This window comes from Streptomyces sp. NPDC044044, from assembly GCF_056434405.1.
In genome coordinates this window covers 55,409-167,863 of record NZ_JBWKFG010000012.1, presented here as the reverse complement: position 1 = coordinate 167,863, position 112,455 = coordinate 55,409, and the positions used below count along the sequence as shown (strand labels likewise).

At 72.4% G+C, this 112,455-nt stretch carries 105 protein-coding genes and 1 pseudogene (2 of these 106 only partly in view); 59 read left to right on the top strand and 47 right to left on the bottom strand.

All coding sequences use genetic code 11. The annotated features are described in order from the left end of the window. The 5 genes from AC07AG_RS38150 to AC07AG_RS38130 all read left to right on the top strand — a co-directional run. Positions 1-148, top strand: the 3' end of a protein-coding gene (locus AC07AG_RS38150; protein WP_478761269.1) for a MalY/PatB family protein. The gene continues 1,052 nt to the left of window position 1, outside the view; only the last 148 of its 1,200 coding nucleotides appear in the window; its start codon lies beyond the left edge, outside the window; its stop codon occupies positions 146-148. A 404-nt stretch (positions 149-552) separates the two neighbouring features. Further along, entirely contained in the window at positions 553-783 is a 231-nt protein-coding gene (locus AC07AG_RS38145; protein ID WP_478761267.1) for a hypothetical protein, read from the top strand. Between the two features lie 72 nt (positions 784-855). Then, positions 856-1,338 (top strand): Lrp/AsnC family transcriptional regulator, encoded by a 483-nt coding sequence (locus AC07AG_RS38140; protein ID WP_468861070.1) that lies wholly within the window; start codon positions 856-858, stop codon positions 1,336-1,338. A gap of 49 nt (positions 1,339-1,387) precedes the next feature. Then, positions 1,388-2,089: an HAD family hydrolase gene (locus AC07AG_RS38135; protein ID WP_478761265.1), complete on the top strand. Its 702-nt coding sequence runs from the start codon at positions 1,388-1,390 to the stop codon at positions 2,087-2,089. A gap of 183 nt (positions 2,090-2,272) precedes the next feature. Further along, entirely contained in the window at positions 2,273-2,494 is a 222-nt protein-coding gene (locus AC07AG_RS38130; RefSeq protein ID WP_478761264.1) for a hypothetical protein, read from the top strand. A 160-nt stretch (positions 2,495-2,654) separates the two neighbouring features. On the opposite strand, the gene AC07AG_RS38125 is transcribed toward AC07AG_RS38130, so the two are convergent. Next, positions 2,655-3,260, bottom strand: a complete 606-nt coding sequence (locus AC07AG_RS38125; RefSeq protein ID WP_478761262.1) for a hypothetical protein — start codon at positions 3,258-3,260, stop codon at positions 2,655-2,657. Positions 3,261-3,337: 77 nt separating this feature from the next. Further along, positions 3,338-3,415, bottom strand: a complete 78-nt coding sequence (locus tag AC07AG_RS38120) for a 50S ribosomal protein bL37 (protein WP_466231358.1) — start codon at positions 3,413-3,415, stop codon at positions 3,338-3,340. 191 nt (positions 3,416-3,606) lie between these two features. Here AC07AG_RS38120 and AC07AG_RS38115 point away from each other — a divergent pair, with 191 nt between their 5' ends. Continuing rightward, positions 3,607-4,074, top strand: a complete 468-nt coding sequence (locus AC07AG_RS38115; RefSeq protein ID WP_478761260.1) for a DNA-binding protein — start codon at positions 3,607-3,609, stop codon at positions 4,072-4,074. Here the strand turns inward: AC07AG_RS38115 and AC07AG_RS38110 are convergent. Next, positions 4,055-4,537 (bottom strand): MarR family winged helix-turn-helix transcriptional regulator, encoded by a 483-nt coding sequence (locus AC07AG_RS38110; protein WP_478761259.1) that lies wholly within the window; start codon positions 4,535-4,537, stop codon positions 4,055-4,057. The two genes, AC07AG_RS38115 and AC07AG_RS38110, sit on opposite strands and share 20 nt — an antisense overlap. A gap of 154 nt (positions 4,538-4,691) precedes the next feature. Between AC07AG_RS38110 and yczE the strand changes: the two genes are divergently transcribed. Both yczE and AC07AG_RS38100 read left to right on the top strand, forming a co-directional pair. Next, on the top strand, positions 4,692-5,315 hold the full coding sequence (yczE, locus tag AC07AG_RS38105; RefSeq protein ID WP_478761474.1) for a membrane protein YczE: 624 nt from the start codon (positions 4,692-4,694) through the stop codon (positions 5,313-5,315). A gap of 21 nt (positions 5,316-5,336) precedes the next feature. Then, positions 5,337-5,921 (top strand): NADPH-dependent FMN reductase, encoded by a 585-nt coding sequence (locus tag AC07AG_RS38100; RefSeq protein WP_478761258.1) that lies wholly within the window; start codon positions 5,337-5,339, stop codon positions 5,919-5,921. Here the strand turns inward: AC07AG_RS38100 and AC07AG_RS38095 are convergent. Beyond that, positions 5,881-6,363, bottom strand: a complete 483-nt coding sequence (locus AC07AG_RS38095; RefSeq protein ID WP_478761256.1) for a GNAT family N-acetyltransferase — start codon at positions 6,361-6,363, stop codon at positions 5,881-5,883. The two genes, AC07AG_RS38100 and AC07AG_RS38095, sit on opposite strands and share 41 nt — an antisense overlap. A gap of 17 nt (positions 6,364-6,380) precedes the next feature. Between AC07AG_RS38095 and AC07AG_RS38090 the strand changes: the two genes are divergently transcribed. Further along, positions 6,381-7,160 carry an SGNH/GDSL hydrolase family protein gene (locus tag AC07AG_RS38090; protein WP_478761255.1) on the top strand — a complete coding sequence of 260 codons (780 nt, stop codon included), beginning with the start codon at positions 6,381-6,383 and terminating at the stop codon, positions 7,158-7,160. A 46-nt stretch (positions 7,161-7,206) separates the two neighbouring features. On the opposite strand, the gene AC07AG_RS38085 is transcribed toward AC07AG_RS38090, so the two are convergent. Further along, positions 7,207-7,557 carry a hypothetical protein gene (locus AC07AG_RS38085; RefSeq protein ID WP_351172320.1) on the bottom strand — a complete coding sequence of 117 codons (351 nt, stop codon included), beginning with the start codon at positions 7,555-7,557 and terminating at the stop codon, positions 7,207-7,209. 199 nt (positions 7,558-7,756) lie between these two features. Between AC07AG_RS38085 and AC07AG_RS38080 the strand changes: the two genes are divergently transcribed. Together AC07AG_RS38080 and purB are read left to right on the top strand one after the other, a co-directional pair. Further along, positions 7,757-8,164 (top strand): DUF4259 domain-containing protein, encoded by a 408-nt coding sequence (locus AC07AG_RS38080; protein WP_478761254.1) that lies wholly within the window; start codon positions 7,757-7,759, stop codon positions 8,162-8,164. A 111-nt stretch (positions 8,165-8,275) separates the two neighbouring features. Next, on the top strand, positions 8,276-9,718 hold the full coding sequence (purB, locus tag AC07AG_RS38075) for an adenylosuccinate lyase (protein ID WP_478761252.1): 1,443 nt from the start codon (positions 8,276-8,278) through the stop codon (positions 9,716-9,718). A gap of 104 nt (positions 9,719-9,822) precedes the next feature. Here purB and lysA read toward each other — a convergent pair whose 3' ends face one another. Together lysA and AC07AG_RS38065 are read right to left on the bottom strand one after the other, a co-directional pair. Continuing rightward, positions 9,823-11,163 carry a diaminopimelate decarboxylase gene (lysA, locus tag AC07AG_RS38070; RefSeq protein ID WP_478761250.1) on the bottom strand — a complete coding sequence of 447 codons (1,341 nt, stop codon included), beginning with the start codon at positions 11,161-11,163 and terminating at the stop codon, positions 9,823-9,825. 82 nt (positions 11,164-11,245) lie between these two features. Then, entirely contained in the window at positions 11,246-11,653 is a 408-nt protein-coding gene (locus tag AC07AG_RS38065) for an SAV_915 family protein (RefSeq protein WP_478761248.1), read from the bottom strand. 421 nt (positions 11,654-12,074) lie between these two features. Between AC07AG_RS38065 and kdpB the strand changes: the two genes are divergently transcribed. The 9 genes from kdpB (at position 12,075) to AC07AG_RS38020 (ending at position 24,371) form a co-directional block, all read left to right on the top strand. Further along, on the top strand, positions 12,075-14,246 hold the full coding sequence (gene kdpB, locus AC07AG_RS38060) for a potassium-transporting ATPase subunit KdpB (protein ID WP_478761247.1): 2,172 nt from the start codon (positions 12,075-12,077) through the stop codon (positions 14,244-14,246). 134 nt (positions 14,247-14,380) lie between these two features. Then, on the top strand, positions 14,381-15,292 hold the full coding sequence (locus AC07AG_RS38055) for a GNAT family N-acetyltransferase (RefSeq protein ID WP_478761245.1): 912 nt from the start codon (positions 14,381-14,383) through the stop codon (positions 15,290-15,292). A gap of 100 nt (positions 15,293-15,392) precedes the next feature. Next, positions 15,393-15,950 carry a hypothetical protein gene (locus AC07AG_RS38050; protein WP_478761243.1) on the top strand — a complete coding sequence of 186 codons (558 nt, stop codon included), beginning with the start codon at positions 15,393-15,395 and terminating at the stop codon, positions 15,948-15,950. 141 nt (positions 15,951-16,091) lie between these two features. Next, positions 16,092-17,942, top strand: a complete 1,851-nt coding sequence (mutA, locus tag AC07AG_RS38045) for a methylmalonyl-CoA mutase small subunit (RefSeq protein WP_478761242.1) — start codon at positions 16,092-16,094, stop codon at positions 17,940-17,942. Beyond that, a complete protein-coding gene (gene scpA, locus AC07AG_RS38040) occupies positions 17,942-20,158 on the top strand; it encodes a methylmalonyl-CoA mutase (protein WP_478761241.1) in 2,217 nt (738 codons plus the stop codon). Before mutA ends, scpA begins: the two co-directional genes overlap by 1 nt. Positions 20,159-20,160: 2 nt before the next feature. Continuing rightward, entirely contained in the window at positions 20,161-21,186 is a 1,026-nt protein-coding gene (meaB, locus tag AC07AG_RS38035) for a methylmalonyl Co-A mutase-associated GTPase MeaB (RefSeq protein ID WP_478761239.1), read from the top strand. Between the two features lie 150 nt (positions 21,187-21,336). Further along, entirely contained in the window at positions 21,337-22,638 is a 1,302-nt protein-coding gene (locus AC07AG_RS38030) for an alpha/beta hydrolase family protein (protein WP_478761238.1), read from the top strand. A gap of 120 nt (positions 22,639-22,758) precedes the next feature. Continuing rightward, a complete protein-coding gene (locus AC07AG_RS38025) occupies positions 22,759-23,838 on the top strand; it encodes an enoyl-CoA hydratase/isomerase family protein (protein WP_478761237.1) in 1,080 nt (359 codons plus the stop codon). Further along, positions 23,829-24,371 carry a GNAT family N-acetyltransferase gene (locus tag AC07AG_RS38020; protein WP_478761235.1) on the top strand — a complete coding sequence of 181 codons (543 nt, stop codon included), beginning with the start codon at positions 23,829-23,831 and terminating at the stop codon, positions 24,369-24,371. The genes AC07AG_RS38025 and AC07AG_RS38020 overlap by 10 nt, the downstream gene beginning before the upstream one ends. Here the strand turns inward: AC07AG_RS38020 and AC07AG_RS38015 are convergent. From AC07AG_RS38015 to AC07AG_RS38005, 3 genes are all read right to left on the bottom strand, one after another. Further along, on the bottom strand, positions 24,349-24,819 hold the full coding sequence (locus tag AC07AG_RS38015) for a hypothetical protein (protein WP_478761234.1): 471 nt from the start codon (positions 24,817-24,819) through the stop codon (positions 24,349-24,351). The genes AC07AG_RS38020 and AC07AG_RS38015 overlap by 23 nt on opposite strands. 86 nt (positions 24,820-24,905) lie before the next feature. Beyond that, complete coding sequence (locus tag AC07AG_RS38010; protein ID WP_478761233.1) at positions 24,906-25,643, bottom strand: ABC transporter permease; 738 nt, start codon at positions 25,641-25,643, stop codon at positions 24,906-24,908. Between the two features lie 2 nt (positions 25,644-25,645). Further along, the gene (locus AC07AG_RS38005) at positions 25,646-26,578 is read right to left on the bottom strand and encodes an ATP-binding cassette domain-containing protein (protein WP_478761232.1); all 933 of its coding nucleotides are present in this window, start codon (positions 26,576-26,578) and stop codon (positions 25,646-25,648) included. Positions 26,579-26,686: 108 nt separating this feature from the next. Between AC07AG_RS38005 and AC07AG_RS38000 the strand changes: the two genes are divergently transcribed. From AC07AG_RS38000 to AC07AG_RS37990, 3 genes are all read left to right on the top strand, one after another. Next, positions 26,687-27,904 carry a sensor histidine kinase gene (locus AC07AG_RS38000; protein WP_478761231.1) on the top strand — a complete coding sequence of 406 codons (1,218 nt, stop codon included), beginning with the start codon at positions 26,687-26,689 and terminating at the stop codon, positions 27,902-27,904. A 14-nt stretch (positions 27,905-27,918) separates the two neighbouring features. Further along, positions 27,919-28,581: a response regulator transcription factor gene (locus tag AC07AG_RS37995; RefSeq protein ID WP_478761229.1), complete on the top strand. Its 663-nt coding sequence runs from the start codon at positions 27,919-27,921 to the stop codon at positions 28,579-28,581. Between the two features lie 106 nt (positions 28,582-28,687). Then, on the top strand, positions 28,688-29,845 hold the full coding sequence (locus tag AC07AG_RS37990) for an ROK family transcriptional regulator (protein ID WP_478761227.1): 1,158 nt from the start codon (positions 28,688-28,690) through the stop codon (positions 29,843-29,845). Between the two features lie 21 nt (positions 29,846-29,866). On the opposite strand, the gene AC07AG_RS37985 is transcribed toward AC07AG_RS37990, so the two are convergent. Further along, positions 29,867-30,628: a GntR family transcriptional regulator gene (locus AC07AG_RS37985; RefSeq protein WP_478761225.1), complete on the bottom strand. Its 762-nt coding sequence runs from the start codon at positions 30,626-30,628 to the stop codon at positions 29,867-29,869. Between the two features lie 267 nt (positions 30,629-30,895). Beyond that, positions 30,896-31,789, bottom strand: a complete 894-nt coding sequence (gene sigJ / locus AC07AG_RS37980; protein ID WP_478761223.1) for an RNA polymerase sigma factor SigJ — start codon at positions 31,787-31,789, stop codon at positions 30,896-30,898. A gap of 182 nt (positions 31,790-31,971) precedes the next feature. On the opposite strand from sigJ, the gene AC07AG_RS37975 reads away from it, so the two are divergent. After that, on the top strand, positions 31,972-32,817 hold the full coding sequence (locus AC07AG_RS37975; RefSeq protein WP_478761473.1) for an alpha/beta fold hydrolase: 846 nt from the start codon (positions 31,972-31,974) through the stop codon (positions 32,815-32,817). Between the two features lie 456 nt (positions 32,818-33,273). Here the strand turns inward: AC07AG_RS37975 and AC07AG_RS37970 are convergent. Next, positions 33,274-33,678: pseudogene (locus tag AC07AG_RS37970) on the bottom strand (EamA family transporter); the annotation flags it as partial. A gap of 153 nt (positions 33,679-33,831) precedes the next feature. On the opposite strand from AC07AG_RS37970, the gene pdxR reads away from it, so the two are divergent. Then, positions 33,832-35,259 (top strand): MocR-like pyridoxine biosynthesis transcription factor PdxR, encoded by a 1,428-nt coding sequence (pdxR, locus tag AC07AG_RS37965; RefSeq protein ID WP_478761222.1) that lies wholly within the window; start codon positions 33,832-33,834, stop codon positions 35,257-35,259. 60 nt (positions 35,260-35,319) lie between these two features. On the opposite strand, the gene AC07AG_RS37960 is transcribed toward pdxR, so the two are convergent. Further along, complete coding sequence (locus AC07AG_RS37960; RefSeq protein WP_478761220.1) at positions 35,320-35,730, bottom strand: VOC family protein; 411 nt, start codon at positions 35,728-35,730, stop codon at positions 35,320-35,322. Between the two features lie 336 nt (positions 35,731-36,066). Here AC07AG_RS37960 and AC07AG_RS37955 point away from each other — a divergent pair, with 336 nt between their 5' ends. After that, positions 36,067-37,650, top strand: coding sequence for an alkaline phosphatase D family protein (locus tag AC07AG_RS37955; RefSeq protein WP_478761218.1), 1,584 nt, complete (start codon positions 36,067-36,069; stop codon positions 37,648-37,650). 153 nt (positions 37,651-37,803) lie between these two features. Further along, complete coding sequence (locus AC07AG_RS37950; RefSeq protein WP_478761217.1) at positions 37,804-39,267, top strand: N-acetyltransferase family protein; 1,464 nt, start codon at positions 37,804-37,806, stop codon at positions 39,265-39,267. Here AC07AG_RS37950 and AC07AG_RS37945 read toward each other — a convergent pair. Beyond that, entirely contained in the window at positions 39,215-40,507 is a 1,293-nt protein-coding gene (locus AC07AG_RS37945; RefSeq protein WP_478761215.1) for a trans-sulfuration enzyme family protein, read from the bottom strand. The genes AC07AG_RS37950 and AC07AG_RS37945 overlap by 53 nt on opposite strands. A 60-nt stretch (positions 40,508-40,567) precedes the next feature. Here AC07AG_RS37945 and AC07AG_RS37940 point away from each other — a divergent pair, with 60 nt between their 5' ends. Then, positions 40,568-41,080, top strand: a complete 513-nt coding sequence (locus AC07AG_RS37940; protein ID WP_478761213.1) for an Lrp/AsnC family transcriptional regulator — start codon at positions 40,568-40,570, stop codon at positions 41,078-41,080. 35 nt (positions 41,081-41,115) lie between these two features. After that, positions 41,116-42,834, top strand: coding sequence for a DUF885 domain-containing protein (locus AC07AG_RS37935; protein WP_478761212.1), 1,719 nt, complete (start codon positions 41,116-41,118; stop codon positions 42,832-42,834). 129 nt (positions 42,835-42,963) lie between these two features. Here AC07AG_RS37935 and AC07AG_RS37930 read toward each other — a convergent pair whose 3' ends face one another. Next, the gene (locus AC07AG_RS37930; protein WP_478761211.1) at positions 42,964-43,479 is read right to left on the bottom strand and encodes a rhodanese-like domain-containing protein; all 516 of its coding nucleotides are present in this window, start codon (positions 43,477-43,479) and stop codon (positions 42,964-42,966) included. 94 nt (positions 43,480-43,573) lie between these two features. On the opposite strand from AC07AG_RS37930, the gene AC07AG_RS37925 reads away from it, so the two are divergent. After that, the gene (locus tag AC07AG_RS37925; protein WP_361047827.1) at positions 43,574-44,020 is read left to right on the top strand and encodes an Lrp/AsnC family transcriptional regulator; all 447 of its coding nucleotides are present in this window, start codon (positions 43,574-43,576) and stop codon (positions 44,018-44,020) included. A gap of 33 nt (positions 44,021-44,053) precedes the next feature. Here the strand turns inward: AC07AG_RS37925 and AC07AG_RS37920 are convergent, their stop codons facing one another. From AC07AG_RS37920 to AC07AG_RS37910, 3 genes are all read right to left on the bottom strand, one after another. Further along, positions 44,054-47,173: an AAA family ATPase gene (locus tag AC07AG_RS37920; protein WP_478761210.1), complete on the bottom strand. Its 3,120-nt coding sequence runs from the start codon at positions 47,171-47,173 to the stop codon at positions 44,054-44,056. Further along, the gene (locus AC07AG_RS37915; RefSeq protein ID WP_478761208.1) at positions 47,170-48,333 is read right to left on the bottom strand and encodes an exonuclease SbcCD subunit D; all 1,164 of its coding nucleotides are present in this window, start codon (positions 48,331-48,333) and stop codon (positions 47,170-47,172) included. The genes AC07AG_RS37920 and AC07AG_RS37915 overlap by 4 nt, the downstream gene beginning before the upstream one ends. Before the next feature lie 127 nt (positions 48,334-48,460). Next, on the bottom strand, positions 48,461-49,660 hold the full coding sequence (locus AC07AG_RS37910) for a DUF6777 domain-containing protein (RefSeq protein ID WP_478761206.1): 1,200 nt from the start codon (positions 49,658-49,660) through the stop codon (positions 48,461-48,463). 195 nt (positions 49,661-49,855) lie between these two features. Here AC07AG_RS37910 and AC07AG_RS37905 point away from each other — a divergent pair, with 195 nt between their 5' ends. Beyond that, complete coding sequence (locus tag AC07AG_RS37905) at positions 49,856-51,169, top strand: streptophobe family protein (protein ID WP_478761204.1); 1,314 nt, start codon at positions 49,856-49,858, stop codon at positions 51,167-51,169. Here the strand turns inward: AC07AG_RS37905 and AC07AG_RS37900 are convergent. The 4 genes from AC07AG_RS37900 to AC07AG_RS37885 form a co-directional block, all read right to left on the bottom strand. Further along, entirely contained in the window at positions 51,166-52,188 is a 1,023-nt protein-coding gene (locus AC07AG_RS37900) for a serine/threonine-protein kinase (RefSeq protein WP_478761203.1), read from the bottom strand. The genes AC07AG_RS37905 and AC07AG_RS37900 overlap by 4 nt on opposite strands. After that, a complete protein-coding gene (locus AC07AG_RS37895; RefSeq protein ID WP_478761201.1) occupies positions 52,188-53,519 on the bottom strand; it encodes a hypothetical protein in 1,332 nt (443 codons plus the stop codon). The genes AC07AG_RS37900 and AC07AG_RS37895 overlap by 1 nt, the downstream gene beginning before the upstream one ends. A gap of 11 nt (positions 53,520-53,530) precedes the next feature. Continuing rightward, positions 53,531-55,888 (bottom strand): FHA domain-containing protein, encoded by a 2,358-nt coding sequence (locus AC07AG_RS37890; protein WP_478761200.1) that lies wholly within the window; start codon positions 55,886-55,888, stop codon positions 53,531-53,533. 100 nt (positions 55,889-55,988) lie between these two features. Next, positions 55,989-56,615, bottom strand: a complete 627-nt coding sequence (locus tag AC07AG_RS37885; protein ID WP_478761198.1) for a YigZ family protein — start codon at positions 56,613-56,615, stop codon at positions 55,989-55,991. A gap of 100 nt (positions 56,616-56,715) precedes the next feature. Here AC07AG_RS37885 and AC07AG_RS37880 point away from each other — a divergent pair, with 100 nt between their 5' ends. Continuing rightward, entirely contained in the window at positions 56,716-57,396 is a 681-nt protein-coding gene (locus tag AC07AG_RS37880; protein ID WP_478761471.1) for a 4'-phosphopantetheinyl transferase family protein, read from the top strand. Here the strand turns inward: AC07AG_RS37880 and AC07AG_RS37875 are convergent. Together AC07AG_RS37875 and AC07AG_RS37870 are read right to left on the bottom strand one after the other, a co-directional pair. Continuing rightward, a complete protein-coding gene (locus AC07AG_RS37875) occupies positions 57,371-58,999 on the bottom strand; it encodes an amidohydrolase (RefSeq protein WP_478761196.1) in 1,629 nt (542 codons plus the stop codon). The two genes, AC07AG_RS37880 and AC07AG_RS37875, sit on opposite strands and share 26 nt — an antisense overlap. A gap of 17 nt (positions 59,000-59,016) precedes the next feature. Next, positions 59,017-60,465, bottom strand: coding sequence for an APC family permease (locus AC07AG_RS37870; RefSeq protein WP_478761194.1), 1,449 nt, complete (start codon positions 60,463-60,465; stop codon positions 59,017-59,019). Positions 60,466-60,591: 126 nt separating this feature from the next. Here AC07AG_RS37870 and AC07AG_RS37865 point away from each other — a divergent pair, with 126 nt between their 5' ends. Then, the gene (locus AC07AG_RS37865; RefSeq protein ID WP_478761192.1) at positions 60,592-61,236 is read left to right on the top strand and encodes a TetR/AcrR family transcriptional regulator; all 645 of its coding nucleotides are present in this window, start codon (positions 60,592-60,594) and stop codon (positions 61,234-61,236) included. Positions 61,237-61,288: 52 nt separating this feature from the next. On the opposite strand, the gene AC07AG_RS37860 is transcribed toward AC07AG_RS37865, so the two are convergent. Beyond that, positions 61,289-61,966 carry a transcriptional regulator gene (locus AC07AG_RS37860; RefSeq protein WP_478761190.1) on the bottom strand — a complete coding sequence of 226 codons (678 nt, stop codon included), beginning with the start codon at positions 61,964-61,966 and terminating at the stop codon, positions 61,289-61,291. Between the two features lie 92 nt (positions 61,967-62,058). Between AC07AG_RS37860 and AC07AG_RS37855 the strand changes: the two genes are divergently transcribed. From AC07AG_RS37855 to AC07AG_RS37845, 3 genes are all read left to right on the top strand, one after another. After that, positions 62,059-62,514 carry a tellurite resistance TerB family protein gene (locus AC07AG_RS37855; protein WP_478761189.1) on the top strand — a complete coding sequence of 152 codons (456 nt, stop codon included), beginning with the start codon at positions 62,059-62,061 and terminating at the stop codon, positions 62,512-62,514. Positions 62,515-62,701: 187 nt separating this feature from the next. Next, positions 62,702-63,277 (top strand): TerD family protein, encoded by a 576-nt coding sequence (locus AC07AG_RS37850; protein ID WP_478761188.1) that lies wholly within the window; start codon positions 62,702-62,704, stop codon positions 63,275-63,277. A gap of 99 nt (positions 63,278-63,376) precedes the next feature. Then, positions 63,377-63,784: a CoA-binding protein gene (locus AC07AG_RS37845; protein WP_478761186.1), complete on the top strand. Its 408-nt coding sequence runs from the start codon at positions 63,377-63,379 to the stop codon at positions 63,782-63,784. A 118-nt stretch (positions 63,785-63,902) separates the two neighbouring features. On the opposite strand, the gene AC07AG_RS37840 is transcribed toward AC07AG_RS37845, so the two are convergent. Together AC07AG_RS37840 and AC07AG_RS37835 are read right to left on the bottom strand one after the other, a co-directional pair. Then, a complete protein-coding gene (locus AC07AG_RS37840; RefSeq protein WP_478761185.1) occupies positions 63,903-64,760 on the bottom strand; it encodes an ABC transporter permease in 858 nt (285 codons plus the stop codon). Beyond that, the gene (locus tag AC07AG_RS37835) at positions 64,757-65,689 is read right to left on the bottom strand and encodes an ABC transporter ATP-binding protein (RefSeq protein WP_478761470.1); all 933 of its coding nucleotides are present in this window, start codon (positions 65,687-65,689) and stop codon (positions 64,757-64,759) included. The genes AC07AG_RS37840 and AC07AG_RS37835 overlap by 4 nt, the downstream gene beginning before the upstream one ends. Before the next feature lie 202 nt (positions 65,690-65,891). Here AC07AG_RS37835 and AC07AG_RS37830 point away from each other — a divergent pair, with 202 nt between their 5' ends. Beyond that, entirely contained in the window at positions 65,892-66,755 is an 864-nt protein-coding gene (locus AC07AG_RS37830; RefSeq protein WP_478761183.1) for a GbsR/MarR family transcriptional regulator, read from the top strand. Positions 66,756-66,830: 75 nt separating this feature from the next. Here the strand turns inward: AC07AG_RS37830 and AC07AG_RS37825 are convergent, their stop codons facing one another. Further along, positions 66,831-67,418, bottom strand: coding sequence for a hypothetical protein (locus AC07AG_RS37825; protein WP_478761181.1), 588 nt, complete (start codon positions 67,416-67,418; stop codon positions 66,831-66,833). A 215-nt stretch (positions 67,419-67,633) separates the two neighbouring features. Between AC07AG_RS37825 and AC07AG_RS37820 the strand changes: the two genes are divergently transcribed. Then, a complete protein-coding gene (locus AC07AG_RS37820) occupies positions 67,634-69,352 on the top strand; it encodes an AfsR/SARP family transcriptional regulator (RefSeq protein ID WP_478761179.1) in 1,719 nt (572 codons plus the stop codon). 42 nt (positions 69,353-69,394) lie between these two features. Here AC07AG_RS37820 and AC07AG_RS37815 read toward each other — a convergent pair whose 3' ends face one another. The 5 genes from AC07AG_RS37815 to AC07AG_RS37795 all read right to left on the bottom strand — a co-directional run bounded on the left by AC07AG_RS37815 (position 69,395) and on the right by AC07AG_RS37795 (position 74,058). Beyond that, entirely contained in the window at positions 69,395-69,988 is a 594-nt protein-coding gene (locus AC07AG_RS37815; protein ID WP_478761178.1) for a sigma-70 family RNA polymerase sigma factor, read from the bottom strand. A gap of 163 nt (positions 69,989-70,151) precedes the next feature. After that, the gene (locus AC07AG_RS37810) at positions 70,152-70,886 is read right to left on the bottom strand and encodes a hypothetical protein (RefSeq protein ID WP_478761176.1); all 735 of its coding nucleotides are present in this window, start codon (positions 70,884-70,886) and stop codon (positions 70,152-70,154) included. A gap of 150 nt (positions 70,887-71,036) precedes the next feature. Next, complete coding sequence (locus AC07AG_RS37805; protein ID WP_478761174.1) at positions 71,037-71,543, bottom strand: copper chaperone PCu(A)C; 507 nt, start codon at positions 71,541-71,543, stop codon at positions 71,037-71,039. Beyond that, a complete protein-coding gene (locus tag AC07AG_RS37800; RefSeq protein ID WP_478761172.1) occupies positions 71,540-73,843 on the bottom strand; it encodes a heavy metal translocating P-type ATPase in 2,304 nt (767 codons plus the stop codon). Before AC07AG_RS37800 ends, AC07AG_RS37805 begins: the two co-directional genes overlap by 4 nt. Further along, positions 73,840-74,058, bottom strand: a complete 219-nt coding sequence (locus tag AC07AG_RS37795; protein ID WP_478761171.1) for a hypothetical protein — start codon at positions 74,056-74,058, stop codon at positions 73,840-73,842. Before AC07AG_RS37795 ends, AC07AG_RS37800 begins: the two co-directional genes overlap by 4 nt. A 144-nt stretch (positions 74,059-74,202) precedes the next feature. Between AC07AG_RS37795 and AC07AG_RS37790 the strand changes: the two genes are divergently transcribed. Next, the gene (locus AC07AG_RS37790) at positions 74,203-75,150 is read left to right on the top strand and encodes an erythromycin esterase family protein (RefSeq protein WP_478761170.1); all 948 of its coding nucleotides are present in this window, start codon (positions 74,203-74,205) and stop codon (positions 75,148-75,150) included. A 42-nt stretch (positions 75,151-75,192) separates the two neighbouring features. Here the strand turns inward: AC07AG_RS37790 and AC07AG_RS37785 are convergent, their stop codons facing one another. From AC07AG_RS37785 to AC07AG_RS37770, 4 genes are read right to left on the bottom strand one after another with little or no spacing between them, the layout of a single operon-like run. Beyond that, positions 75,193-76,029, bottom strand: a complete 837-nt coding sequence (locus AC07AG_RS37785) for a lysophospholipid acyltransferase family protein (RefSeq protein WP_478761169.1) — start codon at positions 76,027-76,029, stop codon at positions 75,193-75,195. Then, the gene (locus tag AC07AG_RS37780) at positions 76,026-76,829 is read right to left on the bottom strand and encodes a GNAT family N-acetyltransferase (RefSeq protein ID WP_478761167.1); all 804 of its coding nucleotides are present in this window, start codon (positions 76,827-76,829) and stop codon (positions 76,026-76,028) included. Before AC07AG_RS37780 ends, AC07AG_RS37785 begins: the two co-directional genes overlap by 4 nt. A gap of 30 nt (positions 76,830-76,859) precedes the next feature. Then, on the bottom strand, positions 76,860-77,645 hold the full coding sequence (locus AC07AG_RS37775; RefSeq protein WP_478761166.1) for an ABC transporter permease: 786 nt from the start codon (positions 77,643-77,645) through the stop codon (positions 76,860-76,862). After that, the gene (locus AC07AG_RS37770) at positions 77,642-78,559 is read right to left on the bottom strand and encodes an ABC transporter ATP-binding protein (RefSeq protein WP_478761165.1); all 918 of its coding nucleotides are present in this window, start codon (positions 78,557-78,559) and stop codon (positions 77,642-77,644) included. Before AC07AG_RS37770 ends, AC07AG_RS37775 begins: the two co-directional genes overlap by 4 nt. 216 nt (positions 78,560-78,775) lie before the next feature. Here AC07AG_RS37770 and AC07AG_RS37765 point away from each other — a divergent pair, with 216 nt between their 5' ends. The 3 genes from AC07AG_RS37765 (at position 78,776) to AC07AG_RS37755 (ending at position 82,322) form a co-directional block, all read left to right on the top strand. Then, a complete protein-coding gene (locus tag AC07AG_RS37765) occupies positions 78,776-79,432 on the top strand; it encodes a response regulator (RefSeq protein ID WP_478761164.1) in 657 nt (218 codons plus the stop codon). A 72-nt stretch (positions 79,433-79,504) separates the two neighbouring features. Then, positions 79,505-81,043, top strand: a complete 1,539-nt coding sequence (locus AC07AG_RS37760) for a sensor histidine kinase (protein WP_478761162.1) — start codon at positions 79,505-79,507, stop codon at positions 81,041-81,043. 61 nt (positions 81,044-81,104) lie between these two features. Beyond that, the gene (locus AC07AG_RS37755) at positions 81,105-82,322 is read left to right on the top strand and encodes a CaiB/BaiF CoA transferase family protein (protein WP_478761161.1); all 1,218 of its coding nucleotides are present in this window, start codon (positions 81,105-81,107) and stop codon (positions 82,320-82,322) included. 21 nt (positions 82,323-82,343) lie between these two features. On the opposite strand, the gene AC07AG_RS37750 is transcribed toward AC07AG_RS37755, so the two are convergent. Both AC07AG_RS37750 and AC07AG_RS37745 read right to left on the bottom strand, forming a co-directional pair. Then, on the bottom strand, positions 82,344-82,901 hold the full coding sequence (locus AC07AG_RS37750) for a YbaK/EbsC family protein (protein ID WP_478761159.1): 558 nt from the start codon (positions 82,899-82,901) through the stop codon (positions 82,344-82,346). A gap of 101 nt (positions 82,902-83,002) precedes the next feature. Beyond that, positions 83,003-83,587 carry a helix-turn-helix domain-containing protein gene (locus AC07AG_RS37745; protein WP_478761158.1) on the bottom strand — a complete coding sequence of 195 codons (585 nt, stop codon included), beginning with the start codon at positions 83,585-83,587 and terminating at the stop codon, positions 83,003-83,005. 94 nt (positions 83,588-83,681) lie between these two features. Here AC07AG_RS37745 and AC07AG_RS37740 point away from each other — a divergent pair, with 94 nt between their 5' ends. Next, positions 83,682-84,545, top strand: coding sequence for an EamA family transporter (locus AC07AG_RS37740; RefSeq protein ID WP_478761156.1), 864 nt, complete (start codon positions 83,682-83,684; stop codon positions 84,543-84,545). 9 nt (positions 84,546-84,554) lie between these two features. On the opposite strand, the gene AC07AG_RS37735 is transcribed toward AC07AG_RS37740, so the two are convergent. Beyond that, complete coding sequence (locus tag AC07AG_RS37735; RefSeq protein WP_478761154.1) at positions 84,555-85,292, bottom strand: acyltransferase; 738 nt, start codon at positions 85,290-85,292, stop codon at positions 84,555-84,557. A gap of 133 nt (positions 85,293-85,425) precedes the next feature. Here AC07AG_RS37735 and AC07AG_RS37730 point away from each other — a divergent pair, with 133 nt between their 5' ends. Further along, positions 85,426-85,956, top strand: coding sequence for a gamma carbonic anhydrase family protein (locus tag AC07AG_RS37730; RefSeq protein ID WP_478761152.1), 531 nt, complete (start codon positions 85,426-85,428; stop codon positions 85,954-85,956). Between the two features lie 3 nt (positions 85,957-85,959). On the opposite strand, the gene AC07AG_RS37725 is transcribed toward AC07AG_RS37730, so the two are convergent. The 3 genes from AC07AG_RS37725 to AC07AG_RS37715 all read right to left on the bottom strand — a co-directional run bounded on the left by AC07AG_RS37725 (position 85,960) and on the right by AC07AG_RS37715 (position 89,086). Then, positions 85,960-86,640: a DedA family protein gene (locus AC07AG_RS37725; protein ID WP_478761151.1), complete on the bottom strand. Its 681-nt coding sequence runs from the start codon at positions 86,638-86,640 to the stop codon at positions 85,960-85,962. An 82-nt stretch (positions 86,641-86,722) separates the two neighbouring features. Continuing rightward, complete coding sequence (locus tag AC07AG_RS37720) at positions 86,723-88,420, bottom strand: carboxylesterase/lipase family protein (protein ID WP_478761149.1); 1,698 nt, start codon at positions 88,418-88,420, stop codon at positions 86,723-86,725. 213 nt (positions 88,421-88,633) lie between these two features. After that, entirely contained in the window at positions 88,634-89,086 is a 453-nt protein-coding gene (locus AC07AG_RS37715; RefSeq protein WP_478761147.1) for a DUF4442 domain-containing protein, read from the bottom strand. 80 nt (positions 89,087-89,166) lie between these two features. On the opposite strand from AC07AG_RS37715, the gene AC07AG_RS37710 reads away from it, so the two are divergent. The 4 genes from AC07AG_RS37710 to AC07AG_RS37695 all read left to right on the top strand — a co-directional run bounded on the left by AC07AG_RS37710 (position 89,167) and on the right by AC07AG_RS37695 (position 93,873). Further along, the gene (locus AC07AG_RS37710) at positions 89,167-90,135 is read left to right on the top strand and encodes a DUF8017 domain-containing protein (RefSeq protein WP_478761145.1); all 969 of its coding nucleotides are present in this window, start codon (positions 89,167-89,169) and stop codon (positions 90,133-90,135) included. Between the two features lie 78 nt (positions 90,136-90,213). After that, entirely contained in the window at positions 90,214-91,257 is a 1,044-nt protein-coding gene (locus AC07AG_RS37705; protein WP_478761143.1) for a DUF8017 domain-containing protein, read from the top strand. A gap of 99 nt (positions 91,258-91,356) precedes the next feature. Beyond that, positions 91,357-92,397 carry a DUF8017 domain-containing protein gene (locus tag AC07AG_RS37700; RefSeq protein WP_478761142.1) on the top strand — a complete coding sequence of 347 codons (1,041 nt, stop codon included), beginning with the start codon at positions 91,357-91,359 and terminating at the stop codon, positions 92,395-92,397. A 111-nt stretch (positions 92,398-92,508) separates the two neighbouring features. Further along, complete coding sequence (locus tag AC07AG_RS37695) at positions 92,509-93,873, top strand: MFS transporter (protein WP_478761140.1); 1,365 nt, start codon at positions 92,509-92,511, stop codon at positions 93,871-93,873. Between the two features lie 290 nt (positions 93,874-94,163). On the opposite strand, the gene AC07AG_RS37690 is transcribed toward AC07AG_RS37695, so the two are convergent. The 3 genes from AC07AG_RS37690 to AC07AG_RS37680 form a co-directional block, all read right to left on the bottom strand. After that, positions 94,164-94,955, bottom strand: coding sequence for a spermidine synthase (locus AC07AG_RS37690; protein WP_478761468.1), 792 nt, complete (start codon positions 94,953-94,955; stop codon positions 94,164-94,166). A 134-nt stretch (positions 94,956-95,089) separates the two neighbouring features. Further along, positions 95,090-96,259 (bottom strand): elongation factor Tu, encoded by a 1,170-nt coding sequence (gene tuf / locus AC07AG_RS37685; protein ID WP_478761138.1) that lies wholly within the window; start codon positions 96,257-96,259, stop codon positions 95,090-95,092. Positions 96,260-96,582: 323 nt separating this feature from the next. Continuing rightward, positions 96,583-97,281: a DNA alkylation repair protein gene (locus AC07AG_RS37680; protein WP_478761136.1), complete on the bottom strand. Its 699-nt coding sequence runs from the start codon at positions 97,279-97,281 to the stop codon at positions 96,583-96,585. 49 nt (positions 97,282-97,330) lie between these two features. On the opposite strand from AC07AG_RS37680, the gene AC07AG_RS37675 reads away from it, so the two are divergent. From AC07AG_RS37675 to AC07AG_RS37625, 11 genes are all read left to right on the top strand, one after another. Further along, positions 97,331-98,035 carry a TVP38/TMEM64 family protein gene (locus tag AC07AG_RS37675; protein WP_478761134.1) on the top strand — a complete coding sequence of 235 codons (705 nt, stop codon included), beginning with the start codon at positions 97,331-97,333 and terminating at the stop codon, positions 98,033-98,035. 173 nt (positions 98,036-98,208) lie between these two features. Continuing rightward, positions 98,209-99,210, top strand: coding sequence for an ABC transporter permease (locus AC07AG_RS37670; RefSeq protein ID WP_478761132.1), 1,002 nt, complete (start codon positions 98,209-98,211; stop codon positions 99,208-99,210). Between the two features lie 3 nt (positions 99,211-99,213). After that, positions 99,214-101,298, top strand: coding sequence for a dipeptide/oligopeptide/nickel ABC transporter permease/ATP-binding protein (locus AC07AG_RS37665; RefSeq protein WP_478761131.1), 2,085 nt, complete (start codon positions 99,214-99,216; stop codon positions 101,296-101,298). Beyond that, complete coding sequence (locus tag AC07AG_RS37660) at positions 101,295-102,269, top strand: ABC transporter ATP-binding protein (protein ID WP_478761129.1); 975 nt, start codon at positions 101,295-101,297, stop codon at positions 102,267-102,269. The genes AC07AG_RS37665 and AC07AG_RS37660 overlap by 4 nt, the downstream gene beginning before the upstream one ends. Beyond that, entirely contained in the window at positions 102,266-103,318 is a 1,053-nt protein-coding gene (locus AC07AG_RS37655) for a dipeptidase (RefSeq protein ID WP_478761128.1), read from the top strand. The genes AC07AG_RS37660 and AC07AG_RS37655 overlap by 4 nt, the downstream gene beginning before the upstream one ends. A gap of 55 nt (positions 103,319-103,373) precedes the next feature. Further along, entirely contained in the window at positions 103,374-106,805 is a 3,432-nt protein-coding gene (locus AC07AG_RS37650) for a serine hydrolase (protein WP_478761126.1), read from the top strand. A 1-nt stretch (position 106,806) separates the two neighbouring features. Next, positions 106,807-108,000 carry a M20 family metallopeptidase gene (locus AC07AG_RS37645; protein ID WP_478761125.1) on the top strand — a complete coding sequence of 398 codons (1,194 nt, stop codon included), beginning with the start codon at positions 106,807-106,809 and terminating at the stop codon, positions 107,998-108,000. Further along, positions 107,984-108,895: a GNAT family N-acetyltransferase gene (locus AC07AG_RS37640; RefSeq protein WP_478761123.1), complete on the top strand. Its 912-nt coding sequence runs from the start codon at positions 107,984-107,986 to the stop codon at positions 108,893-108,895. Before AC07AG_RS37645 ends, AC07AG_RS37640 begins: the two co-directional genes overlap by 17 nt. Then, complete coding sequence (gene menC, locus AC07AG_RS37635) at positions 108,892-110,001, top strand: o-succinylbenzoate synthase (RefSeq protein WP_478761122.1); 1,110 nt, start codon at positions 108,892-108,894, stop codon at positions 109,999-110,001. The genes AC07AG_RS37640 and menC overlap by 4 nt, the downstream gene beginning before the upstream one ends. 186 nt (positions 110,002-110,187) lie before the next feature. Then, complete coding sequence (locus tag AC07AG_RS37630; protein WP_478761120.1) at positions 110,188-111,840, top strand: PucR family transcriptional regulator; 1,653 nt, start codon at positions 110,188-110,190, stop codon at positions 111,838-111,840. A gap of 173 nt (positions 111,841-112,013) precedes the next feature. After that, positions 112,014-112,455, top strand: partial view of a serine hydrolase domain-containing protein gene (locus AC07AG_RS37625; protein WP_478761118.1) — the 5' end (the start) only. It continues 968 nt past the right edge of the window; the window shows 442 of its 1,410 coding nt (coding positions 1-442); its start codon is at positions 112,014-112,016; its stop codon lies off the right edge, out of view.

Below are 112,455 nucleotides of genomic sequence, written 5' to 3'. Positions count from 1 at the left end.
GGTGGCCATCATGCCGGGCACGCCCTACGGCTCCCCCGGCCACCTGCGCCTGAACGTGGGCTGTCCACGGGCAAAGGTACAGCGGGGGGTTGATGCGCTGGTCGAGGCGGTGCGGGCGGTCCGGCGGGCAACTGGTGTCGGCCTGTGAGCGATCGAACCGGCCCGGGGCATGCGACCGCCTGAAGCGTGGACGTCCGTCCTGCGCATGCAAGCGCGGAACATTCGCGTGATCCTGGAGTAGGAGGCGCGTCGATTCGCGCACGGCCCTCAAGACGGGGTGTGTGCAGGTCCGACCACCCCCGCGACACCGGCGCCAGGCAGCACCGGAACAGACAACTGAAAAAGGGCAGCATCACCATGAACCACCAAGAAGAACCCCACGCATCGTGGAAGACCCCCCAGTGGAACTCTTCCACCCCTCCCCCGCAGAATCCGCAGGTGATTCACCCGGCGCAGGCCCAGGCGGTCCCCCAAGCACAACCCCCACAACCCTCACCATTCCCCCAGGCTCCCCAGGCCCCCGCTCCCACGCCAAAGCGCTCACGATGGTTCATGTGGGCGTTCCTCGCAGTGCAGGTGATCTTCCTCCTCTGGGTGATCCTCGGCGCCAGCAGCAGCGCGGGCGCCCCAGGTGACTGCGGCACCCTCGACGCGCAGACCTGCAACGACGCCGAAAGTGCCGGAACGGCGATCGGCGTGGGACTCGTCATCTTCCTGTGGGCCCTCGTCGACGTCATCCTCGGCATCACGTACGCCGTCATCCGAATCGCTCGGCGCCCGTGACCCCCTGCCTCGGCTGACCTGCGTTGGTACAGTCACCAGGCTCATCACCTTGCACCTGGGAGACCCCGCACCATGGCCGTCGACGAACTCGACACCCGCATCCTGCGTCTCCTCCTGGAGCAGCCCCGCACCAGCGTCCGTGAGTACGCGCGTGTGCTCGGTGTGGCCCGTGGCACCCTGCAGGCCCGGCTCGACCGGCTCGAGCGGGATGGGGTGATCACCGGGACCGGGCCGTCCCTCTCGGCTGCCGCGCTCGGGCATCCTGTGCTCGCCTTCGTGCACATCGAGGTCACTCAGGGGCATCTGGACGAGGTGGGCGACGCGCTCGCCGCCGTGCCGGAGATCATCGAGGCCTTCTCGATCACCGGTGGCGGCGATCTCCTGACCCGCGTGGTCGCTCGGGACAACGGCCACCTGGAGGACGTCGTCCAGCAGCTGATCCAGATGCCGGGCGTGGTCCGTACCCGTACGGAGATGGCCCTGCGCGAGCGTGTCCCGCACCGGCTGCTGCCGCTCGTCGAGTCGATCGGGCGGGCCTCCGCCGCGCAGAGGTGATCCTGGTGCCCGTGCGGCGGTGATCTGCGGCTTTGGCATGCTGGAGGGCATGAGCAACCTCGGCACCATCTCGGTCATCTTCGATCTCGACGGCACCCTCGTGGACAGCGAGCCGAACTACTACGAGGCTTCGCGCGAGCTGCTCGCCGAGCACGGCGTCGAGTACACCTGGGCCGACAACGAGCAGTACGTGGGCATCGGCACCCAGGAGACCCTCGCCACTTGGAAGGACCGGTACGACATCGGCGTACCGGTGGCCGAACTGCTCACCGAGCTCGACCGTCGCTACCTCGCGCTCGCCCGCGCCGACACGCACGTCTTCCCGGAGATGCGGAAGCTCGTGGAGCAGTTGCACGGAGCAGGGGTGCCGATGGCCGTGGCCTCCGGGTCTTCGCGCGCGGCCATCGACGCGATCCTCTCGGGCACCGGCCTGGACTCGCTCCTGACCACCGTCATCTCCGCCGACGAGGTCGCGCACGGCAAGCCCGCGCCCGACGTCTTCCTGGCCGCCGCCGCGCTCCTCGGCGCCGAACCGGCCGACTGCGTGGTCCTGGAGGATGCCGCCCCGGGCGCGACGGCGGCGCACGCGGCGGGCATGCGCTGCATCGCGATCCCGTACGTCACCGCCCACGCGGACGCACCCGCGTTCGCCGCGGCGGACCTTCTGCTGCGGGGCGGACAGGCCGAGTTCACCGCGCGGGCGGCTTGGGACTACCTGGCGTCGGTGTCGGCGCCGGTGTCGCGACCGTAGTCGTCACCGGGTGCGCAGGCGTAGCCGGTGACGCGTCCTCGACGGTCACGACTGCCGGTGGGGCTGCTCGCCAACAACCCGGCACCTGGGCCGGGCGATCGACCGCGACGCGGCGGACAAGGCGGAACGCTTCCTGCGGCTGTGCGACGCGTTCGGGCTTCCCGGGCGTACGGTCTCGGTGCGATGGCCATGACGGGCGGCTCCACCCGCGCGCCCGTGTCCACGGCGGCGTGGCCCAGCGATGCCCATGTCGCGGAGTTGTACGAGCACGGCGAGGCGGTGAACGCCGCGGCGGCGCTGAAGATCGACGCGGTCATCGACCCGGCGGAGTCGAGGAGCTGGATTCTTGCGGCGCTGGAGGGTGCGGGCGGGTCTCGGGTGTCGTCAGGAGAGCCGCGGCTGTGATCAGGCTGACCGAGGGGGTCATGGGCGGCCGGGCCCGACGCGGAAGAGCGTCCGCAGTAAGCCCGTCGAGGGGCGGCCGGATTCGCAACCCCCGGCGAGCCGATTTTGCAGCCCCTGGCCAGCCGAATTCGCAGCCCCCGGCCAAGAGCGCTGCCGTCAGTCAGTACATGATCCCCACGAGGCCGTCCCCCTGCTCGGCGCAGACGAGTCCGCCCGCGCAGCAGGCGCCCCAACTCCCGGATCCAGGCCCGACCAGGGTCACCCGCTCCCAGTGCTCCGCCGTCGGCGTGGCCCGTGAGAGGCGCAGGCCCAGCTCGTCCACCGCCATCTCGGCCGGCGGCGGGCCGCCGGGCGAGGGGATCCCGGGCAGCACGGCCACGATCTCCGCGGCGGGATAGCCGAACAGGTCGATGTCCTCCCAGGCCACCGGAGTCGGCTCCGGGCCGTCCGCCTGGGCCCGCGCCTGGATCTCCACGCGGGCCAGCCGGTCCGTGGCCCCGGGCCCGCCACCGCCGAACCCCAGGACGACGCCGTCGAGCTCGGCGTCGAAGCTCCAGTCCGGTTCGAAGAGGAGGCCGCCGAGCCAGGCGTCGTGCGCGTGCCGGAGCTCCGCGTACTGGTCCAGGGTCAGCCCCATGCACTGCCGGTGGTGCGTGACCCTGTCGGGCGGCAGCAGTTCAAGGACCTCGCCGGGTGTCATCCCGAACTTCAACAGTCCAGCGCCGCCCGGCAGTTCCACGCCGACTTCTCGCAACAACTCCAACATTGCACCATTGTTCACCCGTTGACCCAGGTGGCAAGGGTGTTCACGGGATCACACAGAAACCGGTGCGCGGTCGGCGATCAGGACTGGGGACGGCTGCCGTGGTTGGCCGCGTGCTTGCGGCGTGCCTTCTTCTTGCGGCGTCGCTTCGATGACATGCGATTCCCCTCTCACAAGGTTCGCCAGTATTGGCCTTTAGGGCATTTTCCACCGTTTCATACGACACCACGACCAGCGACTGGACCGGGCGAGGGCTGGGTCAGCCCCGGCCCGACCCAGCCCGGCCATGCAAACAGATTGTTCACAACGAAGCATTGACAGTGCGGCGTGTGCCGCCGACGCTGATCCCATGTCCTCGACTCCGGAGCAGCAGCACGCCGAGACCGACCCCTTCAGCCCCACCCACCCGGACCAGGTGCGCGCGGGCCGCGCCCACACCTCCCTGTTCCGCATCGCGGAGCGGCACGCCGCCACCGACGAACAGCGGCGCCGACAGGTCCACGCCACGATGATCGGCCCGTACGAGGCGGCGCGGCTCGTGACGTTCCTGCTGAGCGGGATCGCACAGCCCGCGGATGGCGAGCCGGAGGTGGACCACGCGGACATCACCGCGGCGCTGACGCTCATGCCGACGGCGCGCGGCGAGATGGACGAAGTGGAGGCCGGGCTCCTGCAGATGGCGCGCGGTCGCGGCATGACCTGGCCGGAGATCGCCTTCGGTCTGGGCCTCGGCACTCCGCAGGCGGCGCGGCAACGCTACGAACGGCTGGTCGGCCGCACGTCGATCGACCCGGAAGCTACTCCCCAGGGCCGGTAAGGCGCTCCACGACGGTCTCCCCGATCCCGGCGAACGCCTCGATCTGCTCCGGGGTCAGGAGATCCACGAAGTGCCTGCGCACGGACTCGACGTGCGGCACGGCCGCGGCCTCGATGGTGCGCACTCCCTTGTCCGTGAGCACGACGAGAGCACCCCGTCCATCGGTCTCGCACTCCTCGCGCACGACGAGGCCGCGCTGCTGCATGCGGGCCAGGTGGTGGGACATGCGGCTTCTGGACCAGAGCATCCGGTCCGCGAGTTCGGTGATCCGACGACGATGACCTGGGCTCGAACCCAGGTTGGAAAGCACGTCGTAGTCGGGCTCGGAGAGGCCGCTGTCCTTGGCGAGGTCGCGCGCCAGCCGGGCGTTGAGCAACAGCGTCATCCGCCGGTACGCCTGCCAGGCGCGCTGCTCGCGATCCGTCAGCCACCGTGGGTCCGGGTTCACGCGGTCCTGATTCACGGGCCCACCCTACTCACCAACGGTTGACACGTCACCTACATCGCCTAGAGTCATAGGTGACACGTCAACTAGGTAGCCGTGACCAGGTACCTGACCAGGTAGAGGTGGAGGGTGGTGCTTCGCCGTGACCGCTGCCCCAGCGCCGACGTCCGCCATGACGCGCCGCCTTTCGCGGCTGTTCGTGGGCCTCGTCCTGTTCGGCGTCAGCGTCGCCCTGATGATCGACGCGGGCCTGGGCGTCCCGTCGTGGGACGTACTCCACCAAGGCGTGTCGCGTAGCTCAGGGCTGCCCTTCGGCTGGGTGGTGATCGGCGTCGGCGCCCTGGTCCTGCTCGCCTGGATACCGCTGCGCGTGCGTCCGGGCATCGGGACGATCAGCAACGTCCTCGTCGTCGGCCTGGTCGCCGACGCGGCACTGGCCGCGCTGCCCTCGCCCGGTGACATCGCGGTGCGCGTGCCGCTGCTCCTCGCGGGCATCGCGCTCAACGCGGTGGCGACGGGCCTGTACGTGGGAGCCGGGCTCGGCCCCGGCCCCCGTGACGGACTGATGACCGGCCTCGCGCGGCGCGGCATCTCGATCCGGACCGCGCGTACGGCGATCGAGGTCCTCGTGCTCGCGACCGGGTGGCTGCTCGGCGGCACGGTCGGCGTGGGAACGGTCCTGTTCGCCGTGGCCATCGGCCCGCTGACCCAGCTCTCGTTGCGCCGTTTCGGCCTGACCCCACCCGACGACCTCACCCGACGACCCGGCCGTTTCCGCCTGACCTCACTCTCCTGACGACCCAAGGGACCCGCCACCATGGCCACGCACCGCCTGCACATCGTCTCCGCAAGCACCCGTCCGACGTCGGCGGGACGCCCCCTGGCCCACTGGCTGACCGAACGCGCCCGCGCACACGGGGAGTTCGAGCCCACCCTGATCGATCTCGGCGAGGTCGCGCTGCCCTTCCTCGACGAACCCGAGCACCCCTCCGAAGGCCGTTACCTCCACCAGCACACGAAGAACTGGAGCGCGAGGGTCAGTGCGGCCGACTCCTTCGTCTTCGTCATGCCGATGTACAACGGCGGCTTCAGCGCGCCGCTCAAGAACGCCATCGACTTCCTCCACCAGGAGTGGCAGGGCAAGCCGGTGGGCCTGATCAGCTACAGCGCGGGTACGTCCGGCGGCGCTCCCGCCGTCGAGATGCTCCGCCCCGTGCTCGACCGGGTGGGCCTGCGCCCCGCGCCGAGGTCCCTGTCGATCCCCGGCATCGAGGGCCACCTCACGTCCGACCACCGGTTCCGCGCGACCCCTGCCCTCGCCGGGGACGCCGACGCCGTGCTCGACGCGGTGGCGACGCTGCTCACGCCGACGCGCCCGCGTGCCGGAGCCACACGTAGCTGACGGGCTGCGGGGCGTTCCACTCCGCCGCCAGAGCGGAGGCGACCGGCCGGAACCCGGCCGCGCGATAGCAGCGCAGGGCCGCGGCGTTCCCCGGATGGACGCGCATGAAGATCTCCGCGTACCCGGCCCGCAGGGCGAGCCCGGCCAGCTCCCGCACCATCACGCGCCCGACTCCCTCACCACGGGCGCCGGGCGCCACGATGATCCGGGCAAGCTCCGCCTCGCCCTCCCCGGCATCGCACCAGACCTCCCCGTAGCCGAGGAGCTCCTCCCCGTCGGCCAGCACCCACCCCCGCACATCCCCGTCCAGCTGCCACCCGGCGATCACCCGCGCGGCCACGGGAAAGTCCGGCAGCCCGCACCACAGGGCCACCTCACCGGCAGAGGTCGGCCAGCGCGCCACGGTGGCCGCATCCGCCACGGCGAAGGCTCGGAGCTCCATGTACGATCGCTCCCGCCATGCAGATGAATGACAACTACACCAGTCTCGTCGCGGTCGGCGACTCCTTCACCGAGGGCATGTCGGACCGGCTGCCCGACGGCAGCTACCGCGGCTGGGCGGATCTGCTCGCCGCCCGGATGGCTGCCGCCTCCCCCGGTTTCCGGTACGCGAACCTCGCGGTGCGCGGGAAACTCATCGGGCAGATCGTGGCCGAGCAGGTGGACGTCGCCGCCGCGATGCAGCCCGACGTGATCACCCTGGTGGGCGGCCTCAACGACACGCTGCGCCCCAAGTGCGACATGGTCCGCGTACGCGACCTCCTGGAGGAGGCGGTCGAACGCCTCGCCCCGTCGTGCAAGAAGCTCGTCCTGATGCGCAGCCCCGGCCGGAACGGCCCCGTCCTGGCACGTTTCCGCCCGCGCATGGAAGAGCTCTTCGCGCACATCGACGAGCTGGCGGTGCGGCACGGCGCCACGGTCGTGGACCTGTACGGATCGGCCGCGCTCGGCGACCAGCGCCTCTGGGACGTGGACCGGCTGCATCTGACGGCCGAGGGGCACCGCCGGGTCGCGGAAGCGGTGTGGCAGGCGCTCGGCTACGCCCCCGAGGACGACTGGAACTCCCCGCTCGCGGCCACCGCCCCGCCCAACTGGACGGCACGCCGCATCGCGGACGCCCGCTTCGCCAGGCAGCACCTGGCCCCGTGGATCGTCCGCCGCCTCACGGGCCGCTCCTCCGGCGACGGCCTCCCGGCCAAGCGGCCGGATCTGCTGCCTTACGAGGATCCGTTCGCGTAGGACTCCGGGACGCGGCTTCCTCCTGCCCTACTCCTGCTCCTGCCCCCTACTCCTCCACCTCGTCCTCGAAGTGCAACGCGATGGACTGCAGCACGTCCGCCGACGTCACATCGGTGCGGCCCTCGTCGTGCGCCTCCGCGAGCTGCGCGAAGGAGAAGGCGAAGGCCGATGTGATCTGCTCGATGACGGGGCTCAGTTCGCGGCCCACCACCTCGGCGACCTCGATGGGGGTCGCGTCGGCGGGGATTTCGATGCGCGGCAGCATCTCCTCCAGCATCGTGCCGACCGCGCCGCTGGGTTCGACCTCGCCGTCCGGGTTCTCCCGTACTTGTCGGCGCATCTCGATCGCCTCGGTCAGGATGCCGACGACTCTTTGGATGATCTCGCGCTGCTCCATACGTCGAAGCCTAGACGTACGTGGATCACCAGGAGCCGGAGCGCGCCCGGGTGGCCCGCCCGCCATCGGTGGGCCCGGAGGGCGAGTTGGGTGGTGTCGTGGTCCATGTGCCTCGGTCCGCTGGGCGGCTTGGGGCCACCGGCCGTTGTCAGTGCCGGCTGACACGATTCCCCGGACCTCAACACATTCGGGAGCGCGCATGGGTACCTGGGACGTCGGACCGTTCGACAACGACACCGCGGCTGATTTCTGCGGGGATCTCGACGACGCCCTCGACGGTGACCGGCTCCGCCTTGTCCGCGCCGCTCTGAGCGACGCCGCCGGCGCCGACGGGGATCTGGACGCCGACATCGCGCAGACGGCCGTGGCCGCCGCCGCCCTGGTTGCCGCGCAGTGTCCCGGCGGGGAGCCCGCCGACCCCGTCTACGGGCCGGAGCAGCCGCTTCCCGGCCTCCTGTCGCTGCGCCGGCCGGCGCGCCAGGCTCTGGACCGCGTGCTGTCCGACGACTCGGAGCTCCTCGAACTGTGGGCGGAGTCCGACGGGGAGCCATGGCGAAGGAGCGTCGAGGCATTGCGGCGGGTCCTGTCGGCGCCCGGCGACCAGTAGTCGTGACGGGGCACCTCGCGCCGCCCCCTGGATGATGCTCCAATGACCTGCGCTTTCCGGACTGTACGGACGGTCAAAGAGCAGGTCGGACGGCAGGTAAACTCCGTACACGTGACTGCCGCGCCTGCAAAGCCCCGTATCCCGAACGTCCTCGCCGGGCGTTATGCCTCCGCCGAGCTCGCCACCCTCTGGTCGCCCGAGCAGAAGGTCAAGCTGGAGCGCCAGCTCTGGCTCGCCGTTCTGCGGGCCCAGAAGGATCTGGGCATCGAGGTGCCGGACGCCGCCCTCGCCGACTACGAGCGCGTCATCGACGACGTCGACCTCGCCTCGATCGCCGAGCGCGAGAAGGTCACGCGCCACGACGTGAAGGCCCGCATCGAGGAGTTCAACGCACTCGCCGGGCACGAGCAGGTCCACAAGGGCATGACCTCCCGTGACCTGACCGAGAACGTGGAGCAGCTGCAGGTCCGGCTCTCCCTGGAGCTGGTGCGCGACCGCACCGTCGCGGTGCTCGCGCGGCTCGGGAAGCTCTCGGGCGAGTACGCCGAGCTCGTCATGGCAGGCCGCTCGCACAACGTCGCCGCGCAGGCGACGACGCTCGGCAAGCGTTTCGCGACGACCGCCGACGAGCTGCTCGTGGCGTACCGCCGCGTCGACGACCTGCTGCGCCGCTATCCCCTGCGCGGCATCAAGGGCCCCGTCGGCACCGCCCAGGACATGCTCGACCTCCTTGGCGGCGACGCCGAGAAGCTGACCGACCTGGAGCAGCGGATCGCCGGGCACCTCGGCTTCGACCGCGCCTTCACCTCGGTCGGCCAGGTCTACCCCCGCTCGCTCGACTACGAGGTCGTCACCGCCCTGGTGCAGCTCGCCTCCGGGCCCTCCTCGCTGGCCAAGACGATCCGGCTCATGGCCGGGCACGAGCTCGTGACCGAAGGCTTCAAGCCGGGCCAGGTCGGCTCGTCCGCGATGCCGCACAAGATGAACACCCGCTCCTGCGAGCGCGTGAACGGCCTCACCGTCATCCTGCGCGGCTACGCGTCGATGACCGGCGAGCTCGCGGGCGACCAGTGGAACGAGGGCGACGTCTCCTGCTCGGTCGTGCGCCGTGTCGCCCTGCCGGACGCGTTCTTCGCGCTCGACGGGCTCCTGGAGACCTTCCTGACCGTGCTCGACGAGTTCGGCGCCTTCCCTGCCGTCGTCGCGCGCGAGCTGGACCGCTACCTCCCCTTCCTCGCCACGACCAAGGTCCTGATGGCCTCGGTGCGGGCGGGCGTCGGCCGCGAGGAGGCCCACGAGGCCATCAAGGAGAACGCCGTCGCCTCCGCGCTCGCCATGCGCGAGCAGGGCGCCGAGCGCAACGAACTCCTCGACAAGCTCGCCGCCGACTCCCGGATCCCGTTGGACCGCGCCGAGCTCGACGAGCTGATGGCCGACAAGCTGTCGTTCACGGGCGCGGCCGGTGACCAGGTCGCCGTCGTCGTCGCACAGATCGAGGCGCTGCTCAAGGAGCACCCGGAGGCCGCTGCCTACACCCCGGGCGCGATTCTCTAGCCGCTTCTCCGGGGCGCCGATCGTCCGCTGCCACAGCAGGAGCCGAGGCCTGATGGCCTCGGCTCCTGCTGTGCTGTTCGGGGTGCCCCCCCTACAGCCCCCCCCTACAGACCCACGTCCCTGCTGCGGAAGTCCTCCAGCGACTCGCGCCGCACCAGGAGCCGCGCGCGCCCGTCCACCGCGGCCACCACGGGCGGGCGCCCGACGAGGTTGTAGCCGGACGCCATGGAGAGGTGGTAGGCACCCGCCACCGGCACACCCAGGATGTCTCCCGGCCTTACGTCGCCCGGCAGTTCGACGTCGGAGGCCAGTACGTCGCCCGCCTCGCAGTGCCGCCCGACGACGGTCACCGGCGCGGACGGCACCAGGGAGCGCCGGCCGATCAGGCGCGGCGCGTACCGCACGCCGTACAGCGCGGGCCGCGGGTTGTCGCTCATCCCGCCGTCCACGGCCACGAAGGTGCGCCCGCCGGTGCGCTTGACGGCGAGCACACGGTAGAGGGCCACCCCTGCGGGGCCGGCGATGGCACGCCCCGGTTCGATGAGCAGCCTGGGCACGGTGAGCCCGGCCGCCGCGCAGCTCTCGATCAGCTCGCCGCGCACCTTGCGGGCGAGCGTGGTGATGTCGAGGGCCGCCTCGCCGGGGCGGTAGGCGATGCCGTGGCCGCCACCCAGGTCCAGCTCGGGGAGGGTGACGCCGTGCTGTTCCTTGATGCGGGCCATCAGGCCGACCAGTCGGCGTACGGCGGCGATGAACGGCTTGTCGGTGGTGATCTGCGAGCCCAAGTGACAGTGCAGGCCGGTCAGTTCGAGGCCGGGCTGGCCGATGATGCGGGCGATGGCGTGCTGCGCCGAGCCGTCGGTGATCGACAGGCCGAACTTCTGGTCGTCGGTGCCGGTGCGGATCTTGGCGTGGCCGCCCGCGGCGATCCCCGGCACCACCCGGACCATCACCTTCTGGCGGCTGCCCGGCGGCACGGCCGCGGCGAGCCGGGCGATCTCGGAGGCGCTGTCGATGACGATGCGCCCGACGCCGAGCCGCAGCGCGGCCTCCAGGTCGTGCGGGCTCTTGGCGTTGCCGTGCAGCAGGATGCGCTCGGCGGGGAAGCCCGTGGTGACGGCCAGCTCCAGCTCCCCGGCGGAGCAGACGTCGAGCCCGAGCCCTTCCTCCGCCACCCAGTGGACCATCGCGCGGCACAGGAACGCCTTGGCGGCGTAGTGCACTTCGGCGTCGGGGAAGGCGTGCAGGTAGGTGCGGCAGCGTGTGCGTACGTCGCCTTCGTCGATGAGGTAGGCCGGTGTGCCGAACCGTTCGGCGATCTCGGTGAGCGGTACGCCGCCGACGGCGAGGTCGCCGTGGGCCAGACGCGCGGTGGACGCGGGCCAGACGGACAGGTCGTCGTCGGCGGTGGCGTCCGGGGTCACGGGTTCGTGCAGGGTGGTCATGGGCAGGTTCTCTCTTCGCCTCGTCCTGTGGCTGCTGCTGTGGTGGCTGTCGCTGTCGCTGTTCCGCTCCTGCTCCGCGTCCTCAGCCGATCCAGGTGGTCAGGGCGCCGACCAGCGCCGCGGCCCCGGTGACGCGCAGCGCGCCGACCGCCTGCGGGTCCCACTCGCGCCAGGCGGGGGTGCGCCGCCTGGGTGCTTCGACGGGGTGTGCGGTTTCGAGCCGCGGGTCGACGGTGACTTCCTGGACCCCGAGCGGCTCGGTGAGCGCCCGCAGCGCGGGCTCGGAGAGCCTGATCCAGGCCTGGCGGTCACCGAGGGCCGCGCTCAGGCGCTGAGGGGTCGTGAAGGCGACGGCGGTACGGCCGCCGACGGGCGTGCGGAACAGGCGGGCGACGCAGCCCGCGGGTCCCGGCCGGACGGGGACGAAGAGCGGTCCGGCCGGGCCGGGTTCGGAGGGCTCGGGGTCCTCGCCGCACTGGAGCTCTGCCATGGGTTCCTCCTTGCGGATCCTGTTGTTCCGTGAGGGGCCCGCTGCAGGGGCCCGTTGTTCCGTGAACTGTTCCGTGAACGGTGGCCCCCGGGGGCCGGGCAGGAACCCGGGGGCATGTGGTGACGCTATGCCCGCCGCAGGGTGCCTCTTGCCCCTCCATGACGCGACATTGACGGTCGTGCGACCCGCGTTGACGAGGGCTTGACGTGCACCCCGTACGCACCGTCAGAGGCCCGTAAATACCCAGGTGCACCAGCCGTTCGGGGGCATCGCCGAAGCTACGTTTCCTGTTCGCACCCGGCCGCGCATGCCGTCCCGTCGACGCGTGGCCGCGTTCGCGATCAGCCGGTCCTGCGCAGGGGCCCTGCGCAGGACCGGCCCCATGACACCGCACGGTCCCTCACCAGAAGGTCACGCCCCGATGCTTCCCGCCGCCCCGCAGCAGGCTCCGACCCCGCCCACGAAGCCTCCGTCCAGAGGAAGTTCAGCGGTACGGCCCGGTCGCATCGACGGCGGGCGCGTCCGCTCCGGGGTCCTCCTCGATCCCGTACAGGTGATGAAGTCGTTCCCCGATGCGCTGCACAAGCTGCGTCCCGGGGCACTCGTCAAGAAGCCGGTGCTCGCCGTCGTCGCCTGCGGTTCGGTCCTCACCACGCTGTCCGCGCTGCTCGATCCGTCCGTGTTCGCCTGGGTGATCAGTGCCTGGCTCTGGCTGACCGTGATCTTCGCGAATCTCGCGGAGGCCGTGGCGGAGGGCCGCGGCAAGGCGCAGGCACGCGCCTTGCGGAGCGCGCGCACGGACGCGGTGACCGTCCGGCTGCGTGACAACTGGCGCGTGGGGGTCGACCTCGGACACGCGCAGACCGAGGCGGTGGCCGCCACCGACCTCAAGCCCTTCGACTTCGTGCTCGTCGAGGCCGGTGAGCTGATCCCGGCCGACGGCGATGTCGTCGACGGCGTCGCGGCGGTCGACGAGTCCGCCGTCACCGGCGAGTCGGCGCCGGTCATCCGCGAGTCGGGCGGCGACCGCAGCGGCGTGACGGGCGGCACGGTGGTCCTGTCCGACCGCATCGTCGTCCGCGTGACCTCGCGTGCCGGGGACTCCTTCCTGGACCGGATGATCGCGCTCGTCGAGGGAGCGTCCCGGCAGAAGACGCCGAACGAGATAGCGCTGAACATCCTCCTGTCCGCCCTCACCATCGTCTTCGTCCTGGTCGTCGTCGCGCTCCAGCCGATGGCCTCGTACGCGGACGCGGCACAGTCCACGACCGTGCTCGTCGCCCTCCTGGTCACGCTCATCCCCACGACGATCGGAGCACTGCTCTCGGCGATCGGCATCGCGGGCATGGACCGGCTCGTGCAGCGCAACGTACTCGCCATGTCGGGGCGCGCGGTCGAGGCGGCCGGGGACGTCAACACCCTGCTGCTCGACAAGACCGGCACGATCACCCTCGGCAACCGCGAGGCGACGGCCTTCGTACCGCTGCCCGGCCTCGACGAGCTGCAGCTCGCGGATGCGGCGCAGCTCTCCTCCCTCGCCGATGTGACGCCGGAGGGCCGCTCGGTCGTCGTACTGGCCAAGAACAAGTACGGCCTGCGCGAGCCGGCACGTGGCGAGCTGGCCAACGCCACGTTCGTCGAGTTCAGCGCGCAGACCCGGATGAGCGGTGTCGATCTGCGCTGGGACAACGGCGCGGCCTGCGTCATCCGCAAGGGCGCCGCCGCCCAGGTGATCACCTGGGTGGAACTGAGAGGTGGTCAGGTGCCTGCCGAGGCACGTCTGTTCACTGATTCCATCGCGGCGTCCGGCGGCACTCCGCTGCTCGTCGCCGTGCACGACTGGGACGGTCCGCGCGTCCTTGGCGTGATCCACCTCAAGGACGTCGTCAAGGACGGGATCCGTGAGCGGTTCGCCGAGCTGCGCCGCATGGGCATCCGTACGGTCATGATCACGGGCGACAATCCGCTGACGGCACGCGCGATCGCATCGGAGGCGGGCGTGGACGACTTCCTCGCCGAGGCCACGCCCGAGGACAAGCTGGAGCTGATCAGACGCGAGCAGGCCGGCGGCAAGCTCGTCGCGATGACCGGGGACGGCACCAATGACGCCCCGGCCCTCGCGCAGGCGGACGTGGGCGTGGCCATGAACACCGGGACCTCGGCCGCCAAGGAGGCCGGGAACATGGTGGACCTGGACTCCAACCCCACCAAGCTCATCGAGATCGTCGAGATCGGCAAGCAACTCCTCATCACCCGGGGCGCGTTGACGACCTTCTCGATCACCAACGACGTCGCGAAGTACTTCGCGATCATCCCCGCCATGTTCACGGGCGCGTATCCCGGCCTGGAGGCCCTGAACGTCATGGGCCTGCACAGTCCGACCTCCGCGATCACCTCGGCGATCATCTTCAACGCGCTGATCATCGTGGCGCTGATCCCGCTCGCGCTGCGGGGCGTGCGCTACACGCCCGCGTCCGCGCACGACCTGCTGCGCCGCAACCTCGCGCTGTACGGCGTCGGGGGCCTCGTCCTGCCCTTCGTCGGCATCAAGCTGATCGATCTGGTGATCTCGACGGTTCCGGGGATCGGCTGACCAACTTCACCCAAATGCCCCAAAACTTACTGCACTTACCTGGACGTGCCGGGGATGCGGCACACTCCGCATGACTGTGCCGCAAAGGGCCGCTCCGGGCGCCCGCGCCGCAACACACTCTGGAGGACCGTCCCGTGATCCAGCTTCCGCCCCACAAGCTGCCCGCGCTCGCTCGCTGGTTTCCCGCCGGGTCACCCGGTGTGGCCTCCTTGCCCGAGCACGCGTTCACCACCGGTGTGGGTACGTGGTGGGCTGACCGGGTACTGAATCCGCGGGTCGTGGCCGTCAGTTGTGCGGGGCACGTCCTGCTGAGCGGCGCCCCGGAGGCCGTCGACCCCGTGGGCCTGGCTCCCTTCGCCGGCAGCCATGTCGGGGCCCTGGCCCGCTTCCTTCCCGTGCTCGGCGCCGCGTTCGACCGCATCGTGCCCGCCGAGCGCATGCTCTACGTGCACCGCGAACCGATGTCCGCGCCCCCGGCGCCGCGGGGGTTCACCGTGCGCCGCCTGGCCGGCGCCGACGCCCCCGCGCTCGCCGCGCTCACCGACCAGGTTCCTGACACCTCCTGGATCCACGACAGCTGGGGCGGTCCCGAGGGGCTCGCCGCCTCCGGCCACGCCTGGGCCGCCTTCGACCGGGACGGCCGGATCGCCACCGTCGCCTGCGGCTACTTCGCCGGAGGCACGTACGAAGACGTCGCCGTCGTCACCGCGCCCGAGCACCGCCGCGAGCGCCTCGCCCTGGCCTGCGTCACCGCCCTGTGCGGGGACATCGCCGCCCGCGGCCACACCGCGAGCTGGTCCTGCGCACGCGACAACCGGCCGAGCCGCCTCCTCGCCTGGACCGCGGGATTCCGGCTCCATCGCGAGTACGTCCACTACGTCACCGGCAGACCGGCGGCGCGCCCCGCGCCCAAGCCGGGCCCGAGCCTGAAGGCGACCCCGAAGCCGAGCCAGGATGGCGGCACGAAGCCCTTCCGCGAGCCCGCCGGCGGCCTTACCGCCCTTGCCGTGCCCGGCAGCCGCGGCACCCCGGAGGGCGTCGCCTGACGTCAGGCGGTCGTCAACGCGGCCGGGCGCGGCGTCAGTGGTGCGTCAAGGGTCGCGCGCGGCGGGGCGGCTCCCGGCGGGACGCCCCTAGCGTCGCCTCATGGCCCGACGTACGACGCGCCCCGCACGGCGCACCCCCGGCGCTCCCCCGGAGCGTGTCCCCTGGTCGCACGACAGCACCTGGGCCGGTGACGCCCGCTCGGCAGCCGCCTGTTCCCTCCTGCTCCTCGGGCTGCTGCTCGCGCTCGACGCGGCGGTCGGCAGGCTCACCGTCTGGCGTGCGCTGCTCTGGCTGGGTCTTGGCGTGCTCCTGTTCGCCGTCCTGACGCCGCCGCGCGTGGCGGCGCGGGACAGGATCCTGTTCTCGCGCGGCCCGTTCCGTGTCCGGTCGGTGCGCCTTGATCATCTCGTCGCGGTGCGCCGGTCCGACGGCATCTCACCCCGGCTGACGCTGCGGGACGAGGCCGGTGGCGAGGTCGTGCTCGACCCCGAGGTGCTCGTCGTCAATCCAGGGCTCTGGGAGGCCGTGTCCAGGGGTGCTCGAACATCGGCCGAAGGAGGCTCGCTCCTGTGCGGGGCGACCGCGCTGCGCCGGCTCTCGGAACGTATCGACCGCGATACGGCCGAGGGGGTCTTCAGGGCCTCTGGCCTGGAGTGACTCCGGAGCGGACACGGAAGGGCCCGGACCCCGCCCCGCCGTAGCCGCCCGCTCGTTCGAGATCAAGAGCGTCCGGAAGAGGCCAAGGTCACAGCCCTACACGGCACCGGGTGCCAGGGGTTCCGCCCTAGCATCATGCCCATGACGGTCCTGCCTGACGACGGGCTTTCCCTGGCCGCCGAGTTCCCTGATGCGACCCATGAGCAGTGGCAGCGCCTGGTGGAAGGCGTGCTGCGCAAATCGGGTAAGGACGTATCGGGGTCGGCCGCCGAGGAAGCGCTGTCCACCGCACTCGAGGACGGGCTCAGCACCCGCCCCCTGTACACCGCCCGCGAAGCCGCGCCCGACGCCGGCTACCCGGGCTTCGCCCCCTTTGTCAGGGGCGGCACCGCCGCAGGCAGTGCCGCGGCCGGCTGGGACGTACGGCAGCGGCATACGACCGCGGATCCCGCGGGGACGAACGAGACCGTGCTCGCGGACCTGGAGAACGGTGTCACCTCGTTGTGGCTCGGCGTCGGCCCCGGCGCGCTCCCGGTGTCCGGCATCGAGCGCGCCCTTGACGGCGTCTTCCTCGACCTGGCGCCGGTCGCCCTGGACGCGGGCAGCGAAGTCCGGCCCGCGGCACGCGAGTTGTTCCGTCTCTACGAAGAGCGGGGCATCCCGAAGGACACCGCGCGCGGCACCCTCGGCGCGGACCCCCTCGGCCACGAGGCACGCACCGGCGAGCGGCTCGACCCGGCCGACGCCATCGAACTGGCCCGGCAGTGCGGGCAGGAGTACCCCAACCTCCGCGCGCTGACCGTCGACGCCCTGCCGTACCACGAGGCCGGCGGCTCGGCCGGGCAGGAGCTCGGCGCCTCGCTCGCCACGGCGGTCGCCTATCTGCGCGAGCTGACCGGGGCCGGGCTCACGGTCGAAGCGGCCTGCGCCCAGCTGGAGTTCCGGTACGCGGCCACCGCCGATCAGTTCCTGACCATCGCCAAGCTGCGGGCGGCGCGGCGGCTGTGGGCCCGCGTGGCCGAGGTCTGCGGCGCTCCGGACGCGGGTGCGCAGTACCAGCACGCCGTGACCTCGCCCGTGATGATGTCGCGCCGCGACCCGTGGGTGAACATGCTGCGGACGACGGTGGCCTGCCTCGGCGCGGGCGTCGGCGGCGCCGACTCCGTGACCGTCCTGCCCTTCGACCACTCGCTGGGCCTGCCGGACGCATTCGCGCGCCGCATCGCCCGCAACACCTCGACGATCCTGCTCGAGGAGTCGCACCTCGCCCGCGTCATCGACCCGGCGGGCGGCTCCTGGTACGTGGAGCGTCTCACCGACGAACTCGCCCACGCGGGCTGGGAGTTCTTCCAGGAGATCGAGCGCGCGGGCGGCCAGGCCGCGGCCCTGCGCTCCGGCCTGATCGGTGAGCGCACCGCCGCCACCTGGGCCAAGCGCAGCGAGAAGCTGGCCAAGCGGCGTGAACCGATCACCGGCGTCAGCGAGTTCCCGAATCTGACGGAGCGTACGGTCGAGCGCGAGGCCCCGCCGGCCGAGGCGTCGGGCGGCCTGCCGCGCGTCCGCCGCGACGAGGCGTACGAGATCCTGCGCTCCCGCTCGGACGCCCACCTCGCATCGGCGGGGGCCCGCCCCCGGGTGTTCCTCGCCGCGATCGGACCCGCCGCGGCGCACACCGCGCGGGCCTCCTTCGCCGCGAACCTCTTCCAGGCGGGCGGCATCGAAGCCGTCCACGACCCGGTGTCGGTGGACGCGACGACGGCAGCCGATGCGTTCAAGGCGAGCGGTGCCACGGTGGCGTGCCTCTGCTCCAGCGACGCGCTCTACGAGGAGCAGGCCGAAGCGGTCGCCGAAGCGCTCAAGTCGGCAGGCGCGCAGCGGGTGTTCCTCGCCGGACGGCCCGCCGATGTCGCCGCCGTCGACGCGTACGTCTTCGCCGGCTGCGACGCCGTGTCCGTGCTCTCCTCCACCCTCGACCACATGGGAGTGGCGTAATGGCGATCCCCGACTTCTCCGGCGTCGGCCTGACGCCGGACGCCTCCCCCGAGGTCTCCCAGGAGCAGGTCTCCAAGGACCAGTGGCGCAGCGCCGTCAAGGAGTCCACCGGCAAGGCGGACGACGACCTCCTGTGGGAGACCCCGGAGGGCATCGCGGTCAAGCCGCTGTACACCGGCGCCGACCTGGAGGGCCTCGACTTCCTGGAGACGTATCCGGGCGTGGCGCCGTACCTGCGCGGCCCCTACCCCACGATGTACGTCAACCAGCCCTGGACGATCAGGCAGTACGCGGGCTTCTCCACCGCCGAGGAGTCCAACGCCTTCTACCGCCGCAACCTCGCGGCAGGCCAGAAGGGCCTCTCGGTCGCCTTCGACCTGCCGACCCACCGCGGCTACGACAGCGACCACCCGCGCGTGACGGGTGACGTCGGCATGGCGGGCGTCGCGATCGACTCGATCTACGACATGCGCCAGCTCTTCGACGGCATCCCGCTGGACAAGATGACGGTGTCGATGACGATGAACGGCGCGGTGCTCCCCGTGCTCGCCCTCTACATCGTGGCCGCCGAGGAACAGGGCGTGGCTCCCGAGAAGCTGGCCGGGACCATCCAGAACGACATCCTCAAAGAGTTCATGGTCCGCAACACCTACATCTATCCGCCCAAGCCCTCGATGCGGATCATCTCCGACATCTTCGCGTACACCTCGCAGAAGATGCCGCGCTACAACTCCATCTCGATCTCCGGCTACCACATCCAAGAGGCGGGCGCGACGGCCGACTTGGAGCTGGCGTACACCCTCGCCGACGGCGTGGAGTATCTGCGGGCCGGTCAGGAAGCGGGCCTGGACGTCGACGCGTTCGCGCCGCGGCTCTCCTTCTTCTGGGCCATCGGCATGAACTTCTTCATGGAGGTCGCCAAGCTCCGCGCGGCGCGCCTGCTGTGGGCGAAGCTGGTCAAGCAGTTCGACCCGAAGAACGCCAAGTCGCTCTCGCTGCGCACCCATTCGCAGACCTCGGGCTGGTCGCTCACCGCGCAGGACGTGTTCAACAACGTCACGCGTACGTGCGTCGAGGCGATGGCGGCGACGCAGGGTCACACCCAGTCGCTGCACACGAACGCCCTCGACGAGGCGCTGGCCCTGCCGACCGACTTCTCCGCGCGCATCGCCCGCAACACCCAGCTGCTCATCCAGCAGGAGTCGGGCACGACGCGCACGATCGACCCGTGGGGCGGCAGCGCGTACGTCGAGAAGCTGACGCACGACCTGGCGCGCCGCGCCTGGCAGCACATCGAGGAGGTCGAGGCGGCGGGCGGCATGGCGCAGGCCATCGACGCGGGCATCCCGAAGCTGCGCGTCGAGGAAGCGGCGGCCCGTACGCAGGCGCGGATCGACTCCGGGCGCCAGCCCGTCATCGGCGTCAACAAGTACCGCGTGGAGACCGACGAGCAGATCGACGTCCGTGCGGTCGACAACTCCTCCGTCCGCAACCAGCAGATCGCCAAGCTGAAGCGCCTGCGCGAGGAGCGCGACGAGGCGGCCTGCCAGGACGCGCTGCGGGCCCTGACGGCGGCGGCCGAGCGGGACCCCGGTCCCGGCCTGGAGGGCAACCTCCTCGCGCTCGCGGTCGACGCGGCGCGCGCGAAGGCGACCGTGGGCGAGATCTCCGACGCACTGGAGGCCTCGTACGGGCGGCACGCGGGGCAGATCCGTACGATCTCCGGTGTGTACCGCACCGAAGCAGGATCGTCCCCGTCCGTGGAACGCACCCGCACGCTCGTCGGGACCTTCGAGGAGTCCGAGGGGCGCCGTCCGCGCATCCTGGTCGCCAAGATGGGCCAGGACGGCCACGACCGCGGCCAGAAGGTCATCGCCACCGCCTTCGCCGACCTCGGCTTCGACGTGGACGTCGGCCCGCTCTTCCAGACGCCCGCGGAGGTCGCGCGCCAGGCGGTCGAGGCGGACGTGCACATCGTCGGCGTCTCGTCGCTCGCGGCCGGGCACCTCACGCTCGTACCGGCGCTGCGTGCGGAGCTCGCCGCGGAGGGCCGCGAGGACATCATGATCGTGGTGGGCGGCGTGATCCCGCCGCAGGACGTGCCGACGCTCCTCGAGATGGGCGCCGCGGCCGTCTTCCCGCCCGGAACGGTGATCCCGGACGCCGCGTACGACCTGGTGAAGCGGCTGGCGGCCGACCTCGGCCACGAGCTGTGAGCATGGCGGCGCCACGGATCGACATCGACGCGTACGTCAAGGGCGTGCTCGACGGGAAGCGGGCGCAGATCGCGCGCGCGATCACGCTCGTCGAGTCGACCCGGCCCCAACACCGGGCCCTGGCGCAGGAGTTGCTGACCCAGCTGCTTCCGCACAGCGGGCGCGCGCGGCGGATCGGGATCAGCGGGGTGCCCGGCGTGGGCAAGTCGACGTTCATCGACGCGCTCGGCACGATGCTGACGGGGCTCGGGCACCGGGTCGCGGTTCTCGCCGTCGACCCGTCGTCGACCCGCACGGGCGGCTCGATCCTCGGCGACAAGACGAGGATGGAACGCCTCGCGGTGGACCCGTCCGCGTTCGTGCGCCCCTCCCCGACCGCCGGGACGCTCGGCGGTGTCGCGAAGGCGACGCGCGAGTCGATCGTGGTGATGGAGGCGGCGGGCTACGACGTGGTGCTCGTGGAGACGGTGGGCGTGGGCCAGTCGGAGACGGCGGTCGCGAACATGGTCGACTCGTTCCTGCTGCTGAGTCTGGCCCGCACCGGCGACCAGCTGCAGGGCATCAAGAAGGGCGTACTCGAACTGGCGGACGTCCTCGCCATCAACAAGGCGGACGGCCCGCACGAACGCGACGCGCGCTCGGCGGCACGTGAACTCGCGGGCGCCCTGCGCCTGATGCACCCGGCGGACGCCGCGTGGACCCCGCCGGTGCTCAGCTGCAGCGCACGGGAGTCCAGCGGCCTCGACGAGGTCTGGGACCGCCTGGAGCAGCACCGCACGCTCCTGGACTCCACGGGCCGCCTGGCCGCCAAGCGACGCGATCAGCAGGTCGACTGGACGTGGACGATGGTGCGGGACGAGCTGCTGGACCGGCTGCGGGGGAACGGGGCCGTGCGGGAGCTGGCCCCCGACCTTGAACAGCGGGTGCGGGAGGGCACGTTGACGGCCACGTTGGCGGCCGAGCGGATTCTGGAGGCCTTTCAGGGTCACGGTCAGGGTCAGGGGAACGGGAGTTCCGGGGGCGGCTAGACCGGTGGGCGGCCGGTGCGCCGAAGGCGGATCCGCCGGGCAGGGGTGGCGGTGCGCCGGGTCGGCGCTCGAAACCCCTTACGAAAGTAGCGGGTTGCCGCACACCTTCGTCGGTGCCGGACGTCTTCCGCGGTTCATACGCTCCAGTACATGAACCGAATCCGCACACGGCGCAGCGCCGTCACCGCCCTGCTTGCCATCTCCCTCCTCACCCCGACCGCCGCGGCCTGCGCCGATGCCGACGGCTCGTCGCCGGCGGGGCAACCCGCCCCGTCGGCGCCTCCGGAGGCCGCGCTCTCCCTTCCACGTCTTTCCGGTTCCTACGCGATCGGACGGGACACCCTCCACCTCGTGGACGAGAAGCGCAGAGACCCGTGGGTGCCCTCGGCGGGGCCCCGAGAGCTGATGGTCTCCGTCTTCTACCCGGCGCGGCCCGGCGACGGCGACGCCGACCGAGACGGTGGCCGTGCTCCGTACCTGGCGGCCGGTGAGGCAAAACTGCTCCTGAAGGGGCTGAAGCTGGACAAGAGGATCGACGCCGATCAGCTGACCTCCGTCCGCACGAACGCCCGCTCCGCCGCCCGCCCCGCCCGGGGCAAGCACCCTCTCGTCGTCCTGTCCCCGGGGTTCACCCTGCACCGCGCCACCCTCAGCACCCTCGCGGAGAAGCTGGCCTCCCACGGCTACGTCGTCGCCGTCGTCGACCACGCATACGAGTCCTACGGAACGGAGTTCCCGGACGCGAAGGACTCCCCGGACTCCCCGGACTCCCCGGACTCCTCGGACTCCCCGGACTCCTCGCGGATGCGCACCTGCATCGCGTGCGAGAAGGTCGAGCAGGCGCCGGGCGGAGACGCCGGGGAGAAGAAGATGCTGGCCAAGGCCGCACGGACCCGGGCAGCTGACATCTCGTACGTCGTCGACGCGTTGACCGGCCGGTCCCGCCCCGACGGCGGGCGACACCCCGACTACGCGGCGCTCGTCGACACCCGGCGGATCGGGGCCGCCGGACACTCGCTCGGCGGAAACGCGGCGGCCGTGGCCACCGGGACGGACCGCCGGATCCGTGCCGCCGCCAACCTGGACGGCTCGTTCTTCGCTCCTGTCCCGGACGCGGGCACCAGCCGTCCCGTCCTCATGCTCGGCACCCGCAAGGATCACAACCCCCTTGCCGAGGACGCCACCTGGCCACGCCAGTGGCACGCCCTGCACGGCTGGAAGCGCTGGCTCACCGTCGCGGACTCCGGGCACCTCACCTTCACCGACATGCCCGTCCTGGGCGCCCAGCTCGACATGACCGACCCGTCGGCGCCCCTCTCCGGCGAGCGCTCGGGGCAGATCACCACCGCCTACGTCACGGCCTTCTTCGACAAGCACCTCGACAAGCGGCACCGCCCCTTGCTGAACGGCCCCTCACCGGCCAACCCGGAGGTCACCTTCCACTCGCCCTGACGAGACCGGACGGCCCCCGCCGCCGCTCGCCGGGCCCACGACGTAGATTCGATCTGTGCGGGCACGTCCCTCGCGTGCCCGCCGAGCGAATCATCCGCCGTCGAAGGAGCCACTCGCCCCATGCCCACCGCTGACTCCGACGAAGCTCCCGTTCTCCTGCGTGTCCAAGGCCGCGCGGGGCACATCACGCTCAATCGCCCCCGTGCCATCAACGCGCTCAATCACGAGATGGTCCGCCTGATGGACGGCGCCCTCACCGGCTGGGAGCAGGACGACGCCGTCGCCACCGTGGTCCTCACCGGCGCCGGAGCCCGCGGGCTCTGTGCCGGGGGTGACATCCGCTCCATCCACGACGACATCCGGGCGGGCGGCGGCGCCGCGTCCGTGGCCTTCTGGCGTGACGAGTACCGGCTCAACGCCCGCATCGCCCGCTTCCCGAAGCCGTACGTCGCCGTCATGGACGGCATCGTGATGGGCGGTGGTGTCGGCGTCTCGGCGCACGGCAGCGTCCGGATCGTCACCGAGCGCTCCCGGATCGCCATGCCGGAGACCGGGATCGGCTTCGTGCCGGACGTCGGCGGTACGTACCTCCTGACGCGGACGCCCGGCGAGCTGGGCACTCACCTCGCGCTGACCGGCTCGGCGGTGGGCGCGGGCGACGCGCTGCTGTGCGGCCTCGCCGACCACTACGTGCCCTCGGAGCGGCTGGCGGAGTTCACCGCGGCGCTGGCCGACACCGAGGTGGGCGACGCGGTCACGCGGTATGCCGTCGCCCCGCCCGAGGGTGAACTCGCCGCCCACCGCGAGTGGATCGACGCCTGCTACGCGGCCGACTCCGTGGAGGAGATCGTCGACCGCCTTTACAACTCCGGTGACCAGGCCGCGAAGGAGACGGCCGAGACCATCCTCGGCAAGTCGCCGACCTCCCTGAAGGTCACCCTCGCCGCCCTGCGCCGGGCCCGCGCCCTCGCCTCCCTTGAGCAGGTGCTCGACCAGGAGTACCGCGTATCGGCCACCGCTGTCACCGCGCCGGACATGGTGGAGGGCATCCGCGCCCAGGTCGTCGACAAGGACCGCACCCCGCGCTGGTCCCCCGCCGGGCTCACGGAGGTGACCGACGCGGAGGTGGCCCGTCACTTCGCGCGGCGCGACGGCGACGAGCTCGGCCTCGCCCCCGGGGCGGCCCCGCCATGCCCCTGATCCTGACGCCCCGGCTCGTCCTGCGGCGCTGGCGCGAGTCGGACATCGCCCCCATGACGACCATCAACGCGGATCCCGATGTGATGCGGTGGATCGGCGACGGCTCCGTCCACGACGAGGAGCAGACGCGGTCCACCATGGCGAGGTGGGAGCACGAGTGGGAGACCGAGGGCTTCGGGCTCTTCGCGGTGGAGGTGCGCGCCACCGGTGAACTCGCCGGGTTCACCGGTCTGTCCGTGCCGCACTATCTTCCCGAGGTGCTGCCCGCGGTGGAGATCGGCTGGCGGCTCGGGCGCTCCTTCTGGGGGCAGGGCCTGGCCACCGAGGCGGCGCGGGCCGCTCTCGACTTCGGCTTCGCCGACCGCGGTCTGGAGCGGGTCGTCAGCATCGCCCAGGTGGGCAACGACGCATCGGAGCGGATCATGAACAAGCTCGGCATGCGCGTGGAGCGAGCCACCCTCGACCCCTACTGCGGCCGTGCCATCCGCGTCCACGCCCTGAACGCGCCCGCTACGGCGGATCGATCTCCGTGACGACGGCGAGCAGTTGGAACGGCAGCTCCTTGTCCCACTGGGAGACGCCGAGTGCGATCCACCGCCCCTCGACCCGCCACAGGTGGAGGTCCGGGACCGAGGAGCTCAGCGAGCCCCACGGCTCCGGTATGTCCTCGCTCTCACGGCTTTCGCCCTCTTCGTCCCAGCCCTCGCCCTGCGCCCGCTCGAAGAGGCTCGCCAGGCTGAACATCTGGGGCGCTCCCCAGCGCTCGGCCAGCAGGACCGTCAGGCCGTCGCGCTCGGCCTCGTACTGATCGGCGGTCGCCTCCCACAGCGTGCCGTCGTCCTCCCAGAAGTCGCCACTCGTCAGTAACTCGGCGATGTGATACCCCGGACCGCCGGTGCCGCTCGGCGACCTGCCGTGCTCGGCGGGGAACTCCCGTGAGCGCAGCAGGTCGATCGCGGCGAGATGCTGTGCGGTACTCATGGCACCCAGTAAAGCGGCCGCCACTGACAACTGGCCCGCCGTCAGGCCGCCGACGTCACCATCCGGACACGTGCCCCGCGCGCGCCTCAGGCGTCGCGCCTGCGCACCGCCCACCAGCCCGCGAGCAGTGCGGCGGCCGCCCACGCCGCCGAGACGGCAAGTCCCGCCCAGGGGCCGAGGGTTCCCGTCGGGTTCTCGTGGAGCACCTGCTGTCCCGCCTGGTCCGGCAGGAAGTCCGCGACGCCGCTCGCGACGTCCCCGACCACGAAGGACACGATGAGCGTGAACGGGATGAGGATGCTCAGGACGGCGACACCGCTGCGCAGCAGCGTGGTCAGCCCCGCGGCGAGCAGCGCCATGAGCGCGAGGTAGATGCCACCGCCGACGCAGGCCCGCAGGGCGCCGTCATGGCCGAGGCCGATGGCGTACTCCCCCATGAAGGCCTGACCGGACAGGAAGCCCACGAAGCTGGTGAGGAGCCCCACGCCGAGGGCCAGGGCGCCCACCACGGCGACCTTGGCCCCGTAGAAGAGCCCTCTGCGCGGCACCGCGGAGAGCGAGACCCGCAGGGCGCCGTTCAAGTACTCGGACGACATCGCCGTCGTACCGAAGGCGATGGCGGCGATCTGGCCGAAGTTGAGTGCGTAGAAGGCGCCGAAGAGGGGCTCGAAGTCGGCGTTGTCCGCCTCCGCCGTGCCGACCGCGGCGAACGCGAGCACGGTGATGGCGACGGTGGCCACGAAGACGGCGATCAGCGAACCGAGGCTGGCGCGCACCGACTTGATCTTGATCCACTCCGAACGGAGCACAGCGGTCGTCGACATGGTCAGGCCTCCTGGCGGGACGTCGGGGTGGCGGCGGCGAACTCGGTGTCGTCGGCCGTGAGGGCGAGGTAGGCCTGCTCCAGGGAGGCCTGCTCGTCGGAGAGTTCGAGGAGAGGGATGCCGTGACCGGCCGCGATGGACCCGATCTCCTCCGCCTTCGCGCCGTCCACGGTCCAGCGGCCGGCGTCCCCCGCGGTCATCGCGTACCCCTTGTCCGTCAGGAGGCCCCGCAGCCGCTCGCCCTCCGGGGTGCGCAGCCTCACCCGCGGGCTGCTGTGCGCCGCGATGAAGTCCGGCATCGAGGTGTCCGCGAGGAGCTTGCCCCGGCCGAGGACCACGAGGTGGTCGGCGAACGTGGCCGTCTCGTTCATGAGGTGGCTGGACACGAGGACCGTCCGGCCCTCACGGGCGAGGCGCCGCATCAGTTCGCGGATCCAGATGATGCCTTCGGGGTCGAGGCCGTTGGACGGCTCGTCCAGCATGACGATGCGCGGGTCGCCGAGCAGCGCCGCGGCGATGCCCAGGCGCTGGCGCATGCCGAGGGAGAACGTCTTGATCCGGCGCCCCGCCACGCTGGCGAGTCCGGCCTCTTCGAGGACCTCGTCCACGCGCCGCGCGGGAATGCGGTTGCTGACGGCGAGGGCGAGGAGGTGGTGGCGGGCGGTACGCGATCCGTGCGCGGCCTGGGCGTCGAGCAGGGCTCCCACGTGGCGCAGGGGTTCGTCGATGGCCGCGTAGGAGCGGCCGCCCACCATCGCGGTGCCCGAGGTGGGCCGGTCGAGGCCGAGCACGAGGCGCATGGTGGTGGACTTGCCGGCGCCGTTGGGGCCGAGGAACCCGGTGACCTTCCCCGGGCGGACGGTGAAGGTCAGTCCGTCCACCGCGCGGGTGGTGCGGTACTCCTTGGTGAGGTCTTGGACGTCGATGCTGGTCATGGGCCAAGCCTCGCGGCCCCGGGCGGGACGGGTCTTCCCCCGCCCGGGGAGTGCGTCTCCCCCTCACGGGGGAGCCGTGCGGCGCGGCCGGGCTGGCACGATGACGTGATGCCCCGCTTCCTCAGCCCGCTCACGCAGGCGGTCACCTACACGCGCTGGCTGCACCTGCTCATCGGCTCGGCCATCGCTTTCATGGGCGCGTTCGTCACGCCGGGGCTCAGCAGTCCCTCGGTCGGCGAATGGGTGCAGATCGCGCTCCAGCCGATCCCCCTGGTGGTGTCGGCCTCTCTGCTGCTGGCGTCCCTGCGCGGTGCGGAGGGCCTCCAGGCCCGGCTGATGCTGTTCCCGGGGCAGCACGCGCGCGTGCCGGGAGGTGACGAGGATCCCGGCATCTCCGTCGCGCCCTCCGCGTCGTGGCGCGACCGGGGCAGGACCGCGCTGTGGGCCGTGCTGCGCCTGGAGGCCGGCTGCGCGGCGGTCTTCGTCACCGTGCAGCTCCTCGGGTCCGCGCTGGCCCTGATCGGCACGACGTCCGAGCCCGGCGACGCGTCCGGTCTGCTGATTCCGCTGCCGGGCCAGAGCCCGCTGAACGCGCTGCTCGTGCCGGTCCCGGTCGCGGTGCTCCTGGCGGTGATGGTGGTCTCGGGCCGGCTGATGACGGGGGCCGCCCGGCAGCTGCTCGGCCCCTCACCCAAGGAGCGCCTCGCCGCCCTGGAGGAGCGCACCGAGCAGCTCCTCGAACGCAACCGCATCGCGCGGGAGCTGCACGACTCCATCGGGCACGCACTGACCGTCGCGGTCGTCCAGGCGGGCGCCGCGCGGGCCGCCGCGGACCCGGAGTTCACCGACCGCGCGCTGGACGCCATCGAGGAGACGGGCAGGGCCGCCCTCGAAGACCTGGAGCGTGTCCTGCGGGTGCTCCGCGAGGACGAGCGGCCCGCGAGCCGGCGGCCCACGCTCGCCGACGCGGACCGTCTCCTGGAGTCCGCGCGCGCGTCGGGGGCGGAGGTCGACACCGAGGTGACGGGCCCCCTGGAGAGCGTCCCTGGACCGGTGTCCCGCGAGGGCTACCGCATGCTCCAGGAGTCGCTCACCAATGTGCTGCGCCACTCCGGTCCGGTCCCGGTGCGGGTGCGGATCGCCGTCGGCGACGGCGTGCTCGGCATGGAGGTACTCAACACGCTGCCGCAGGGGCGACCGCCGACCGGCCGGGGCGGCAGCGGCCTGCGCGGCATCCGCGAACGGGCCACGCTCCTGGGCGGCCGGGCCACCACGGGCCCCCGCGAGGGCGAATGGCAGGTGCACGTCGAGCTGCCCCTGAGGTGATCTAGGCTGACCGGATGCCGGTCACTGTCCTGCTCGTCGACGACGAACCCCTCGTACGCGCCGGTCTGCGCGCCGTCCTGGAGGCGCAGCCCGACATCGAGGTGGTCGGCGAGGCGGCCGACGGCGCCGCGGTGATTCCGCTCGTGCGCCAACTGCGGCCGGACGTGGTCGCCATGGACGTGCGGATGCCGCTCCTCGACGGCATCGAGGCCACGCGCGCGGTCCTGCGCACGGTGCAGGACCCGCCGAAGATCCTCGTGGTGACGACCTTCGAGAACGACGAGTACGTGTACGAGGCGCTGCGCGCGGGTGCCGACGGTTTCCTGCTCAAGCGCGCCCGTCCCGCGGAGATCGTGAACGCCGTCCGTCTGGTCGCCGAGGGCGAGTCGCTGCTGTTCCCCGCCGCCGTGCGGCAGCTGGCGGGCGAGTACGGGCAGCGCACCGGAAACGCGCAGGCCAGGGCCGCCTTGGAGCGGGCGGCGCTCACCGAGCGCGAGGCGGACGTACTGCGTCTGATGACGCGCGGCCTGTCGAACGCGGAGATCGCCGCGGAGCTGATCGTCGGCGCCGAGACCGTCAAGTCCCATGTGAGTTCCGTGCTCGCGAAGCTGGGTGCCCGCGACCGGACGCAGGCGGTCATCGCCGCGTACGAATCCGGTTTCGTCGCGCCCGGGTGAGCACTCCTGATCGGCACTCTGCGTCACAGGTGGGCCCGGCACTCGCAGCGCTCGGCCCCGGCGAGTACGATCCGCCCATCATGCGCACGAGCTGGGAGGACGGACGTTGGGGCGGCTGACCGGCGGGGATCCCTCTCTGCTGCGGCGGATCAACTCCGCGGTGGTGCTGCACGCGCTGCGTGGGGCGGACTTCGCGACACTCACCGAGGTCACCCGGGTGACCGGACTCTCCCGACCCACGGTCGAAGGCGTGGTCGAGGGGCTCATCGATGCCGGGCTCGTGGTGGAGACCGCCGCCGAGGAAGGCGCGGCCAGACGCCAGGGACGGCCCGCCCGGAGGTTCCGCTTCCGGGCCGAGGCGGGGCATCTGCTCGGCCTGGAGATCGGCCCGCACCGGGTGGCCGCGGTCCTCTCGGACCTGGACGGCCGGGTGCTCGGCACGGCGGCCAAGGACGTGGACGAGACGGCCCCGGCGGACGAGCGCATCGAGCGCCTGCGCACCGTGGTGGCCGATCTGCTGCGCCGTGGCGGGATCGCCCGCAGCTCGCTGCGCGCGGTGGGCGTCGGCAGCCCCGGCATCGTGGAGGCGGACGGCACGGTCCGGCTCGGCACGGCGCTGCCCGAGTGGACGGGACTCCCGCTGGGCGAGCGGCTTCGCCGCTCCTTCAAGTGCCCGGTCCTGGTGGAGAACGACGCGAACACGGCGGCCGTGGCAGAGCACTGGAAGGGCGCCGCGACCGAGGTGGACGACATGGTGTTCGTCCTCGCGGGCCTCAGCCCGGGGGCCGGGGCACTGATCGGCGGGCGACTGCACCGCGGGTACGGCGGCGCCGCCGGCGAGATCGGCGCCCTGCATCTGCTGGGCCGTGACGTGACCCCGGAGACGCTCCTGTCGACCACGGACGAGCCCCTGCACCCGCTCGACGAGCAGGCGGTGGCGGAGGTGTTCGCCCACGCGCGCGAGGGCGACGAGCGGGCGCGGCAGGCCGTCGAGCGGTTCATCCGGCGCCTGGTGCACGACGTGGCTGCGCTGGTGCTCGCCCTGGACCCCGAACTGGTCGTCGTGGGCGGCTGGGCGGCCGGTCTGGACGGCGTACTGGAGCCGCTGCGCCGGGAGTTGGCCCGCTACTGCCTGCGGCCGCCCCGGGTGGCCCTTTCGGTGCTCGGCGAGGCGGCTGTGGCTACGGGCGCGCTGCGTCTTGCCCTCGACCATGTCGAGGAGCAGCTGTTCGCGGTCGAGGGGACGGTCACGGCGCGGCGCTGAGGCGCCGCGCCGACCGGCGCGTCAGGAAGCCCGGCGCTCCGGGCCGTGGTGGATCTCGACGCCGCCCGCGTCACCGAACGTGAGGCGGCAGGTGTCCGCGCGGTACGTCGCCACGGATACCGCGGCGGTGCGTCCCTCGGCGAAGAAGCGGGTCGTCACGACGAGGACCGGGGCCCCGGGAAGCCGGTCGAGCGCCTTGGCGTCGTCCGCGCGGGCGGAGCCGAGCTCGACGGCGCGGTCCTGTCCTTCGAGGCCGAGCCGGTGCAGTTCGCGCAGCACGCCACGCGCGCGTGACGGTCCGGTCGGGGCGTCTATGGCGGAGAGCTCCGGGACGGACGACGTCGACACGTACAGCAGCTCGGCGGCCACGGGCTGGCCGTGCGAGACGCGCGTGCGACGCACCACGTGCACCTGCTCGTCGGGCTCGGTCTCCAGCATGCGGGCCACCTCGGCGGGCGGGACCGCCGGTGCGCAGTCAGCAGGCTGCCAGGCGTCGCCGACCTCGCCCGGCCACGTGCCCTGTGCGGATCCGACGGCCACACCCATCCGCGGCGGGGCGACGGTCGTGCCGACCCCGCGGCGGCGCTGCAGCCTGCCTTCCAGCTCCAGCTGCTCCAGTGCCTGGCGGAGCGTGGCGCGGGCCACGCCGAACCGGGCCGCGAGATCACGCTCGTTGGGCAGGATCTCGCCGACGGCGAACTCTGAGTCGAGTGCCTCGCTGAGCACGGTCTTGAGGTGCCAGTACTTCGGCTCCGGTGCCGTTTCCAGCTGCGTGGTCCCCACCCTGTCCTCCGCAATCGCCGTGTGCCGGCGGCTTTTTAGCGCCCTTGTTTATTAAAGGTTCCTGCACTATCTCTGCGACGATAGAGCGGCACCCACCCTTGGTCAAGACCAATCCTCGATCCGTTACAGCCCGCACAGGGACGATGCCACAGAGCATTCACGCGGTGTTGGTGTCGGGTCACGCGCGCGTAGCGAACAAGACAAAACCCCCGCCCTGCGTGGACGGGGGTCTGCCGGCCGATGGCCGGGGGGCTGTCTGGGAGCCCTCTAGGAGGAGAACCCGGCCAGCTTGTCCGGGTTGCGGATGATGTAGACGCTGGCGATCTGCCCGTCGACGACGTCCAGTTGGAAGACGGAGTCCGGTTTGCCGTCCACCAGGAGAAGCACGGAGTCCGCGCCGTTGAGCTCCAGGAACCGGACCTCCAGTTCCGCCCCCTCCCGCAGGCCCGAGCGGGCCACGCCGTCGAGGAAGCGGCCCACCTTGTCGGCCGTCTCGATGACGCGCAGCGGCGCCTTGGCCTTTCCGCCGCTGTCGCCGACCAGGCGTACGTCCGGCGCGAGCAGGGACATCAGCCCTTCCAGGTCGCCGCCGGCCGCCGCGGCGAGGAACCGCTCGGTCACGTTCCGGCGTTCGTCCGGATCCACCTCATAGCGCGGCCTTCCCTCGTCGACGTGCTTGCGGGCCCGCGCGGCGAGCTGCCGCACGGCGGGCTCCGCGCGGTCCAGCGTGAGGGCGATCTCCGAGAACGGGAACCCGAAGGCCTCCCGCAGTACGAACACCGCGCGCTCCAGGGGCGAAAGGGACTCCAGGACGACCAGGACGGCGAAGGACACGGAGTCGGCGAGCACGGCCCGCTCGGCGGTGTCGGGGACGGTCGGTCCGTAGTCGGTGACCAGTGGTTCGGGCAGCCAGGGGCCCACGTAGTACTCGCGTCGCGACTGCACGTGGCGCAGCCGGTCGATGGCGAGCCGCGTGGTGACGCGCACCAAGTAGGCACGCGGTTCGCGCACATGCGCGTGGTCGGCCGCCGACCAGCGCAGCCAGGCCTCCTGCACGACGTCCTCGGCGTCGGCCACCCTGCCGAGCATCCGGTAGGCCACGCCCATCAGGACGGGCCGGTGCTCTTCGAAAACGTCGATCACGGTGTCGGTTGCTGCCACCTCTCCATCCCAGCCGACGGGCCACCGGCTGTCCAGGCGATACAAGTGCGGCGCGCCCCACATCCGCCCGGCGACCGTTGCCCCCACCCTCTTGAACTGGGGGCTACTGAGCGGTAATTGTTGCTGACAAGGTGTCTAAGGTGTCTGAGGACCGTCGCCAGGCGGCGGGGACTGGAGCAGCAATGGCCGCAGAGGTGTCCTTCAGCGTCGATTCCCCCGGCGGCCCGCGGACGCTGTCCGTCGCCTACGAACGCGTGGGCGAGGGTGAGCCGCTGCTCCTGCTGCACGGCATCGGCCACCACCGCCAGGCGTGGGACCCGGTGTTCGGCATTCTGGCCGCCGAGTACGACGTGATCGCCGTGGACCTGCCCGGCTTCGGGGAGTCCCCCGCGCTCCCCGAAGGGCTGCCCTACGACATAGCGACCGTGGTGTCCGTGCTCGGCGGGCTGTGCGAGGCGCTGGAGATCGAGCGTCCGCACGTGGCGGGCAACTCGCTGGGCGGTCTGCTCGCCCTGGAGCTCGGCCGGGAGAAGCTCGTGCGCTCGGTCACCGCGCTGTCCCCCGCCGGCTTCTGGACGCCCGGCGAGCGGCGGTACGCGTTCAACACCCTGCTCGCGATGCGGCACGGGGCGCGGCTGCTCCCGCTGCCGCTGATCGAGCGGCTCTCGCGGACGGTGGCCGGGCGGGCGGCACTCACCAGCTCCATCTACGCCCATCCGGGGCGCCGTTCACCCGAGGCCGTCGTCGCCGAGACGCTCGCGCTGCGCCACGCCGAGGGGTTCGAGCAGACCCTCGCCGCCGGGCGCGATGTGTTCTTCAGCGACGACGTGCCCGGTCTCTCGGTCACCGTCGCGTGGGGCACGCGCGACCGGATCCTGCTGCGCCGCCAGGGCATCCGCGCCAAGCACGCCGTGCCCGAAGCCCGCCTGGTGCGCCTTCCCGGCTGCGGGCACGTCCCGATGAACGACGATCCGGCGCTCGTCTCGCGCGTCGTCCTCGACACCTGCCGCCGCGTGCCGTCGGCGTAGCACCCCGGAGCCCAGGGCCACCCCGGCACCGACGAGCGCGCTGCCCACGGCCTGCGGGACGCCGTAGGCGCCGGTGCCGGCCAGGGGCGCGGTGAAGGCCGCCGCGACGGGGATCAGACCGGAGAAGAGGGTGGCACGCTCGGCGCCGATGCGCTGGATGCCCGAGTACCAGCAGACGAAACCGATGACGGTGACGATCGCCGCCTGCCACAGCAGGGCCGCCGCCTCGGTGGTGCCGGGCACCCGCAGCCACCGGCCGCCGTCGGCCGCGACGCCGATGACGGCGGACTCGGCGGCGGCGATCCCGCACACCGTGGCGGAGAGCAGCTTCGGGCCGAGCGGCCGCAGCACGGGGACGGCAAGCACCGCGAAGCCGACCTCGCCCGCGAGCGCGCCCACGGAGAAGAGGATGCCGGACGCATCCGTACGGCCCCACCCCTGCACGGTGAAGGCGCCTGCGGCCACGATCAACGCCCCGTACATGACGGCCCGTTGCGGCTGCCGCCCCTCAAGGAGCGGCACGATGACGGCCACGACGACCGGGGCGCAGCCTACGAAGACGCCCGGTACGGCAGGTTCCGCCGTGCGTTCGGCGGCGAGGATCGCCAGGTTGAAGCCGACCATGCCGACGGCGGCGAGGAGCGCGAGGCGCCCCCACTGGCGCCGCGTCAGACGGCGGAGCGGCGCGGTGCCGCCCCGCCCGAGCAGCGGCAGGAGCAACAGGCAGGCCAGGCCGTAGCGCAGGAACTGGCCGCCCGCGTACGGATAGTCGCCCAGGAGGCTGTTGGCGGTGAAGGAGCCGCCTACGAGGAGGCAGGCGAGGGCCGCGAGCAGGGACCCGCGTGTGAGGTTCGCGTTCATGTCCCTGACGCTAGGAAGAGAAGCGGACCGGTTTAAGGTCCACTTCCGGGGCTGGTTCGGGGACCACTTCGGGGAATCACTTCCTCCCTTCTCTCCTCTGGACTCCCTTCTCTCCTCTGGACTCCCTTCTCTCCTCTGGAGGCGCATCCGCCCATGACATCGAGACCGACCCTCGCCGGGACAGCCGCCTGGGAGCTGCTTCTCCCCGCCGCGTCGGCCCCCGCCCGCAGCCGTGGCCGCAGCCTCAGGTCGGCGCTGCGCGACGCGGTCAGATCGGGGCGGCTCGCACCGGGCACGCGGCTCCCGTCCAGCCGTGAGCTCGCCGCCGATCTGGGGGTGTCACGGGGGCTTGTCACCGAGGCGTACGAGCAGTTGACGGCCGAGGGCTATCTGCGCAGCGACCGTGGCGCGGGGACCTGGGTGGGCGGCGCCGCGCGCACGGCCGCGCGAGGAGCACGCGATCTGGCGCCACGTCCCGTCCACGCGCGCGTGGACTTCATCGCGGGCACCCCTGACCTCTCCCTCTTCCCGCGCGCCGCGTGGGCGGCCGCTCACCGCGGCGTCCTGGCCGAACTGCCCCACGACGCTCTCGGCTACCCGGATCCACGGGGGCTTCCCCGGCTGCGTACGGCCCTGGCCGAACTGCTCGTACGCCGCCGTGGCGTGGTCGCGGACCCCGAATCGGTCGTCGTGTGCTCCGGAGTGGCGCAGGCCATGGCGCTGGTCGGATTCGTGCTCCACGCGCGCGGGGTGCGCACCGTGGGCGTCGAGGATCCCGGAAGCCCTCAGCACGGCGAGCTGTTCGCGTCGGCGGACGTCGCCACGGTACCGGTACCCGTCGACGACGAAGGCGTCGTCACCGGGACGCTGAGGGAGCGGGGTCTGCGCGCGGTCGTCACCACGCCCGCCCATCAGTTCCCCCTGGGCATCGGCTACTCGGCACGGCGGCGCACCGAACTCCTCGACTGGGCGCGGTCCGTGGACGGCCTGGTCGTCGAGGACGACTACGACGGGGACTTCCGCTACGACCGCGCCCCGGTGGGCGCGCTGCAAGGCCTCGACCCTGAGCACGTCGCGTACACGGGCTCGGTCAGCAAGTCGCTCGCTCCGGGGCTGCGCCTCGGCTGGCTGCTCGTACCGGAGTCGATGACCGACGAGGTCGTCGCGCGCAAGCGCATGATGGACCTGGGCAATCCCGCGCTCGACCAGGCGCTGCTCGCGCGCTTCGTCGAACGCGGGGACTACGACCGCCAGTTGCGCCGCTGCCAGCGCGCCTACCGGGAGCGCAGGGACGTGCTCGTCGCGGCGCTCGACGAGCACTTTCCCGGCACGGAGGTGACCGGCATCGCCGCCGGTCTGCACGTCATCGCCCGGCTGCCCGGACGCTGGGGGCCGCAGGAGGCCTTCCTGCGGCGGGCCTCGGCGGCCGGGGTCGCGGTCAGGCCGCTGAGCGACTACGCCGACGGCCACGGCCCGGTGGGCGGCTCCGGAGTGAGCCTTGTCCTCGGCTACGCCCACCTGGCGCCCGCCAGGATCGCCGAGGGAGTGCGGCTGCTCGCCGATGCCGGCCGGACGGCCTGATCAGGAGCCCGACGGCCTGATCAGGAGCCGGGCAGCCTGATCAGGAGCCGGGCAGCCTGATCAGGAGTTGGACCACGCGCGCGTGCAGAGCACCAGGCGGTAGCCGTCCGGGTCCTCGACGGTGACGCCCCACTCGTTCCAGTACGGGTTGGGCGAGTGGACGCGCGTGCCGCCGTGCGCTTCGAGGCGCGCCACCAGCTCGTCCGGGACGGGCTCGTCGAGGTAGATGACGAGCAGGTCCTCCTCCGTGGGGCGGGGCAGGACGGGCTCGTCCGCATCGTGCACGAGTTCCAGGTGCCAGGAGGCGTCGGGCCACCCGGCCATGAGCAGGTCGTGCTCGCCGGGAGCGGCGCCGCCCGCCGAGCGCCATACGACGTCCAGGCCGAGGCCGGTCACCCAGAAGCGCTCGGCCGCCGCGAGGTCGCGGGACGGGCGGGCGATGCGGATGTGGCTCTGACCGTTGACCGGCATGGGACTCCCCCTTCGCGCGCGGCGCGCTCGGGCGCGCACCGCTGCCGCCGAGCCTAGACAGCGAACGATCTTCGGGCATCGGCCGTCCGGCCTCGGTCGCGCGACGGGGGCCCCTGCGACCCGGGACCTGCGACCGGGTACCTGCGACCGGGTACCTGCGTCTGGAGATCCGGCCGCCGGCCGCCGCCTCGGGCGACGACGTGGGCGACATAGCGTTCGCACACTGGTTCCCTTGTGCCCATGGGCGGTTGTTCACTTGTGGTTTGTGTGTGCGCCGCCGCGCACCACTAGTTGTGGCCCTGCACACTGGTCCGACCTGTCACTGGAGGCGCATTCATGTCACACCCTCAGCCGAGCCCGTCCCCTCGCCGCCGCAGTGTGCTCCGCGGCTCGCTCGCCGTTCCGGCGGCGCTGGCCGTGCCGTCCCTGGCCGGGGCCGCTCCCGCGTTCGCCCTGGCGGGACGTCCGCGGGCCGAGTGGGGTGTGCAGGCCGGTGACGTGACCGCGCACGCGGGTCTGGTGTGGGTGCGTTCCGACCGTCCGGCCCGCATGATCGTGGAGACGTCCGCCACCGAGTCGTTCCGCAACCCCACCCGGTGGAAGGGCCCGGTGCTCGGCCCGGACACCGACTTCACGGGGACGACACGGCTGCGCGGCCTTCCCGCGGGCGAGCAGATCCACTACCGCGTCATCCTGGCCGACCCGGACGACCCCAGACGCACCGGAGAGCCGGTCACCGGCACGTTCCGTACGACACCGAAGGGGCGCAAGGACGGAGTGCGCTTCCTGTGGTCGGGCGACATCGCGGGCCAGGGGTGGGGCATCAACCCGGACCGCGGGGGATGGCGCGTCTTCGACGAGATGCGCCGCAGGGACCCGGACTTCTTCCTGTGCAGCGGCGACAACATCTACGCCGACGGTCCGATCCTGCCCAGCGTCACCCTGCCCGACGGCAGGGTGTGGCGGAACGTGACCACGGAGGAGAAGTCGAAGGTCGCCGAGTCGCTGGCGGAGTTCCGCGGCGCCTTCCGCTACAACCTGCTCGACGAGAACCTGCGGCGCTTCAACGCGCAGGTGCCCTCCATCGTCCAGTGGGACGACCACGAGGTGAAGAACAACTGGTACCCGGGGCAGATCCTGACCGACGCCCGCTACACGGAGAAGAACGTGGACGTCCTCGCGGGGCGGTCCCTGCGGGCGTTCAGCGAGTACTTCCCCGTCTCGACGCTCCCGCCGGGCGACGAGGACGGCCGTGTGTACCGCGTGCTGCGGCACGGACCGCTCCTCGACGTGTTCGTCCTGGACATGCGCTCCTACCGCAACGCCAACTCGCCCGGCCGACAGCCCGACGACACCACCGGCATCCTGGGCGCCCGGCAACTGCAGTGGCTCAAGCGCGAGTTGTCGCGCTCGCGCGCCACCTGGAAGGTCATCGCCTCCGACATGCCGCTCGGCCTCGTCGTGCCGGACGGCTCGGCGAACTTCGAGGCCGTCGCGCAGGGCGATCCCGGCGCACCGCTCGGCCGCGAGCTGCAGATCGCCGAGCTGCTGCGGCACATCAAGCACCGCAAGGTCACCGGAACGGTGTGGCTGACCGCCGACGTGCACTACACGTCCGCGCAGCACTACGACCCCTCGCGCGCGGCGTTCAAGGACTTCGCGCCGTTCTGGGAGTTCGTCTCGGGTCCGCTCGCGGCGGGCGGTTTCCAGGCGCTCAAGCTCGACGGGACGTTCGGCGCCGAGCAGAAGTTCATCAAGGCCCCGGACCGCGCCAACACCTCACCGGCCGAGACCCCGCAGTACTTCGGCGAGATCGACATCGACGGCGACAGTGGCGAGCTGACCGTGCGGCTGCGGCAGGAGGGCGGCGGGGTGCTGTTCACCAAGGTGCTGCAGCCGGGCCGGGTGGGACAGCAGTGATTTCGCCCCCGAACGCACACCAAGAGGTCGCGCCCGCACACCAAGAGCGAGCAAAGAGGAATTAAACGGGCAGAAGGCCTCTTAACTCGTCAGTCACAAAACGTTCGTGATCACGCAACACCCTTCCTCCACAGTGGCTGTATGAGTGCTGACATGTCTGATGTGACGCGAACCAAACATGGACGTCCCGTCCACCACTGGCGGCGGGATCTGGTGGAGCTCGCCGCCCTGTTCACGGCCGTGGCCGTGGCGGACGCGGTGGCGAACATGATCGGGCACGGCCCCGACGGCCCCGCCCTCCTCGTGATCTCGGCCGTGGTGCTGTGCGCCACGGTCGGGTTCCACACATGGTGGGCACGCCGCCACAACCACGCACCCCCGACGGCGGACGATACCGGCGCCCGGCCGGGCGCCGCCGGGCAGCGGACCGGACCCCGGACGGCCATGGAACGGGCCGGGGCCCTCGCCACGGAGTCGTCCGCAGGGGCGACGACTCTGTGGCGGATGCGCACCACGGTGCGGGACGAGCCCGGCTCGCTCGCCGCCCTGTGCACGGCGCTCGCCCACGGCAAGGTCGACATCCTGAGCCTCCAGGCGCACCCGCTGGCCGAAGGCACCGTCGACGAGTTCCTGCTGCGCGCCCCCGCCGATCTGCCCGCGGCCGAGATCAGCCGGGGCGTCGCGCACGCGGGCGGCTCGGGCACCTGGATCGAGCGCGCGGACGCCCACGACCTGGTGGACGCCCCCACCCGCATCCTCGGCCTTGCCACCCGCACCGCTCTCGACGCCGCCGAACTGCCGCTCGCTCTACGCCAGTTGCTGGGCCGCTGCACCATCCGCTCACTGCCCGCGAAGGCGCAGGGAAGCACGTCCGGGCCACGGGCCGACAAGCCCGCGGACGGCGCGCCCGTCGAGGGCGGCCTCGAAGGCGAAGGGACGGTGCTGCGGCTGCGGGCACCGGACGGCGAAGTGATCACCGTGGAGCGGCCGTACCTGCCGTTCACGCCCACCGAGTTCGCCCGTGCGCGTGCCCTGGTCGAGCTCGACACCCGGCTCGGCCCGCGCATCCCGCGCAGCCAGGACGTACTGACGCTCGCCGAGGGCAGCTCCATCACCGTGCGCCGGGCCGACACCGCCGACGTCGACGCGGCCAAGGCCATGCACGAGCGCTGCTCGCAGCGCACCCTCGGCATGCGCTACCACGGTCCCGTGCGGGACGCCGACCGCTATCTCAACCACCTACTCAGCCCGCGGTTCGGCCGCACCCTTGCGATGCAGACCGCGTCCGGGCGCATCGTCGGCATCGGCCATCTGCTCTGGGACGGCGACGAGACCGAGATCGCGCTGCTCGTCGAGGACGACTGGCAGCGCCGCGGCATCGGCAGCGAGCTGCTCGGCCGTCTGGTGACGCTGGCGGTCGAGGCGGGCTGCGAGAGCGTGTACGCGGTGACGCAGGCGTCCAACACGGGCATGGTCGCGGCCATGCGCGGCCTCGGCCTTCCCCTCGACTACCAGATCGAGGAAGGCACGCTGGTCATCACCGCCCGCCTCGAAGCCACGCCGGTCAACTCACGGCTGCCGTACGACCAGCCGCAGGGGCGGTCGGGGCAGCACTGACCCGAGGGACCCGAGCGACCCGAGGAGCCGCGGCCGGCACGCCGGTGCGGGACGGCCGCGGGCCGAGGGCGCCGTCGAGGTCCTGCCACAGGTCCTCGACGTCCTCGAGCCCGGCCGACAGGCGCAGCAGGCTGTCGCTCACGCCCGAGGACCGCCGGTCCGCCGCGTCCACGACCCGGTGGCTGATGGACGCCGGATGCTGGATGAGCGTGTCGACGCTGCCGAGACTGACCGCCGGGGTGATCAACCGCACCCCGGCGGTCACCGCGTGCGGGTCGCCGTGCACCTCGAAGGCGACCATGGCGCCGCCGAGCCGCGGATAGTGCACGCGGCGCACGCGCGGGTCGGCGGCAAGGCGGCGGGCCAGCTCCGCCGCGTTCGCGGACGCGGCACGCACCCGTACCGGCAGCGTGGCCAGTCCGCGCAGGAGCAGATATCCGGCGAGCGGATGGAGCACCCCGCCGGTGGCGAACCGGACCTGCCGCAGCTGCCGCGCGAACTCCTCGTCGCACGCGACCACACCGCCCAGTACGTCCCCGTGGCCGCCCAGGTACTTGGTCGCGCTGTGCAGCACGAGCCGCGCCCCGCTCTCGGCGGGCCGCTGCAGGACGGGCGTCGCGAAGGTGTTGTCGGCGAGCAGCGGCACCGTGCCGCAGTCCTTGGCCACCGCGCGCAGATCGAGTTCGGCGAGGGTCGGATTGGCGGGCGACTCGACGAGCACCAGGCCCGTGTCGGGGCGGATGGCGTCGGCGATCCCCGCGGGGTCGACCCAGGTCACCTCGGAGCCGAGGAGCCCCGCCGTCAGCAGGTGGTCGCTGCACCCGTACAGCGGGCGGACCGCGACGACATGGCGCAGGCCCGTCGCTCCCCGTGCGAGAAGGACCGCGGTCAGCGCCGCCATGCCGCTCGCGAACGCGACCGCGCTCTCGGTCCCCTCAAGCCGGGCCAAGGCGGTCTCGAAGCGGGCCACGGTCGGGTTCGCGAGGCGGGCGTAGACGGGCGGTCCGTCGTCCAGGGCGCCGTCGGCGGCGAAGGCATCGATGCGCGCCGCCTCGCCGCGGGTGTCGTACGACGGGTAGGTGGTGGACAGGTCGATCGGCGCGGCGTGCAGGCCGAGCCCGGCGAGGTCGTCGCGTCCTGCGTGCACGGCCTCGGTCGCGAGGGCGCGCGGCCCCGACGGTGCTGACGCAGGGGCGGCCGAGTGGCCGGATCCGGTGCGGGATTCGGTGTTCGTGTCCATGCCGGACAGCCTGAACAAAGGCCGGTGCTCGGTAGTTGAACCCCGTGCTACGTTCGGCGAGTGGCCGAATCTGTCGTACTTGACCCGGTGGATCTCCGCATACTGCGGCTGCTGCAGAACGATGCCCGGATCACCTACCGCGATCTCGCGGCCCAGGTCGGCGTCGCCCCGTCGACCTGTCTGGACCGGATCTCCCGGCTGCGCCGCTCCGGTGTGGTCCTCGGGCACCAGCTGCGGCTCGACCCGGCGAAGCTCGGGCGCGGCCTGGAGGCGCTGCTCTCCGTACAGGTGCGACCGCACCGGCGGGAGCTCGTCGGGCCGTTCGTGGAGCGGATCAGGGCGCTGCCCGAGTCCCGGTCGGTGTTTCATCTCGCGGGGCCCGACGACTATCTGGTGCACGTGGCGGTGGCCGACACGGCCGACCTCCAGCGGCTCGTCCTCGACGAATTCACGTCGCGGCGCGAAGTGGCCCGCGTGGAGACACGGTTGATCTTCCAGCAGTGGGAGTGCGGACCGCTCCTCCCGCCGGGCGCCGGGGCCGATGACCAAGGGCAGGCCACCGGCCCATCTTGATGACGCGGACGGGTCCCTCGTACGAGGATGTCCGCATGTCAGACACGAAGATCCCGAACGCGAGCGAGAGCAGGAGCCCGCTGCCTCGCCAGGTCGCCGACGCCTACGTCGACGAGCTCATCGCCCTCGACCCCATCAACGGCACGTTTCTCGGCGTCAAGGCCAGCCACAGCAGGCTCCCGGACACCTCACCTGCGGGCCAGGACGCCATCGCGGAGCTTGCCCGCACGACGCTCGCCCGGCTCGACGACGCGGAGCGGCTGCCCGGAGCCGACAGTGACGCCGAGCGCCGGTGCGCGCGCCTGCTGCGGGAGCGGCTCACCGCCGAGCTCGCCGTGCACGAGGCCGATGAGGGGCTGCGCGCGGTCGGCAATCTGCACACGGTGCCGCACGCGGTGCGTGAGATCTTCACGGTGACGCCCATGGAGACGGACGAGGACTGGGCGGCGATCGCCGAGCGGCTGCGGGCCGTGCCGGCCGCGTACGAGGGGTATCGGGCCTCGCTCGAACTGGGCCTGGAGCGCAAGCTGTTCGCGGCTCCCCGCCCCACCGCCACCTTCATCGGGCAGCTCGGCGAGTGGGCGGGACCCGGCGGCTCCGAGGGCCGCGGCTGGTTCGAGGAGTTCGCCTCGGAGGGCCCCGACGCGCTGCGCGCCGAACTGGACGAGGCGGCGCGGGCCGCCACCGCGTCGGTCGTGGCGCTGCGCGACTGGATGCGGGATGTGTACGCGCCCGCGATCGAGGGCGCCCCGGACACGGTGGGCCGCGAGCGCTACGCCCGCTGGTCCCGGTACTTCAACGGCGCCGACCTGGACCTCGACGAGGCGTACGCGTACGGCTGGTCCGAATTCCACCGCCTCATCGCCGAGATGCGCACCGAGGCCGAGAAGATCCTGCCCGGCGCGGCCACGCCGTGGGTGGCGCTCGCCCACCTCGACGAGCACGGCACGCACATCGAGGGTGTGGAGGAGGCTCGGGTCTGGCTCCAGGAGCTGATGGACGAGGCGATCGAGGCGCTGGACGGCACGCACTTCGAACTCGCCGAGCGGGTGCGGAGGGTGGAGTCCCGCATCGCCCCTCCGGGGGGCGCGGCGGCCCCGTACTACACCGGCCCGTCGGAGGACTTCTCGCGCCCCGGGCGGACCTGGCTGCCGACGATGGGCGAGACGCGTTTCCCCGTCTACGACCTGGTCTCCACCTGGTACCACGAGGGCGTGCCTGGCCATCACCTCCAGCTCGCCCAGTGGGCACACGTCGCGGAGAACCTCTCGCGCTACCAGGCGACGATCGGCCTCGTCAGCGCCAACGCGGAGGGCTGGGCGCTGTACGCGGAGCGGCTCATGGACGAGCTCGGATTCCTCACGGACGCCGAGCGCAGGCTGGGCTATCTGGACGCCCAGATGATGCGGGCGCTGCGCGTCATCGTCGACATCGGCATGCACCTGGAGCTGGAGATCCCGGCGGACGCGCCCTTCCACCCGGGCGAGCGCTGGACCCCTGACCTCGCGCAGGAGTTCTACGACGCGCACTGCAGCCGCCCCACGGAGTACGTGGAGAGCGAGATGACCCGCTATCTCTCCATCCCCGGCCAGGCCATCGGCTACAAGCTGGGCGAGCGGGCCTGGCTGCTCGGCCGCGAGAACGCGCAGCGGCGCCTGGGCGAGGCGTTCGATGCGAAGGCGTGGCACATGGCCGCGTTGTCGCAGGGGTCGCTGGGGCTCGATGACCTGGTGGACGAGTTGTCGGCGCTCTAGAAGCCCTGGAAGCAGAAGCCCGGGAAGCAGAATCTCCGGAAGCTCTGGAAGGGACCGGCTCGGGGCGCTCCTGGGCTGTCTCATGAGGCGGGCGCACGTGGGGTGATGCACGGCGCCCGCCACCCCGTCTCAGCAGCCGCAGTCCTCCGCGTCCAGCGGAGCCGTCAGGGGGTCGGGCGTGCGGCGCTCGTTGCCCTCCCAGGTCTCGAACTCGAAGCCCTCGCGGGCCCAGTACTCGAAGCCGCCCAGCATCTCCTTGACCTGGAAGCCCAGTTGGGCCAGGGCGAGGGCGGCGCGGGTGGCACCGTTGCAGCCGGGGCCCCAGCAGTACGTGACGACGGGGACTGCCTTGTCGAGGAGTTGACCGGCCTGCTCCGGGATGAGCGCGGTGGGCAGGTGGACGGCGCCGGGGATGTGCCCCTGGTCCCAGGACGCGGTCGAGCGGGAGTCGACCACGACGAAGCCGGGGTCGCCGTCGGCGGCGAGCGCCGATGCGACGTCGGACACGTCGGCGTGGAAGGCGAGGCTCGCGCCGAAGTACGCGGCTGCGGCGGCCGGGGAGGCGGGGGCGACCCGCAGGACGGAATTCGGGGTGCTCGTGGCGGTCTTCGTTTCGGTGTGCTGTGTCTTCGTCGTTGTGCTCATGGCCAAAAATCTATGGGCGAAGCCGTCGACCCAGAAGAGCCGATCACCGGCGTACCCCTTGATCAGCCGGGGATTCCCCTGTTACCTCTCAGGCATGACCGGTTATTCCACGGACGCCACCGACTGGCGCATCCTCGATGTCCTCCAGCGTGAGGGCCGCGCCAGCTACGCCGAGCTGGCGCGTGCCGTCTCCATGTCCGCAAGCGCCGTCACCGAAAGGGTCCGCCGACTGGAGGAGGCGGGCGTGATCCAGGGGTACGCGGCCGTGGTCGATCCGGAGCGGCTCGGCCTGCCCATTCTGGCGTTCGTGCGGCTGCGGTACCCGAACGGAAATTACAAGCCGTTCCACGACCTGGTCGAGACGACCCCCGAGGTCCTAGAGGCACACCACGTCACCGGCGACGACTGCTTCGTGATCAAGGTCGCGGCGCGCTCGATGAGCCACCTGGAGGAGGTCGCGGGGAAGATCGGCGCGCTGGGGTCCGTGACCACCAGCATCGTCTACTCCTCGCCCCTGCCGAGGCGCCCGCTGGGCCGCTGACCGCGGCCCCTCACACCCCGTCTCACACCCGTCTCACACCCCGCCCCGCTGCCGTACGACAGAGCCCGCGCGCCCCTTCTCGACCTCGAGCTGCGCGTGGACGCGGCGCCGCAGGTCCGCCACGTGGCTCACGATGCCGACGCTGCGGTCCCGCTCGCGCAGTGAGTCCAGTACGTCGAGGACCTCGTCGAGCGTCTGGTCGTCGAGGCTGCCGAAGCCCTCGTCGATGAAGAGCGTGTCGAGCCGTACGCCGCCCGCCTCGTCGGTGACGACGTCCGCGAGGCCAAGGGCGAGGGCGAGCGAGGCGAAGAAGGTCTCGCCGCCGGAGAGCGTGGACGTGTCGCGCTCGCGGCCCGTCCACGCGTCGACCACGTGCAGGCCGAGGCCCGAACGGCCGCGCCCCGTGCGGTCGTCGGAGTGGACGAGGGTGTAGCGGCCCGATGACATGCGCCGAAGGCGTGCGGTCGCCGCGGCGGCGACCTGTTCGAGCCGGGCGGCCAGGACGTAGGACTCCAGGCGCATCTTGCGTTCGTTGTCCGCCGACGTGCCCGCGGCGAGGCCCGCGAGGCGTGCCACGCGGTCGTACTCGGCGCGCAGCGGCGCGAGCCGCCGGGCCCCGGCGGCCGACCGGTCGGAGAGCCGGTCGAGTTCGGTGCAGCGCCGCGTGGCCGCGTCGAGTGCGGAGGCGGCGGCCCTGGCCCGCCCGTCGGCCTGTTCGGCGGCTTCCTGGGCGGCTCGCGGGTCGGCGGGCGGCTGCTGGGCCGCGGCGGCCGCGTCCGGCTCGGCGAGGAGCGAACGCACCGCCGCCTCTTCGTTCTGCCACGCGTCGATACGGTGCTGCAGCTCGCGGTGGCGCGCGTCGTCCAGCAGGGCTTCGGCCGCGGCGCTCGGCGTGTCGAACCCGGCGCGGAAGGCGGCGTCGGCGAGTCGCGCGTCGGCGTCCTTGAGCCGCTGGGCGGTGTCGTCGGCGACGCGTGCGGCTTCCGCCGCCTCGCTCAGGAGCGCGGTCTGCCGCTCCAGCTGGGAGGCTCGGGCCGCGACGCTGCCGCTTGCGCCACGCGCGCGGGTCAACTCCACATCCAGGGCTGCCTGTTCGCGGTCGAGGGTGTCCCGAAGGGCGGTACGCGACGCGGCCCGCACGGCGGCCTCCTGCTGCACGGCGACCCTGCGGCCGTGCTCGCGCTCGGCCTGGGCGAGGGCCTCCCGGGCAGCGTGCAGACCCGAGGCGCGGCTCCGTGCATCGGCGTGTTCCGCTCGCACCTTCTCGACAAATGCGGCGAGTTGCTCGACCGAAGGACCCTCCGGGCGCGCCATGGCCGCCGATCGCCCGTCGTCCGACCCCTCGGCGGCGGCTTCCCCGCCGGAGGACCCGAGCGCGGCGGCCCCGGCCGCCGCGAGCGACTCGCGCACCTCGCCGAGGTGCCGCTCCTGCTCCGTGCGCCGCTCCTCCGCCTTCCGGTACGCGGCGAGCGCCGATTCCTCCGTGGCGCGGTCGACATGACCCGCGGTCCTCGGTGCGGGCGCGGGGTGCTCGGTGGCTCCGCAGACCGCGCAGGGGGCGCCGTCGGTCAGGCCCGCAGCCAGTTCCGCCGCGATGCCGGTGAGGCGCTGTTCCTTCAGGGTCAGCCAGTGTTCGTGGGCCGTGGTGGCGTGCTCGCGGGCCGCGAGGGCGCGTTCGTGGGCGGCGGTCGCCTCCTGGGCGAGGCGGTCGCGGCGGCGGGCCGCGTCCAGCCTGCCCTGAGCGGGCTCAAGTTGGCCCGCGAGGTGCTCCGCACGCGTGGCCGCCTCCTGCGCGGACTCGATGCGCTCCTGGAGTGCGGTCCGGTTCGGGTCCCAGCCGTCGAGCCAGTCCGCCGCCTCGCGCAGCAGCTCGTCGTCGGCCCGCTCCTCGCGCTCCAAGGAGGCGCGCTCCGTGGCGAGTTCGGCGAGGCGCCGCTCGGCGCGCCGTGCGGAATCGAGGCCGCCGAGCTCTTCGGCGGCCTTGCGCGCGGCGGCGGCGAGTCCCGACGCGCCGGAGTCCGCGAACGTGGCGGGCAGGTGGCCGCGCGCGCGTGTCTCTTCGGCGGTCGCGCGGCGGTGCTCCTCCTCGGCGGCCTGGCGAAGCCCGAGCGTGGGGGCGACCGTCTCGGCCTTGCGCGCCCGGTCCATCCGGGTCTGCCTCTCCCGGTGTTCCTCCGCACGCTCCTCAAGGCGTGCGGCCCGCTCCTGCGCCTGGTCGAACCGCCTTTGCAGCCGGTCGAGTTCGCGTACATCGTCCAGTCGGCGCCCCGCGGCGGCCTGCACCGACTCCGCGGCCGAGAGAGCGCACCCGGCGATCGTGCGCCGTTCGCGGGCGCTGGTGCGGGCCACGGCGGCCCAGGCGAGGACGGACTCGGCGAGCCCGGGATCGCCGGGCGAAAGCTCGGGCAGCGGCGACTCCGTGTACTCAAGGGCATCAAGGTCCTCGACGTCCTCACGGGTGCCCCCTGCGGCCTGCTGCATCCGGTGCGCGTCGGCGAGGAGCTCCCTGTCCCCTTCCCGCACCGCACCCTCGGCATCGCGCCGCTGCTCGGCGAGTCGCTGCTCGACCGCGGCGAACCTGCGCGTGTCGAAGAGCCGCCCGAGCAGTTTGCCGCGGGCCTCGGCGTCGGCCCGCAGGAAGCGCGCGAAGTCGCCCTGGGGCAACAGCACCACCTGGCAGAACTGCTCCTTGCTCATGCCGAGCAGCTGCGTGATCTCCTCGCCGATCTCCTGGTGGGAGCGGCTGAGGTCCTTCCACGCGCCGCCGTCATCGGCTGCCGCGTCGTACTCCCGGAGCCAGCTCTGCGCCTTCTCCATGGTGGTGCCGGTGCCGCGCTTCTTCGGACGCTCCCACGGAGGCTGCCGGGTGACCTCCAACCGGCGCCCCGCGACGGTGAGTTCGAGGCACACCTCCGTCCGCACGGCGGGCTGCGCGTGGTCGCTGCGCAGGGTCACACCCTGGCCGCTGCCCTGCCGGGGGCCCGGCACCGAGCCGTACAGGCCGTAGCAGACGGCGTCCAGGACGGAGGTCTTCCCGGCGCCGGTCGGCCCGTGCAGCAGGAAGAGCCCGGCGGCGGAGAGGTCGTCGAAGTCGATGTCCTGGGTGGTGCCGAAGGGGCCGAACGCGGTGATCCGGAGCCGGTGCAGCCTCATCGGGCCACCTCGCGCACCGTGTCGTCGGTGCGCACGGTGTCGAACGCCGCCCGCAGCACCGCCTGTTCGCGCACATCGGGTCCCGCGCCCCGCACATGGGTCACGAAGTCCTCCGCGATCTGCTGGTCGCTGCGGCCCTTGAGGCGCTGGGCGTACGAGACGTCCGGGTCATCGGGGGTGCGTTCCGGGTCGAAGGCGAGGCTGAGGGTGTGCGGGAAGCGCTCGCAGAGGCGGGCCATGGGGTCGTCGGGGCGCACCGGGTCGGTGAGCGTCGCCTCGACCCAGGCCTCCTCGTGGCGGGCGAGCTCCGGGTCGGCGAGCAGTGTCTCGATGTCGCCCCGGATGCGGGCGAGTGTCCGCGGCACCGGGCAGTCGATCCGCTCGGCCTCGATCTCTCCCGCCGGGCCGAGCTCGACGAGCCACATGCTCTTGCGGTGCGCGGACTCGGAGAACGAGTACGGCAGCGGGGAGCCCGAGTAGCGAACGCGCTCGCTGATGGCCTGGCTGCCGTGCAGGTGGCCGAGCGCCGCGTAGTCGACGCCGTCGAAGACCCCGGAGGGGACAGCGGCCACCCCGCCGATCGTGATGTCCCGCTCGCTGTCGCTCGCCTCGCCGCCGGTGACGAAGGCGTGGGCGAGGACGACGGAACGGGTGCCCGGCGTCCGGGCCGCCAGGTCGGCGCGCACCCGGTCCATGGCGGCACCGAGCACCGCTTCGTGACCGGCCCGCTTCACCCCGAACTCGTCCTTGACCAGTGCCGGTTCGAGGTAGGGAAGGCCGTAGAACGCCACGTCCCCGTGGGCGTCGGCAAGGATCACGGGGTCCGCGCAGGCGGCCGGCGCGGTGCGCAGGTGGATGCCCGCGCGGCCGATGAGTCCGGCACCGACTCCGAGGCGGCGCGCCGAGTCGTGGTTGCCGGAGATCATCACCGTCGGGACGCCGAGGTCCGCGAGCCGGTGCAGCGCGTCGTCGAAGAGCTCGACGGCGGCGAGCGGGGGCACCGCCCTGTCGTACACGTCCCCGGACACGACGACGGCGTCCACCTCGCGCTCACGCGCCGTGGCGACGAGGTGTCCGATGAACTCGGCCTGGGCACCGAGCATGTTCACGCGGTGGAACGACCGGCCCAGATGCCAGTCGGACGTGTGCAGAATTCTCAAGACGCCGCTCCGGCCCGCATGCTCGTTCAACCCCTCCTACGCCGCGGAACCAGCACCGCCCCAGCACGGGCCTCGCCGACAGCACCCACCACGCTAGCGCCTGTGGGCACCCGCTCGATCACGAACCTCAATCTGCCTCTGGCGACGACGGCGGTTGCGGGGACTGAGACGTGGGCGGCTGCTCCTGTTGCGAGGAGGGTGTCTGCGGCTCGGACGAGGCAGGCGGTGAGGAGGGCTCGCCGGAGGACGGGGGCGGGGACGAGGACGAGGAAGACGACGCGGAAGTGGAGGCCGACGGAGACGGCTCGGTCACCGGCGGTTCGGTCTTCGTGTCGCCGGCGCCCGTGTCGCCCTTGTCACGTTCGAACCAGTCGCCGCTCTTCGGGTCGTACATGACGAATACGTTCACGACCTGGACGGCGGGTGCCACGACCACGACGTTCGACGACTGGTACCCGGGCCACGCGTCGCCCGTCCGCTTGGGGGTCTTCTGCGCGACGGGGGGCAGCAGCGGGTTTCCGCAGGCGCACCGCACGCGCGGCACGCCCCGGTCGTCGACGAGCACGGCGGTGCCCGCCTGCAGGACGGCTTGATAGGAGGTGGGAGCGCCGTCGCGGTAGCCGTGGTTGGTGACGCGCGTGTCCATCCGCAGCTGTACGGGGGTGAGCGCCCGCAGGTAGGCGGGGACGGCTGACGCGTCGATGTCGAGGACCGAGGCGAACGCCTTGTTCTTCGCCGGGTCCCCCTTGAGGGCGGTGACCTGCTTCTCCACGTCGCAGCTGCCGACCTTGCGCGTCCCGCCGTAGAGGCCGGGGGCGGAGCCGTCGACGCCGCGCGTCACATTGGCCGATGCCGACGAGCTCGGCAGCGCGCTCGGTGACGAGGGCGTGGAGTCGTCCCGTGCCGTCGACTCGGTGAAGGGATCGGGGCCCGACTTCGCCGCGGGCTGGAGGATGACCTCGCCGCTGGAATCCTTGGTGCCGTCCGAGCTGTCGGGCCGCGTGAGCACGACGGTCAGGACGACCGCGGCCACGAGCACGAGGGAGATCGCCGCCACGCGCGGCGCCGACCTCCACCAGGGGCGGTCCGGCTCCGGCCCTTTGCCAGGGCCCTCGTCCGGGCTCGCGCCGCCGGAAGAGTCACCCGGAGGGCCGCCCGGAGTGCCACCCGGAGGGCCGCTCGGCGGACCGCTGGGGGGCGGCGACGGCCGGTCCCCGCTGGGCGGCGGCGTCGAACCTGTCTGGGTCTCCCCCGGCTGCGAAGGGCCCGAGAGCGGGCCTGACGGGGGTCCTGTGGGGCGTCCTGACGACGGCGGTTCGGCGCTCACGAACACTTCTTCCCTGCGTAGGGGCCTGCTGCGGCACACGGAGCTGCGGCACACGGAGTCGGTCACCTTTCGACCGTTCCGCCCGTGTAAATCCGTTACGCGTCTATTGTGTGTCCCGGCTCCCGGGGAGCCGCAAGCCGACGCGGTCGGCCCTCCCGACGGGCGGGCCGCCCCTGCGCTGCTTAGCGTGACAACGTGAGCGACCAGACACCGCCTGAGCGGGCAGGAGCGCAACGCATCCAGCAGGGCCGGCGGGCACCCCACGGCTGGCCCCACGCCTTGGTCACCGTGCTCGCCGCACTGGTGGCCATGGCCGTCGTCGCCGCGCTCGGCCTGTGGGCCGCCGGGGCGGCGGACCTGCCGGGCGGCGCGTTCCCCAGCGTCGTCGCCGCCGTCGTCGTGATGGCGGTCGGCGGCTCCGTCGGGCTGTCCGGCGACGCCGGGGCCATCGCCGAGACGAACGCGGGGCTCTCCGTGCTCCCCCTCTCGGTCACCCTTGCCGGAGCTCTGGTGGTCGGCGCCGGATTCCTCAGGCCGCTGCGGCACCGGGCCGTCGCCGACGCGAAGGAACTCCTCGGCTGGGCCGCCCGGTTCGCGGTGCTGTGGGTCCTGCTCCTCATCGGCCTCGGCCTGCTGGCTCGCCACCGGTTCACCATCTCGCTCGGGGAGGGTGAGGCGGCCGACGTCGGTGACCTGCTGGGCGCGGGATCGCCCAAGGTCGGCTTCGAGACCGATGTGCCGCTGACCCTCGTGTTCGGGCTGCTGTGGCTGGTGGGCGTCCTCGCCGTGGCGCTGCTGGTCTCGCGCGGGGCACCGCTCCCGGCCCGCCTGGTGCGCTTCCAGGAGTCGGTGCGTCCGGCTGCCTACGCCATGGTGGTCCTGCTGCTCGCGTACGTCGCACTGGGGCTGGTCATCGGCCTGGTCGTGGCGGCGACCAAGGGGCATGCCGCCGAGACGCTCGCGGTCCTGCTGCTCGGGCTGCCCAATCTTGTCTGGCTCGCGTTCACCCTGGGGCTCGGCGCGTCCTGGGAAGGCCGCGTGGACGGGCCGTTCGGACTGCCCATGCCGCAGGTCCTGGACGACGTCCTGCGTACTCCGGACGACTCCACCCTCAGTCTGCGGACGCTCTCCGATTACGACGGCCGGGTGTGGTGGCTCCTCGTCGTCGCGGCGGTCATGGTCCTGGGCGCCGCGTTCCTGATGGCGGCGCGCTCGCCCGCCCGGATGCGGGCCTGGCAGCACGCCGTGCACATGGCGGTGGCGCTGGCCCTCACGGTGCTCGCCGTCTGTCTGCTCGCCCGCCTCTCCGCCCACTACGGCCTGTCGCTCCTGGGCATCGGGGACCTCGGCGGCGGCCTGTCCGGCCTGGTGAAACTGGATCCGCAGCTGGGTACCGCCCTGATCCTCGCCGTGGCCTGGGGCCTGGTCACCGGGTTCATCGGCGGCCTGCTCGCGCGGCGGGTCCACCGGCGCGGCGACGTGGGGGACGACGGGCCCGCACAGCCCTAGCCGGGCAGCCGCCGGAAGACGGGCCGTGCCCAGTCCGGCGGCTCCGGGGGTGCTCCCGGGTCCTGCCGGGCACCCACGACGTGGAGGTCCACCTGCGTCGGGGGGTGCCCCTCCGCGCTTCCGGTGACCGCGGCTCGCAGCGCGGCCGCGAACTCCAGGCAGGAGCCGTACCGGTCATCGGGGCTCTTGGCCAGCGCCTTCGCGAGGACTCCGTCGAGCGCGGCGGGCACCTCGGGGCGCTTCTCCGTCAGGCGGGGCGGCTGGTCGTACTGATGGGCCCAGAGCAGGGCCATGTCGTCGTCGCGCTGGAAGGGCGGGCCGCCGGCCATGGTCTCGTGGACGACGCAGGCCAGGCTGTAGACGTCGCATCTGCCGTCGACGGGGCGGCCCGATATCTGCTCCGGCGCCACGTAGTCGAGGGTGCCGACGAACTGCCCCACGGTGGTGAAACCGGTCAGCGAGAGGGACTTCTTCGTCAGGCCGAAGTCCGTGAGGTAGACGTGCTCCGGGTGGTCGCTGTCCGTGCCCGCGGCCACGAGGATGTTGCCGGGCTTGACGTCGCGGTGGACCAGTCCGTGATCGTGGGCCGCGTCGAGCGCGGACGCGACCTGCGCGGCGATGCGGAGGGCGGCTCCGACGGGGAGCGGTCCCGATTCGTCGAGCAGGTGGCGCAGGTCGAGCCCGGGAACGTACCGCATGGCGATGTAGAGCAGCCCGTCCGTCTCGCCCGCCTCGAAGACCGGCACGATGTGCGGATGCTCGATCGCGGCGGCCACGCGCGACTCGTGCGTGAAGCGCTGCCGGAACGTGTCGTTGCGGGCGAGCTCGGGGGCGAGCAGCTTCAGGGCGACGGTCCGGTCGAGCCGCAGATCCTTGGCGCGATAGACGACGGCCATGCCGCCGCGCCCGATCTCACGCTCGACGCGGTAGCCCGCGATCTGCCGCCCGACCAGGTCGGAGGGCCGCCCGGACGGGGGACTCGGGCCCGCCGACACGTCGTCGCGCGGTGCGGTCCCCATCAGGTGTCACCGGGCCGGAGGGGCGGGTCGGGGTCGACCGTGACGGGCGGGATACGACGGGTGGCTTCTTCGCCGTACGGATCAGGGCCGGAAGCGGGATCGAGAAGGGCCCCCGACCCGGGAACGGCTTCAACCACCTGAGTAGGCTCCGCCCCCACCGCGCCACGGGAACCCCCATCCCCGCCGCTCGCCCCGCCACTGACAGGCGGATCACGACGAGCGCTGTCTTCGCGATGTGACGCGTGCGCCCGCCCCGGATCACCGATGGCATCAACCACCCGCGTCGGCTCGGGAGTCACCACGCCACCAGAACCCCCACCCCCGCCACTCACCTCGCCACTGACAAGCGGATCACGACGGGCGCTGTCTTCGCCATGTGACGCGTGCGCCCGCCCCGGATCACCGATGGCCTCGACCACCCGCGTCGGCTCGGGAGTCACCACGCCACCAGAACCTCCATCCCCGCCACTCACCTCGCCACTGACAAGCGGATCACGCGGATCACGACGGACGCTGTCTTCACAGTGTGGCCCATGCGCCTGATCCGAATCCGCCACGCCCACCACCTGCGTCGCCTCCGGAACCCCGGCGCCACCCGCACCGGACGGCACCTGCGCCCGCCCCGGATCACCGGCGGCATCGACCACCCGCGTCGGCTCGGGAGTCGCCACGCCACCGGAACCCCCACCCCCGCCGCCCGCCGGCCCCGCGTCGCTCGTGGGTGGCGCTCGGCGGGTGCTGTCCTCGCCGTACGGCATGTGCGCCGCACCCTGGTCCGCCGCTGCCCGCGTCGGCTCCGGGCCGCCTGTCGGCGCCCCGTCAGCCCTGTCCGCGTCGCCCTGCACGCTCGGGCCCTCCCCCGCCGCGTACGTGCTCAGGCGTGTCCCGTCGCAGTACACCCATCGCTCGTGCTCGGCGTCGTAGAGCCACATCGACTCGCCGTCCACCACCATGCCCACGCGCAGCCCGCGCGTCCGGCTCCGGAAGGACTCTCCGTCGGTGGCGCCCGTCGCCAGCCCCTGTGTCGCGCCGCGGTAGCGGACCAGTGCCTCCTCCGTCCTCGCCAGGAGCGGGGCCGGGTCAGCCGTGCGGGTCAGGGGGTGGCCCGCCGCCGGAGGGTCGCGGGGCACCGCGATCAGGAGGCGGGCGTCGATCCAGGCCGACCAGCCGTTGGCGCAGACGATCCGGCCCCAGTCACCGAGCCGGTCGGCCAGGTGCACGGGCAGCAGCGCGTCGAGCGGCGTCGTCGGACGGTTCACGTCCGGCGCCTCCCAGGCGGGCAGCCCGTCCTGGGGGACGACATGTGTGGGCCGGAACTCGGCGGTGGTCATCCCGTCCGCCCCTACTTCCGCATGACGGCGGGTTCGTGCCGTCGCAGGAGCCTGGCGACCACGTATCCGAAGACGACGCAGAGAGCCACCAGCATGCCCATGTTGAGCAGCCAGACACCCGCCGAGTGGCGGAACAGCGGATCGGCCGTCAGCTCTCCGGGCACGATCCTGCCGAGGCCGATGGTCCCCGCCATCGCGCCCAGCGCCCACCGCGAGGGCACGAGCCACGCCAGCTGCTCGACGCCCGGCAACCCGTTGAGTTTCAGGAGCGCGCCGCAGAACACCACCTGGACGATGGCAAGGAGCACGAGCAGCGGCATCGTCACCTCTTCCTTGCGCACCAGGGCCGAGACCAGGAGCCCCAGCATCATGGCCGTGAACGCGAGCAGGGCCACCGCCAAGGTGATCTCGGCGAGCGGCGGCAGCAGCACGCCCTCGCCGCCGGGTGCGTTGAGATCGACGCCGAGCAGCGCCACCAGGGTCAGCACGACGGCCTGCAGCACGGTGATCGTTCCCAGGACGACGACCTTGGACATCAGGTACGCCGATCTGGAGAGCCCCACGGCCCGTTCACGCCGGTAGATGACGCGCTCCTTCACCAGTTCCCGCACGGCATTGGCCGCGCCGGTCAGGACTCCGCCCACGCAGAGGATGAGCAGCGCGTTCATCGCCGTCTCCTGCGTGAGCTTGCTCCCGGCCAGCGCGCGGGCCATGGCGCCCATCACGAACGGCAACGCGACCATGATCGCGAGGAACGTCCGGTCCGCGCCGAGCGCGGCCGCGTACCGCCGCACCAGCGTCCGCAGCTGGGAACCCCAGCTCTGTGCCTTCGGCGGCGGCGCGTATCCGGCGGCCGGAGTCGCGGCCCCCTGCGGCAGGTACGGCTGCGCGGAGGAGTTGACGATGTACTGCTGGTGGAACGGCGAGCTGCGGTACTCCCCCGCCCAGTCCCGGTCGCGGTCGCCCTCGAAGGCCTCGAACGCCTCGGGCCACTCCTCGAAGCCGAAGAACGGCAGCGCGTCCTGCGGCGGCCCGTAGTAGGCGATCCTGCCGCCCGCCGCGAGCACGAGGAGCCGGTCGCAGCCGTCGAGGCTGAGCACGCTGTGCGTGACGACGATGACCGTGCGGCCGTCGTCGGCGAGGCCGCGCAGCATGTTCATCACCGAGCGGTCCATGCCGGGGTCGAGCCCTGATGTCGGTTCGTCCAGGAAGAGCAGGGACGGCTTGGTGAGGAGTTCGAGGGCGACGCTCACGCGCTTGCGCTGTCCGCCGGAGAGGCTGTGGATGGGCTGGTCGACGCGCTGCTCCAGGCCGAGCTCACGGATGACCTCGTCGACCCTGGCCCGGCGTTCCGCCTTCTCGGTGTCCTGGGGGAAGCGCAGTTCGGCGGCGTATCCGAGGGCACGGCGCACGGTGAGCTGCGCGTGCAGGATGTCGTCCTGCGGCACGAGACCGATGCGCTGGCGGAGTTCGGCGTAGTCGCGGTAGAGGTCGCGGCCGTCGTAGAGGACGGTGCCGTCGTCGGCGGGGCGCAGGCCGGTGAGGGCGTTGAGGAGGGTGGACTTCCCGGCGCCGCTGGGACCGACCACGGCGAGCAGGCACTTCTCTCCGACGGGGAAGGAGATCTTGTCGAGGAGCGTCTTGCGGCCCTTGTCGACGGCGACCGTCAGCTCCTGGACGTCGAGCGACACCTCGCCCGTGTCGACGTACTCCTGCAGCTCATCGCCGACGAGGCAGTACGCGCGGTGGCCGACGCCCACGATGTCCCCCGGCGTGACCGGGGCTCGGGAGACCGGCTGACCGTTGAGATAGGTGCCGTTGTGGCTGCCGAGGTCGACGATCTCGTACGTGCCGTCCGCGAGGACCCGCAGTTCGGCGTGGCGGCGGGAGACGACCAGGTCGTCGATGACGAGGTCGTTGTCGGCCGCGCGGCCGATACGGACGGTACGGGCGGGCAGCGGGCGCACGGTCGTGGGCTGCCGGAAGGTGCCGGTGGCCGAGGGGGTGCGGACGGCGGAGGGGCGCTCGGGGGCGGCCGGCGCGGGTGGCGCACGGCCGACGAGCACCGCGCGCGGGCCGTCCGCGACGCTGCCGAAGCGGAGGACGCTGCCGGGTCCGACGCCCCACTCGTGGATGCGCCGCCCGTCGGCGTACGTGCCGTTCGTGCTGTGCTCGTCCTCGATCGTCCAGTGGTCGAGCTCTGCGTGGAGGACTGCGTGGTGCCAGGAGACTCGGGCATCGTCGATGACGATGTCGCTCAGTGGATCGCGCCCGACGTGATAGTCCCGGCTCGGACTCATCACGGTGGAGCCGGTGTCGGTCTCCAGGACGAGTTCGGGCGCAGTCGGCGCTACAGGCCGCTCTCCCATGCCCGAATTCTACCCATTCGGACGCATTCACGCCTGGGGTCGCTGCCCTCACCGGGGCCGAGCGCCCCGCCGGGTGCCCCACCGCGCACCCCGCCACGCATCATGCGTCCCCGTACGCCTCCCCGCCGAGCTCGAACACCGCGGTGCCCGCGGTCGCATCCGCGAGCCAGGCCGTGAAGGTCTCGACGTCGGCGTCGGGAAGGCCGATCTCGATGGTCACCGCGTCCCCGTAACGGACGTCACGCACCGCGCGCCCCGCCGACCGCAGATCATTCTGGATCTTGCCCGCGCGCTGGTGGTCGACCGTGACGGTGGCGAGCCTGAAGCGCCTGCGGGTCAGCGTGCCGACCGCGTCGAGCGCCTCGCCGACCGCCCCTCCGTAAGCCCTGATCAGTCCGCCCGCACCAAGCTTGACCCCGCCGTAGTAGCGGGTCACGACGGCCACGACGTACCGCATGTCGCGGCGCAGCAGCATCTGGAGCATCGGCACACCGGCGGTCCCGCCGGGCTCACCGTCGTCACTGGCCTTCTGCACCCCGGCGTCGGCCCCGATGACGTACGCGAAGCAGTTGTGCGACGCGGACGGGTGCTCCTTGCGGATGCGCGCGACGAAGTCCTGGGCCTCCCCCTCGGTGGCCGCGGGCGCGAGGGCGCACAGGAAGCGCGAGCGGTTGATCTCGGTCTCGTGCACGGCCTCGCGGGCCACTGTGCGGTACTCGTCGTGCATCACGCCAGGGTAGGCCCCCGCGCAGGCCACGGCCCCGGTACGGTGATCAGTTGTGACGTCACCTTCGAATCGCATACGCCAAGTCCCCCGCCGCGCCGACGTGTTGGAGTCGCTGCTCGCCGCTGCGCCCGTCACCGTCGTGGAGACCCGCGAGGACCCGGCCGACCCCTTCCTGTTCCCCGAGGAGGCGAGCGTCGTGGCGCGGGCCGTGGACAAGCGGCGCCGCGAATTCGCCACGGTCCGGCAGTGCGCCCGTACCGCCCTGTCCGAACTCGGCATACCGCCCGTGCCGATCCTGCCTGGCCCCAAGGGCGCACCGCGCTGGCCCGACGGCATCGTCGGCAGCATGACGCACTGCGCGGGCTACCGCGCCGCGGTCGTGGCCCGCGCCTCGGCGGTCCGGTCCATCGGCATCGACGCGGAGCCGGCCGCTCCGCTCGCCGACGCGGATGTCCTGAAGCTGGTCTCGGACGAGACGGAGCGCGCGGCCCTCGCCGGCCTCGGCATCCGGCATCCGGACGTCCCCTGGGACCGGCTGCTCTTCAGCGCCAAGGAGTCCGTCTACAAGACGTGGTTCCCGCTCACCGGGCGCTGGCTCGGCTTCGAGGAAGCCCGCATCGACCTGGACCCGGACGGCACGTTCAGCGCGGCGCTCCTCGTCCCCGGGCCGACGGTGGCGGGCCGCGAGCTGACGGGGTTCCGGGGCACCTGGCAGATACGCGACGGCATCGCCGTCACCGCGATCGTCCTGCCCCTCACGCCTCCGGCGACCGGTACGTAGCGACGCCGCCGAGCCACGTGCCGAGCACCCGCACGTGCCGGATGGCCATGGGGTCGACCGTGCGCGGGTCGGCGGAGAGCAGGACCAGATCCGCGGGCGCACCGGGCACGAGCGCGACGCGGTCGTCGGCGCCCGCCTGATGGGCGACGCCGCTGGTGGCCGCGGCAAGCGCCTGTTCCACGGTGAGCCGCTGGTGCGGGGTCCAGCCGTCCCGCGGCATCCCGTCGAACGTGCGCCTGGTGACGGCGACTTGGATGCCCTCAAGCGGCTCGTACGAGCTGACGGGCCAGTCGCTGCCGAAGGAGAGCCGCACCCCGTCGCGCGCCAACTCCCCCATGGGGTACTGCCGGTCGGACCGTTCGGCGCCGATCCGCGGCATCGACAGATCGGTCTGGAGCGGGTCGGGCTGCGCCCACAGGGGTTCGAAGTTGGCGATGACGCCGAGCGCGGCGAAGCGCGGCAGGTCGGCCGGGTCGACGAGCTGGACATGGGTGATCACGGGCCGCCGGTCCCAGGCCGGATTGGCGCGGACCGCGGACTCCACCGCGTCGAGCGCGGCCCGTACACCCGCGTCCCCGATGGCATGGATGTGCGTCTGGAAGCCGTCGGCGTCGAACGCGCACACCGCATCGGCGAGCGCGCTCGGCTCCCACACCGGCATACCGCAGCTGTGCGGCGCGTCCAGATAGGGGTCGAGCAGCGCGGCCGTGCCGCCCTCGATCACGCCGTCGCTGAAGTACTTGACCGTGCGCGCCGACAGCAGCGGGCCTCCCTCGGCCGCCACGCGCCCGCGCACCGCGCCGAACAGCTCCCGCTGCTTGCGCCAGTGGTCGGGGTCGGCGCGCTGGGCCAGGTCCACGCGGACGCTCAGGGCGTCGTGCCGGGCCGCCGCGAGATAGGCCTCCGCCATCTCCGGTTCGACCCAGGCGTCCTGCACCCAGGTGATGCCCGCACGCGCGTACGCCTGGCCGGCGCGGCGCACGGCTTCGACCAGTTCGGCCTCGTCGCGGGCCGGCACCTGGTCGAGCACCAGGTCGCAGGCGTGCCATTCGCGCAGGGTGCCCATGGGCGAGCCGTCGGGGCGCCGGACGATCCAGCCGAGGCGCGGATCGGGCGTCGCGTCCCGCACGCCGGCCCGGCGCAGGGCTTCCGTGTTGCACCACACCGTGTGGTAGTCGTACGCCCGCAGCACGACCGGCCGTCGGGCCACCGCCGCGTCGAGCCACCGCGCGTCGAACTCGCCGCCGGGCGCGAGCGCGGGGTCGTAGGACGCGCCGACGATCCACTCCGCCTCCGGGTGCGCGTCCGCCCACCGTCCGACCTCCGCGACGATCGCGTCGACCGAGGTGAGGTCCTTGATCTGCGGCCCGAAGCTCTCCAGACCACCGAAGAGAGGGTGGGCGTGCCCGTCACCGAAGGCGGCAAGGAGCAGTCCGGCCCCCAACTCGACCACGTCGTCCGCCACTTCGGCGAGCGCGCGGGCCTCGTCCCCGAGCGCGACGACGCGTCCGTCACGCACGGCGAGCGCCGTGGTGTCCGGCTGGGTGTCGCTTCCGGTGCGCACCGCCCCCAGGAACACCCGCGTTCCCGTCTCTTCCCTCATGCCGCCCCGCCCCTCCATCACACGCTCTCCGCGTCCACCGTGGTCAGCCGTTCGTACGCCCCCGGATCACGCCGCCGGATCCACCGGGCCCTCGCCACCCCCGCCGCGAACAGGACGGGCAGCGGTGCGACGAGTGCCGCGTCGACGCCGTTCGAAGCCCCCGTCAGGAGACCGAGGTTGGCACACACCAGGGCGATCAGTACCACGAGGCCCACGCAGGCGGTCAGCGGGGCCGCGACCACCCGCCAGGCGGGCATGCCCCTGCGCTCACGCCGGAAGAATCCGTACACCGCGAGCGCGGCGAGCGCCTGCATCAGCATCACACCGAGGATTCCGGAGCCGTTGCTCCACAGGAAGGTGACGGTGTAGGGGTCTGCGCCGCTGACGACGGTCACGGCGACCACGGCCAGCGCGATGGCCGACTGTGCCACGACCGCTGCCACGGGGGCCCGCGTCCTCGGGGAGACGGCGGCGAGGCGGCGCGGCAGCAGCCCTTCGCGACCCAGGGCGTAGAAGTAGCGGGCGGCGCCGTTGTGGAAGGCGAGGGTCGCGGCGAAGGCGCTGGTGATGATCAGTACGTGCATGGAGTCGGCGGCCCAGGCCCCGGCGAACCGCTCGGTGGCCGTGAAGACCATGTCGGCGCCGCCCTCGCCGTCGGCGACCGTCTGGGCGCGGCCGGATCCGTACGCGTTGATGATCATCCATACCGTGAAGGTGTAGAAGAGCGCGAGGAACGCCACAGCGATGCAGGTGGCGCGCGGCACCGTGCGCTCCGGCTCCCTCGCCTCCTCCGCGTAGATGGCCGTCGCCTCGAACCCGACGAAGGCACCGACGGCGAGCACGAACATGCCGCCCACCCCTGAGTTCCCCAGATGCTCCGGGGAGAGCGTGCCCGCGTCGAGCCCCTGCGGACCGCCGCCGTGCGCGAACAGGCCCGCCTCGAAGACCAGCAGTACGAGGACTTCGAGGACCAGCGCGACACCGAGGACCTTGGCGCTGAACGTGACCTTCAGATAGCCGAGCACACCGATGGCGACGAGTCCGGCGAGCGCCCAGACCCACCAGGCGACGCGCACCCCGGTCAGGTCGTCGAACCCGGACTCGGTGAACCACCCGAAGGCGACGAGCAGTCCGACCTCGATGGCGTTGTACGCGAAGAGCGCGACGTACGCGGATCCCGCTCCCGCCGGGCGTCCGAGCCCGCGGCCGATGTAGGCGTAGAAGGCGCCTGCGTTGCGGACGAAGCGGCTCATCGCGGTGAATCCGGCCGCGAAGACGATGAGCAGCAGCCCCGACATCAGGTAGCCGAGCGGCGCCGCCTGCCCCGCCATGCCGATCGCCAGCGGGGCCACGGCGGCCATCACGGTCAGCGGCGCGGCCGCGGCCACGACGAAGAAGACGAGATCGCCGGTGCCGACGGCGCCGCCGCTCAGGCCCTTGGCGGCGCGGGAGGTGGGTGCGGTCACGCGGGCACTCCAAGGGGTCGGGCCTGCAGGTCCAAAAACTAAGGCCTTTAGTCCGGGCTGGGCAGGACCGTACTCTGCACACGGACGGCTGTGAAGACCCCGTCCGGAGAAGGGAGTTGCCAGGCCATGGGCAGAGGGAGACCTCGCATACCGGTGCTCAGCGCCGATCTGATAGCGCGGGAGGCCCTCGCGCTGATCGACGCCGAGGGGGCCGACGCGTTCAGCCTGTCCCGCCTGGCCGAGCGGCTCGGGGTGAAGACCGCCTCGCTCTACAACCATCTGGACGGCCGCGCCGAGGTCATCGAGGGCGTACGGCGCCTGATCGTCGAGGAGATGGACGTCTCCGCCTTCGACAGGCTGCCGTGGCCCGACGCCCTTGCCGCGTGGGCCCGTTCGTACCGTGACGCGTTCGCCGGGCACCCGCACGCGATCGACCTGCTGGCCACCACGACCATCAGCTCGCCGGCCACGCTCAGCATGTACGAGGCGGTCGTCGCGGCGCTGGCCCGTGGCGGCTGGCCGCAGGAACGTCTGGTCACGGCGCTGACCAGCGTCGAGTCCTTCCTCCTCGGCTCGTCGCTCGACCTCGTGGCGCCGCCGCTGATGATCGACCCCGCCGGCCACGCGCCCCGGGTGCCTGTCCTGGCGGCCGCGCTGGAGGGGTCCATCGGTGGCGACAAGGCGGGGCGGGCCGAGGAGGCGTTCGCGGCGGGGCTCGACGCGCTGATCCGCGGTCTTGTGGCTCAACTCGCGCAGTTCCGGGGGGAGTAGGGCGCGGGTGAGTTCCGGGGCGCCGACGTCGGCCAGAGGCGATCAGAGGCGGTCAGAGGCCGTGCGTGGGGTCGGCGAGTGTCTCCCAGAACATCGCCTCGTAGCGCTGCAGCAGCCTGCCGTGGCGCAGAGCGGACCCTGTCGCGTCCAGGCCCCGGTCCATGCCCGCGCGCACGGCGGCGAGCGCCTGCCGCTCCAGGTCGGGCGCGGGCTCCGCGAAGAAGGCGAAGAACGCGCAGGCCTCGTCGCTGAAGCCGTAGTGGACGGGGAGCGCCTGGGCCAGCGTCGCGCAACAGGCGCCCCAGGCGGCGAAGTTGGCGGTCAGGGCGAGGACCACGTCGACGGGAGCGCCGTTCAGGGCGAGCCAGGCCACGTACGCCGGATAGGCCTGGCAGCCGGCGCGCGGTTCGTAGGCGTCGGCGTCGGCCTTGTCCACGCCGCACGCCGCAACCAGGGCACCGAGCCGTTCGAAGGCGAGCGTCTCGCCTTCGGCGAGGGTGCGGAAGAAGGCCGCGCACGCGTCTTCCCCCGCGGCGGCCGAGCGTTCGGCCAGGTGCAGGAAGGACCGGCGGTCGGCGGGGATCACGGAGCGCTGCTCCAGAGCGAGAGCGGTGATCGCGGAACGGTTGGCGGTGCCGTCCGCGAACCTCGGGACGAGCGGGTTGGCCGCCGGATCAGGTGCGAGCCGCGCGGCCACGGCGTCGAGCAGTTCCTGTGCGGTCCGTGTCATCGTCCGTCCTCCCTGCCTTCGGCGGAACTTCTCGGCACTCCTGCTAGTTTCTACAGTGCTGTAGAAACTAGAAATCAACGTACGGAGCTCTCATGGCCCTGTGGGACCGCGTCAAGGAATCCGCATCGACGATGCAGACCCAGCTCATGGCGAAGAAGAACGACCTCAAGAGCGGCGCCTTCCGCGACTCCAGTATGGCGATGTGCGCCCTCGTGGCGGCCGCGGACGGCTCCATCGACCCGTCGGAGCGACAGCGCGTGGCCCAGCTCATCGCCACCAACGAAGTGCTGCAGAACTTCCCGGCCGACGAGTTGCGCCGCCGCTTCGAGCAGAACGTCGACAAGCTGACCGCCGACTTCGCGTTCGGCAAGGTCAGCGTGTTGCAGGAGGTCGCCAAGGCGAAGAAGAAGCCCGCCGAGGCGCGCGCCGTGATCCAGATCGGCATCGTCATCGGCGGCGCGGACGGCGACTTCGACCAGACGGAGCGGGCCGTCGTACGGGAGGCGTGCTTCGCACTCGACCTGCCGCCGCACGAGTTCGACCTCTGAACCACCACCGCCGCCGGAGCGCTCACGACCGGACAGCTGTCTTGACGACTCTCTTGACGGCCCCTTGAGGAGCGCCACATCGTAACGGGACGCGGCAAACCAGTTACTTCTACAGTGTTGTAGATTTTAACCTCCGGCCCTGACCACGGCCGGTACGCACTTCACCTCAGGACATCAGGAGGACATCGTGGGAGTTTCCCTGGCCAAGGGCGGCAATGTCTCGCTCAGCAAGGAGGCCCCCGGCCTCACCGCCGTCCTGGTCGGCCTGGGCTGGGACGTCCGCACGACCACCGGCACGGACTACGACCTGGACGCGAGCGCGCTGCTCTGCGACGAATCGGGGAAGGTCGTCTCCGACGAGCACTTCATCTTCTACAACAACCTCAAGAGCCCCGACGGTTCGGTCGAGCACACCGGCGACAACCTCACCGGTGAGGGCGAGGGCGACGACGAGGCCGTGAAGGTGAACCTCGCGGCGGTCCCCGGCACGATCACGAAGATCGTCTTCCCGGTCTCCATCCACGACGCCGAGAACCGCGGCCAGAGCTTCGGCCAGGTCCGCAACGCCTTCATCCGCGTGGTCAACCAGGCGGACAACGTGGAGATCGCTCGCTACGACCTCTCCGAGGACGCCTCGACGGAGACCGCCATGGTCTTCGGCGAGCTCTACCGCCACGGCGCCGAGTGGAAATTCCGCGCGGTCGGCCAGGGTTATGCGAGTGGGCTGCGCGGCATCGCGTCGGACTTCGGCGTGAATGTCTGACGTACGCGTCTGACGTACACGTCTGAGGCACGCGTCTGACGTAGGCGTCTGAGGCACGCAGCCCCATCCACCCACCATCGGCGGCAGAAGGAGCGGGACGTGTACGGCGATCCGGCAACAGTGCGCAAGATCCTGACGGAGCTCGGGGACACCTGGGCGGTCGTGGGCCTGTCCACGAACGAGGAACGAGCGGCGTACGGGGTCGCGGGCGTCCTGCAGCGCTACGGCAAGCGCATCGTGCCCATCCACCCGAAGGCCGAGACGGTGCACGGCGAGAAGGGCTATCCGTCCGTCTCCGCCGTGCCCTTCAAGATCGACGTCGTGGACGTCTTCCTCAACAGCGCCCTCGCGGGCCAGGCCGCCGAGGAGGCCGTCGCGATCGGCGCGCAGGCGGTCTGGTTCCAGCTGGGCGTCATCGACGAGGCGGCGTACGAGCGGACGCGGGCGGCAGGCCTGGAGATGGTGATGGACCGCTGCCCGGCGATCGAACTGCCGATGCTGCGGTAACGCTCCGCCGGGGGCGCGGTGAGGGTGCGCGGGCGCGGGCCGGTGATCGACCCGCGGGCCGGTGGGGGCCGGTCGCGCAGTTCCCCGCGCCCCTGACGGGCGCGGGGAAACCCCGCCGTCACCCCACCCGCCGCAGCGCCCTCTCCCGTCGCGCCGCCACGCTGGAGCCCGACTCCCTGCGTGCCATGCGGCGCAGCACGACCGGGGCCACGAGCAGGCCCAGCACGGCCCAGGCCCCCAGCACCCCGGCCGTCTCCCAGTGCCGCCAGGAGTCGGCGATCTCGATCGCGGCCGCGTCGTCCGGCAGCAGGGCCGAGCGCATACCGAGACCGAGCCAGTAGATGGGGAACGCCTGAGCGACCCATTGCAGCCAGTCCGGCATCGCGGTGATCGGGTAGAAGATGCCGGAGATCGCGATCATGCCGAGGATCGGCAGCTGGATCAGGCCCTGGCTGCGCGCGCTGGTGAACACCGAGCCGAGGACCGCGCCGATGGGCAGGGTCGCGACCATGCCCAGGAGAAGGACCCAGGTCAGCGTCGCCCAGGAGCCGGGGCCGCCGATCGCGAGGCCCCCGACGATGAAGATCCCGGGAATCAGCAGGATCGCCAGGTCGGCGAGCAGGCCGCCCGCCACGGAGACGACCTTGCCGATGAGGTAGCCCGGCATCCCGTTCGGCGTCGCCTTGGCGCGCAGCAGGGTGCCGTCCTCGCGTTCGGCGGTGAGCGCCTGGCTCATGCTGACCATGCCCATCGCGGCGTTCATGCCCAGGATGCTCGGCAGGGCGAGGGTGCCGAGCAGGAGTCCGCTGGTGCCGAACGCCGTGTCCCGCATGAAGAACATGACGGTCAGCATCAGGACCGGCCACAGCAGATGTGACAGCACGTCACCGCCGTTGGTGAAGGACTGCCGCAGTTCGATCAGGCCACGGCTCCAGCCCGCCCGGACCGCAACGCTCGTCGCGCTCGTCGCGCTCACCGGGCCACCGCCTTTCCGGTCCCGTGCGTCGCGCCGGTCCCGTACGCAGCACCGGTCCCGCGCGCCGTCCCGATCTCGCCCTGCCCCTGGCCCTGACCCTGACCTCGGACCAGCGCCAGATAGGTGTCCTCCAACGAGGCCCTGCGGACCTCCAGTTCGCCCACGCCATCGCCGTACTCGCGGAACAACTCACGGACGAAAGCCGTCGATTCGGCCGTCGACTTCACGAAGTGCCGCCCGCCGCACGTCCAGCGCACCTCGTCCTCCCCCGCGATCCGCCGCGCCAGCTCGTCCGCCGAACCGTCCGCGATGATCCGGCCCCCGGAAAGGATCATGATGCGGTCGGCGAGCTTGCCCGCCTCGTGCAGGTCGTGCGTCGTGAGCAGGATCGTGGTCTCGTGATCGTCGGCGAGGCGGTGGACGAGTTCGTGGAACTCCTGCCTGGCCTCCGGGTCGAAGCCCGCGGTGGGCTCGTCCAGGAACAGCAGTTCCGGGCGGCCCACGATGCCGATCGCCACGTCCAGCCTGCGCCGCTGTCCGCCGGACAACGTCTTGATCTTCTTGCCCGCGTGCGCGGTCAGGCCGACCGCCGCCATGAGTTCGTCGGTGTCCCACGGCCGCCGGATGGTGCCGGTGGAGTAGGGCGCGTAGTACGTCCCGAGGTGCGCGAGGAGCTCGCGCACCCGCCACTTGCCGTGGTCGCGCCAGGACTGCAGCACGACCCCGATGCGCGCACGCCATGCCTCGGTGCCGAGCGCCGGGTCCGTGCCGAGCACCCTGACCCGGCCCGCCGAGCGCATGCGGAACCCTTCCATGATCTCGATGGTGGTGGTCTTACCCGCCCCGTTGGGCCCGAGCAGGGCGACCACTTCGCCGTGCCTGGCCCGGAACGTCACGTCGCGCAGCACGTCCGCCGTGCCGTAGCGCATGCGCAGCCCTTCGACATCGAGCACGACGTCCTCGCTCGTCGTCGTCACATCAACTCCTCGCCGTATCCGTTCAGATGTCGGCGAAGCTACGTTGCATTCAGTAGGCCATCAATGAATAACTGACCCGGAAGCCCTACCCAGTAGGGGATTTCGAGGATCTGTTGCAATGAACTTGCCGATGAACGCAAGGAGGCCCACGCGTATGCCGGGAGGCAGGCTGACCCACCAGGACCGCAGCCACATCGGCGCGGGTCTCGCCGATGGGCTCAAGTACACCGAGATCGCCAGAAGCCTCGGCAGGCCGACGTCGACCATCAGCCGTGAGGTGACGCGCAACGGCGGGCCCGACGCGTACCGCGTCGACCACGCCCACCTCGCCACCGGGCGACGCGCCCGCCGGCGCAGGCAGGCCCCTCGCCGTGAACCGGCCGAGCCCGCCGACGCGTACGGACGCGATCCCGGTGCCGTACGCGACTTCGCCGAGCAGCTCGCGGCGCTCATGGTCAGGACCGGGGTGCCCCGCATGGCCGCGCGGGTCCTTGCCCGCCTGATCACCGACGACTCCGGCAGTCTGACCGCCGCGGACCTCGTCCAGCGGCTGCGGGTCAGCGCCGCTTCGGTGTCCAAGGCCGTGGGCTACCTGGAGGGCCTTGAGGTGATCGGCCGCGTACGCGACCCGGGGCACCGTCGCGAGCGGTACGTCATCGACGACGACGTCTGGCTCCGGGCGTGGACGACGAGCGCCCAGAAGCACGCGATGTGGGCCGAGACCGCTCAGCGAGGGATAGACGTGCTCGACGCGGCGACGCCCGCGGGCTCCCGGCTCGACCGGATGAGCCAGTTCTTCGCGACCCTCAGCGACGACATGAGCGGCGGCACCGAGGCCGTCGACGACGCACTGACGGTACTGGCCGCACTGCGGCACGCGGGCGCACCTCTGACGGAACACCAACTGGCCACGGCCCTGGCCTGGCCCCGGGAACGGGTCACCGGCGCACTGCGCCTCAGCGGGCCGGACCGGCTCACTCCGGCGCAGCTCAAGGCCTTGCGGCAAATTGCCTCGTAGCCGTGGCCGCCCTGGACAGGGGAAGCGCCCCGCACGCCGGGCAGTCAGGGTGCGGGGCACTTCGTGCGGGGTCCGCTACGGGATGTCCGCGCGGAACTTCTTCGTCAGGTCCGCTCCCCGGATCACGCCGCCCGAGTGGTACTTGAGCCCCCACGCGTCGATCACCGAACCGTCGGCGAACATGCAGGCGGAGACGACGTTCGAGGGGTTGGTCTCACCCTTCTTGGCCCAGCCTCCGCCGTCCGTCGACTTCGGGCCGTACAGGGCGGTGCCGTTGATGGACTTGCAGTAGCCCAGGGACGGGTTGCCGGGGTGGCCGCCCGGGTCGGCGGGCTTGTGGACGTAGGCGAGCGCGGCCAGCGTGGGCTTGTCCGCGGCGAGGCTGTCGGCGCCGATCGTGATCTTGGTGCCGTCCTCGCCGGTGAAGACGCACATCTCGCGTTCGCCGCCGAGCCGGACGATCTGCGTTCCGGTCTTGGTGTAGTACGGGACCTGCTTCTGCGCGGTACCGCCCTGCTTCTTGCACCAAGTGGCGTCGGCGGACGCACGCTTGGCGGCGGACCCGGCCGCGGGCGCGGCGGGACTGTCGGCGGCGCTGGCCGCGACGGCACTGCCCGAGAGCAGCAACGCGACGCCCACGGAAAGGACTTGGGAACGCTTCACGCTTCCTCCAGAGAGGGGACACAGGGGACGGCAGCTGTGATCGGCAATATCTTCGGGAGGCTTTCTCCGCAGGTCAACGCGTTCTCGTGAGCGCGCGGGCGGCCTGGCGAAGTCGACGTGATCGGGTGCGCGTGACCCGTCTGACGTGGGGCGACGAGGGGCGCGATCCGGCCAGTAATGCGCCGGTAACAGGCCGGTGGGAGTGAGCAGTTAGAGTGACTGCCCTCATGGGCGGCACGGGCGGAACGGCACACGCGTACGACACTCAGGGGAGCCCCTGCACCTCTCCCCCCGTGCTCCGCATCCAGCTGCTCGGCGGCTTCCGTGCGGAGCGGGTCGGCGGTGTGCAGCCCGCCGAGCGGTGGCCGCGCCCCGGCGCCCGGACGCTGGTGAAACTGCTCGCCCTCGCTCCGGGGCACCAGCTGCACCGCGAGCACATCATGGCGGCGTGCTGGCCGCACGCGGAACTCCCTGCCGCGCAGCGGAACTTGCGCGTCGCGGTGCACACGGCACGCCACGCCCTCGAACCCGAGCTGACACCCCGGTCGGCTTCCTCGTACGTGGTGACCGACGGGGCGCTGCTGCGCCTGGCCCCGGGCGCGGTCCAGGTCGACACGGACCGCGCCCGGTCCGTGGCCGAAAGCGCTCTGATCGACGGCGACACGGCCCAACTGGCCGCCGCGCTGGCGGCGTTCACCGGTGAGCTGCTCCCCGAGGACCGCTACGCCCCCTGGGCCGAACCGCACCGCACCCGCATCGCCGAGCTCCGCGACCGGGTCGTGCTCGCCCTCGCGGAGGCACAGCTCGCGGCGGGCGAGGCACAGCAGGCCTGCGCGAGCGCCCGCCTCCTCCTGGAGTCCGCCCCCGCGGACGAACGGGCCCACCGCGTCCTGATCAGAGCCTGGCTGCGGCAGGGGATGCGGCGCGCGGCGATCCGGCAGTACGAGCTGTGCGCGCAGGCCATCGACGCCGCCGACCCGGGAGCGCGTCCGGGCCCCGAGACGGCAGAGCTCCACCGCGCGGCGCTCGACCGGCCCGCCGAGCCCGAGGCGGACGCGGCACGGGTGCGCGTGGACTGGGCCCGCACCCTGGAGCGTTCCGGCCGCTACGCCGAGGCGGTCCGCGTCCTGCGGGAGGCGCTCGCGGCATACGAACTCCAACGCAGCGCCGACGCCTGTACGTTGACGGCCACCCGCCTCGCGGAGATCCTGGCCCACACCGCGACGCCCCGGGAGGCCCGCACGATCCTCGACGCATACCCGCCGGACCCGGACGCCGCGGCGGACGTGCGCGCTGCGCACCGCATGGCGGAGTCGATGATCCTGTTCCACGAGGGGCGGTACGAGGCGGGGCTCGCTGCGGCGCGCGTCGCGCACGTGGCGCTCGGGCCGGACGCGGACGGCACCCTGCTCGCGCGCTGCCTGGCCCAACAGGCGATCTGCCACGGTCTGTTGGGGCGCCACGAAGACGCCATCGGGCCCGCCGAGCAGGCGCTCGCACCGGCCGAGGAGTCCGGCGACCCGGCCCTCCTCGCCACCGTCCTGTCCGTCCTGCGTGAGAACGCGCGCCGCGCGGGGCTGCACCGCAAGGCGCTCGGCCACGGGCGGCGCGCCCTCACCCTCGCCGAGCAGGCCGGGCGGCCCACGGCCACCGCCTTCGAGCGCGCCAATCTCGCCGAGATCCATCTGCTGCTCGGCGAGGTGGACGAGGCGGAGCAGCTCGCGGACGCGGCCGTCGGTCTCGCCGAGCCGTTCGGCGGCACGGTCCTGGCGTTCGCGCTCACGGCGCTCGCCCGGGTGCGGACGCCCGCCGATCCGGACCGCGCCCGCGCCCTCCTCGACCGGGCCGAGCGCTGCGCGGCCGACGGCGGGCACCAGCAGGCCGTGGACGAGGTGCGGGCGGCGCGCGCGGAGCTGGCCGCCCGCACCGGCTGACGGCCGCCCGGCGTCTCCACCGGGCGGCCTCAGGGCGGCGCGTCAGGCCGCGGCGCCCGCCAGCGCGGGGCGCTCCGCCTCCCGCAGCCGTTCCATCAGCGCGATGCGGGCCCGCGCCACACGCGAGCGGACCGTGCCCACCGGACAGCCGGTGAGCAGCGCGGCCTCCGCGTAGGGCAGCCCCAGGAGCTGGGTGAGGACGAAGGCCTCACGCCGCTCGTCGGGCAGCGTCGCGAGCAGGTCGGCGAGGACCACGCCGTCGTCGAAGCCCGGCAGCCCTCGGGGCTGGGCCCGCTCCGCGGCGGACTGCCAGTCGTCCGTGTCGGAGAGACGGGGCCGGGCCGCGGCGTGCCGCAGGCTGTCGATCACCGCGCGCCGGGCGATGGAGAGCAGCCATGTGCGGGCGGACGAGCGCCCTTCGAAGCGGTGCAGGCTGCCGAGGGCCCGCAGGAACGTGTCCTGCGTCAGGTCGTCGGCCGCCTGCGGGTCGCCGCCGAGGTATGTCACGTACCGGCGGACGTCCCGGTGCAGGGCGCGTACGAAGTGCTCGACCGCTTCGGGGTCTCCGGCGCGGGCGGCGAGCGCCCAGGCCGTTATCGACTCGTCGGGTGAGCTGGGCAGGGCAGGAATGATCACCTGGTGTCCTTCTCGGGATCCGGGACCCGGATACGCCGTGTCCACGTGCGTCCGGCGTATCCGGTGAGGGGGGTACGGCCGCACGCGAGTGCGTACGACCGATGCCCGAGCCGCCCGGCCGCGCGCGATGCGGCGCGCGGGAACGGCGTCGGGGAGCCGGCTGTCAGGCGACAGCGGTCCCCGCGGGCGGACCCCGAGAAGTGATGGCGTGCACGAGGAGCAACTGCCGCGGCCGGCCCGCCGCACGGTGGCGATGACGCCGGATGCGGGGACGGTGGGCGGGCGCCGGCAGTGCGAGAGGCACCCGCAGCGGCGCGACGAGCCATCCCGCGAAGGCGCGCGCGATGCGGAAGACCGCGCGTTCGCCGTGCGCGAGCCAGAGGCCGCAGAGAAGCGCGGCGAGAAGGTGGGCGGCGAGCATGCCGGTCGGCGACATGCCGCTCATGTCGTGGCCGCCGCCCATGTGTTCCATGTGCTCCATGGAAGAGGCGGCCGAGGGCATGGGCGTCGTCCCCGAGGCGGTCATCGGCGCCGCCATGGCCGAGCCCTGGCCCGCCCCCGCCGGGTCGGCGTCCATCGGCGCCGCGCAGAGCATGTGCTGCACCCACCGCCGCCCGAGCGTGGCTCCGCCCGCGGGCTGCGCGGCGGCCTGCGCCAGGGAGAACCCCGAGTGCAGCGCGGCCTGCGCGGCCACCGTCACGGAGACGACCAGCGCCAGCCCGCGCTCGCGCCCGGCCAGCGTCCACGCCGTGCCGCCGACCGCGACGGCTCCGGCACCCAGCGTCCACGAGGGCACCGAGGCTCCGGACATCAACACGTGCCCCAGGGCAGCGAGCAGTACACAGACGGCGGCGAACACCGCAGCCCGTACCGCGCGAGAACACCACCCGTCAGTCATGGCGGGGCCATCTTTGCATTCGCGCCCCTCCTTTCACGGAGGGGTACGCGAAATGAACCCGGACCGCTCACCCGCCCCGCGCGTGTGAGCCACGGCACATCGACCCGAGGGAACTGGGCGGCTCTCCGCTCCGACCTCTGGTGAGGACCGCTAGCGCGGCCGGACCACGACCGCGTCGGCCCGGATGCTTCCCCCGTCCCGGAAGTGCAGCGTGAAGGGCACCGTGTCGCCCGCCTGCCACCGGCCGCGCGCCCGCAGCATCACGTTGGTGCCGAGCGGCGACATCGTCAGGGTCCCGTGCGCCGGGACCTCCGCCGATGCGGCGCCGCTCATGTAGGCCGCCCGGCCTTCCGTGGTCCGGTGGCGGCCCAGCATGGTCTGGTCGGCGGCCCGGGAGTCCGAGGTGATGCCGGTGAGGCGGTCCGCCGATCCGCCCCTGTTGGTGATGCGGAAGTACGCGGAGGTGTCCCTCGTGTCCCCGTAGGGCAGGAACACCCGCCCCGCCCCGACCTCGATCCGCGCGGGCCTGCCCGCACCGCCCGCGCCCACCCACGTGGTGAGCCCGCCGAGCGCGACGGCACAGGCCGTGACGGGGGCGAGCGCCGCGAGCAGGGGTGCGCGGAGGCGGCGGGCCGCCGACCGGAAGTCCTCGCTCATCGCGTGCCGCCCTTCCGTGCCCGCGCCGGACGCGGCCGCCAGGTGCGCAGCCGCAGGCTGTTGCCCACCACCAGGAGCGAGCTTGCCGACATCGCGGCCGCCGCGACCATGGGGTTGAGGAGGCCGACCGCCGCCAGGGGCACCGTGACCACGTTGTAGCCGAAGGCCCAGCCGAGGTTGGTCCGGATCGTGCGCAGGGTGCGCCGGGCCAGCAGGACCGCGTCCGCGACGGTCTCGATGTCGCCGCGTACGAGCGTGACATCGGCGGCCCCGATGGCCGCGTCGGTGCCGCCGCCCATCGCGATGCCGAGATCCGCGCCCGCGAGGGCCGCCGCGTCGTTCACGCCGTCCCCGATGACCGCGACACGGTGGCCCTGCTCCCTCAACTCCCGTACGAGGTCGGCCTTTCCCTCGGGTGTGCAGCGTGCGTGGACCTCGGTGATGCCGAGGTCGGCGGCGATCGCGCGGGCGGTCGGCTCGCGGTCACCCGTGGCGAGCACGGGACGTACGCCGAGGCGGCGGAGCCGGTCGACGGCTCGGTAGCTTCCGGGGCGCACGACGTCGCCGATCGCGATCAGGGCCTGGGCCGTGCCGTCCACGCGGACCACGACCGGGGTGTGCGCTGCGGCTTCGGCGGCGGCAAGCGCCCGGGACAGCTCTTGGGGCAACTCGCCCTCGGGAGCGCCTGCTTCCACGAAGCGGCCCTCGACGCGGCCGCTCACCCCGACGCCCGGCGTGGCGTGGAACTTGGTCACCTGCGGCAGCGGACGCCCCGCGTACGCGACGACCGCCCGGCCCAGCGGATGTTCCGCGCCCCGCTCCACCGCACCGGCGAGCCGCAGTACCTCCTCGCGCCCGAACCCGTCCGCCGTCACGGTGACGCGGGCGACGCTCATCCGCCCGGAGGTGAGCGTGCCGGTCTTGTCCAGGACGACGGCATCGACGTCCCGCAGGGTCTCCAGGGCCCGCGGGCCCCGCACCAGGACGCCGAGTCGGGCTCCGCGGCCCGTGGCGGCGAGCAGGGCGGTGGGGGTCGCGAGGCCGAGCGCGCAGGGGCAGGCCACGACCAGGATCGCCACGCACGCCGTCACGGCGGACTGCGGGGCGGCTCCCGCGCCGAGCCAGAAGCCGAGCACCGTGACGGCCAGCGCGAGCACCACCGGCACGAACCCGCCCGCCACCGTGTCCGCGAGCCGCTGGGCGCGCGCCTTGCCGGCCTGGGCCTCGGTGACCAGACGGGTGATGCGGGCGAGCCGGGTGTCGGCGCCGACGGCCGTGGCGCGCACCAGGAGCAGCCCGCCGACGTTGACGGCACCACCGGTCACCGGCGTTTCGGGGCCGACCTCGACGGGCTCGCTCTCCCCTGTGATCAGGGAGAGGTCCAGGGCCGAACTGCCCTCCCGCACCACCCCGTCGGTGGCGACCCGCTCCCCCGGGCGCACGACGAAGCTCTGGCCCACGCGGAGGCGGGCGAGAGGGATGCGCCGTTCCGTGTCGCCGTCGCGGACCTCGACGTCCTTGACGGTCAGGCTCGCGAGCGAGCGCAGCGCGGCACCCGTCCCCCGCCGGGCGCGCGCCTCCAGATACCGCCCCGTCAGGACGAACAGCGGTACGGCGACCACCGCTTCGAGGTAGATGTGCGCGGCCCCGTCCGGCGCGGACGGCAGCAGGCTGAACGGCATCCGCATGCCGGGGTCGCCCGCACCGCCGAGGAAGAGCGCGTACGAGGACCAGGCGAACGAGGCGACGACGCCGAGCGAGACGAGGGTGTCCATGGTCGCCGCCGAGTACCGCAGGCCCCGCAGCGCGCGGGCGTGGAAGGGCCAGGCGCCCCAGACGGCGACCGGTGCGGCCAGCATGAAGCACAGCCACTGCCAGTTGCGGAACTGCAGGGCGGGCGCCATCGAGAGGATGAGCACGGGGGCCGCGAGCAGGGCCACGATCAGCAGGCGGTCGCGTTCGCCTCGCGCCTGCTTTCCTTGCGCCTGCTCTCCTTCTGACTGTTCACCTCGCGCCTGTTCCGGCCCTCCATGCGCGGGCTCGGGGAGCGGTTCCGGCTGCCGGACGGGTTCCGCCGTGCAACCCGCCCGCTCCACCGCCGCGACGAGTTCGCCGAGGGGGACCGTGCTCGGATGGGTCACCCGGGCCCGCCCGGTGGCCAGGTTCACCACCGCGCTCACGCCGTCCAGTCTGCCGAGCCGCTTCTCGACGCGGCCCACGCAGGCACCGCAGGTCATCCCGCCGACGGTCAGATCGGTGATGACGTCAGCGTCCGCTCCGGTGGCCGCGGCCCCGCTCATCGGCCGCCGCCGGAGTGCATGTCGCCCATGCCGCCGCCCCCATGAGACCCGCCGCCACCGCCGTCGCCGGGCCCCTTGTCCGTCTCGGTCTCGGTCCGCTGCATCCCCGGTGCGACAGGGCCGACGGCCTCCCCCACGGCGTACGACACCGCGAAGATCACCGCGAGCAGCGCGAGAAACCCGCAGAGCAGGGGCAGTTGGGGGCGATCGCTCATCGCCGCTCTCCTGACACTCGTGAACGCGACAGCGCGGATCCGTCGCGCCCGCGCCTGTTCAGGAGTCGGCCGCGGAGGAGCCCCAGTTCCCGCGACGCACGAGACGCTTGACCTCGACCGAACTTCAGGAATGAGGCTGGCCCCATGAACAGGACATCAGGAGCAGCCACCGAAGCCGCCGTCGACTGGCTGACCCAGCAAGCCCATCCCCTCACCTCCCTCGACACCCAAGCCCCGTTGGACGATCTGCGGCCACTGGCCGACGCGGTGGCGGATGCCGAGATCGTCGCGCTCGGTGTCGGATCCCGTGCCACGCACGAACTGTCCGTCCTCCAGCACCGGATGCTGCGCCTTCTGGTCGAGGAGCACGGGTTCAGGTCCCTCGTCCTCGAAGGGGATGATCCGGCACGGCTCGGCCTCGACGCGTACGTCCTGACCGGGGCGGGCGATCCGGAGGCGCTGCTCTCCGGGGCCCGCTCCTTCTGGCGGACCGGGGAGATCCTCGACGTGCTGCGCTGGATGCGCGCCCACAACGAACGCGACCCGCACGACCCGGTCCAACTGGCCGTGCCGTCCTCGCAGTCGCCGCCGCCCGGCGCGGGTCTCGCCGAGATCGAGCGGGCCATGGCCGACGAGACGATCCGGTGGCACGAACGCACCCGCCGGAAGACCGTCTACTGGGGCGGCCTCGCCCACACGGCCGTCGGCGACCCCCGGTCGCTCTCCTCCCCTGCGCCCCGGAGCCACCGCAACCTGGGCGGCCACCTGCGCGAGCACTTCGGCAGCGGCTACGCGTCCGTCGGGCTGACCTTCCACCACGGGACCGACTACCCCGTTCCGCCCCTGCGGTTCGCCGAAGCGCTGCTCGGCGCGGCGGACCTGCCCGCGTACTCCCTGGACCTGCGCGCGCGGCGCCCCGCGGCCGTCGACGCCTGGCTCGGCGCCCCGGCCATGACCCGTGTCGTCGGCCCCTTCTACGACGCGCGCGAGGACGCCGACCACCACCTGTCGGGCGGCTCCCTCGCGGAGTGGTTCGACGCCGTGGTACATGTCCGCGAGGTGACGCGAGCCAGGCCCCTCCAAGTCTCCTGAGAACCCAGAGTCACTCGGGCAGCTCAGACATGAGCGGGCGGCTCAGACATGAGCGGGCATCTCATCGGCACCCACGGCCGCTTGGGCCTCGGCGGCCAGCTCCCGGCGGTCGGACCCGTGCAGCGGAGCGTGCGCGGTGACCCGCACGGTCAGTCCACGGGCGCGGGCCACACGGTGCAGCGAGGCCCCGAAGGTCTCGTCACCGAGGAAGGCGGCCGTGGTGGTTCGGGTGCCGTGCTGGTAGTAGCGGATGGTCACGGGCCGCACGGGCGCGCCCGCGTCGGCCGCCGCCTGGAAGGTGGCCCGGCGGAACCGGCCGCCGGACACGGAACACCAGGTCGTCGCCTGCGGGAAGACGAGGACGGAGCGGCCCGAGCGCAGGGTCGACGCCACATCGGCCACCGCATGCGGAAGTTGACGCAGCCCGTCGCGGTCGATGAACTGGGACCCGGCCCGCCGGGCCAGCGTGCCGATGACCGGCCACTGGCCGACCTCCCGCTTGGCGAGGACCGTCACGGGCTCGACGGCCAGCAGGCTGACGACGTCGAGCCAGGAGATGTGATTGGCGACGATCAGGGTGCCGGGCCGCGGGCCGTTCACGGTGGACCGCGGACCGTTCACCGTGCCGGGCCGGGGACCGTCCGCCGTCAGCCTCCGCGGCTCCTCCTCGATGCGTACGCCGAGCGCGCCCAGGATCCCCCGGGCCCGCTCCCGCAGCGCGTGGGGCTCGGCGAGCCCCTCGCCCTGCGCCACGCCCAGGCCGATCTCGTACGACAACGCCGCGTACCGGCGGACCAGTTCGGCCCGCGGCACCCGTGGCGCCCGGCCCGTGACGCAGGCCGGGGTGCACAGCGCGCCCGTGGCTCCCGCGGGGCTCACGGCGTCTCCCCCAGGAAGTAGCGGCGGTAGCGGTCGCCCAGCCGGTCCATGTCGAGGAGGACGAAGAAGTCCGCGACGTCGAACTCGGGGTCGTGGGCAGGTGCCCCGCACATCCACGCGCCGAGGCGCAGGTACCCCCTCAGGAGCGGCGGCAGATCGGCATAGGTCGGCCGGCCGGCCACCGTCGGCGCGGTGGGCACCCACGGTCGCCGGGGCTGCACCCGCAGCTCGGGCGGCGACGCGTGCTTGGACGTGCCGAGCAGCCAGGCGCTCGACGCCGCCCTGCCGCCGTCGGACAGCGGCACCGAGGCGCAGCCCGCCAGATAGCGGTGGCCGGAGAGCAGGACGTAGCGGGCGAGCGCCGACCACATCAGGTTGATCACCGCACCGGAGCGGTGGTCCGGGTGCACGCAGGAGCGGCCCGCCTCGATCGTGGAGGACCGCAGCCCCTCCAGCGCGCGCAGGTCGAACTCGCTGTCGGAGTAGGACCGCTGGGCCCGCCCGGGAGGCAGCAGGCGGTAGGTGCCGACGACCTCGCCGGTGGTGGTGTCGGTGACGATCAGGTGGTCCACGAGGTCGTCGTAGGGGTCCACGTCGTGGCCGGGCAGGGAGGTGTGGAGCGTGGCGCCCATCTCCTCGCCGAAGACACGGAAGCGCAGGCGCTGCGCGGCCCGGATCTGCTCCTGGGAGTCGGCGATGGAGGTGACGTACGCCTTGGAGACGGCGGGGCCGGTGGGCATGGCGGGAGCGGTGGGAGTGGCGGGAGCGGTCGGCGTCGAGGCAGCTGATGTCGAGGGCATGACAGATCCGGTCTCCGTTCGGGGAGTGGCTCAGGCGTCGCGGCGCCGGAGGATCACCGTGGACAAGGTCAGGGAGGCGGCCGTCCAGGCTGCGAGGAGCAGCAGCCCGGTCGCGGGGCCGTAGAGATCCGCGTCGGCCGTGAGGAACTGCGTGCCCGCCGCCTGGGGCAGGAACTGCGCCAGGTTCGTGAGGAAGTCGAGGGGAATCGATTGGAGGATCGTCGGCACGATGAGCAGCAGCACGAACAGCACGGTGATGGCCCCGGCTGAACTGCGCACGATGGCCGCGAGGCCGACGGTCAGGACACTCATGAGCATCAGGTGAACGGCGACCGCAAACACCCGGCCCGCCACCTGCGCGCCATCGGACGTCGACTCTTCCAGGGCCGCCGCACCCGCCACGGTCCCGAGCACGGCGAGCACGATCCCGGCGGCGAACGTGACGGCCCCCACCGTGAGGCTCTTGGCGATCATCAGGCGTGCGCGGTCCGGCACGCACTGGAGGGTGTGGGTGATGCTGCCGGTGGCGTACTCGCCGGTGACACAGAGCATGGCGAGGCCGGCGACGACGAACTCGACGCCGTAGACGGTGGCGAGCGTCGCGGGGTCGGCGACCGACGCTCCCGCGTCATGGGTGACCACACCGACGCACGTGGCCGTCACCCCCATCACGGCGGCAGCCGTGAGCAGGAAGTACCAGGTCGAGCGGAGCGAGAACAGCTTGGTCCACTCGGCGGCCACGGCCCCGCGAAGGCCGCCGCCTGCCGTACGCAGCGGCGCCCGGCCGCCCCCTGCGGGTGTCTGGATGCCGTTCACGGCCGTGCCTCCCCGAACTCGACGCTGCCTGCGGTCAGTTCCATGTATGCCTCTTCCAGTGACGCCTCGACGGCGCGCAGTTCGTGCAGTCGTACGTGGCTCTCGTGGGCCAGATCGCCGACGCGCTCGGGCGTCAGGCCCGTCACCACCAGCTCGTGCGCCGAGACCCGCTGGACGTCGTGCGCCTCCGGTGCGAGCCGCCCCGCAAGGGCGTGCAGGCCCTGGGCCTCGGGCCCGCGGACGCGGACCGCGTCGCGGGAGCCGCGCGCGAGGATGTCCTCCATCGGCGCGTCCGCGATGAGCCGTCCCCTGCCGATCACGACAAGCCGGTCGGCGGTGACCTCCATCTCGCTCATCAGATGGCTGGAGACGAACACCGTCCTGCCCTGCGCGGCGAGCGACCGCAGGAAGCCGCGGATCCAGAGCACGCCGTCCGGGTCGAGCCCGTTGACCGGCTCGTCGAGCATCAGGACCTCCGGGTCGCCGAGCAGTGCTCCCGCGATGCCGAGGCGCTGCCCCATGCCCAGCGAGAACGAGCCCGCCTGCTTGCCCGCCACATCGCCGAGCCCCGTGGCGTCGAGCACCTCGTCGACGCGGCGTGCGGGGATGCCGTGGCTGCGCGCCATGGCCAGGAGGTGCTTGTACGCGGTGCGCCGGGGGTGCACCGCCTTGGCGTCCAGGAGCGCGCCGACCTCCCTGAGGGGATGCGTGTGGTCGGCGTACCGCTTGCCCTTGATGAGGGCGGTGCCCGATGTGGGGTGGTCGAGGCCCAGGATCATGCGCATCGTGGTGGACTTGCCGGCGCCGTTCGGCCCGAGGAATCCGGTGATCTTCCCGGGCGCCACCTCCAGGGACAGCGCGTCGACGGCGGTCTTCTCGCCGTATCTCTTGGTCAGGCTCCGTAGCGTGAGCATCGTTCCCCAGGTCCCTGTCCGTGCCCACGCGTTCGGTCGCGTGAGCGGTGATGACAGGGACGCTACGAAGCGGCGCGGCCGGGGACAGGGGACCTTGGTCAGCACCTGCCCTGTACTTTCGTAAGGACCCCGGCACTTTCGTCAGGTCCCCGGCCCTTTCGTAAGGTCCCCGGCGCACTCCCCTCACGGTCCACGGCGGCCGGGTAGCGTGCTCGCATGATCCGAGTGCTGCTTGCCGACGACGAGGCGATGATCCGGGCCGGGGTGCGGGCGATCCTGGGCACCGCCGATGACATCGAGGTCGTCGCCGAGGCGACCGACGGCCGCGAGGCGGTCGACCTCGCGCTCAAGCACCGCCCGGACGTCTGCCTCCTCGACATCCGGATGCCCCGGCTCGACGGCCTGCAGGCCGCGGCCGAACTGCACACGGCCGCGCCGGGGACGGCAGTGGCGATGCTCACCACGTTCTCCGAGGACGAGTACATCGCGAGCGCGCTCGGCTCGGGAGCGGCCGGTTTCCTCCTCAAGTCCGGCAATCCGCGCGAGCTGATCGCCGGGGTCCAGGCCGTCGCCGAGGGCGGCGCGTATCTCTCCCCGTCGATCGCGCGGCGGGTCATCTCCCGCCTCGGCGCGGGGCAGCTCGGCAAGCAGGCCACCGCGCGGGCCCGCGTCGACGAGCTGACGGCGCGTGAACGCGAGGTGCTCGCGCTGGTCGGGGCCGGTCTGTCGAACGCGGAGATCGCCGGGCGGCTGCATGTCGTCGAGGGCACGGTGAAGGCGTACGTCAGCCAGGTCCTCGCCCGTCTCGGCTTCAAGAACCGCGTGCAGGCCGCGATCCTGGCGTACGAGGCGGGACTCGTCGGCGAGGAGTGAGCCGGGCGCCGCGAGGCGATCCCCTACTTTCGTCAGGGGCGCCGGGCAGGGGTGATCGGCGATGCTTGGCGGATGCGCGGCGTACACGGCTGGCTTCCCCGGCTCTTCGACATCGGGCTGTGGCTTGTGGTGTGCGCACCGCCGGTCTCGGCCGCCATCGACCTTGACGGACCCGACGCGGTCGTGGCGGCCGTGGGCGTTCCGCTGCTCGGGGGCGCCGTGGCGGTCAGCAGGCGGTGGCCGCTGGTGGCGCTCGCCGTGCCCGTCGCACTGAGTCTGATGACGGACCCGGAGATGCTGACGCCCGTGTACTGGGCGGCGCTTGCCGTCCTCGGGTATCTCGCCGGCAGCCGCAGCGTCGCGGTGCGCCCCGCGCTGTGGTTCTTCGGGGCGGTCGCCGTGGCCGGGCTCGTGCTGTGCGCGGTCGTGTCGAGCGATCTGTGGGACTGGCCGTCGATGCTCCTGACGCTGCTCATCGGCGCGGTGCTGCCCTGGCTGATCGGCCGCTACCGCCGCCAGTACGCCGACCTGATGGCCACCGGCTGGCGGCTCGCCGAGCACATGGAGCACGAGCAGCAGGCCGTCGCGGACCGCACCCGCATCCGCGAACGGGCCAGGATCGCGGGCGACATGCACGACTCGCTCGGCCACGACCTGACGCTCATCGCGGTCCAGGCGGGCGTCCTTGAGGTCGATCCCACCCTCGACGCCCGCCAGCAGGCGGCCGTCGGCGAACTGCGCGAGGCGGCAGGGGCGGCGACCGAACGGCTGCGGGAGATCATCGGCGTGCTGCGGGCGGACGACGAAGTGCCGCCCAGGGAGCCTTCGGAGGAGAGCCCGGACGCCGTGGTCGAGCGCGCGCGGGCCTCCGGGGTCGAGGTCACGCTCGAAGGGTCGGGGGCCACGGACGGCCTGCCGCCGATGGTCGCACTCGCCGTGCACCGCGTGCTCCAGGAGTCCCTGACGAACGCGGCCAAGCACGCGCCCGGCGCGGCGGTGCGGGTCCGCCTCACGCGGGACGGCGACACCCTGCGCCTGACGGTGCGGAACGATCCGGCCGCGGCGGGGCGCCTGCCCGGGGTCGCGTCGGGCGGCAGCGGCCTGGTCGGCCTCGACGAGCGGGTGCGCCTGGCGGGCGGCACACTGCGCGCGGACCCCACGGACGACGGCGGCTTCGAGGTGGCCGCCGAGCTGCCCGCGGCGGGAGCCGCCCCGCGCGCCGTCGACGCACCCCGGCCGACCACGTCCGCCCGGGAGTTGGAGCAGGCCAGGCGGCAGATCAGACGGCGGCTCGCCCAGGCGGTCCTTGCCCCGCTCGCGGTCCTCGCCGGGATCCTGCTGCTCATGATCCCCCTCAGCCTGATCAGCTCCGTCTTCTCGGTCCTCGACCGTGGGGTGTACGACGGTCTGACGGCCGGGGAGCCGCGCGACGCAGTGGAGTCCCGGCTGCCGAACTTCACCAGGGACGGCCCGCCGGACGGCGCACCCGCGACGCCGCGCGGCCAGGACTGCGTGTACTACAGCACGCGCTTCCTGTCGTCCGACGGCTACCGCCTGTGCTTCGCCGACGGGCGGCTCGTGTCCAAGTCGGTCGTGGGCGACGGAGACTGAGAGGGGCGCCCGTGTGACCGTACAGAATCAGGCAGGCAGCACCCGCGAACGAGAGGCAGTCATGGCGACGACACACCACGAACCGGCCGGTCCGCTCCCTCTGGAGGGCATCACCGTCGTCAGTCTTGAGCAGGCCGTCGCCGCTCCCTTCGCCACCCGTCAGCTGGCCGACCTCGGCGCCCGCGTGATCAAGGTCGAGCGCCCCGGCGGCGGCGACTTCGCCCGCCGCTACGACACCACGGTGCACGGCCAGGCCAGCTACTTCGTCTGGCTCAACCGCTCCAAGGAGTCCCTCACCCTGGACCTCAAGTCCGATGAGGGCGTGGAGATCCTGCACGAACTCCTCGCGGGCGCCGACGTGTTCGTGCAGAACCTCGCCCCCGGTGCGGCCGACCGCCTGGGCCTGGGCGCGGACGAACTCCAGGCCCGCTACCCGTCGTTGATCCCCTGCACCGTCAGCGGGTACGGCACCAGCGGCTCCTGGGCGGACCGCAAGGCGTACGACCTGCTCGTGCAGTGCCAGACCGGGCTGCTCTCGCTGACCGGCACGCCGGACGAGGCGGTGCGGGCGGGCATCTCGGTCGCGGACATCGCGGGCGGGATGTACGCCTACACCGGCATCCTCACCTCGCTCCTCACCCGGGCGACCACCGGGCGCGCACCGGCGGTCGAGGTCTCCCTGTTCGACGCGCTCGGCGAGTGGATGAGCCAGCCCGCGTACTACACGCGCTACGGCGGCACGCAGCCGCCGCGCGTCGGCGCACGGCACGCGACGGTCGCGCCCTACGGCCCGTTCACCGCGTCCGACGGCAAGGACGTCCTGCTGTCCGTGCAGAACGAGCGCGAGTGGGCCGCTCTGTGCGAGCAGGTCATCGGGCGGCCCGAGCTGACCGCCGACCCGCGGTTCGCCACCGGGTCCGACCGCGTCGCGCACCGCGACGAACTGGACGCGATCATCTCCGCGCGCTTCGCCGCGCTCGGCAGCCAGGAGGCGATGGAGCTGCTCGACCGGGCCAACATCGCCAACGCGGGCGTCAATTCGGTCGCCGAGTTCCTCGACCACCCCGCGCTCGGCGAACGCGACCGCTGGCGGGAGGTCTCGATCCCGGGCAGCTCGTCCCCGGTGCAGGCCCTGGTGCCGCCCGCAAACCTGAGCGGCGTGGAGCCGCGCATGGATCCCGTGCCGGCCGCGGGCGAGCACACCGAGCGGATCCTCGGGGAGCTGGGGCGCGGCCCGGACGACATCGCTCGGCTGCGCGCGAAGGGCGTCTGCGCATGAGCCCCGCCCGCCCGCGCCCCCTCAGGCGACGCCGAGCCCTTCGAGCACCACGGCGCCCGGCAGCTCGGCGAACGCCTTGCCCGGCACGATGAGCTTGCCGCGGCGGCGGCCGCTGCCGATCAGGACGTACGGCAGGTCGACGACGGCGGCGTCCACGAGCAGCGGCCAGCCGGCGGGCAGGCCGATCGGGGTGATGCCGCCGTACTCCATGCCCGTCTCGCCGGTCGCCGTGTCCATCGGAGCGAACGAGGCCTTGCGGGCGCCGAGTTGGCGGCGCACGACGCCGTTCACATCGACGCGGGTCGTGGAGAGGACCAGGCACGCGGCGAGCGAGGACTCGCCGCCGCGCTTGCCCGCGACGACGACGCAGTTCGCGGACCGCTCCAGGATGTCCTGGCCGTAGTGCTCCACGAAGGTGGCGGTGTCGGCCCACTGCGGGTCGGTGTCGACATGGAGGACCTGCTCGGCGGCGACGCTCCCGCTCCAGCCGCGCACGGCGTCGGCGACGGGCCCGACCAGGAGGTCGAGGGCCTCGGGCGCGGGGCGGACGTCGTCGAAATCTCCCATGGGTGCACGCATGGCGGCACGCTAACAGGCGTCTTGGCCACGGGCCTTGGCGTCTCACCGCGCGGGCGGCATCGGCCGTCACGGCTCAGCCGGTGCCGCTCAGCCGGTGCGGCTCAGTACGACGAGGCGTGCGCGGGCGGAACGGACACCGACATGGTCAGCTCGACCGGCTCGGCGCCCTTGTTGTGATAGCCGTGCGGGACGTTCGCCTCGAAGGTCGCGGACGACCCGGCGGGCACGAGATGCTCCACGCCGTCCACGAGGAGCGTCAGTTCGCCCGCCGTGACGTGCAGCAGCTCGATGGTCCCCGGCGGGTGCGCGTCGGAGTCGCTGCCCTCGCCGGGCACCAGCTTCCACGCCCACAGCTCGAAGGGCCCGCGCGCCTCGGCCCCGACGAGGAGCGTCGTGCTGCTGCCCGCCTCCGTGGACCACATCCGCACCGCCTGCTCCGGCGGCACGAGCCGGACGTGCGAGCCCTGCTCGTAGTCGAGGAGCGTGGTGATGCTGACGCCCAGGGCGTCGGCGAGCTTCACGGTGATGCCGACGCTGGGGTTGGTCCTGGCCTGCTCGATCTGGATGATCATGCCGCGGCTGACGCCCGCGCGGGCCGCGAGCGCGTCGAGCGTGAAGCCGCGTTCCGAGCGCCAGCGCTTGAGGTTGCGCGCGAGCGACTGAGTGAGCTGGTCGAGGTCCGACACATTCCGTCCAATATATTGGATGACAGAGTTCAGGATGCTGAACTACGGTGTGGTGCACTTAAGGGTTCACCACACTGTACTGCGAGGATCTCCGATGACAGCACTGTTCGCGCTGGCCACCAGCCTGATGTACGGGCTCGCCGACTTCGGTGGCGGACTGCTGACCCGGCGCATCCCCGCACTCACCGTGGTCGTCGCCTCGCAGACCATCGCCGTGACCGTCCTCGGCGTGATCGTGGTCGCCACGGGAGGCTGGACGGAGTGGGGGCCGCAGCTGTGGTTCGCGGTGGCCGCGGGACTCCTCGGCCCGGTGGCGATGCTGGCCTTCTACAAGGCCCTGGCCATCGGCCCGATGAGCGTCGTCTCGCCGCTCGCCTCCGTGGGCGTCGTCGTACCGGTGGCGGTGGGCCTCTTCCTGGGCGAGCGGCCGGGAGTCCCGCAGTTCGCCGGGCTCACCGTCGCCATCGTGGGCATCGTGCTCGCGGGCGGCCCCGAGCTGCGCGGCGCCCCCGTGCAGCGCCAGGCGGTCCTGCTCACCCTGCTCGCGGCCTTCGGCTTCGGCGCGGTCCTCGCCCTGATCTCCGAGGCGTCGAGCAACCTCACCGGCCTGTTCCTCGCCCTGTTCGTGCAGCGTGTGACGAACGTGGCCGCGGGCGGGGCCGCGCTGTTCGTCTCCGTGAAGCGGGGCGGCGCCGCGCTCCCCGAGGGCACGGGCATGGGCGTGATCTGGGTGGCGCTCCCGGCGCTCGCCTTCGTCGGCCTGGCGGACGTCGCGGCCAACGGCACGTACTCGATGGCCGCCCAGAACGGCCCGGTCACCCTGGCCGCGGTGCTCTCCTCGACCTACCCGGTCATCACCGCCATCGCGGCACGCGCGGTGCTGAAGGAACGGCTGCGCGGGATCCAGGCGGCGGGCGCGGGCCTGGCCCTGGTGGGCACCGTACTGCTGGCCAGCTGAGCCAGGCCCCTACCCCTCCAACTCCCCCAGGGCAAGCAACTGTTCCGGCGTGATGCCATCAGGAATGGGAACAGGCGCAGGCGTCCGCAACGGCGGCTGCCACCCCGCCTCCGCGTCCCAGGTGCGCACGACACGGGCGGGCGCACCGGCCACCACGGCGTGGTCGGGCACGGAGCCCCGCACGACGGCGCCCGCGGCGACCACCACGTTGCGACCGATCCTCGCGCCCGGCAGGATCACCGCGTTCGTGCCGATCCAGCAGCCGGGGCCGATCTCGACCGGCTCCATGCGCGGCCACTGCTTGCCGATGGGCGTGTGCGGATCGTCGTACGAGTGGTTCGTGGACGTCACGTACACCGTGGGCCCGAAGTAGCAGTCGTCGCCGATCGTCACCGCCGTGTCGGCGATGACATGGCTGCCGCGGCCGAGCACGACGCCGTTGCCGATGCGCAGGATCGGGTCGGGGCCGAGGTCCAGGTCGGGCATCATCCCGGCGGTGAGGGTGACCTGCTCGCCGATGATGCAGTGGTCCCCGATGCGGATCCAGGGCTCACCGAAGACGGTCCCCTGCGGGAAGGCGAGCTTCGTGTCCTGGCCGATGGCGCCGAACCGCAGCCGCCCCGGCCGCTGCGCGGTGACGGCGCCCGTGCGCTGCACCCACGCCCAGCCCGCGTGGACGGCGCGCTGGGTCGCGCGGCGCCGCCAGTCGGCGACCGCGGATGAGAACGTGTTCCTGTTCTTCGGCACGCGCTCACGTTACTCAGCCCCGCGCTCCCCGGTGAGCCCGGGCCCCTGTGATCTTCACCCCACACGGCGTCGCGCCCGCCGCCGTCCCGTACGGTTCCGCCAGGCGCGAGACACGTACGAATGGAGAAATCCGATGGGCCACGAGGCACTCATCACCGGGATCGGCGGCAAGGACCCGAAGATCGATCAGGACGCCTTCACCGCGCCCACCTCGGTCGTCATCGGCGAGGTGACGCTGCACGCCGGGGCGAGCGCCTGGTACGGGGCGGTTCTCCGCGCGGACGGCGGGCCCATCGTCGTGGGCGCCGACAGCAACATCCAGGACAACTGCAGCCTCCATGTCGACCTGGGCTTCCCGATGACCATCGGCGAGCGCGTCTCGGTCGGCCACAACGCCGTCCTGCACGGCTGCACGGTCGAGGACGACTGCCTGATCGGCATGGGCGCGACGGTCCTCAACGGCGCGGTGATCGGCGCCGGTTCACTGGTGGCCGCGCAGGCGCTGGTGCCCCAGGGGATGGTCGTGCCGCCCGGCTCACTCGTCGCGGGCGTGCCCGCCAAGGTGCGCAGGCCGCTCACCGACGAGGAGCGCGCGGGCATCACGCTCAACGGCACGATGTACGTCGAGCTCGCCAAGGCCCACCGGGACGCCCACGCCAAGTGACGTTCAGTCGGCGGCCGGAACGGCAACCGGCTCGGCCGCCGTCCTCTCATCACTGTCGGCCTGTGCCGCGTCGCGGGCCTCCGCCGACTTCTTGGCGCGGCGCTTGACGAGCAGCATGGAGCCGACGCCGATCAGCACGGCGATGGCAAGGCCGAAGTACGAGAACCGCTTGAGCCAGTCCTCGGCGACCACACCGATGTAGTAGACGACGGCCGTGGTGCCGCCCGCCCAGACGATGCCGCCCAGGACGTTGGCGACGAGGAACTTCCAGTACGGCATGCGAAGGACGCCGGCCAGCGGCCCCGCGAAGATCCGGAGCAGGGCGACGAAGCGGCCGAAGAAGACCGCCCACATGCCCCACTTCTGGAAGGACTGCTCGGCGCTGCCGACGTTCGCGGCGCTGAAGTGCTTGGGGAACTTCCGTTCCAGCCAGGCCAGGAGTGGCCGGCCGCCCTTGCGTCCGATCGCGTACCCGATGGAGTCGCCGATGATGGCGCCCGCGGTGGCGCAGATCCCCAGGATGACGGGGTTGAGCTCGCCGTGCTGCGAGGAGAGCAGCGCCGCCGAGACGAGGACGATCTCACCGGGCAGCGGGATGCCCAGGCTCTCCAGACCGATGACCACGCCGACCAGCGCGTAGATACTGACGGCCGGTACGGTCTCCAGCCATTCCTGGACGTGCAACGCCGGTTCCTCCTGTGCTGGTGTGCCTGTACCCGGCGTGCGCGTTCCCCCCAAGATCGCGCACGCCGGGCAGCCTACCCGCTCACCCGGCGTCGGCCGGGGCGGAGCCCTTGAGGTCCACGCGGTCCCACAGGTCGCACCGGTGCTCACGGGCCACAGCGGTGCTCAGCTCGTTCCCGCCCGCGGACGCGGTGCGCAGCGAGAGCACCTTGCCGGGCTGGATCCGCTGGTCGGGCGCGGTGGGCTGACCGTCGGCGCGCGGGGCGCCGCCGTGGATGAAGGAGCCCCAGTACTGCACCATCTGCCGCGCCAGAATCCGCTGTTCGGCGTTGAGCGGCGTCGCGAGCCCGAAGTGCTTGAACAGGTACTGCACTTCGTTGACGTGGGTCGCCCCGAAGTCGAACGTCTTGCCCGCCTCGCGGATCGAGGCGAAGGGCGGCGAGGTGCGGTCGGCGAACTCATAGGCGTAGACGGGGCCGCGCCCCGCGAGGGAGCGGTCCATGCGCAGCGCCGTGCAGGCGAACATCATGTCGCCCTGGGCGGCCGCGAACGCGTGCGTCGGCGAGGCGTGCCCGGACACCGGATAGCGCTTGAGGACCTGGGCACCAAGGTCCGCGCCGTACGCCCGGGTGAGCGCGCCCGGGTACTGCTCCTCGGTGAGCGGCTTGCCCTGTCCGTCGAACTGCGCGTAGGCGAAGAGCCGCCCTTCGTCGCTGTTCGCCCCGTTCAGGACGGGCACACGCGAGGCACTGCCGTCCTCGTACGCCTCCTCGGGCTGGACCGGCAGGAAGCCGCCGCCCGCCACCGGACCCCAGTCGAACCCGGACTGCGCCGCGAGGATCTGGGCGGCGGGCTTCTTGCGCAGACAGGCGAGGGCGGTCGCCTGGTCCGGGCAGCCCGCCTTCTTCGCGAAGGCCGCGCCCTGCGTGAGCGCCTCCTCGCGCTCGCGGGCCGCGCAGTCCCCGTAGGCGCCGCTCTCCACGATGCCCGCGCGGAACAGGCCCTTGGCGCCGGGTGAGGCGAGCTGGGTGCAGACGGAGCGGCCGCCTGCGGACTCGCCCGCGATGGTGACGCGCTGCCGGTCTCCGCCGAACGAGCCGATGTTGGCGCGCACCCAGCGCAGGGCCGCCTGCTGGTCGAGCATGCCGTAATTGCCCGAGACGCGGTCGGAGGCCTCACCGTCGAGGCTCTTCCCGGCGAGGAAACCCATCGCGCCGAGGCGGTAGTTGATGGTCACGACCACCGTGCCGGTGCGCCGGGCGAAGGCGTCGGGCACGATGTCCTCGCCCGCGCCCGCGGTCAGCCCGCCGCCGTGCAGCCAGACCATGACGGGACGCTTCTTGTGCTGCCCGTCGGGGGTGTAGACGTTCAGGTCGAGGCAGTCCTCGGTGTGACTGGGGTTCTCGTACCCGGGATCCCAACTCGCGCTCTGCACACACCGGTTACCGAAGGAGGTCGCACCGCGCACGCCCTGCCAGGGCTCGGCGGGCCTGGGTTCCTTCCAGCGCAGGGCGCCGACGGGCTGGCGCGCGTACGGGATGCCGAGGAACTGCCGCCCTTCCGCGGTGGTCTCACCGCGCAGCCAGCCCGCGTCCGTGCGGACGAGCGTGCCGCCGCCCGCGCGGGGCGCGCCTTCCTGCGGGGCGGCCTGCGCGGCGTGCGGGGTGAGCATCGCCGCGGCGGCTGCCGCCATGGCGACGAAGGCGGATGCGGCGCGCCGCGCCCGGCCCGCTCCGCGTCTTCCCGTGCTGCTTCGGCCTGTTCTCGTCGTGCGGCTCATGCGGCGACTCCCCTTGATGAGATACGTCGACCCACTGGCGGCGGAAAACTATGGCGGCTGATGACTCGTGTCAATGAGGTGAACCGAAGACCGCCCGAAACGGCGGGACGAGGTCAGAAGAAACGGCGCCGCGCCGGTCGGGACCCCCGTGGCCCGGCCGACGCGACGCCGCTGTGTTCAACGAACGTACGGAAGCGAACGCCCGCGCGCGACTCAGTTATTGGGGCGCAGCGTCCACACGACCGTCATCTCGCCGGTCACGGCGCCGTCCTCGCGCTGGATCGCGATCGCCACGGGGAACTCGGGGCGCTGCCCCGCGTCCAGCTCGGCGACGACATCGGCGGCCGGGCGGCCGAGGGTCGCGGTGGCGGTCACCGGGCCCATGGCGAGCTTCTTGTACGCGATGTCGGCGCGCACGGCGAGCGGCACGGCCCGCGAGAGCTGGTCCCCGAACGCGGCGAGCACGATCGCACCGCTCGCCGACTCCCCCAGCGTGAACATGGCTCCGGCGTGCGGCCCGCCGACGTGGTTGTGGTAGTCGGCCTGGTCGGGCAGGGCGACCACGGCCTTCTCGGGCGTGGTCTCGCGGAACTCGAGGTTCAGGGTCCGGGCCATCGGCACGGTTGCGGCGAGCATCTCGCCTATCGACATCTGGTCAGCGCTCATGCCGGGATGTTACCCACGAGTAGCGTTCTTTGGCCAGGAGCCCGCTCGGCGTAGATCACCGTCACCTATCGTTGCTGCGCATGTGGCCAGGAGAGCAGCAGCCCGGGGGCGGGCCGAACCAGCAGCCGAACCCTTACCAGCAGCCGGGATACCAGCAGCCGGCGCCCTGGAACACGCCCACTGTTCCCGGCGGTTCGCCCCAGGCCCCGCAGGGCGGTGGAGGAAACGGCGACGGCAGCGGCAGCAAGACCAAGGTCATCGCCGTCGTGGCCGCCGCCGCGGTCGTGGTGGCCGCCGGTGTCACCGGGTTCCTGGTCCTGGGCGGCGACAAGGACGACAGCGCCGAGCCGGACCCGGCACGGTCCGCGTCCGCCTCTCCGGGCCCGGCCGAGTCCGAGGGGTCCGAGGGGTCCGAGGGGTCCGACTCGCGCGGTGTCGACGGTGGGCCGAAGCCGACGATTCCGGGCTGGAAGGCGGTCACGAACGCCGAGCGGGGCATCGTCTTCGACGCACCCCCCGAGTGGGAGCTCAAGGCGCGCGACTGGGTGGACGCCGTCGGGGAGGCCGACGACGAGGACAGCATCCTGATCGGGATGGTGGCACCCGCCGCGCTCAAGCAGCAGTGGTGCGCGAGCGATCCCGACCGGGACGGCGTCAAGGACTACACGCCGCTCGCGGAGGCCGGCAGCAAGGGCAACCGCGGCGCGAAGAGCACCGAACAGATCGCCAAGGAGGACTCGGCGACGTGGGTGTACGGCCAGTACTCCCAGCCCGACCGGAAGAACATCAGGACCAGCGCGGTGGAGTCGTACACCACCAGGTCCGGCATCACCGGCAGCGTGGCCACGTCCTCGGTGTCCGGCGTCAAGCACGAGGACAAGTGCCGGACGGACGGCAAGGCGACCTCCTTCGGCTTCAAGGACTCCCAGGGGAAACTCGTCTCCTGGTCGTTCTTCGGCGCCCGGGGCGTGAAGGGGGAAGTCCCGGACGCGACCGTCAAGAAGATGCTCAGTACGGTGCGTGAGATCGAGCCACGGCCCGAGTCCTGAGCGACCGCACGATCCGTCCGCCCACGCCCCGGGGCGGCCATGACGTGTCCGCTCCAACACCCCGTATCGTTTCCCGCCATGTGGCCAGGACAGCAGCCGCCCGGGGGCGAGCAGAACCCGCAGGACCAGAATCCCAACCCGTACCAGCAGCCGGGGTACCAGCAGCCGAACCCGTATCAGCAGCCGGGATACCAGCAGCCGAACCCCTACCAGCAGCAGGGGCCGGGGCAGCAGCAGGGCCAGTGGAGCGCGCCGACCGCGCCCCTGGGCGTCACGCCGCAGCCGCCCGGCGGCAGCGGCGGCGGTGACAGCGGCAACAGGACCAAGCTGGTCGCCATCGTCGCGGCGACCGCGGTCGTGGTGGCCGCCGGTGTCACCGGTTTCCTGGTGCTCGGCGGCGACAAGGACGACGAGGCGGACGCCAAGCCGTCCAAGTCACCCGCCAAGTCCGCGCCCAAGAAGCCGGACCCGGCCACGGGCGGCGGTGGCAGCGAGCGCGGCAACGACAACGGTCCCAAGCCGGTGGTCAAGGGCTGGCAGGTCGTGGTGAACCCCAAGTGGGGCACCGCCTTCGACGTCCCGGCCGACTGGGAGGTCCAGACGCCCGGCACCTTCATCGGCTTCGAGGACACCAAGAAGAGCGACGGCAGCACGCTCATCGGCATGTCGGCACCCGCGTACTACAAGTCCAAGTGGTGCTCATCGGACGACGACAAGGACGGCACGAAGGACGACAGCGCCCTCGGCGCCGTCGGCACCAAGGGCGCGAACGGCGCGAAGAGCACCGACGAGGTCGCGGTCAACCAGGTGCCGTGGTGGGTCTACGGCGGGTACACGCAGCCGGACAAGAAGAGCCTCACCATCCCCAAGAAGGCGGAGCCTTTCACGACGAAGACCGGCATCAAGGGCAGCATCGCGCGCGCCCATTCGACGAACACACCGCAGAGCGGCAAGTGCGACTCGGACGGCAAGGCGATCACCTTCGGCTTCAAGAACTCCGAGGGTGAGTACGTCGCCTGGAGCCTCTACGGCGCGAAGGGCGTCAAGGACGAGATCCCGGAGGCGACGATCATGAAGATCCTCAATACGGTGCGTCTGCACGGGGACCCCACGGAGTCCTGAGTCGTTTCGTACGCCCGCGGGGCTTGTGACCCGATGTGCCGGCCCCCCGGCGGGGGCAGCGATGACATCAGGCCACAAGCCCCTCTATGGTTACTGCCCATGTGGCCAGGACAGCAGCCGCCCGGGGGCGAGCAGAACCCGCAGGACCAGAATCCCAATCCGTACCAGCAGCCGGGGTACCAGCAGCCGAACCCGTATCAGCAGCCGGGATACCAGCAGCAACCGCAGTCGGGTGCCTACTCGCAGCCGGAGCAGCCGCAGTGGGCGGCGCCCACGCCGCCGCCCATGCCGCCCCAGCCGGGCGGCGGCGGCCAGGGCGGGGACGGGAACAAGACAAAGATCACCGCAATCGTCGCGGCGCTCGCCGTCGTGGTGGCCGCCGGTGTCACGGGCTTCCTCGTCCTCGGTGGTGACAAGGACGACGAGGCGGACGGAAAGCCGAAGAAGAAGTCTCCCGCCAAGTCCGCCTCACCGAAGCCGAGCCCCACCGACGACGGCGGCACCGAGCGCGGCACGGGCAAGGGCCCGAAGCCGACGATCGAGGGCTGGCAGGTCGTCGTGAACCCCAAGTGGGGCACCGCCTTCGACGTCCCGGCCGACTGGGAGGTGGCGACCCCCGACACCTTCATCGGCTTCGAGGACAGCGAGAAGGGTGACGGCAGCGCGCTCATCGGCATGTCCGCGCCCGCGCACTACAAGTCCAAGTGGTGCTCATCGGACGACGACAAGGACGGCACCAAGGACGACACCGCCCTCGGCGCCGTCGGCACCAAGGGCCAGAACGGCGCCAAGAACACCAAGGACGTCGCGCGCAACGACTCCGCGTGGTGGGTCTTCGGCGGCTACACGGACCAGAAGAAGGCCGACAAGAAGAAGATCAAGATCGGCAAGGTGGAGTCGTACACCACCACGTCGGGCATCAAGGGCAGCGTCGCGACCTCCACGACCTCCGGCGTCACCAAGAACGACAAGTGCGACTCGGACGGCAAGGCCACGACGTTCTCCTTCAAGAACAGCGACGGCGAGTACGTCGCGTGGTCGCTGTACGGCGCGAAGGGCGTGAAGGACGAGATCCCGGACGCCACGGTGAAGAAGATCCTCAGCACGGTGCGGCTGAACGGCGACGCCGAGGGGTCCTGAGCCGCGCAACCGCTGAGCCGAGCCGCCGCTGAGCCGAGCCGCCGCTGACGGGGTCCTGCCCCGGGCGGAAACGGTTTGGCAAGTCGGTGTTCCGGCGGGGATAGTCCCCTGGTGACCAAACCCGCCGCCGTGCGCCGCCCCGCCTGGGCAGGGCGCAACTACAGCCTGCTGACCGCCGCCGCGATCGTGACCAACCTGGGCAGCCACGGTGCCCTGATCGCGGCGGCGTTCGCCGTGCTCGACTCCGGCGGCGACGGCGGGGACGTGGGGCTCGTGGCGGCGGCACGCACGCTGCCGCTCGTGCTGTTCCTGCTCATCGGCGGCGCCGTGGCCGACCGGCTGCCGCGCCACCACGTGATGGTCGCGGCCAATGCCCTCAACTGCCTTTCGCAGGCGGTCTTCGCCGTCCTCGTCATCTCCGGCACGCCCCCGCTGTGGTCGATGATGCTGCTCACCGCGCTCGGCGGCACCGGCCAGGCGTTCTTCGGCCCGGCGGCCGAAGGCATGCTGATGTCGACCGTCAGCGGCGAACAGGCGAGCCGCGCCTTCGCCCTCTACCGCATGGCGATGCAGGGCGCGGGCCTCGGCGGCGCCGCGCTCGGCGGTCTGATGGTCGCCGCGATCGGGCCGGGCTGGGTGCTCGCCGTGGACGCGGTGGCGTTCGCGGCGGCCGGAGCCCTGCGGTCGTTCCTCGACGTCAGCCACATCCCGAAGCGCGAGCCCGGCGGCGGGCTGCTCTCCGATCTGCGGGAGGGCTGGCGGGAGTTCATCGGCCGGCCGTGGCTGTGGGCGATCGTCGCGCAGTTCTCCGTGGTGGTGGCGGTGGTCGGCGCGGCCGAAGCCGTCTTCGGACCACTGGTCGCCAGGGACGAGTTGGGCGGCGCGGGGCCCTGGGGTCTGGCACTCGGCGCGTTCGGCGCGGGCACGGTCGGCGGCGCGTTCCTGATGATGCGGTGGAAGCCGCGGCGCCTGCTGCTGGCGGGCACCCTCTGCGTCTTCCCGCTCGCGTTGCCCTCGGCGGCGCTCGCGGTGCCGTTGCCGGTGTGGGGTCTGGCGGCGGTGATGTTCGTCAGCGGCGTCGCGATCGAGGTCTTCGGCGTGTCCTGGATGACGGCGATGCATCAGGAGATCCCCGAGGAGAAACTGTCGCGGGTCGCCGCGTACGACTGGTTCGGCTCGATCGCGATGGTCCCGCTCGCCACGGCGCTCGCGGGCCCCGCGGAGCTCGCCTTCGGGCGTTCGGCCTCGCTGTGGGGCTGCGCGGCGCTGGTGGTCGTGGTGACGGGCCTGGTGCTCTTCGTCCCGGACGTGCGCAATCTGACGCGACGCACGGCGTCGAAGCAGATCGCCAAGGCGCCCTCTCCCTCGGCCACTCCCCCGGCGGCTTCTCCTGCCGCCGTCCCGATCACTCCCCCGGCAGAGCCCCCGGCCGCCCCCTCGACCGACGCTGAAGGCCCCACCGGGCGGCTCCGGTGACGCCACCGCGTCCTCGGTCCCGCACCGGCTTCGCGTCACCAGTGAAGGCGCACGGCGTCCAAGGAGACCGCCCAGGCAGCCTCTTCCTCCGCTGCTCCCTCGACCACTGAGCCGACCGCTCTCCCGACCGAGCCCCCGGCCGCCCCCTCAACCGACGCTGAAGACCCCACCGGGCGGCTCCGGTGACGCCACCGCGTCCTCGGTCCCGCACCGGCTTCGCGTCACCAGCGAAGGCGCACGGCGTCCACCGCCGTCCCGATCACTCCCCGGTAGAGACCCCGGCCGCCCCCTCAACCGACGCTGAAGGCCCCACCCGGCGGCTCCGGTGACGCCACCGCGTCCTCGTCCCGCACCGGCTTCGCGTCACCGGTGAACAGGCGTAGTGCCGCCCCGTGCTCGACGCGTGCCGGGAAGATGTCGGATGCCGCCCGCCGGGCCAGCGCCTCGACCTCGATCGCTTCGTGCGAGGCGACGAGCACCGCGTTGCCGAACCGGCGGCCGCGCAGCACGGTCGGCTCGGCGATCAGCGCGACCTGCCCGAACACCTCGGCGAACGTGGCGAGCTGCGAGCGGAGGAAGCCGAAGGGTGCCCCGTCGGCGAGGTTCGCCGCGTAGACGCCGCCCGCGCGCAGGACACGCTCAGCGGCGCGCGCGTAGGCCACCGACGTCAGGTGGGCCGGAACCCGCGAGCCGCCGAAGACATCGGCGACGAGTACATCGGTGCTGTCGGGCGCCGCCGCTTCGAGCCACTGCCGGGCGTCCGCGCCGTGCACGGTGATCCCGGTGTCCGCGGGCAACGGCAGCCGCTCGGTGACCAGTTCGAGCAGCCCGCGGTCCGCCTCCACCACGTCCTGGCGCGATCCCGGCCGCGTCGCGGCGACATAGCGGGGCAGGGTGAGCGCGCCGCCGCCCAGGTGGATGACGTCCAGGGACTGGCCGGGATCGGCGGCGGTGTCGATGACGTGGGCGAGCCGCTGCGCGTACTCGAACTCCAGATGCGTGGGCGCGTCCAGATCGACGTACGACTGAGGCGCCCCGTCGACCGTGAGCAGCCAGGCGCGGGGCCGGTCCACGTCCGGCATCAGCTTGGCGGTGCCGTGATCCACGTCCTTGATGACGGCTATCGCCTCGTCCGGGTGTTCGTCCTCAGTCACCGCTCCATTGTGCCCGCCAGGCCAGGGGGTGGATCCCCCGAGCCCGGCGGGCATCGCGGCCGTCAGCCGACCTCGGTCACCGTGCCCGCGCCGACGGTGCGGCCGCCCTCGCGAATCGCGAAGCCGAGCCCCGTCTCCAGGGGCATGTCGCGGCCGAGCTCGACCGTCATGGTGACCGTGTCGCCGGGCCGGGCCACGGCGGCGGCGCCGAGGTCGACGTCGCCGACCACGTCCGCGGTGCGGAGGTAGAACTGCGGCCGGTAGCCGGTCGCGATCGGCGTCGACCGTCCGCCCTCCTTGGTGGACAGGACGTACACCTGGGCGGTGAAGCGGCTGCTGGGACTGACGCTCCCCGGCTCCACGACGACGTGCCCGCGTCGTACGGCGTCGCGTGGCACCCCGCGCAGCAGCAGGGCCACGTTGTCGCCGGCCTGCGCGGACTCCATGGGCTTGCCGAAGGTCTCGAGCCCGGTGACGACGGTCTCCGTCTCCGCTCCGAGCACCTCCACCCGGTCGCCGACCCGCACCTGACCACGCTCGACGGCTCCAGTGACGACGGTCCCGCGCCCGGTGATGGTGAGGACGTTCTCCACCGAGAGCAGAAAGGGCGCGTCGATGTACCGCTCGGGCATGGGCACATAGGTGTCCACCGCGTCAAGCAGCGCCTCGATGGCGGCGGCCCACCGTGGGTCGCCCTCAAGCGCCTTCAGCCCCGAGACCCGCACGACGGGGACGGAGTCGCCCCCGTACCCGTGCGAGGAGAGCAGCTCGCGCACCTCCAGCTCGACGAGGTCCGTGAGCTCCTCGTCGCCCGCGTCCGCCTTGTTGAGCGCGACCACGATGTGGTCGACCCCGACCTGGCGGGCGAGCAGGACGTGCTCGGCGGTCTGCGGCATGATCCCGTCGAGCGCGGAGACGACGAGGATCGCCCCGTCCAGCTGCGCGGCGCCGGTGACCATGTTCTTGACGTAGTCGGCGTGGCCCGGCATGTCGACGTGGGCGTAGTGCCGGGTGTCGGTCTCGTACTCGACGTGCGAGATGTTGATGGTGATACCGCGCTGCGCCTCCTCGGGGGCGCGGTCGATGCGGTCGAAGGGCACGAACGTGCCGGTGCCACGCTCGCTGAGGACCTTGGTGATGGCGGCGGTGAGGGTGGTCTTGCCGTGGTCGACGTGGCCCATCGTGCCGATGTTGAGGTGGGGCTTGGTGCGGATGTATGCCGTCTTGGACATGGCGGTTCCTTCTGGGGAACTCGAAGCTGAAGTCCTGGGCGCACGTCTTGGCGTGCGCGCTCGGGACGGGGACCCCGGGGCCGAACCGACCCTCCCCCTATGGGGTCCGCCGGAGTGTCCGGGGAGGGTCAGCGTCGGGCGCCGTCGACAGGAAGTGCGGCGAAGTGGAGGACGGCAGCCTCCGCAGCGCCCGCGACCGCGGGCGAAGCTGCGTGAAAGGCGTACCGGAACATGTGGCAGATCATTGCCGACGGCCAGGGGTACGTCGAATGGTTTTCGCCGGGTCGTCCGTGCGGTCCGGGTGAGCGTGAAGTCCGGTGCGGTCAGAGGTTCTTGAGGGCCTCGCGCGCCGAGAGCGGCGCGAGGCGTCCGCGCTCCCGCTCGACGAAGCCGCGTACCGCTTCCGGATCGGTCTTGGCGTACTCGCGCAGACACCAGCCGATGGCCTTGCGGATGAAGAAGTCGGGGTGACCCGACTGGCGCAGGCAGTAGGCGAAGAGCCGTTCGGCGTCGGTGGCGTCCTTGTACCGGAGCTGGTGGAGGAGGGCGGTGCGAGCCACCCACAGGTTCTCGTCCTCGATCCAGGCGTCCATCTCGGCCTCGAGCTTCGGGTCGGCGGCGACCAGACCGCCGACGACGTGCGCGGCGAGCGCGTCGACCGTGTCCCACCAGGAGACCGTCGTGACGAGATGGCGGGCGACCGGCAGGAAGCCCGACGAGAGGTGCTTCACGTGGCGGCGCAGAAAGTCGACCGCGAAGTACGCGTACTCGCGTTCCGGCAGCTCCCAGCAGCGCAGCGCGATCGCCGTGCAGTCGGTCCCGTCCGGGCGCGGGAGTCCGGCGAGGACCGTGCGGGCCAGCTCGCGGCGCAGGGGCGAGGGCAGTCCGAGGAAGGGGGCGATGTCCTTCATGTACGCCCGCGCCTGCCGGGCCCGCTCCGGATCGGCCGCCGTGGGGTACGTCGCGGTGAGCCGCTCCATGACGGTGTCCGCCAAGTCGCTGCCCGGGACTGTGACGCTCATGAGACGCACCATACGGCGATCACACACATGTGTCGGTTAGTCTCCCCGGATGCTCGACACCGCCGCCACCCGTCCGCAGGGCCTCGCCGTGCGCTGTTCCAGGGCGCTGCTCTCGCCCTGGTCGCGGCTGTCTCTGCTGGTGGTGCTGCTCGCGGCGGCCGGGACGTGCGTGCTGCTCTTCGAGCCGCAGCGGCTCCTGTCCGACGGAGGACTGCGGCAGCTGGGCGGCGTCGCCGCCGTGACGGTGTTCGCCGTCGCGTACGGCCTGTGCACCACGGCGTTCGTGCCGCGTCCGCTGCTCAATCTGGCGGCGGGCGCCCTGTTCGGTTCGCAGGCGGGCCTCACCGCGGCCCTCGCGGGCACGGTCCTCGGCGCCGGGATCGCCTTCGGGCTCGGCAGGATGCTGGGGCAGGACGCGCTGCGCCCGCTGCTCCGCGGGCGCTGGCTGCAGGCGGCCGACGGGCAGCTGAGCAGGCACGGCTTCCGGTCGATGCTGGCGGCGCGGCTGTTCCCCGGGGTGCCGTTCGCGGCCGCCAACTACTGCGCGGCGGTGTCCCGCATGGGATGGCTGCCGTTCCTGCTCGCCACCGGCCTGGGGTCGATCCCGAACACCGCCGCGTACGTCATCGCGGGCGCCCGCGCGTCGACGCCGACGTCCCCGGCCTTCCTGGTCGCGATGGGCTTCATCGCGGTGACGGGCCTCGCGGGCGCACTGGTGGCGTGGTTCAAGCGCCACCAGCTGCGGGGCCGCTAGCCCCGCTGCCGGAAGACGCGTCCCGCTTGGGCGCGACCGGCTTGTCCTGTGGCACGAGACGAGCGGTTCTTCTTGTGCGCGGGAACGAATCGCCCGCAGCCTGACTGACGCGACACTCGCTGGGTTCCGACACGGAGTCATTCCGACGCGGAGTCCGACGGAGGTCGTTGCCGGTGTCCACAGTGGTTGCCAGTCCCGCACCACCAGGTGCGTCGGCGGGAGTGCTGGAGAGCCCGTGGCTGTCCTTCTTCGGGCGGCGGCTCGGGCGGTTCGTGGTGTCGCTGTGGGTGGTGGTGACCGCCGCCTTCGCGATGATCCATCTGATGCCCGGGGATCCGGTGCGCTCCGCGCTCGGCATGACGGCGCCGGTGGAGACGGTGAACGCGCGGCGCCACGCGCTGGGCCTCGACGACGGTCTCCTCACCCAGTACTTGCACTACCTGCGCTCGGTGTGCGGCGGTGACTTCGGGACGTCCGTCCTGAGCGGCCTGCCGGTGTCGCAGCAGATCGGTGACCGCCTGCCGGCGACCGCGCAGCTGGCCCTCGCGGCGTTCGCCGTCGCCATGGTGGTGGCGGTTCCGGTCGGTGTGGTGATGGCCGTGCTGACCCGGGGCGGGCGGCGCAGGGGCGGGGAGCTGGCGTTCACGTCCACCAGCGTGCTGTTGGCGGCCGTACCCGAATTCCTGCTGGCGGTCGGGCTCGTCTACGTGTTCTCGGTCCACCTGGGGTGGTTCCCCGTGGCCGGGCGCGGGGGCTTCGCTTCGTACGTGCTTCCCGTGCTCGCGCTGGCCGTCGGACCCGCCGCCGTCCTCGCGCGCATCGTGCGGGTCGAGATGCTGGCCGTCCTCGGCGACGACTTCATCCGCACGGCACGCGCCAAACGGCTGCCCGCCCGGCGGATCTACGCACGGCACGCGCTGCCCAACGCGCTCACCGCGACGCTGACCATGGGCGGCCTGGTCCTGACGAGCCTGGTGGCCGGGACGGTCCTGGTGGAGAACGTCTTCGCCTGGCCGGGCCTCGGCTCGACGATCGTGCAGTCGATCCAGCAGAAGGACTACCCCGTGGTGCAGGGCATCGTGCTCGTCTACGGGATCGGCGTACTGACCGTGAATCTGCTGGTCGACGTGTTGCTCGCCCTGCTCGATCCGCGCTCGACGATCCGGGAGGCCTGAGCCATGCGCAACGCCGGTACGAAGACCCTGGCCGTCGTGCGGACGCCCGTGGGGGCCTGTTCCGCCGCGCTGCTCGTGCTGCTGCTCGCCCTTGCCCTGTTCGCGCCCGTCCTGTGGGGCGACCGGGCGTCGGCGGTGGACGTGGACGCGCTCCAACAGGGGCCGACCGCCGCGCACTTGCTCGGCACGGACAGCCTGGGGCGGGACATCCTCGCCCGCGTCCTCGTCGCGACGCGGCTCTCCCTGCTGCTCGCCCTGACGGCCACGGCGATCGGGGTGCTGACCGGCACGCTCCTGGGGACGGCGCCTTCCGTGCTCCCCCGGTGGGCGGGACGGCTCGTGACCTCCGTCGTGAACATCGCCGTGGCCTTCCCCGGTCTGCTGCTCGCGCTGTTCTTCGCCATGATCTTCGGGGTCGGGGCCAAGGGCGCGGTGCTCGCCATCGGGCTCGCCATGGCGCCCGCGTTCGCCCGCCTCACGCAGACGCTGGCCGCGGGGATCGCGGGGCGGGACTTCGTGGCGGCGGCGCGGGTGGCCGGGGCCGGGCGGATCCGTCTCCTTCTGCGGCACGTGCTGCCCAACATCGGCGAGCCGCTGGTGGTCAACGCCACCATCAGCGCGGGGATGGCGCTGCTCGCCTTCGCCGGGCTCTCGTTCCTCGGCATCGGGGTGCAGGCCCCGGAGTACGACTGGGGGCGGCTCCTCGGGGAGGGGCTCAACCAGATCTACGTCAATCCGACGGCCGCCCTCGCGCCGGGTGTCGCGGTGGTGGTCGCCGGGCTCGCGTTCAATCTGTTCGGGGAGACCGTGGCGGGGGTGGTGGGGGCGCGCGCTTCGGCAGCCTTCTCGGTGCCTTCCTCCTCGAAGGCGAAGGGCGCGGCGACGGCGGCTGCGGCTGCGGCTGCGGCTGCGGCTGCGGCTGCGGCAACGCAATCCGCCGCGGGCGATCCCGTGCTTGTCGTGGAGGATCTGCGCGTCTCCTTCCCCGGGGCATCGGGTCCCGTGACGCCGGTGCGGGGCGTCAGCTTCAGCGTCGGCGCCGGGGAATCCGTCGGTGTGGTCGGTGAGTCCGGCTCCGGGAAGAGCTTGACCGCGCTCGGCGTCTCCCGGCTGATCGAGCCACCAGGAGTGGTGTCCGCGGCTCGCCTGGACTTCCTCGGTACGCCGCTCCTGACGGCGTCCGACGCCGAGGCCCGCGGGCTTCTCGGTACGTCGCTCGCGCTGGTCTTCCAGGATCCGATGACCTCCTTCAACCCGACCCGGCGGATCGGACGCCAGCTCGCCGAGGTCTCCGAGCAGCATCAGGGGCTCTCCCGCGGCAAGGCGCTCGCGCGGGCCGTCGAGCGGCTGCGCGAGGTGCGGGTGCCCGCGGCCGAGCGCCGGGCACGCCAGTATCCGCACGAGTTCTCCGGCGGCATGCGGCAGCGGGCCATGATCGCGATGGGGTTGATGGGCGAGCCGCGCCTGGTCATCGCCGACGAGCCGACCACCGCTCTGGACGTCACCGTGCAGCGCCAGGTGCTGCGGCTACTCGCCCGGGTGCGGGAGAACGAAGCCGGGGCTCGGCACGAGGGTGAAGCCAGGGATCGGCACGAGGGTGAAGCCGGGACACCGCGGCAGGGCGAAGCCGGGGCACGCCAACAGGGCCTACCCGCCGCGCTGTTGCTCATCAGCCATGACATCACCGTCGTGGCGCAGAGCTGCCGCCGGGTCCTGGTGATGTACGCCGGGCGGATCGTGGAGGACCTGCCCACCGCCGATCTGCGCACCGCCGCGCGCCACCCCTACACCCGGGCACTCCTCGCCGCCGTACCGGCGCTCGACACGGACCGGGACGCGCCGCTCGCGGTCATCCCGGGCCGGCCGCCGGAGCCCGGCGAGGTGGGCGCGGGCTGTGCGTTCGCCGCGCGCTGCACGTTCGCCGACGAGCGGTGCCTGGCCGAGGATCCGGCGCCGTCGGACGTGGGCTCCGGCCGGGGCGCGCACCGCGTGGCCTGCTGGCATCCGCAGGGCGTCGGGCCCGAGCCCCGTCCTGCTGCGGGCAGCGATTCAGTTGTCGATGTCGAGGCCGCCGGAGGTGGCGCGTGAGCGAGCTGGTCTTTGAACGGGTGAGCGTGCGGTACGGAGGCCGGCGCGGCGGACTCACGGCCGTCGACGGCGTCAGTCTGACCGTCCCGTCCGGCCAAGTGGTCGGCCTCGTGGGCGAGTCGGGGTCCGGGAAGTCGACGCTCGCCCGCAGCGCCGTCGGTCTCGCGCCCATCAGCGCGGGAAGGGTGGTGCTCGACGGCACCGACGTGCGGCGCCTGACGGGGCACCGCCCGCTGCAGATGGTGTTCCAGGACCCGTACTCCTCGCTGGACCCCCGCATGAGCATCGGCGCCTCGATCGGCGAGGCGATGCCGCGCGGTGAGCGGGCGAAGGAGAAGCGGGCCGAGGTCGCGCGGCTCCTGGAACTGGTCAATCTCGACCCGGACCGCGCCACCGCGCTGCCCGGCAGGCTCTCCGGCGGCCAGCGCCAACGCGTGGCGCTGGCCCGTGCGTTGGCCGGCAGGCCACGGGGGGTGATCGCCGACGAGATCACCTCCGCGCTCGACGTGTCGGTGCAGGGCGCCGTGCTCAATCTCGTACGGGACGTACGGCAGCGCCTGGGCCTGTCCATGCTGTTCATCTCGCACAACCTCGCCGTCGTGCGCCATCTCAGCGACATCATCGCCGTGATGTACCTGGGCCGGATCGTCGAGGCGGGCCCCGCCGAACAGGTGCTGTCCGATCCTCAACACCCCTACACCCGCGCCCTGTTGAGCGCCGCCCCGTCCTGGAACACTCCTCTGTTCGAGGACATCGGCGCCGCGGGCGCCGCCGACGCCGAGCCGAGCGACCCGCACCGGCCGCCACCCGGCTGCCGCTACCACCCGCGGTGCGCGCTCGGCCCTCTCGCCAGGGCCGGCCGCGACCTCTGCCGCACCGCCGACCCCACGCGGGACGCCGAGCGGCGTCCGCACCTGGCGGCCTGTCACTTCGCGGGGGAACCCGCCGAGCCGAAGGGAACCCTGACATGACCACGGCACCGAGCGAAGCCGCGGCGCTGCACCGGCGCAGCGTTGTCGCCGACACTCACAACGACCTGCTCTGCGCGGTGACGGCCAGGCCCGTCGGCCAGTGGGCCGCGTTCTTCCGCGAGCGGTGGCTGCCGCAGCTCCTGGCGGGCGGCGTGAACGTACAGGTGCTGCCGGTGTTCATCGACGACACGTACCGGCCCGAGGGGGCGCTGCGCCAGACGCTGCGCATGATCGAGGCCGCGCACCGCATCGCCGCCGGCAACGCCGACGCGGTCCGGCTCTGCCTTGACGGCGCCGAGGTGGACGCCGCCCTGGACGACGGCAGGATCGCGCTCGTGCTCGCCCTGGAGAGCGCGCCGGGCGTCGCCGATGACGTCGAACTCCTGGAGACCCTCTACCGGTTGGGTGTACGGATCGCCTCCCTCGCCCACTTCGGACGTACGCCGCTCGCCGACGGCAGCGGCGAGGACGCGGCCGGGAGCCGGCTGACCCGGGCGGGCGTGGCCGCGCTCGCCGAGATGGAGCGCATCGGCATGATGTTCGACATCAGCCATCTCGGTGCGGCCGGTGTCGACCACGTACTGGAGCTGGCATCGCGGCCGGTCATCGCCACGCACTCCTCCGCGCGTGCGCTGCGCGACCACCACCGCAATCTCACCGACGACCAGGTGAAGGCCACCGCCGCGAACGGCGGCGTGATCTGCGTGAACTTCTTCGCCCCCTTCCTCCACGAGAGCGACTACACCCTGGACCGGCTCGTCGACCACATCGAGCACCTCGCGGACGTCGCGGGCCTCGACCACGTCGGCCTCGGCCCGGACTTCGTCCAGGAGGTCATGGCCGACACCACCCCGCCCTGCTGCGCGCACCCCGTCATCGAAGGCGTCCGCACCGACCAGTTCCTGCCCGGCCTCGAAGGTCCCGCCGGGCTTCCGCTGGTGACCGAGGGGCTGCTGCGGCGCGGCTGGGCCGACGGCGACGTCGCCCGGGTCCTCGGCGGCAACGTGCTCCGCCTCTTCCGTGACGGTCTGGGACGGCCCGCCTCCTGACCACGGCCTCCTGACCACCGCCCCCGACGTCCGCCCCTTGAGGAGGTGGCGCACCGTGACCCCACGCCTGCGCATCGACGACCTGTACGACTTCGCGGTGCCCGAGCAGCCCGCACTCTCGCCCGACGGCGCCGAGATCGTGTACGTGCTGCGCACCGCCGACCGCGCCGCCGACCGCGACGTACGCACGCTGTGGCAGGTCGGCGCCACCGGCGGCGCCCCACGCCAACTGACGCGCGGAACAGCCGACTTGGCGCCCGCATGGTCGCCCGACGGGACCCGCGTCGCGTTCCTGCGCACTCCGGACGACGGGCCCGCGCAGGTGTGGCTGCTTCCCGTGGCGGGCGGCGAGCCCGAGCAGCTCACGACGCTGCCGCTCGGCGCGGGCGCGCCGGTGTGGAGCCCGGACGGCAGCGCGCTCGCGTTCACCGCGCCGGTCGACCCCACCGCGTCCGACGGCACGGCGGACGACGCGCGGGCCAAGGCGCCCGTCGTCGCCCGGCGCCTGGACTACAAGGCCGACGGCGCGGGCCTCCTGCGCACGGTCCGCACCCATCTGCACGTGGTCGGCGTCGCCGACCGCGAGGTCCGGCAGATCACCCGCGGCGACTGGCACGCCGCCGCCCCCGCCTGGTCACCGGACGGCTCCCGCCTCGCGTTCCCCGCGGCACGCGACGAGGACTCCGACCTGACGTTCCGCAGCGCGGCGTACGTCGTCGATGTGGGCCCGCGCCCTGCGGAGCCCGTACGCGTCGGGTCGGCCGGAGGACAGGCCGCGGCCGTGACCTGGGCGGCGGACGGCGGCGCGCTCCTCGTCGTCGGCTCGACCGGCACCGCCGTCGGCCACGCCCGGCTGCTGCGCGTGCCGTTGGACGGCGCCGGGGCCGCCCCGCCCGCCGACCTCACGGGCGCCCTGGACCGCAACGTCATGCTCGGCGGCCCCGCCTACCCCGGGGCGCTGCCCCGGCTCACCGCCGACGGACACCACGTACTCGTCTGCCTGCGCGACCGCGGCTGCACTCATCTGTACGTCGTCGGCGCCGACGGGAGCGGCACCCCGCGTCGCGTGGTCGGCGGTGACGCGGTCCAGGTCAGCGGGGTGTCCTCCGCGGGCGGCACCACCGTCGCGGTCGTTTTGTCCACCGCGACCTCCTACGGGGAGATCGCCACGGTCGACCTCGCCACCGCGACGGTCACCGTCCGCACCGGGCACGGCGGCCCCGAGACCCCCGAGGCTCCCGAGCTGTTCGTGCGCGAGGAACGGGAGTTCACCGTGTCCGACGGCACGGTGGTGCAGGGCTGGCTGGTGCGCGACCCGGCGCGCGGCGGCCCCGCTCCCCTGCTCCTGGACATCCACGGCGGCCCGCACAACGCGTGGAACGGCGCGGCCGACTCCGGGCACCTCTACCACCAGGTGCTCGCCGCCCGCGGCTGGACGGTGCTGCTGCTCAACCCGCGGGGCAGCGACGGCTACGGCGAGGAGTTCTTCACCGCGGCGCTCGGCGGCTGGGGGCTGAAGGACGCCGCGGACCTCACCGAGCCCCTCGACCAGCTCGTCGCCGAGGGGGTCGCCGACCCGCGGCGCCTCGCCGTCACCGGGTACAGCTACGGCGGGTTCATGACCTGCTATCTGACCAGCCGTGACGGCCGGTTCGCCGCGGCCGTCACGGGCGGTGTGGTCAGCGATCTGACCAGCGTCGCCGGTACGTCCGACGCCGCGCATCTGCTCGGCGTGGCCGAGCTGGGCGGTCCGTCGTGGGCGGACCGCGAGCATTACGCGCGGCTGTCGCCCCTCACCCATGTCGACCAGGTGCGCACCCCGACCCTCGTCCTGCAGGGCGGCGACGACGAGCGCTGCCCGGTCGGGCAGGCGGAGCAGTGGTTCACGGCGCTGCGGGCGCGGGGCGTTCCCACCGAGCTGGTCCTTTACCCGGGCGGCGCGCATCTGTTCCCGCTCGACGGCCCGCCCTCCCACCGGGCCGACTTCAACCGGCGCGTCGTGGACTGGGTGGAGCAGTACGCGGGTGAGCCCGGACGGCCGCGCAAGGTGCCGCTCGACACGGCCCACTGGCAGCGCCGCCTGACCGAACTGGCCACGGCACACCGGGTTCCCGGCGCTGCCCTCGGCATTCTGCGGCTAGGTGCGGACGGCGCGGGGGACCCGGACAGCACGGGGGGCTCGGGCGGCGCGCGAGGCTCGGATTGCGCGCGGGACGACGTCCTGCGGGCCCACCACGGCGTCCTGAACACCGCCACCGGCGTCGACGTCACCGACGACTCGGTCTTCCAGATCGGGTCCATCACCAAGGTCTGGACGTCGACCGTCGTCATGCAGCTCGTCGACGAGGGCAAGCTGGACCTGGACGCGCCGCTCGTCGACGTGCTGCCCGAACTGCGCCTGGCGGACCCCGCCGTCACCAAGCAGGTGACGATGCGGCATCTGCTCACCCACACCAGCGGCATCGACGGCGACGTCTTCACCGACACCGGCCGCGGCGACGACTGTCTGGAGCGCTACGTCGAACTCCTGGAGGAGACGCTCCAGAGCCATCCCATCGGCGCGACGTTCTCGTACTGCAACTCGGGCTTCAACCTTGCGGGGCGGGTCATCGAGAAGCTGACGGGGCTCACCTGGGACGCCGCGCTGCGCGAACGCATCTTCACACCGCTCGGCCTGACCCGTGCGCTGACGCTCCCCGAGGAGGCGCTCCTCCTGCGCGTCGCCGTCGGACACGTCACCGACGGCGACGCGGATCCCGCGCCCGCCCCGGTGTGGGGGCTGCCGCGCTCGGTCGGCCCCGCCGGGCTGATCAGCGCCGACACCGCGGACGTGCTCGCCTTCGCGCGGCTGCATCTGACCGGGGGCCTCGGCCCGGACGGCACCCGTGTCCTGAGCGAGGAGGGCGCGGCACAGATGGCGGCCCACCAGACCGACCTGCCGGACCGGCACACCCTGGGCGACTCCTGGGGCCTCGGCTGGATCCGCTTCGGCTGGGACGGACAGCGGCTGTACGGGCACGACGGCAACACCATCGGCCAGTCCGCGTTCCTGCGGATCCTGCCCGACCAGGGCCTGGCGGTTACGCTGCTGACGAACGGCGGCAACACCCGTGATCTGTACGAGGACCTGTACCGGGAGATCTTCGCCGAGCTGGCGGGCGTCACCATGCCCCGCCCCCTGACCCCCGCCGACCGGCCCCCGGCCGTCGACGGCGCGCGGCACACCGGGGTCTACGAGCGGGCCGGTGCCCTCATCGAAGTACGCACGGAAGAGGGTGAGTTGAGGCTGCGGCAGACCGTGACGGGTCCCCTCGCAGCACTGGACCCCACACCCACCCAGGAGTTCACGCTCGTCCCGGTCGGCGACTCCCGGTTCGTCTTCCGGCAGCCCGGCACGCAGACCTGGGTCCCGGTCACCTTCTACACGCTCCCGACCGGTGAGCCGTACGTCCACTACGGCGCCCGCGCCACCCCGAAGGTGAGCTGACATGACTGATCCCGCACCTCGATCGCCCGCTCAAGCGCCTTCGCTCGTACGCGACTTCGAGGCGGCACTGCCCAAGATCCTCGCCGACATCGAACTCCTGGTGCGCTGCGAGTCGCCGTCCGCCGACCTCGCAGCCGTGGCCCGCAGCGCCGATCTGGTGGCCGAAATGGGCGCCGCGTACCTGGCCGCGGCCCCCGAGCGCATCGTCATCGACGGGCGCACCCACCTGCGCTGGCGGCTCGGCGACGGGCCGCGCCGGGTCCTGGTCGTCGGGCACCACGACACGGTGTGGCCCATCGGGTCGCTCGCCACGCATCCGTTCGGCGTCGAGAACGACGTGCTGCGCGGGCCGGGCTGCTTCGACATGAAGACCGGCGTGGTGATGGCGTTCCATGCCCTGGCCGCGCTGGACCGCACCGACGGCGTGACCGTCCTGATCACCGGCGACGAGGAACTCGGCTCGCCCTCGTCCCGCGCGCTCATCGAGGCCGAGGCGCGCGGCTGCGACGCGGCCCTCGTCCTGGAGGCGTCGGCGGACGGCGGGGCCCTGAAGACGGAACGCAAGGGAGTGTCGCGGTACGAGGTGCTGCTGCGGGGCCGCGCCGCCCACGCCGGGCTCGAACCCCACCTGGGCGTAAACGCGAGCGTCGAGGCGGCGCACCAGATCCTCGCCACCGCGGCGCTCGGCGACGCCGCCGCGGGAACGACCGTCACACCGACCGTGCTGGACGCGGGCACGACCACGAACACCGTGGCCGCGCGGGGGCGGTTCGCCGTCGACGTGCGGGTGCGCGACACCGCGGAGCAGGATCGCGTCGACGTCGCGATGCGGGCGCTGCGGCCGGTGCTCGACGGCGCCCGTGTCGAGGTCGTCGGGGGCCCCAACCGGCCGCCGATGTCCGGCGGCGCGTCGCGGGACCTGTTCGCCCGCGCCACCCGGATCGCCGACGGCCTGGGCATCGGGCCGCTCTCCGCGGTCGCCGTCGGCGGCGCGTCGGACGGCAACTTCACCGCGGGCGTGGGCACCCCCACCCTGGACGGCCTCGGTGCCGTAGGCGGCGGCGCCCACGCCGACCACGAACACGTCGAGGTGGCCGAGCTGCCCCGGCGGACCGCCCTGCTCACGGCGCTGCTGCGGGAACTCCTTGATCACGCCCAGCGCCCTCACGGCAAAGAAGATGACACCAGTGATTGATCTGTCCAGCGACACGGGCCGCACCTCAGGCGCGGGGGACGTGTCCGGCGAGGCAGTCGCCGCGGCGGAGTCCGCGGCCCGCTCGGCCCGCGTCTCCGTATGCCAACTCGCCGAACTGGCGCACCTGGAGGCCGTACAGAGCCTCTACGAGGGAATCTGGCGGCCGGACGGAAAGAGCCCGCCGGTGACGACCGAACTGCTGCGCGCGCTCACCAAGGCGGGCAGCTATGTGGGCGGCGCCTTCGACGGCGGCGAACTCGTGGGCGCCTGCGTCGGGTTCTTCTCGCCGCCCGCCGCCGGGGCCCTGCACAGCCACATCGCCGGCGTGGCCGCGAGGATGCGCGGCCGCAGCGTCGGCCACGCGTTGAAACTGCACCAGCGCGCCTGGGCGCTCCAGCGCCAAGTGGCCGAGATCTCCTGGACGTTCGACCCGCTGGTGCGCCGCAACGCCTACTTCAACCTCGGCAAACTGGCGGCCGCGGCCGGCGAGTACCTGCCCAACTTCTACGGCCCGATGAACGACGGCATCAACGGCACCGACGACACCGACCGCCTCCTGGTCACCTGGCGCCTCACCGCCCCCGAGGTCGCCCTGGCCTGCGCGGGACAGCGCCCGGCGCCGCGGCGCACCGCGGGCGCTGTCACCGCCCTCGGTGTCTCCCCGCGGGAGAGCCCCGTCCTCGGCACCCTCGAAGGCCGGACGGTCCTGGTGGCCGTGCCCGCCGACATCGAGCGGCTGCGCGCCACCGACCCCGCACGGGCCGCCGACTGGCGCGCGGCCCTGCGGGACGTCCTGGGCGGGCTGCTCGCGGACGGGGCGCGGATCACCGGCTTCGACCGGGAAGGCCGCTACATCGTCGAAAGGAAGAACACGGAATGGAAGCACACGGCATGAAGCTCACCGGAGTCGAGATCCGCCGCGTCCGGATGCCGCTGGTGGCGCCGTTCAGAACCTCGTTCGGCACCCAGACCGTGCGCGAGGCCCTGCTGCTGCGCGCCGTCACGCCCGACGCCGAGGGCTGGGGCGAGTGCGTCGCGATGAGCGATCCGCTGTACTCGTCCGAGTACGTCGACGCCTGCGCGGACGTACTGCGCCGTTTCCTCGTCCCCGCGCTCGCCGGACGCCACGACCGGCTCGACGCGTCCGCGGTGGCTCCCGCGCTCAGCCCCTTCAAGGGGCATCTGATGGCGAAGGCCGCCCTGGAGATGGCGGTCCTGGACGCGGAGTTGCGCGAGCGCGGCGTACCGCTCGCGCGGGAACTCGGCGCCGTGCGTGAGCGGGTGCCCTGCGGGGTCTCGGTGGGGATCATGGACTCGGTGCCGGAGCTCCTGGAGGCCGTCGCGGGGTACCTCGACACCGGCTACGTACGCATCAAGCTGAAGATAGAGCCGGGCTGGGACGTCGCACCGGTGCGTGCCGTCCGCGAGCGGTTCGGCGACGACGTGCTGCTGCAGGTCGACGCCAACACGGCCTACACCCGCGCGGACGCGCGCCACCTGGCCCGGCTCGACCCGTTCGACCTGCTCCTGATCGAACAGCCGCTGCCCGAGGACGACTTGATCGGCCACGCGGAGCTCGCACGCCAGGTGCGTACGCCGATCTGCCTGGACGAGTCCATCACATCGGCCCGTGCCGCCGCCGACGCGATCGCGCTGGGCGCCACGAGCATCGTCAACATCAAGCCAGGCCGGGTCGGCGGCTATCTGGAGGCCCGCCGCATCCACGACGTGTGCGCGGCGCACGGGGTGCCCGTGTGGTGCGGCGGCATGCTGGAGACCGGGCTCGGCCGGGCCGCGAACGTCGCGCTCGCGGCGCTGCCGGGCTTCACGGTGCCCGGCGACACCTCCGCCTCCGACCGCTACTACCGCACGGACATCACCGAGCCGTTCACCCTCGACGACGGCCACCTGCCCGTGCCGACCGGGCCCGGCATCGGTGTGGAGCCGCTGGCGGACGCCCTCGACGAGGTGACGGTCTCCACGGAGTGGATTCCCGCCTGATGCAGATGCAGATGCAGATACCGGTGCAGATACCGGTGCCGGTTCCGGTGCCGCGCACGCCCCTGTCGTACGCGAGGAACTCCCCGTAAGATCACGGCCCATACGACCTATACGACGTATAGGTCGCCGACGCACAACAAGCCGAAGCCGTGTCTCGCCCCTACGGGAGGAAACGTGCTCATCCCGGTGACCACCCATCCCCGAGCCAGCCTGCGGCGCGTCCTCGAGGACCTGGGGCCCACCCTCCTCGACCTCGTGTGCGGCGACCCGGACGGCGCCGACGACATCGGCGGCGTCGTCATCCACGACCCGCACGACGAACCCGTGCCGCCCCCTCAGGCGCTGGTGCTCGGTGTCGCCGTGCACGATCCGGCGCAGATCGTCCAACTCCTCGACGCCCTGGGCACGCAAGGCGCCGCGGGTCTCGTCGTCCGCGCGCCGGTCGCCGTCGACGAGAAGGTCACCGCGGCGGTGACGCGTTCGGGGGTGGCGCTGCTCGGCCTGACGCGCGGCGCCTCGTGGGCGCAGCTCGCCGCGATGCTGCGCGCGCTCATCGCGGAGGGTGATGTCGGGGAGACGGGCCGGGAAACGCTGGGCGGGGTGCCGTCCGGGGACCTGTTCGCGCTGGCCAACGCGGTCGGGGCGCTCCTGGACGCGCCCGTCACCTTCGAGGACCACAGCTGGCGGGTGCTCGCCTTCTCCGGGCGGCAGGACGAAGCGGACCCCTCACGCGTCGAGACCATCCTCGGCCGCCAGGTGCCCGAACGCTTCACCCGTGTCCTGGAGGAGCGCGGAGTCTTCCAGGCCATGTACCGCAGCGACCGCCCCGTCTACGTGGAACCCCTCGTGGAGGTGGAGGGCGGCGATCTCAGTCTGCCGCGGGTGGCCCTCGCCGTACGCGCCGGTGACGAGATACTCGGCTCCATCTGGGCCGCGGTCCACGGCCCGCTCAGCGCCGAGCGCGACCAGGCGCTGCGCGACGCGTCCAAACTGGTCGCACTACATCTGCTGAGGCTGCGCGCGGGAGCAGACGTCGAACGGCGGCTGCGCGCAGACCTCGTGGGCACGGCTCTGGAGGGCGGCCCCGGCGCGGCCGACGCGGTCGCCAGGCTCGGGCTCGCCGAACAGCCCGGTGTGGTGCTCGCCCTGGCCGTCGCGGACCGCACGGACGGCGACCGGTCCGCCGCGCGGCACGCCCGGTACGTGGCCGAACGCCAGCGCCTCGCCGACGCGTTCGCGATGCACCTGACCGCCGTCCACCCCCGCTCGGCCGCCGCACTCGTGGGCGACGTCGTCTACGGCATCGTCCCGGCCACGGCAGGCCGTCCCGACGCCGAGGAGCGGGCCTGCCGGGTCGCGGACGAGTTCCTGGAACGCGTGGGCGAGCGGCAGGAGTTGCTCGTCGGGGTTGGCCCGCTCGCGCGGGAGAGCGCCGCCCTGCCCGTGTCCCGGGCCGGCGCCGACCGGGCACTGCGGGTGCTGCGCGCGGGCGAGGGCGCCCGCTCGGTGGCCCGCATCACCGACGTACTCGTCGAGTCGCTGCTCCTCGAACTCACGGACGTGATCGCCGAACGCGGCGACCCGCCGTCAGGGCCGGTGGCCCGGCTCGGCGCGTACGACGCGGCGCACCACACCTGCCTGGTCGAGACGTTGCGGGCGTGGCTGGACGCATTCGGCGACGTGGCAGCGGCGTCCACCGCCGTCCATGTGCACCCGAACACCTTCCGCTACCGGCTGCGGCGGCTCGCCGAGGTGGGCGGCCTCGACCTCACGGATGCCGACGCGCGCTTCGCCGCCATGCTGCAACTGCGGCTGTGGCCGCACGCGCGACGACCCTAGGCCCTGTCCTTCTAGGCCCTGTCCTTCGACGACAGGACCTGCCAGCTCACCCCACCGGTTTGGTGCCGGTCGATGGAACGTGGCCTCCCACATGGTGCGCGCGGACGAATCGCCGCTCGCGGACCACGGCCTAGCCTCGCTGCCGGACACCCCCCGACGGACAAGGGAGACGCATGTCGAAGACACAGGCACCGCGCCGGCAACTCGACGCCCTCCAGGCCTGGTTGAGCGAGCGCCTAGCGACGCTGCTCGACGAGAACCAGGTGCCGGGTGCCGCCGTGGCCGTGAGCGTCGGTGACGTGGTGATCGACGCCGCCGCGGGCGTCCTCAGCAAGGACACCGGGGTCGACGCGACACCGGACTCCCTCTTCCAGATCGGCTCGATCACCAAGGTCTGGACGACGACCCTCGCGATGCAGCTCGTCGACGAGGGGAAACTGGACCTCGACGCGCCCGTGCGCGACCACGTGCCGGACTTCAAGCTCGCCGACGACGAGGCCGCGGCCCGCATCACCGTGCGGCAGCTGATGTGCCATGTCTCCGGTTTCGAGGGCGACTTCTTCACCGACACCGGACAGGGCGACGACTGCCTGGAGAAATTCATCGCCACGCTCG

Bases quoted from the DNA above. Each gene is read 5' to 3' on its own strand.
- AC07AG_RS38145 (WP_478761267.1), top strand. From the start codon at position 553: ATGTGGGCGTTCCTCGCAGTGCAGGTGATCTTCCTCCTCTGGGTGATC.
- AC07AG_RS38140 (WP_468861070.1), top strand. From the start codon at position 856: ATGGCCGTCGACGAACTCGACACCCGCATCCTGCGTCTCCTCCTGGAG.
- AC07AG_RS38135 (WP_478761265.1), top strand. From the start codon at position 1,388: ATGAGCAACCTCGGCACCATCTCGGTCATCTTCGATCTCGACGGCACC.
- AC07AG_RS38130 (WP_478761264.1), top strand. From the start codon at position 2,273: ATGGCCATGACGGGCGGCTCCACCCGCGCGCCCGTGTCCACGGCGGCG.
- AC07AG_RS38125 (WP_478761262.1), bottom strand. From the start codon at position 3,260: ATGTTGGAGTTGTTGCGAGAAGTCGGCGTGGAACTGCCGGGCGGCGCT.
- AC07AG_RS38120 (WP_466231358.1), bottom strand. From the start codon at position 3,415: ATGTCATCGAAGCGACGCCGCAAGAAGAAGGCACGCCGCAAGCACGCG.
- AC07AG_RS38115 (WP_478761260.1), top strand. From the start codon at position 3,607: ATGTCCTCGACTCCGGAGCAGCAGCACGCCGAGACCGACCCCTTCAGC.
- yczE (WP_478761474.1), top strand. From the start codon at position 4,692: ATGACGCGCCGCCTTTCGCGGCTGTTCGTGGGCCTCGTCCTGTTCGGC.
- AC07AG_RS38100 (WP_478761258.1), top strand. From the start codon at position 5,337: ATGGCCACGCACCGCCTGCACATCGTCTCCGCAAGCACCCGTCCGACG.
- AC07AG_RS38095 (WP_478761256.1), bottom strand. From the start codon at position 6,363: ATGGAGCTCCGAGCCTTCGCCGTGGCGGATGCGGCCACCGTGGCGCGC.
- AC07AG_RS38090 (WP_478761255.1), top strand. From the start codon at position 6,381: ATGCAGATGAATGACAACTACACCAGTCTCGTCGCGGTCGGCGACTCC.
- AC07AG_RS38085 (WP_351172320.1), bottom strand. From the start codon at position 7,557: ATGGAGCAGCGCGAGATCATCCAAAGAGTCGTCGGCATCCTGACCGAG.
- AC07AG_RS38080 (WP_478761254.1), top strand. From the start codon at position 7,757: ATGGGTACCTGGGACGTCGGACCGTTCGACAACGACACCGCGGCTGAT.
- lysA (WP_478761250.1), bottom strand. From the start codon at position 11,163: ATGACCACCCTGCACGAACCCGTGACCCCGGACGCCACCGCCGACGAC.
- AC07AG_RS38065 (WP_478761248.1), bottom strand. From the start codon at position 11,653: ATGGCAGAGCTCCAGTGCGGCGAGGACCCCGAGCCCTCCGAACCCGGC.
- kdpB (WP_478761247.1), top strand. From the start codon at position 12,075: ATGCTTCCCGCCGCCCCGCAGCAGGCTCCGACCCCGCCCACGAAGCCT.
- AC07AG_RS38050 (WP_478761243.1), top strand. From the start codon at position 15,393: ATGGCCCGACGTACGACGCGCCCCGCACGGCGCACCCCCGGCGCTCCC.
- mutA (WP_478761242.1), top strand. From the start codon at position 16,092: ATGACGGTCCTGCCTGACGACGGGCTTTCCCTGGCCGCCGAGTTCCCT.
- scpA (WP_478761241.1), top strand. From the start codon at position 17,942: ATGGCGATCCCCGACTTCTCCGGCGTCGGCCTGACGCCGGACGCCTCC.
- meaB (WP_478761239.1), top strand. From the start codon at position 20,161: ATGGCGGCGCCACGGATCGACATCGACGCGTACGTCAAGGGCGTGCTC.
- AC07AG_RS38030 (WP_478761238.1), top strand. From the start codon at position 21,337: ATGAACCGAATCCGCACACGGCGCAGCGCCGTCACCGCCCTGCTTGCC.
- AC07AG_RS38025 (WP_478761237.1), top strand. From the start codon at position 22,759: ATGCCCACCGCTGACTCCGACGAAGCTCCCGTTCTCCTGCGTGTCCAA.
- AC07AG_RS38020 (WP_478761235.1), top strand. From the start codon at position 23,829: ATGCCCCTGATCCTGACGCCCCGGCTCGTCCTGCGGCGCTGGCGCGAG.
- AC07AG_RS38015 (WP_478761234.1), bottom strand. From the start codon at position 24,819: ATGAGTACCGCACAGCATCTCGCCGCGATCGACCTGCTGCGCTCACGG.
- AC07AG_RS38010 (WP_478761233.1), bottom strand. From the start codon at position 25,643: ATGTCGACGACCGCTGTGCTCCGTTCGGAGTGGATCAAGATCAAGTCG.
- AC07AG_RS38005 (WP_478761232.1), bottom strand. From the start codon at position 26,578: ATGACCAGCATCGACGTCCAAGACCTCACCAAGGAGTACCGCACCACC.
- AC07AG_RS38000 (WP_478761231.1), top strand. From the start codon at position 26,687: ATGCCCCGCTTCCTCAGCCCGCTCACGCAGGCGGTCACCTACACGCGC.
- AC07AG_RS37995 (WP_478761229.1), top strand. From the start codon at position 27,919: ATGCCGGTCACTGTCCTGCTCGTCGACGACGAACCCCTCGTACGCGCC.
- AC07AG_RS37975 (WP_478761473.1), top strand. From the start codon at position 31,972: ATGGCCGCAGAGGTGTCCTTCAGCGTCGATTCCCCCGGCGGCCCGCGG.
- pdxR (WP_478761222.1), top strand. From the start codon at position 33,832: ATGACATCGAGACCGACCCTCGCCGGGACAGCCGCCTGGGAGCTGCTT.
- AC07AG_RS37960 (WP_478761220.1), bottom strand. From the start codon at position 35,730: ATGCCGGTCAACGGTCAGAGCCACATCCGCATCGCCCGCCCGTCCCGC.
- AC07AG_RS37955 (WP_478761218.1), top strand. From the start codon at position 36,067: ATGTCACACCCTCAGCCGAGCCCGTCCCCTCGCCGCCGCAGTGTGCTC.
- AC07AG_RS37950 (WP_478761217.1), top strand. From the start codon at position 37,804: ATGTCTGATGTGACGCGAACCAAACATGGACGTCCCGTCCACCACTGG.
- AC07AG_RS37945 (WP_478761215.1), bottom strand. From the start codon at position 40,507: ATGGACACGAACACCGAATCCCGCACCGGATCCGGCCACTCGGCCGCC.
- AC07AG_RS37935 (WP_478761212.1), top strand. From the start codon at position 41,116: ATGTCAGACACGAAGATCCCGAACGCGAGCGAGAGCAGGAGCCCGCTG.
- AC07AG_RS37930 (WP_478761211.1), bottom strand. From the start codon at position 43,479: ATGAGCACAACGACGAAGACACAGCACACCGAAACGAAGACCGCCACG.
- AC07AG_RS37925 (WP_361047827.1), top strand. From the start codon at position 43,574: ATGACCGGTTATTCCACGGACGCCACCGACTGGCGCATCCTCGATGTC.
- AC07AG_RS37920 (WP_478761210.1), bottom strand. From the start codon at position 47,173: ATGAGGCTGCACCGGCTCCGGATCACCGCGTTCGGCCCCTTCGGCACC.
- AC07AG_RS37900 (WP_478761203.1), bottom strand. From the start codon at position 52,188: ATGGGGACCGCACCGCGCGACGACGTGTCGGCGGGCCCGAGTCCCCCG.
- AC07AG_RS37895 (WP_478761201.1), bottom strand. From the start codon at position 53,519: ATGACCACCGCCGAGTTCCGGCCCACACATGTCGTCCCCCAGGACGGG.
- AC07AG_RS37890 (WP_478761200.1), bottom strand. From the start codon at position 55,888: ATGGGAGAGCGGCCTGTAGCGCCGACTGCGCCCGAACTCGTCCTGGAG.
- AC07AG_RS37885 (WP_478761198.1), bottom strand. From the start codon at position 56,615: ATGCACGACGAGTACCGCACAGTGGCCCGCGAGGCCGTGCACGAGACC.
- AC07AG_RS37875 (WP_478761196.1), bottom strand. From the start codon at position 58,999: ATGAGGGAAGAGACGGGAACGCGGGTGTTCCTGGGGGCGGTGCGCACC.
- AC07AG_RS37865 (WP_478761192.1), top strand. From the start codon at position 60,592: ATGGGCAGAGGGAGACCTCGCATACCGGTGCTCAGCGCCGATCTGATA.
- AC07AG_RS37860 (WP_478761190.1), bottom strand. From the start codon at position 61,966: ATGACACGGACCGCACAGGAACTGCTCGACGCCGTGGCCGCGCGGCTC.
- AC07AG_RS37855 (WP_478761189.1), top strand. From the start codon at position 62,059: ATGGCCCTGTGGGACCGCGTCAAGGAATCCGCATCGACGATGCAGACC.
- AC07AG_RS37835 (WP_478761470.1), bottom strand. From the start codon at position 65,689: ATGCGCTACGGCACGGCGGACGTGCTGCGCGACGTGACGTTCCGGGCC.
- AC07AG_RS37830 (WP_478761183.1), top strand. From the start codon at position 65,892: ATGCCGGGAGGCAGGCTGACCCACCAGGACCGCAGCCACATCGGCGCG.
- AC07AG_RS37810 (WP_478761176.1), bottom strand. From the start codon at position 70,886: ATGACTGACGGGTGGTGTTCTCGCGCGGTACGGGCTGCGGTGTTCGCC.
- AC07AG_RS37805 (WP_478761174.1), bottom strand. From the start codon at position 71,543: ATGAGCGAGGACTTCCGGTCGGCGGCCCGCCGCCTCCGCGCACCCCTG.
- AC07AG_RS37800 (WP_478761172.1), bottom strand. From the start codon at position 73,843: ATGAGCGGGGCCGCGGCCACCGGAGCGGACGCTGACGTCATCACCGAT.
- AC07AG_RS37795 (WP_478761171.1), bottom strand. From the start codon at position 74,058: ATGAGCGATCGCCCCCAACTGCCCCTGCTCTGCGGGTTTCTCGCGCTG.
- AC07AG_RS37790 (WP_478761170.1), top strand. From the start codon at position 74,203: ATGAACAGGACATCAGGAGCAGCCACCGAAGCCGCCGTCGACTGGCTG.
- AC07AG_RS37780 (WP_478761167.1), bottom strand. From the start codon at position 76,829: ATGCCCTCGACATCAGCTGCCTCGACGCCGACCGCTCCCGCCACTCCC.
- AC07AG_RS37770 (WP_478761165.1), bottom strand. From the start codon at position 78,559: ATGCTCACGCTACGGAGCCTGACCAAGAGATACGGCGAGAAGACCGCC.
- AC07AG_RS37765 (WP_478761164.1), top strand. From the start codon at position 78,776: ATGATCCGAGTGCTGCTTGCCGACGACGAGGCGATGATCCGGGCCGGG.
- AC07AG_RS37760 (WP_478761162.1), top strand. From the start codon at position 79,505: ATGCGCGGCGTACACGGCTGGCTTCCCCGGCTCTTCGACATCGGGCTG.
- AC07AG_RS37755 (WP_478761161.1), top strand. From the start codon at position 81,105: ATGGCGACGACACACCACGAACCGGCCGGTCCGCTCCCTCTGGAGGGC.
- AC07AG_RS37750 (WP_478761159.1), bottom strand. From the start codon at position 82,901: ATGCGTGCACCCATGGGAGATTTCGACGACGTCCGCCCCGCGCCCGAG.
- AC07AG_RS37740 (WP_478761156.1), top strand. From the start codon at position 83,682: ATGACAGCACTGTTCGCGCTGGCCACCAGCCTGATGTACGGGCTCGCC.
- AC07AG_RS37730 (WP_478761152.1), top strand. From the start codon at position 85,426: ATGGGCCACGAGGCACTCATCACCGGGATCGGCGGCAAGGACCCGAAG.
- AC07AG_RS37720 (WP_478761149.1), bottom strand. From the start codon at position 88,420: ATGAGCCGCACGACGAGAACAGGCCGAAGCAGCACGGGAAGACGCGGA.
- AC07AG_RS37715 (WP_478761147.1), bottom strand. From the start codon at position 89,086: ATGAGCGCTGACCAGATGTCGATAGGCGAGATGCTCGCCGCAACCGTG.
- AC07AG_RS37710 (WP_478761145.1), top strand. From the start codon at position 89,167: ATGTGGCCAGGAGAGCAGCAGCCCGGGGGCGGGCCGAACCAGCAGCCG.
- AC07AG_RS37705 (WP_478761143.1), top strand. From the start codon at position 90,214: ATGTGGCCAGGACAGCAGCCGCCCGGGGGCGAGCAGAACCCGCAGGAC.
- AC07AG_RS37700 (WP_478761142.1), top strand. From the start codon at position 91,357: ATGTGGCCAGGACAGCAGCCGCCCGGGGGCGAGCAGAACCCGCAGGAC.
- AC07AG_RS37690 (WP_478761468.1), bottom strand. From the start codon at position 94,955: ATGCCGGACGTGGACCGGCCCCGCGCCTGGCTGCTCACGGTCGACGGG.
- tuf (WP_478761138.1), bottom strand. From the start codon at position 96,259: ATGTCCAAGACGGCATACATCCGCACCAAGCCCCACCTCAACATCGGC.
- AC07AG_RS37680 (WP_478761136.1), bottom strand. From the start codon at position 97,281: ATGAGCGTCACAGTCCCGGGCAGCGACTTGGCGGACACCGTCATGGAG.
- AC07AG_RS37675 (WP_478761134.1), top strand. From the start codon at position 97,331: ATGCTCGACACCGCCGCCACCCGTCCGCAGGGCCTCGCCGTGCGCTGT.
- AC07AG_RS37665 (WP_478761131.1), top strand. From the start codon at position 99,214: ATGCGCAACGCCGGTACGAAGACCCTGGCCGTCGTGCGGACGCCCGTG.
- AC07AG_RS37655 (WP_478761128.1), top strand. From the start codon at position 102,266: ATGACCACGGCACCGAGCGAAGCCGCGGCGCTGCACCGGCGCAGCGTT.
- AC07AG_RS37645 (WP_478761125.1), top strand. From the start codon at position 106,807: ATGACTGATCCCGCACCTCGATCGCCCGCTCAAGCGCCTTCGCTCGTA.
- AC07AG_RS37640 (WP_478761123.1), top strand. From the start codon at position 107,984: ATGACACCAGTGATTGATCTGTCCAGCGACACGGGCCGCACCTCAGGC.
- menC (WP_478761122.1), top strand. From the start codon at position 108,892: ATGAAGCTCACCGGAGTCGAGATCCGCCGCGTCCGGATGCCGCTGGTG.